Origin of the sequence: Sphingomonas sp. Root241, from assembly GCF_001428865.1 — a bacterium.
Lineage (GTDB): Bacteria > Pseudomonadota > Alphaproteobacteria > Sphingomonadales > Sphingomonadaceae > Sphingomonas.
Window position 1 is genome coordinate 645,744 of record NZ_LMIV01000001.1, and the last position, 115,343, is coordinate 761,086.

The 115,343-nt window shown below is 66.2% G+C and carries 78 protein-coding genes and 1 riboswitch (1 of these 79 only partly in view); of the genes, 45 read left to right on the forward strand and 33 right to left on the reverse strand.

The features are described 5' to 3' along the window. Position 1: 1 nt before the first annotated feature. The 5 genes from ASE13_RS03180 (at position 2) to ASE13_RS03200 (ending at position 3,930) form a co-directional block, all read left to right on the forward strand. The gene (locus tag ASE13_RS03180) at positions 2-229 is read left to right on the forward strand and encodes a F0F1 ATP synthase subunit C (RefSeq protein ID WP_029936520.1); all 228 of its coding nucleotides are present in this window, start codon (positions 2-4) and stop codon (positions 227-229) included. 122 nt (positions 230-351) lie between these two features. Next, entirely contained in the window at positions 352-843 is a 492-nt protein-coding gene (locus tag ASE13_RS03185; protein WP_056611330.1) for an ATPase, read from the forward strand. Continuing rightward, positions 836-1,483, forward strand: coding sequence for a hypothetical protein (locus ASE13_RS03190; protein WP_056611333.1), 648 nt, complete (start codon positions 836-838; stop codon positions 1,481-1,483). The genes ASE13_RS03185 and ASE13_RS03190 overlap by 8 nt, the downstream gene beginning before the upstream one ends. Positions 1,484-1,649: 166 nt before the next feature. Next, a complete protein-coding gene (locus ASE13_RS03195; protein WP_056611336.1) occupies positions 1,650-1,889 on the forward strand; it encodes a hypothetical protein in 240 nt (79 codons plus the stop codon). Positions 1,890-2,052: 163 nt separating this feature from the next. After that, complete coding sequence (locus ASE13_RS03200) at positions 2,053-3,930, forward strand: ATP-binding protein (RefSeq protein WP_082596337.1); 1,878 nt, start codon at positions 2,053-2,055, stop codon at positions 3,928-3,930. A gap of 12 nt (positions 3,931-3,942) precedes the next feature. Here the strand turns inward: ASE13_RS03200 and ASE13_RS03205 are convergent, their stop codons facing one another. Further along, complete coding sequence (locus tag ASE13_RS03205; protein ID WP_056611339.1) at positions 3,943-4,689, reverse strand: class I SAM-dependent methyltransferase; 747 nt, start codon at positions 4,687-4,689, stop codon at positions 3,943-3,945. 95 nt (positions 4,690-4,784) lie between these two features. On the opposite strand from ASE13_RS03205, the gene uvrC reads away from it, so the two are divergent. The 7 genes from uvrC to ASE13_RS03240 all read left to right on the forward strand — a co-directional run bounded on the left by uvrC (position 4,785) and on the right by ASE13_RS03240 (position 14,763). After that, a complete protein-coding gene (gene uvrC / locus ASE13_RS03210) occupies positions 4,785-6,707 on the forward strand; it encodes an excinuclease ABC subunit UvrC (RefSeq protein WP_056611342.1) in 1,923 nt (640 codons plus the stop codon). A gap of 101 nt (positions 6,708-6,808) precedes the next feature. Further along, complete coding sequence (locus tag ASE13_RS03215; protein WP_056611345.1) at positions 6,809-9,610, forward strand: DUF3857 domain-containing protein; 2,802 nt, start codon at positions 6,809-6,811, stop codon at positions 9,608-9,610. 43 nt (positions 9,611-9,653) lie between these two features. Beyond that, positions 9,654-10,610, forward strand: a complete 957-nt coding sequence (locus ASE13_RS03220) for a hypothetical protein (protein ID WP_056611348.1) — start codon at positions 9,654-9,656, stop codon at positions 10,608-10,610. 5 nt (positions 10,611-10,615) lie between these two features. Then, the gene (locus ASE13_RS03225; RefSeq protein ID WP_082596579.1) at positions 10,616-11,548 is read left to right on the forward strand and encodes a GNAT family N-acetyltransferase; all 933 of its coding nucleotides are present in this window, start codon (positions 10,616-10,618) and stop codon (positions 11,546-11,548) included. Positions 11,549-11,695: 147 nt separating this feature from the next. After that, positions 11,696-12,427 (forward strand): DNA repair protein RecO, encoded by a 732-nt coding sequence (recO, locus tag ASE13_RS03230; protein ID WP_156404716.1) that lies wholly within the window; start codon positions 11,696-11,698, stop codon positions 12,425-12,427. 183 nt (positions 12,428-12,610) lie between these two features. Then, positions 12,611-13,663, forward strand: a complete 1,053-nt coding sequence (gene leuB / locus ASE13_RS03235) for a 3-isopropylmalate dehydrogenase (RefSeq protein WP_056611357.1) — start codon at positions 12,611-12,613, stop codon at positions 13,661-13,663. Then, positions 13,663-14,763: a glycosyltransferase gene (locus ASE13_RS03240; RefSeq protein WP_056614627.1), complete on the forward strand. Its 1,101-nt coding sequence runs from the start codon at positions 13,663-13,665 to the stop codon at positions 14,761-14,763. Before leuB ends, ASE13_RS03240 begins: the two co-directional genes overlap by 1 nt. Here ASE13_RS03240 and ASE13_RS03245 read toward each other — a convergent pair. Further along, on the reverse strand, positions 14,760-16,025 hold the full coding sequence (locus ASE13_RS03245; RefSeq protein WP_056611361.1) for a phospholipid carrier-dependent glycosyltransferase: 1,266 nt from the start codon (positions 16,023-16,025) through the stop codon (positions 14,760-14,762). The genes ASE13_RS03240 and ASE13_RS03245 overlap by 4 nt on opposite strands. A gap of 83 nt (positions 16,026-16,108) precedes the next feature. On the opposite strand from ASE13_RS03245, the gene ASE13_RS03250 reads away from it, so the two are divergent. The 5 genes from ASE13_RS03250 (at position 16,109) to ASE13_RS03270 (ending at position 19,453) form a co-directional block, all read left to right on the forward strand. Next, positions 16,109-17,314 (forward strand): trans-sulfuration enzyme family protein, encoded by a 1,206-nt coding sequence (locus ASE13_RS03250; RefSeq protein WP_056611364.1) that lies wholly within the window; start codon positions 16,109-16,111, stop codon positions 17,312-17,314. A gap of 11 nt (positions 17,315-17,325) precedes the next feature. After that, the gene (gene apaG / locus ASE13_RS03255; RefSeq protein WP_056614630.1) at positions 17,326-17,724 is read left to right on the forward strand and encodes a Co2+/Mg2+ efflux protein ApaG; all 399 of its coding nucleotides are present in this window, start codon (positions 17,326-17,328) and stop codon (positions 17,722-17,724) included. A gap of 163 nt (positions 17,725-17,887) precedes the next feature. Next, positions 17,888-18,679 (forward strand): LysR family transcriptional regulator, encoded by a 792-nt coding sequence (locus ASE13_RS03260; protein ID WP_056611366.1) that lies wholly within the window; start codon positions 17,888-17,890, stop codon positions 18,677-18,679. Between the two features lie 41 nt (positions 18,680-18,720). Next, complete coding sequence (locus ASE13_RS03265) at positions 18,721-19,212, forward strand: GNAT family N-acetyltransferase (protein WP_056611369.1); 492 nt, start codon at positions 18,721-18,723, stop codon at positions 19,210-19,212. Then, a complete protein-coding gene (locus ASE13_RS03270; RefSeq protein ID WP_056611373.1) occupies positions 19,199-19,453 on the forward strand; it encodes a hypothetical protein in 255 nt (84 codons plus the stop codon). Before ASE13_RS03265 ends, ASE13_RS03270 begins: the two co-directional genes overlap by 14 nt. Positions 19,454-19,471: 18 nt before the next feature. On the opposite strand, the gene ASE13_RS03275 is transcribed toward ASE13_RS03270, so the two are convergent. The 7 genes from ASE13_RS03275 to ASE13_RS03300 all read right to left on the reverse strand — a co-directional run bounded on the left by ASE13_RS03275 (position 19,472) and on the right by ASE13_RS03300 (position 25,479). After that, on the reverse strand, positions 19,472-20,071 hold the full coding sequence (locus tag ASE13_RS03275; protein WP_200955555.1) for a hypothetical protein: 600 nt from the start codon (positions 20,069-20,071) through the stop codon (positions 19,472-19,474). Positions 20,072-20,106: 35 nt separating this feature from the next. Then, the gene (locus tag ASE13_RS03280) at positions 20,107-21,426 is read right to left on the reverse strand and encodes a serine hydrolase (RefSeq protein WP_056611379.1); all 1,320 of its coding nucleotides are present in this window, start codon (positions 21,424-21,426) and stop codon (positions 20,107-20,109) included. A gap of 30 nt (positions 21,427-21,456) precedes the next feature. Further along, on the reverse strand, positions 21,457-22,029 hold the full coding sequence (locus tag ASE13_RS03285; protein WP_056611381.1) for a hypothetical protein: 573 nt from the start codon (positions 22,027-22,029) through the stop codon (positions 21,457-21,459). Next, a complete protein-coding gene (locus tag ASE13_RS03290; RefSeq protein ID WP_056611383.1) occupies positions 22,026-22,544 on the reverse strand; it encodes an RNA polymerase sigma factor in 519 nt (172 codons plus the stop codon). Before ASE13_RS03290 ends, ASE13_RS03285 begins: the two co-directional genes overlap by 4 nt. 70 nt (positions 22,545-22,614) lie before the next feature. After that, positions 22,615-24,594 (reverse strand): DNA topoisomerase IV subunit B, encoded by a 1,980-nt coding sequence (gene parE, locus ASE13_RS03295; RefSeq protein WP_056611385.1) that lies wholly within the window; start codon positions 24,592-24,594, stop codon positions 22,615-22,617. Positions 24,595-24,609: 15 nt separating this feature from the next. Then, positions 24,610-24,771 carry a hypothetical protein gene (locus ASE13_RS19690; protein ID WP_156404717.1) on the reverse strand — a complete coding sequence of 54 codons (162 nt, stop codon included), beginning with the start codon at positions 24,769-24,771 and terminating at the stop codon, positions 24,610-24,612. Positions 24,772-24,933: 162 nt separating this feature from the next. Next, positions 24,934-25,479 carry a YybH family protein gene (locus ASE13_RS03300; protein ID WP_200955557.1) on the reverse strand — a complete coding sequence of 182 codons (546 nt, stop codon included), beginning with the start codon at positions 25,477-25,479 and terminating at the stop codon, positions 24,934-24,936. Positions 25,480-25,573: 94 nt separating this feature from the next. Between ASE13_RS03300 and ASE13_RS03305 the strand changes: the two genes are divergently transcribed. Further along, positions 25,574-26,518: a LysR family transcriptional regulator gene (locus ASE13_RS03305; RefSeq protein WP_268801270.1), complete on the forward strand. Its 945-nt coding sequence runs from the start codon at positions 25,574-25,576 to the stop codon at positions 26,516-26,518. A gap of 96 nt (positions 26,519-26,614) precedes the next feature. On the opposite strand, the gene ASE13_RS03310 is transcribed toward ASE13_RS03305, so the two are convergent. Beyond that, complete coding sequence (locus tag ASE13_RS03310) at positions 26,615-27,265, reverse strand: GcrA family cell cycle regulator (protein ID WP_056611391.1); 651 nt, start codon at positions 27,263-27,265, stop codon at positions 26,615-26,617. A gap of 52 nt (positions 27,266-27,317) precedes the next feature. Between ASE13_RS03310 and ASE13_RS03315 the strand changes: the two genes are divergently transcribed. The 7 genes from ASE13_RS03315 (at position 27,318) to queE (ending at position 33,913) form a co-directional block, all read left to right on the forward strand. Further along, entirely contained in the window at positions 27,318-28,172 is an 855-nt protein-coding gene (locus ASE13_RS03315) for an ABC transporter permease (RefSeq protein WP_056611392.1), read from the forward strand. A 453-nt stretch (positions 28,173-28,625) separates the two neighbouring features. Then, a complete protein-coding gene (locus ASE13_RS03320) occupies positions 28,626-29,822 on the forward strand; it encodes an aspartate aminotransferase family protein (protein ID WP_056611395.1) in 1,197 nt (398 codons plus the stop codon). A 138-nt stretch (positions 29,823-29,960) separates the two neighbouring features. Continuing rightward, a complete protein-coding gene (gene argF, locus ASE13_RS03325; protein WP_056611398.1) occupies positions 29,961-30,878 on the forward strand; it encodes an ornithine carbamoyltransferase in 918 nt (305 codons plus the stop codon). A gap of 135 nt (positions 30,879-31,013) precedes the next feature. Continuing rightward, entirely contained in the window at positions 31,014-31,955 is a 942-nt protein-coding gene (locus tag ASE13_RS03330) for an Hsp33 family molecular chaperone HslO (protein WP_056611401.1), read from the forward strand. A 94-nt stretch (positions 31,956-32,049) separates the two neighbouring features. Continuing rightward, entirely contained in the window at positions 32,050-32,451 is a 402-nt protein-coding gene (locus ASE13_RS03335) for a DUF3617 domain-containing protein (RefSeq protein WP_235536825.1), read from the forward strand. Positions 32,452-32,600: 149 nt separating this feature from the next. Continuing rightward, positions 32,601-33,284 (forward strand): 7-cyano-7-deazaguanine synthase QueC, encoded by a 684-nt coding sequence (queC, locus tag ASE13_RS03340; protein ID WP_056611407.1) that lies wholly within the window; start codon positions 32,601-32,603, stop codon positions 33,282-33,284. Further along, positions 33,281-33,913, forward strand: coding sequence for a 7-carboxy-7-deazaguanine synthase (queE, locus tag ASE13_RS03345; protein WP_056611410.1), 633 nt, complete (start codon positions 33,281-33,283; stop codon positions 33,911-33,913). Before queC ends, queE begins: the two co-directional genes overlap by 4 nt. Before the next feature lie 188 nt (positions 33,914-34,101). Here the strand turns inward: queE and ASE13_RS03350 are convergent, their stop codons facing one another. The 3 genes from ASE13_RS03350 to lipB all read right to left on the reverse strand — a co-directional run bounded on the left by ASE13_RS03350 (position 34,102) and on the right by lipB (position 35,938). Next, complete coding sequence (locus tag ASE13_RS03350; protein ID WP_235536826.1) at positions 34,102-34,653, reverse strand: hypothetical protein; 552 nt, start codon at positions 34,651-34,653, stop codon at positions 34,102-34,104. A 287-nt stretch (positions 34,654-34,940) separates the two neighbouring features. Continuing rightward, positions 34,941-35,186 (reverse strand): hypothetical protein, encoded by a 246-nt coding sequence (locus ASE13_RS03355; protein WP_056611416.1) that lies wholly within the window; start codon positions 35,184-35,186, stop codon positions 34,941-34,943. A gap of 89 nt (positions 35,187-35,275) precedes the next feature. Then, positions 35,276-35,938: a lipoyl(octanoyl) transferase LipB gene (gene lipB / locus ASE13_RS03360; RefSeq protein ID WP_056611419.1), complete on the reverse strand. Its 663-nt coding sequence runs from the start codon at positions 35,936-35,938 to the stop codon at positions 35,276-35,278. Positions 35,939-36,037: 99 nt separating this feature from the next. Between lipB and ASE13_RS03365 the strand changes: the two genes are divergently transcribed. Both ASE13_RS03365 and ASE13_RS03370 read left to right on the forward strand, forming a co-directional pair. After that, positions 36,038-36,856 carry a hypothetical protein gene (locus tag ASE13_RS03365; RefSeq protein WP_156404718.1) on the forward strand — a complete coding sequence of 273 codons (819 nt, stop codon included), beginning with the start codon at positions 36,038-36,040 and terminating at the stop codon, positions 36,854-36,856. Next, complete coding sequence (locus ASE13_RS03370) at positions 36,853-37,590, forward strand: hypothetical protein (protein WP_056611424.1); 738 nt, start codon at positions 36,853-36,855, stop codon at positions 37,588-37,590. Before ASE13_RS03365 ends, ASE13_RS03370 begins: the two co-directional genes overlap by 4 nt. On the opposite strand, the gene ASE13_RS03375 is transcribed toward ASE13_RS03370, so the two are convergent. The 3 genes from ASE13_RS03375 to ASE13_RS03385 all read right to left on the reverse strand — a co-directional run bounded on the left by ASE13_RS03375 (position 37,557) and on the right by ASE13_RS03385 (position 39,747). Beyond that, positions 37,557-38,153 (reverse strand): GNAT family N-acetyltransferase, encoded by a 597-nt coding sequence (locus ASE13_RS03375; protein WP_056611427.1) that lies wholly within the window; start codon positions 38,151-38,153, stop codon positions 37,557-37,559. The two genes, ASE13_RS03370 and ASE13_RS03375, sit on opposite strands and share 34 nt — an antisense overlap. 133 nt (positions 38,154-38,286) lie before the next feature. After that, positions 38,287-39,129 (reverse strand): oxygen-dependent coproporphyrinogen oxidase, encoded by an 843-nt coding sequence (gene hemF, locus ASE13_RS03380; RefSeq protein ID WP_056611430.1) that lies wholly within the window; start codon positions 39,127-39,129, stop codon positions 38,287-38,289. Between the two features lie 168 nt (positions 39,130-39,297). After that, positions 39,298-39,747: a tRNA (cytidine(34)-2'-O)-methyltransferase gene (locus ASE13_RS03385; protein WP_056611433.1), complete on the reverse strand. Its 450-nt coding sequence runs from the start codon at positions 39,745-39,747 to the stop codon at positions 39,298-39,300. A 239-nt stretch (positions 39,748-39,986) separates the two neighbouring features. Between ASE13_RS03385 and ASE13_RS19695 the strand changes: the two genes are divergently transcribed. The 6 genes from ASE13_RS19695 (at position 39,987) to ASE13_RS03410 (ending at position 44,146) form a co-directional block, all read left to right on the forward strand. Next, positions 39,987-40,310: a hypothetical protein gene (locus ASE13_RS19695; RefSeq protein WP_156404719.1), complete on the forward strand. Its 324-nt coding sequence runs from the start codon at positions 39,987-39,989 to the stop codon at positions 40,308-40,310. Beyond that, complete coding sequence (gene petA / locus ASE13_RS03390; RefSeq protein ID WP_056611436.1) at positions 40,297-40,881, forward strand: ubiquinol-cytochrome c reductase iron-sulfur subunit; 585 nt, start codon at positions 40,297-40,299, stop codon at positions 40,879-40,881. Before ASE13_RS19695 ends, petA begins: the two co-directional genes overlap by 14 nt. A 12-nt stretch (positions 40,882-40,893) precedes the next feature. Then, entirely contained in the window at positions 40,894-42,183 is a 1,290-nt protein-coding gene (locus ASE13_RS03395; RefSeq protein ID WP_056611438.1) for a cytochrome b, read from the forward strand. A 15-nt stretch (positions 42,184-42,198) separates the two neighbouring features. Then, positions 42,199-43,032 carry a cytochrome c1 gene (locus ASE13_RS03400; RefSeq protein WP_056611441.1) on the forward strand — a complete coding sequence of 278 codons (834 nt, stop codon included), beginning with the start codon at positions 42,199-42,201 and terminating at the stop codon, positions 43,030-43,032. An 86-nt stretch (positions 43,033-43,118) separates the two neighbouring features. Beyond that, positions 43,119-43,658 (forward strand): adenine phosphoribosyltransferase, encoded by a 540-nt coding sequence (locus ASE13_RS03405; protein ID WP_056611444.1) that lies wholly within the window; start codon positions 43,119-43,121, stop codon positions 43,656-43,658. A gap of 92 nt (positions 43,659-43,750) precedes the next feature. Beyond that, positions 43,751-44,146, forward strand: a complete 396-nt coding sequence (locus ASE13_RS03410; protein ID WP_156404720.1) for a hypothetical protein — start codon at positions 43,751-43,753, stop codon at positions 44,144-44,146. Here ASE13_RS03410 and ASE13_RS03415 read toward each other — a convergent pair. The 10 genes from ASE13_RS03415 to map all read right to left on the reverse strand — a co-directional run bounded on the left by ASE13_RS03415 (position 44,143) and on the right by map (position 57,468). Next, positions 44,143-44,595, reverse strand: coding sequence for a MaoC family dehydratase (locus tag ASE13_RS03415; protein ID WP_056611450.1), 453 nt, complete (start codon positions 44,593-44,595; stop codon positions 44,143-44,145). The two genes, ASE13_RS03410 and ASE13_RS03415, sit on opposite strands and share 4 nt — an antisense overlap. Before the next feature lie 38 nt (positions 44,596-44,633). Continuing rightward, positions 44,634-45,950, reverse strand: coding sequence for an ectonucleotide pyrophosphatase/phosphodiesterase (locus ASE13_RS03420; RefSeq protein ID WP_056611452.1), 1,317 nt, complete (start codon positions 45,948-45,950; stop codon positions 44,634-44,636). Positions 45,951-46,046: 96 nt separating this feature from the next. After that, positions 46,047-47,471: an aldehyde dehydrogenase family protein gene (locus tag ASE13_RS03425; RefSeq protein ID WP_056611455.1), complete on the reverse strand. Its 1,425-nt coding sequence runs from the start codon at positions 47,469-47,471 to the stop codon at positions 46,047-46,049. Between the two features lie 82 nt (positions 47,472-47,553). Further along, positions 47,554-49,050: a PQQ-dependent sugar dehydrogenase gene (locus tag ASE13_RS03430; protein ID WP_082596339.1), complete on the reverse strand. Its 1,497-nt coding sequence runs from the start codon at positions 49,048-49,050 to the stop codon at positions 47,554-47,556. Between the two features lie 57 nt (positions 49,051-49,107). Beyond that, positions 49,108-50,406: a M20/M25/M40 family metallo-hydrolase gene (locus ASE13_RS03435; RefSeq protein WP_056611461.1), complete on the reverse strand. Its 1,299-nt coding sequence runs from the start codon at positions 50,404-50,406 to the stop codon at positions 49,108-49,110. A 42-nt stretch (positions 50,407-50,448) separates the two neighbouring features. Beyond that, complete coding sequence (locus tag ASE13_RS03440; RefSeq protein WP_056611464.1) at positions 50,449-51,501, reverse strand: phytase; 1,053 nt, start codon at positions 51,499-51,501, stop codon at positions 50,449-50,451. Next, positions 51,501-54,284, reverse strand: coding sequence for a TonB-dependent receptor (locus tag ASE13_RS03445; protein ID WP_056611467.1), 2,784 nt, complete (start codon positions 54,282-54,284; stop codon positions 51,501-51,503). Before ASE13_RS03445 ends, ASE13_RS03440 begins: the two co-directional genes overlap by 1 nt. 196 nt (positions 54,285-54,480) lie before the next feature. Continuing rightward, the gene (gene glnA, locus ASE13_RS03450; protein ID WP_056611470.1) at positions 54,481-55,893 is read right to left on the reverse strand and encodes a type I glutamate--ammonia ligase; all 1,413 of its coding nucleotides are present in this window, start codon (positions 55,891-55,893) and stop codon (positions 54,481-54,483) included. 93 nt (positions 55,894-55,986) lie between these two features. Beyond that, entirely contained in the window at positions 55,987-56,325 is a 339-nt protein-coding gene (locus tag ASE13_RS03455) for a P-II family nitrogen regulator (RefSeq protein WP_056611472.1), read from the reverse strand. A 318-nt stretch (positions 56,326-56,643) separates the two neighbouring features. Next, positions 56,644-57,468: a type I methionyl aminopeptidase gene (gene map / locus ASE13_RS03460; protein ID WP_056611475.1), complete on the reverse strand. Its 825-nt coding sequence runs from the start codon at positions 57,466-57,468 to the stop codon at positions 56,644-56,646. 53 nt (positions 57,469-57,521) lie between these two features. Here map and ASE13_RS03465 point away from each other — a divergent pair, with 53 nt between their 5' ends. Further along, positions 57,522-58,277, forward strand: a complete 756-nt coding sequence (locus ASE13_RS03465) for a competence/damage-inducible protein A (protein ID WP_056611477.1) — start codon at positions 57,522-57,524, stop codon at positions 58,275-58,277. A gap of 291 nt (positions 58,278-58,568) precedes the next feature. On the opposite strand, the gene ASE13_RS03470 is transcribed toward ASE13_RS03465, so the two are convergent. Further along, entirely contained in the window at positions 58,569-59,960 is a 1,392-nt protein-coding gene (locus tag ASE13_RS03470) for a M20/M25/M40 family metallo-hydrolase (protein WP_056611481.1), read from the reverse strand. Positions 59,961-60,426: 466 nt separating this feature from the next. Next, positions 60,427-60,501: riboswitch (cyclic di-GMP riboswitch) on the forward strand. 169 nt (positions 60,502-60,670) lie between these two features. On the opposite strand from ASE13_RS03470, the gene ASE13_RS19700 reads away from it, so the two are divergent. The 5 genes from ASE13_RS19700 to ASE13_RS03495 all read left to right on the forward strand — a co-directional run bounded on the left by ASE13_RS19700 (position 60,671) and on the right by ASE13_RS03495 (position 89,863). Then, positions 60,671-75,631, forward strand: coding sequence for an autotransporter-associated beta strand repeat-containing protein (locus ASE13_RS19700; protein ID WP_156404721.1), 14,961 nt, complete (start codon positions 60,671-60,673; stop codon positions 75,629-75,631). 50 nt (positions 75,632-75,681) lie between these two features. After that, positions 75,682-76,446, forward strand: coding sequence for a SapC family protein (locus ASE13_RS03480; protein WP_056611488.1), 765 nt, complete (start codon positions 75,682-75,684; stop codon positions 76,444-76,446). A 146-nt stretch (positions 76,447-76,592) separates the two neighbouring features. Continuing rightward, positions 76,593-77,027: a helix-turn-helix domain-containing protein gene (locus ASE13_RS03485; protein ID WP_082596340.1), complete on the forward strand. Its 435-nt coding sequence runs from the start codon at positions 76,593-76,595 to the stop codon at positions 77,025-77,027. 750 nt (positions 77,028-77,777) lie between these two features. Next, complete coding sequence (locus tag ASE13_RS03490; protein ID WP_156404722.1) at positions 77,778-86,237, forward strand: SdrD B-like domain-containing protein; 8,460 nt, start codon at positions 77,778-77,780, stop codon at positions 86,235-86,237. Then, complete coding sequence (locus tag ASE13_RS03495) at positions 86,234-89,863, forward strand: hypothetical protein (RefSeq protein WP_056611497.1); 3,630 nt, start codon at positions 86,234-86,236, stop codon at positions 89,861-89,863. The genes ASE13_RS03490 and ASE13_RS03495 overlap by 4 nt, the downstream gene beginning before the upstream one ends. A gap of 524 nt (positions 89,864-90,387) precedes the next feature. Here ASE13_RS03495 and ASE13_RS03500 read toward each other — a convergent pair. From ASE13_RS03500 to ASE13_RS20460, 3 genes are read right to left on the reverse strand one after another with little or no spacing between them, the layout of a single operon-like run. Next, complete coding sequence (locus tag ASE13_RS03500) at positions 90,388-90,888, reverse strand: DUF2938 domain-containing protein (RefSeq protein WP_056614635.1); 501 nt, start codon at positions 90,886-90,888, stop codon at positions 90,388-90,390. Next, positions 90,881-91,039 carry a hypothetical protein gene (locus ASE13_RS20125; protein ID WP_200955559.1) on the reverse strand — a complete coding sequence of 53 codons (159 nt, stop codon included), beginning with the start codon at positions 91,037-91,039 and terminating at the stop codon, positions 90,881-90,883. The genes ASE13_RS03500 and ASE13_RS20125 overlap by 8 nt, the downstream gene beginning before the upstream one ends. Further along, positions 91,029-91,328 (reverse strand): methyltransferase domain-containing protein, encoded by a 300-nt coding sequence (locus ASE13_RS20460; RefSeq protein ID WP_200955561.1) that lies wholly within the window; start codon positions 91,326-91,328, stop codon positions 91,029-91,031. Before ASE13_RS20460 ends, ASE13_RS20125 begins: the two co-directional genes overlap by 11 nt. 74 nt (positions 91,329-91,402) lie before the next feature. Between ASE13_RS20460 and ASE13_RS20220 the strand changes: the two genes are divergently transcribed. Continuing rightward, positions 91,403-91,597, forward strand: coding sequence for a MerR family DNA-binding transcriptional regulator (locus tag ASE13_RS20220; protein ID WP_235536827.1), 195 nt, complete (start codon positions 91,403-91,405; stop codon positions 91,595-91,597). 38 nt (positions 91,598-91,635) lie between these two features. Next, positions 91,636-91,749, forward strand: coding sequence for a hypothetical protein (locus ASE13_RS20225; protein WP_235536927.1), 114 nt, complete (start codon positions 91,636-91,638; stop codon positions 91,747-91,749). Positions 91,750-91,836: 87 nt separating this feature from the next. On the opposite strand, the gene ASE13_RS03505 is transcribed toward ASE13_RS20225, so the two are convergent. Both ASE13_RS03505 and ASE13_RS03510 read right to left on the reverse strand, forming a co-directional pair. Further along, complete coding sequence (locus ASE13_RS03505) at positions 91,837-93,777, reverse strand: TonB-dependent siderophore receptor (RefSeq protein ID WP_056611500.1); 1,941 nt, start codon at positions 93,775-93,777, stop codon at positions 91,837-91,839. Between the two features lies 1 nt (position 93,778). Continuing rightward, positions 93,779-95,890 carry a TonB-dependent siderophore receptor gene (locus tag ASE13_RS03510; protein ID WP_056611503.1) on the reverse strand — a complete coding sequence of 704 codons (2,112 nt, stop codon included), beginning with the start codon at positions 95,888-95,890 and terminating at the stop codon, positions 93,779-93,781. A 144-nt stretch (positions 95,891-96,034) separates the two neighbouring features. Here ASE13_RS03510 and ASE13_RS03515 point away from each other — a divergent pair, with 144 nt between their 5' ends. The 3 genes from ASE13_RS03515 to ASE13_RS03525 are packed head-to-tail and all read left to right on the forward strand — an operon-like array spanning position 96,035 to position 99,599. Then, positions 96,035-96,739 (forward strand): ABC transporter ATP-binding protein, encoded by a 705-nt coding sequence (locus ASE13_RS03515; RefSeq protein WP_056611507.1) that lies wholly within the window; start codon positions 96,035-96,037, stop codon positions 96,737-96,739. Further along, entirely contained in the window at positions 96,736-98,136 is a 1,401-nt protein-coding gene (locus ASE13_RS03520) for an ABC transporter permease subunit (protein WP_056611509.1), read from the forward strand. Before ASE13_RS03515 ends, ASE13_RS03520 begins: the two co-directional genes overlap by 4 nt. Before the next feature lie 38 nt (positions 98,137-98,174). Beyond that, the gene (locus tag ASE13_RS03525; protein ID WP_162254662.1) at positions 98,175-99,599 is read left to right on the forward strand and encodes an ABC transporter permease subunit; all 1,425 of its coding nucleotides are present in this window, start codon (positions 98,175-98,177) and stop codon (positions 99,597-99,599) included. A 134-nt stretch (positions 99,600-99,733) separates the two neighbouring features. On the opposite strand, the gene ASE13_RS03530 is transcribed toward ASE13_RS03525, so the two are convergent. Next, entirely contained in the window at positions 99,734-100,216 is a 483-nt protein-coding gene (locus tag ASE13_RS03530; protein WP_056611516.1) for a GNAT family N-acetyltransferase, read from the reverse strand. A gap of 563 nt (positions 100,217-100,779) precedes the next feature. On the opposite strand from ASE13_RS03530, the gene ASE13_RS19705 reads away from it, so the two are divergent. Further along, positions 100,780-115,343, forward strand: the 5' portion of a protein-coding gene (locus ASE13_RS19705; RefSeq protein WP_056611519.1) for an autotransporter-associated beta strand repeat-containing protein. The gene runs 1,024 nt beyond the window's last position; 14,564 of the gene's 15,588 nt are visible here — the first part of the coding sequence; the start codon lies at positions 100,780-100,782; its stop codon lies beyond the right edge, outside the window.

Consider the following 115,343-nt stretch of genomic DNA (forward strand, 5'->3'; position numbering starts at 1 on the left):
AATGGATCCAGCAGCAGCCAAGCTCATCGGTGCAGGTCTCGCGGCGATCGGCGCCGGCATGGCCGCCATCGGTGTGGGCAACGTGTTCGGCAGCTTCCTCGAGGGCGCGCTGCGCAACCCGGGCGCGGCCGACGGTCAGCAGGGCCGCCTGTTCATCGGCTTCGCGGCCGCCGAACTGCTCGGTCTGCTCGCGTTCGTCGTCGCGATGATCCTGATCTTCGTCGCGTAAATAGATCCACCCCGTTCGGGCTGAGCTTGTCGAAGCCCGGGCGCCCCACAGGCGAGAAGCTTGTGGACAGGCGCCCTTCGACAGGCTCAGGGCGAACGGGGAAGGACTGATACGGAAACCCAATGCCTCAGATCTCCCAGCTCGCCGAGACCTTCGCGTCCCAGATCTTCTGGCTGCTCGTGACGTTCGGCTTCGTCTTCTTCGTCGTGGGCAAGATCATGCTGCCCAAGGTGCTGTCGACGGTCGACGCGCGCGACCAGTCGGTCGCCGGCGACCTCGCCGCCGCCGAGGCTGCGCGTGCCGCTGCCGACGATGCGGAAGAGAAGTGGCGGGCTGAAGAGAATGCGGCGCGCGAATCCGCGCAGAAGCGCATCGCCGAGGCACGCGCGCAGGGCACTGCGGCCGCCGAGAAAAGGCTCGCCGCGGCGCATGCCGAAACCGATGCCCGCATCGCGGCGGCCGAGGCACAGATCGCCGAAGCCAGCGCCGCAGCGGGCGCCGAGATCGAAGCAGTGGCAGCCGATGCGGCACGCGACATCGTCGCGCGCTTCTCTGGCGCCAAGGTAACGGCCGCGGAGGCCAAGAAGGCAGTGAAGGCGGCGCTCAATGGCTGAGGCAGCACATCCGGCGGTGTCGGACACCGTTTCCGAGAACCTGACCGAAGCGAAGCACGGCGAAGGCATGCCGGTGCGCGACACCGGCGAGCATGCGATCACCGCGGCCGAGGGCGGCGTCGGGCCGACCGGCGCGCATCACCCCGATCCGTCAATCTTCGGGCTCGACGCGACCGTCTGGGTGTCGATCGCGATGGCGGCGTTCCTCCTGATCCTGATCTGGAAGAAGGTCCCGGGCCTGGTCACCCGCGGGCTCGACAACCAGATCGCGGCGATCCGCAACCGGCTCGACGAGGCGAAGCAGCTTCGCGCCGAGGCCGAGGCGCTGCGCGACGAATATGCGAAGAAGATCGCCGGCGCCGAAGCGCAGGCCCAGGCGATGCTCGCCCATGCCGACGAGGAAGCCAAGGGCGTCCTCGCCAAGGCCGAGGCCGACGCCGCCGAGCTGACCGCCCGCCGCGCCAAGATGGCCGAGGACAAGATCGCCGCCGCCGAGCGCGCCGCGATCCAGACCGTCCGCACCAAGGCCGCCGAAGCGGCGACCCGCGCCGCCGCGGCGATCATCGCCGACAAGCACGATGCCGGCGCCGACAAGGCACTGGTCGACAAGACCATATCGGGGCTCGGCCGGCTCAACTGAGCGTTCCGGCGCGCCGCGCCCGGAGCCACTCCTCCAGATCCCCCGCCATGTCGGCCGCGCAGTCGAGCGCGCGCTGACTGCGCGGGCGTCCTGCTGTTCAACCCAGAAACATCCGGGGGGGCATCGCGGGACTGGCAGGCGGCGGCTGCCGTGCTAGGCTTGCGGCATGACATCGAAGCGACGGGGCAGGCTCCATGCCCCAAGGGATCCGAACCGCGGCGCGCTGCGCTGGCTGGGCATCGGCGGCGGCATCGCGCTGGCATTGGCGGCGATTGCCACGATGCTCGCTTGGCAGCGTGCGTCGCACGATCGCTACGCCGCCGAGGACGTCAAGGCGCGCGTCGCCGCCGAGATGAATCGGATTGAAGCCGAGGCCAACCGGATAGAGCGCGAGGCCGGTCAGTGAGCCGTCCGGCGGCATAGAACTAGTCGCTCATGTAACAATATCTCTGGTGCGACGCTTACGTAATTTGCGAATTGCTATTGGTAGTTAATCTTACGGAGGCGAATAGTCTAATAGGGCTGCGAATTCGTTTGCTCTTCTATGTTTGTTGCGCAAAGCAGAGAAAATGGCCGGTAAGCGCTTCGATGTGGGTCGCATTGTCCTTCTTTCGGGGCTGATGCTGATCTGTGCGGCCGCGATCGGTACCTTCTATCTGTTCCGCGCCGAGCGACGCGCCGGCGCCGAGATAATACATGGACTCCAGATACAGGAAGAACTCAGCGGGGTGCTCACGCGCGCGCAGGAGGCCTTGCTGGCGGAGCGCGGCTATATTCTCTCCGCAGATTCGCGCTTCAGGATCCGATTCGATGCGGCACGGGCCAAGCTCCATGCGGAATTGGCCGCGCTCAAAACGCAGATGGCGGACGATGCAAGGCAGCGTCAGGCCGCCGAGCGGCTGGATCGCTGCTGGCGCGGGCGACTGGCGGATGCCGACGCGCGGCTGGCGCTGGTGCAATCCGGACGGACCGACGAGGCAAGAGAGTCGGCGCGCGCGGTGCTGGATCGGCCGGTCGCCGCGCGGTGCCGGACGATCATCGCGCAGATGAAGGCCGAGAAGGCTCGTTTGCTGAACGACCGGATCGCCGCGGCGGATCGGCAGGCCAAGATATTCTCCGGCTGGCTGTTGCTGTGCGCGGTCGGCGCGATCGTGCTCGGCGTGTCGTTCACGCGATTCTCGCTGGCGAAGGCGCGACACGCTTCGGCCGGCCGCGACGAACTCGCCGCGGCGAATTCGCGGCTGCACGCCGAGGCCGCGAGCCGCGAAGTGGCCGAGACCCAGCTCCGCCAGCTCCAGAAGATGGAATCGATCGGCCAACTCGCCGGAGGTATCGCGCACGACTTCAACAACATGCTGGCGATCGTGATCGGTTCGCTCGACCTGGCCCGGCGGCGGATCGAGCAGGACGCCAAGCGCGCGACCCAGCATCTAGATACGGCGATGGCGGGTGCCCAGCGCGCCGCGCAGCTGACTTCGCAATTGCTCGCTTTCGGCCGCCGCCAGCCGCTCGCGCCGACCGCGCTCGACGCCAGCCAGCTGATCCGCCGGCTATCGGAATTGCTGCGCCGAACGATCGGCGGCAAGGTCGACTTCCAGGTCGATCCGGCGATCGGGCTGTGGGCGATCTTCGCCGATGTCGGCCAGCTCGAGAGCGCGCTGGTCAATCTGTGCGTCAATGCGCGCGACGCCATGCCCGAGGGCGGCAAGCTCGGCATCAGCACGGCCAATGTTCGCCTCGACCGCGATTATGCCGCGACGCATCCCGATGTGGCGCCCGGCGACTATGTGCGCATCACGGTGCAGGACAGCGGGAAGGGCATGCCGCCCGAGGTCCGCGAGCGCGCCTTCGAGCCGTTCTTCACCACCAAGGCGTTGGGCAAGGGCACCGGACTCGGGCTGAGCCAGGTCTATGGATTCGTCAAGCAATCGGGCGGGCACGTCACGATCGAATCCCACGCCGGACTGGGGACGACGGTGCATCTGTTCCTGCCGCGCTATGCCGGAAAAGCGAGCGAGAACGACCGCTGGCAGGCCGGCCCCGAGACGCGGCTGCCCTGCGCCCGGGACAATGAGATCGTGCTGGTGGTCGACGACGACGAAAAGGTGCGGGAGCTCGCCGTCGATGCGCTGCGCGAGCTCGGCTATATCGTGCTGCAAGCCCCGAGCGGCGATGCGGCGCTGGCATTGCTCGAGGGCCAGCCGCGCGTCGACTTGCTGCTCACCGACGTGCTGATGCCGGGGATGGGCGGATCGCGGCTTGCCGAACGCGTCGCGGAGGTGCGCCCCGAGATCAGGCTGCTGTACATGAGCGGCTATCCCAGCGACGGCATCGTCAGGGACGGGATGCTCGGCGAGGGACTGGCGCTGCTCACCAAGCCCTTCACCGTGGCACAACTCGCCATGCGTGTCCGGCAAGCGCTGGACGGCACGGCGGTCGCCGCTTAGCCCTGCGCCGTCTCAGCCAGGCTTGCGGAAGCGGTAGACGAACTGATCGGTCTTGCCGCGGATCGAGGGGTCGAACACGCTGGCCGTGTGCGGATCGGCCGGGCTCGCGAGCAGCGGCAGGCTGCCGTCGAACTTGAACCCTGCGCTCTCGATCTCGGCGCGCGCTGCGGCGGGATCGATGCGGTGGAGCTTGTCGGGCACCGCGAAGCCGGGATCGGCGGCGGCGACATGGTCGACGACCAGCAATACGCCACCGGGCTTGAGAGTGTCGTAGAGGCGCTTCGCCATCGAGGCGGCGAAGCCCGGGGGCGACATCTTGAGGTGCAGATCGTGCCAGTTCTGCACGGTGACGATCGCATCGAGCGGCTCGGCGAACTTCACGGTGCCAAGCGAATCGCTGAGCGGCGTGACATTGGCATAGCCCGCGACCGCGGCCTTCTGCTCGTCGGCATAGGATGCCTTGAACTTGATGAACTCGGCGGGCTGATAGGCATAGACATGCCCCTTGTCGCCGACCGTCTTGGCGAGGATGCGCGTGAAATAACCGCCGCCCATGATGAAGTCGGCGACCTTGTCGCCGGGCTTCACGCCGGCAAAGGCGAGGAGTTCGCCCGGGTGACGCGCGGCGTCGCGTTCCTTGTCCGTGGCAGGGCGACCGGGATCGGCGAGCGCGGTCTGGATCGGTGCGGGGACGGTCTGGGCGCCGGCGGCGAGCGGTGCGGCGAGCGCGAGCAGGGCAGTGGTCACGAGCAGTTTCACGGCGACTCTCCCATGGTGTTTGAGCGCAGTATGACACGTTGGTGTGACGGTTCAAGTTGCCGCGAGTTGCGCGCGCGCCTAAATCCCGATCGCGCATGTCCGACCCCAATTCTCCCAATCGCTTCAATGAGGAAAAGGCCACCTATGCCGTTCGCGGCGAGGGGGCTCCGGATCTCGATGCCGGCGTGGCGGCGATCCGCAATGTACTGAAGACGCTGCCGGTGAGGCCCGGCGTGTACCGCATGCACGATGCCCGCGGCGATGTGCTGTACGTCGGCAAGGCGCGCGCGCTCAAGAACCGGGTGAACAACTATACGCAGGTCCAGCGGCTTTCGAAGCGGCTGCAGCGGATGGTGGCACAGACGCGGTCGATGACGATCGTCACCACCAACAACGAAGCCGAGGCGCTGCTGCTCGAGGCGCAGCTGATCAAGCGCTATCGCCCGCCGTACAACGTGCTGCTGCGTGACGATAAGTCGTTTCCCTTCATTCTGCTGCGGCAGGATCATGCCTTCGCCCGCGTCCAGCTCCATCGCGGCGCGCGGCGCTACAAGGGCGATTATTTCGGGCCGTTCGCGGGAGCGGGGCAGGTGCGGAAAACGCTCAACGCATTGCAGAAACTGTTCCTGCTGCGGAGCTGCACCGATGGCTTCTTCGCCACCCGGGACCGCCCGTGCCTGCTCTATCAGATCCGGCGCTGCTCGGCGCCGTGCGTGGGGCGGATCGACGAGGCGGGCTATGCCGAGCTGGTGAGCGACGCGCGCGACTTCCTGCAGGGCAAGTCGACCAAGGTGCAGGCCAAGCTCGGCGAGCAGATGCAGGCCGCGGCGGAGAATCTCGATTTCGAGCTGGCGGCGATCCTGCGCGACCGGCTGAAGGCGCTCACCTTCATCCAGGGCAGCCAGGCGATCAACGCCGAGGGTGTGGGCGACGCCGACATCTTTGCGCTGGCGTGCAAGCAGGGGGTGATGGGGATCCAGGCCTTCTTCATCCGCGGCGGGCAGAATTGGGGGCATCGCAGCTTCTTCCCCGCCCACACCAACGACGTGCCCGAGGACGAAGTGCTCAGCCAGTTCCTGATGCAATTCTACGAGGAAGTGCCGCCGCCCAAGACGATCTTCGTCGACCGCAATCTGGAGGAGGCGAAGCTGCTGAGCGAAGCGCTGGCGGAGCGCGCGGGGCACAAGGTGGCGCTGGGCGTGCCGCAGCGCGGGCCGCGCCGCCGGCTGCTCGAACAGGCGCAGCGCAACGCCGTCGAGGCGCTCGACCGACGGATGGCGGAGAGCACCACACAGGCGCGATTGCTCGCCGAGATCGCCGATATCTTCGAACTGCCCGAGCCGCCCGATCGGATCGAGATCTACGACAACAGCCATATCCAGGGCACCAGCGCGCTGGGCGCGATGGTCGTCGCGGGACCGGAAGGGTTCCGCAAGGGGCAGTATCGCAAGTTCAACATGAAGCGCGCCGAGACGATCGCCGGCGATGATTACGGAATGATGCGCGAGATGTTCTCGCGCCGCTTCGCCCGCGCGCAGGAAGAGGATCCCGACCGGCAGAGCGAGACCTGGCCGGATCTGGTGCTGATCGACGGCGGGCGCGGGCAATTGAACGCCGTGAAGGGCGTGCTCGAGGATCTGGGGATCGAGGATGTGTGCCTCGTCGGGGTCGCCAAGGGGCCGCATCATGGCCGCGAGGGGCGCGAGGTGTTCCATTTGATGGACGGGCGCGAGCTGACCTTGCCGGTCAATTCGCCGGTCTTGTTCTACCTGCAGCGGCTGCGTGACGAGGCGCACCGCTTCGCGATCGGCGCGCACCGGGCCAAGCGCGCCAAGGCGATCGGCGCGAGCCCGCTCGATGAAGTCCCCGGCATCGGCCCGGCGCGCAAGAAGGCGCTGCTGATGCATTTCGGCACCGCACGCGCGGTGCGCGGCGCGAGTCTCGAGGATTTGCGCAAGGCCCCCGGTGTGTCGGCAGCGGTCGCGCAGCAGCTCTACGATTATTTCCATTCGCGCTGAACGTGACGGTGCACCGAAACTGCACGGAAATCGCGCCTGATCGCCTATTGAGCCAATGGGGGAAACCGCTAGGTTCGAGGCAGTTGAACGGGGGCTTTTGAATGTTGGGGCGGATGACGGTTGCGGTGGTGCTGGTATGCGCCCCCGCTGTGGCGTGGGCGGGCGACAAGCCGCTATATCAGGCAGCGCCTGGCTGGGTGATCGCCGCGCCGGCGCCCGACGCGGCGAAGCTGACCGACGCCGATCCGGCGCTGGTGATCATGGACCAGCAGCAGCGCGTCGGCGACGGGCAGGTCTGGGAATATACCGACCAGGCAACGCGCGTCGTCTCGACCCAGACCATGCGCGATCTCGGCACCGTGACCCTGCCCTGGCAGCCCGACGCCGGCGACCTGATCGTCCACCGCGCGGAGATCATCCGCGGCGGCGAGCATATCGACCTGATCGCCGCGGGCCAGCGCTTCCAGGTGCTCCGCCGCGAGGAACAGCTCGAGCAATGGCAGCTCAACGGTACGCTGACCGCGACGATGACGGTCGAGGGGCTGCGCGTCGGCGACGTGCTGCGGCTGAGCTATTCGGTGACGAGCAAGGACAAGGCGCTGCAGGGCAACGTGCAGACCGCGATCCCGCTGATCGCCGCGCCGGGCCGCGCCAAGTTCGCCCGCGCGCGGCTCTCCTGGCCGGTAGGGACCGAACTCAAATGGCGCGGCTATGCCGACGGGCTGGCGCCCAAGGTCGTCGAGCGCGGCGGCTTCAACGAGATCGAGATTGCCCTTCCGCTGGCCAAGCCAGCCGAGCTGCCCGACGATGCGCCTGCGCGCTATCGCAAGCTTTCGATCCTCGAGGCGACGAGCTTCGCCGACTGGAGCGCGGTGTCGAAGGTGATGGCGCCGCTCTACAAGACCGACGGGCTGATTGCCGCGGGAAGTCCGCTCGCCGCCGAAGTCGCGAAGATCGCGGCCCAGTCGCGCGATCCGCGCACGCGCGCCGCGCTGGCGCTACGGCTGGTGCAGGACGAGATCCGCTATCTCTTCAAGGGCATGGACGGCGGCAATTACACGCCGCAAAAGCCGGCCGACACCTGGTCGCTGCGTTATGGCGACTGCAAGGCCAAGACGCTGCTGCTGCTCGCGATCCTGCACGGGCTGGGGATCCAGGCCGAGCCGGTGGTGGCGAGCATGAGCCTGGGCGATCATGTCGCGCAGCGGCTGCCCAGCGCCGCCGCGTTCGACCATGTCATCGTCCGCGCGGCGATCGGCGGCAGGAGCCTGTGGCTGGACGGCACCGGGGGCGGCAGTCGGCTGGCCGATCTCGACGATACCCCGCCGTTCCGCAATGTCCTGCCGCTCCGCAGCGAAGGGGCCGGGCTGATGCCGATCGCGATGCAGCCACCGGCGCGGCCGATGGGCGAAGTCGATATCGAACTCGATCAGAGCGCGGGCCTCAGCCTGCCGACGCCCTTCTCGTTCCGGCTCACCGTGCACGGCGCGATGGCGGAGATGTACCATGCCGGCGCTGCACAGGCCGACAAGGAGCAGCTTTCGTCGATGGCGCAGATGATGGTCGGCGGCCTGCTGGGCGATGCGCTGATCGGCGAGCGCGCAGTGACCTATGATGCCGAGACGGCGAGCGCGACGATCAGCGCGAAGGGCATCCTGTCGACGCCGTGGCAGAAGATCGACGGGCGGATGCGCACGACGCTCGACAAGATGTTGCCCAAGATGAGCTTCACGCCCGATCGCGCGCGCACCGCATGGAAGGACATTCCGGTCGCGACGTCGCCCATGCCGATGGCGTCGGTTTACCGGATTCGCGTCCACTTGCCCAGGAAGGGGGTGGGGTTCGAACTCGAAGGAGATCGCACGCTGCCGATGAAGCTTGCTGGCGCGACTGTCGACCGCAAGGCGACGCTGGCGGACGGCTGGGCGACGCTGGAGGACCGCATGTCGATCGATGGCGCGGAGATCGCGCCGGCCGATCTCGGCGCGGCGCGCGCGCAGGTGGCGCTCGCGCAGAGCCGGTTGCTGACGGTGGCCGCGCCGGCCGATTATCCGGCACGCTGGAAAGTGGTTACGGAGGCAAAGCGTACCGGCGCCTTCGCCCCGATCATGGCGGCCTATGCCAAAGCGATCGCCGATGCGCCCGAAAAGGCGCACGGCTATATCAACCGTGCGTCCTTTCTGGACGGCGTGTGGGACTGGAAGGGCACGATCGCCGATCTCGACAAGGCGATCGCGATCGAACCCTCGACCGGGCTCTATTTCTGGCGGGCGCGCATGCGGATGATGCTGCGCGACGACAAGGGCGCACTGGCCGACACCGAAGCGGGGCTGGCGCTCGATCCCGGCTCGACGGAGGGGCTGGGCCAGCGCGCGACGCTGAAGTTCCGCGCAGGCCAGCGCGACGAAGCGCTCGCCGCACTCGCGGCGCGGATCGAAGCCGGCGGATCGGAGAAACTCGGTTTCGTCGCGCAGCAGGGATCGCTGCTCGCCGAAGCCGGCCGCGCCGACGAGGCGATCGCGGTGCTCGACACCGCGATCAAGGTCAATCCGGGTAACGCCAATCTGCTCAACGAGCGCTGCTGGTTGAAGGGCACGTTGAACATCGCGCTCGATACTGCGCTCAAGGATTGCACCAAGGGCATCGAGCTCACCGAGAATCCGGCTTCGATCTACGACAGCCGTGCCATGGTCTACTTCCGGATGGGCCGGATGGAAGACGCGCTCGCCGATCTCGACGCTGCCCTCGATTTGTCGCCGGGGCAGGGGGCTAGCCTCTATCTGCGCGGCGTGGTCCGCAAACATCTGGGCGATGCCAAAGGTGGCGCTGACGATCTCGACGCGGCGCGGATGATGTCGGCCCGAATCGACGAGGATTATGCGCGCTACGGGATCAAGCCGTAAGCGGGTTGGGAGTTTCTTCACTCGCGCGCGCTACGGAGGCACCATGCCGACCCGTGTGTTCCTGACTGTCGATACCGAGCTGATGTGGCGCCACCACGTCGCCGGGCTGGATGCTGCGACGATCGTCCAGCGCTCGCTCGAACCGGCGGAGGTGGGAGTGGGCTGGCAGCTCGGGCAGCTGGCCGAACACGACCTCAAGGCCTGCTTCTTCGTCGATCCGATGCCGGCGCTCGTTTATGGGCTCGAGCCGATCAAGCGGGTGGTGGGCTCGATCCTGGAGGCGGGGCAGGAGGTGCAGCTGCACCTTCATCCCAACTGGACCGGCGCGCATGCCGGTGATCGCGGCGCCACTTACGGGCCGTTCGAGCTGATCGACTATAGCCTCGCCGAGCAAGTCGAGCTTATTTCGGGCGCGGCGGACATGCTCGCGGCGGCGGGCGCGCCCGATCCGATCGCCTTCCGATCCGGCTCCTATTCGGCGAGCGACGATACGCTGGCGGCGTTGGCGCGGCTCGATTTCAGCTATGATTCGAGCCACAACGGCTCCGAGCATCCGTGGCCGAGCGCGATCGGGCTCGAACCGCGCCAGATCGCCCCGGTCCTGCATCGCGGCGTGATCGAAGTGCCGGTGACCTTGATCGAGGACCAGAAGGGGCATCTCCGCCATTTCCAGATCTGCGCGCTGTCGGCCGCCGAGATGAAGGCCGCGCTCGACCATGCGGTGCGCGAGGATCATGCCGCAGTGACCGTGGTGAGCCATGGCTTTGAACTCGCCAACCGCGCCGGCACGCGGGCGAATGCCGTGCACGTGCGGCGCTTCGAGGCGCTCTGCCGGATGCTCGCGGAACGGCGCGGCGCGCTGGAGACCACGCATTTCGCCGATCGGCCGAAGATGGCGCTGGGGCGGGCCGACAGGCCGCTCGCGCCGAGCGTGCTGCGGACGCGGCTGCGCCAGGCCGAGCAGCTTTGGTCGAATTGGGTCGAGGAGCGCGCGGCGTGAACGCGATGCAGGACGTGCGCGCCGAGGCGCAGCCGGTGCGGCTCAAGTTCGAGATCGGCGCGCGGACATTGCTGAGCGTGCGGCGATCGCTGGTTCGGGTGCCGCTCACGCTGGCGGAGGCGCGGAGCGGGCCGGCCCCGGTGCTCCCGTCGCTCGATCGCGCTGCCGATGGGTATATTGTGACTTCGCTGCCCGAAGACCAGATGGCGGCGCTCGCCGCCGGGGCCGGCGGCATGCTGCCGTTCGTCCGCCAGCGTTACACGCGCTATTATCTCGATTTCGCCGGGACCTATGACGGCTGGTTCGCCGGCCTGTCGTCCAACGCACGACAGGGATTGCGGCGCAAGGCGAAGAAGATCGCTGCGGCGTCGGGCGGCACGCTCGATGTGCGGCGCTTCCGCACGGCGGAGGAACTGGCGGCCTTCCATCCCGTGGCGCGGGCGATCTCGGCGACGACCTATCAGGAGCGGCTGCTGGGATCGGGGCTTCCCGAAGGGGCGGATTTTCTGCGCTCGATGGCGGCGCTTGCCGCGGCCGATCAGGTGCGCGCGTGGCTGCTCAACATTGCGGGCGAGCCGGCGGCGTATCTCTATTGTCCGATCCACGGCGATACGGTGATCTATGCCTATGTCGGGCACGATCCGAAGTTCAACGACTGGTCGCCGGGCGCCGTGCTCCAGCTCGAGGCGATGCAGGATCTGTTCGGCGAGGCGCGCTTCGCGGCGTTCGATTTCACCGAAGGCGAGGGACAGCACAAGCGCCAGTTCGCGACCGGCGGCGTGGAATGCGTCGACCTGCTGCTGCTGCGGCCGACTCTGGCGAACCGGGCGGTGATGTCGGCGCTGGGGGGATTCAATTCCAGCGTGGCTGGGGCCAAGCGGCTGGTGCAGGGCGCTGGGCTTGGAGGATTCGCGAAGAGGTTGCGGCGGGGCGGTTAGATCCTCCCCGGCACGGGGAGGGGGACCGCCGCCGAAGGCGGTGGTGGAGGGGGTTCTCCCCAGCGGAATCCCTCGCGGCGCTCCCCCTCCACCATGCTTCGCATGGTCCCCCTCCCCGTTCCGGGGAGGATCTAGTAGGGCATTCCCATGCACCTGCGCGCCGAAGCCATTCTCCTCAGCGTCCGCACGCATGGCGAGCATGGCGCGGTGGTGCGTGCGTTGACCGAAAGCGACGGGCTGCAGCCGGGCTATGTCCGCGGGGGCCGCTCGCGCGCGCTGCGCCCGGTGCTCCAGCCCTCCAACCTCGTGCTCGGCGAATGGCGGTCGCGGACCGATGAGCAGCTGGCCGGCCTCACCGTCGAGCTGATCCACAGCCGCGCGCCCTTGTTCGGCGAGCCGCTGCCCGCCGCGGCGCTGCAATGGGCGACCGCGCTGACCGCCTCCGTGCTTCCCGACGCGCAGCCTTATCCGCGGCTCTATTCGGCGCTCGACGGCGTGCTCGCGGCGATCGAGGCGGCGCCGGCGGCGCGCGGCTGGGCCGTGGCGCTGGTGCGCTACGAGCTGCTGCTGCTCGCCGAGCTCGGCTTCGGACTCGATCTCGACCATTGTGCGGCGACCGGGCGCAACGACGATCTCGCTTTCGTCAGTCCGAAGAGCGGCGTGGCGGTCAGCCGGGTGGGCGCCGAAGGCTATGAGGCGAAACTGCTGCGGCTGCCGCCTTTCCTCACTGCCGGCGGCGCGGCGGAGTGGGACGACATCGTCGATGGGCTGCGGCTCACCGGCCATTTCCTCCAGCGCGATCTGCTGATCGGCAAGGGCGCCGAAATCGGCACGGCGCGCGCGCGATTGGTCGACCGGCTGATGCGGGCGGTTGCCTAACGCGGCAGGGGTCGGCAAAGCGGCATCGAACTCCCCTCCCTGCAAGGGAGGGGCCGGGGGTGGGTGCGAGCGTCAGCGAGCCCTGCACAGGACAGGCGAGCGACAGCCGGGGCATCGAGCCCCGCCTGCCGCTACCCACCCCCAGCCCCTCCCTAGGAGGGAGGGGTGCAGGAAGGAAATTAGATGCCGCTGATTGCTGTTCTGCCCGGTGACGGGATCGGGCCCGAAGTCACTAGCCAGGCGCGCCGCGTGCTCGAAGCGCTCGATCTGGGGCTGCAGTTCGAGGAGGCCCCGGTCGGCGGCGCGGCATATCTCGTGGCGGGGCGGCCGCTTCCGCCCGATACGCTGGCGCTGGCCAAGCGCGCCAACGCGATCCTCTTCGGGGCGATCGGCGATCCGCGCTTCGAGGGGCTGGAACGCCGCCTTCGCCCCGAGGCGGCGCTGCTCGGAATCCGGCGCGAGCTGGGGCTGTTCGCCAATCTTCGCCCCGCGACGCTATTCCCGGGTCTGGAGGACGCGTCGCCGCTCAAGCCCGAAATAGTCGCCAATCTCGACATCGTCATTGTCCGCGAGTTGACCGGCGACGTCTATTTCGGCGAGAAGGGCCGGCGCACTAATGTCGAGGGGCTGCGTCAGGGCTTCGACGTGATGAGCTATAACGAGGCCGAAGTGGAGCGCATCGCCCGGGTCGGCTTCGAGATGGCGAAGCGGCGCAAGCGCAAGCTGTGCTCGGTCGACAAGGCCAATGTGCTCGAGACCTCGCAGCTGTGGCGCGACGTGGTCAACGAGATGAGCACGGACTATCCCGAAATCGAACTGACCCACATGTATGTCGATAATGCCGCGATGCAGCTGGTCCGGCGCCCCACCGATTTCGACGTGATCGTCACCGGAAACCTGTTCGGCGACATCCTCTCCGATCAGGCGAGCATGTGCGCGGGCTCGATCGGGATGCTGCCCTCGGCGTCGTTGCGGGCGTGGAGCGGCGACAACGGCATGTACGAGCCGATCCACGGCAGCGCGCCCGACATCGCCGGGCAGGGCAAGGCCAATCCGTGCGCGGCGATCCTCTCGGCGGCGATGCTGCTGCGGCACAGCCTGAGCGACGAGGCTTCGGCACAGCGCATCGAGAAGGCAGTGGGTGCGGCGCTGGCAAAGGGCGCGCGGACCGCGGATCTGGGCGGCAGCCTGAGCACGAGCGAGATGGGCGACGCCGTGCTGCGCGAACTCGCGTGATCCCCGACCTGCTCGAGCTTGCAATCGTCATCCCGACGTTCAACGAGCGGGCGAACGTGCCCGTTTTGATCGCGAAGCTCGACCAGGCCCTCGCAGGCCGCAACTGGGAGGCAATCTTCGTCGACGACGACAGCCCCGACGGCACCGCCGCGGCGGCGCGAGAGCTGGCCCGGCTCGACAAGCGCGTGCGGGTGATCCAGCGGATCGGCCGGCGCGGGCTCTCCTCGGCGTGCATCGAGGGGATGTGCGCGACTGCCGCCCCGTTCGTCGCGGTGATCGACGGCGACTTGCAGCATGACGAGACGATCCTGCCGGCGATGCTCGATGCGCTGGAGGGGGACGACAGCCTCGAAGTGGTGGTCGGATCGCGCTTCGTCGCGGGCGGCGGCACCGGCGAATGGGATCGCGACCGCGTTGCCAAATCGGCGTTCGCGACGCGGCTTTCACGGCAAGTGCTCAAGGCCGATCTCAGCGATCCGATGAGCGGCTTCTTCATGATCCGCACGCAGATCGTCCGCGATCTGGTGCCGACCCTGTCGGGGATCGGCTTCAAGATCCTGCTCGACATCATGACCGCGGCGCCGCGCCCGCTCAAGTTCCGCGAACTGCCCTACACCTTCCGCATCCGCACCGAAGGCGAGAGCAAGCTCGATCACGTCGTCGCGATGGAATATCTGATCGCGCTCTACGACCGGATGTTCGGCAAGGTCGTGCCGGTGCGCTTCGCGATGTTCTCGGCGATCGGGGCGCTGGGGGCGGCGGTGCATTTCGTCGTGCTCGGATTGCTGTTCCGCGGGCTCGACTGGCCGTTCGTCACGGGTACGATCGTCGCCACGATCGTCGCGATGACCTTCAATTTCTTCCTCAACAACACGCTCACCTACCGCGAGCAACGGCTGAAGGGCGCCAGGGAGCTGATCGGCGGCTGGGTGAGCTTCTGCCTCGTCTGCGCGGTGGGTGCGGCGGCGAATGTCGGGGTCTCGGCGTTCCTGCACAACGTCCAGCACGGCGACTGGCGGGTGTCGGCGCTGGCCGGGATCGCAGTGGCGGCGGTGTGGAATTTCGCGCTGTCGTCGCGTTTCACCTGGGGCCGCTATTAGGGCCAGGTCGGCAACCACATCCATTTGCGGAACCCCTGGGGGTCCGGCAGCGCCGAGGCGGCGAGGATCGGGTAGAAATAGACGAAGGCGACCAAAGCCGCGAAGACGAACCATTCCTCGCGGCCCTTGCCCCGGCCGCGGTCGAAATGGTGGAATGCCACTGCCAGCACCAGGCACAGGAAGATGCCCGAGAGGTGGTAGTAATAATAAAAGCCGATCGATTTCGGGATCACGAGATAGATGCCGAGGCTGGCGATCCAGAGCAAGGCCACGCCGAGCGGCCTGACCGCCTTTTCGCGGAACCCCGCCCAGAGGCAGGCCAGCACGGCGAGCAATCCGCCCCACATGATCACCGGATTGCCGATCAACAGCACGCCGCGCTGGGCGCCCTGATCCCATTCGTAGAAATACCAGATCGGGCGGATCATCAGCGGCCAGCTCCACCAGTCGGACTGGTAGGTGTGCTTCGCCAGCACCTGCGTCTGGAGCGCGTACATCTCCTGCTGGAGCGGGATCAGGCCGGCGAGCGTGAGCGGATCGCGTTCGTAGAAGAAGGCGGGGAGGAACGTCAGGAAATAAGTGACGACGCTCACCACGCCGAGGATCAGCAGCCCGAAGACGAGCCCGAGGCCGGGCCAATGGGGCGGTCTCCCGGTGCGCGCATCGCGGAGGCGGATGACGAGGAAGGCGAGGCCGGCGAGCGCGACATAGGGGATCGCAGCCCATTTGGTGCCGACCGCGAGCCCGAACAGCACCCCCGCGCCGATCCAGCGGCGGCGGACCTGCGCGGAGCTGCCCTTCATCGCCCAGAGCATCACCACCATCGCCCAGAGCAGGAACACGCCGAGGAAGATATCGAGCATCGCGGTACGGGCCTGGACGTACACGCTCTGGTTCAATGCGGTGAGGACCGCGCCGACCAGGGCGGCGCGCATCGAGCCGAGGAGCAGCCAGAGGAATGCGAAGGCGCCGAGTACCGTCGCGGTGCCCGCGAGCGTCGTGAAGGCGCGCCAGCCGACCGGATTATCACCGAACAGCACGATTCCCGCGCCGATCAGTTCCTTTCCGACCAACGGATGCTCGATGTTGCGCGGGCCTTCGAGAGCGAGCAGCGCCTGCGCGGCGGGGACGTAATGCACCTCGTCGAACATGATCCGGCTCGGCCGGTCGAGATGGACCGCGAAGAGCGTTTGCGCGGCGAGCCCCAGCAGCAGGGCGACGAGGTACGGACGGGTCTGGAGAGCCTTGAGGCGAGCGCGCATGCGCGGGGGATAAACGATCAATTCGTCCCCGTCATGCCGGACTTGGTTGACGCGGGGCGCTTCCGCCCGGCAAAGCGATTCCCATGAAACGCCGTACTGGACAGGACCGCAGCGTCACTCGCAACTGGAAGCCCGCAACGCAGGCGATCCGCGGCGGTACGATGCGATCGGAGTTCGGCGAGACCAGCGAGGCGCTCTTCCTCACCTCGGGCTATGCCTATGACTGCGCGGGCGATGCCGCGGCGCGATTCGCGGGCGAGCAGGAGGGCATGACCTATTCGCGCCTCCAGAACCCGACCGTGCAGATGCTGGAAGAGCGGATCGCCTTGCTCGAAGGCGCCGAGGCCTGCCGGACGATGGCGAGCGGCATGGCGGCGATGACCGCGGCCTTGCTCTGCCAGCTCGAGCAGGGCGACCATCTGGTCGGCGGACGCGCGGCGTTCGGCTCGTGCCGCTGGCTGACCGATACCTTGCTGCCCAAGTTCGGCATCGAGACGACGATCGTCGATGCGCGCGATCCGCAGCAGTTTCAGGATGCGATCCGGCCGAACACCAAGGTGTTCTTCTTCGAAACCCCGGCCAATCCGACGATGGACGTGGTAGATCTGGAAGCCGTATGCGGCATCGCCAGGGCCCGCGGGATCACCAGCGTGGTCGACAATGCCTTCGCCACGCCCGCGCTCCAGCGGCCACTGGAATTCGGTGCCGATGTCATCGCCTACTCGGCGACCAAGATGATGGACGGGCAGGGGCGCGTGCTGGCCGGCGCAGTGACCGGCAGCGAGAAGTTCATCAACGAGACGCTGCTCGCCTTCACGCGCAACACCGGGCCGACGCTGAGCCCGTTCAATGCCTGGGTGGTGCTGAAGGGGCTGGAGACGCTCGACCTGCGCATCCGCCGGCAGAGCGAGAATGCGCTCAAGGTGGGGCGCTTCCTCGAAAAGCGCGTGCCGAAGATCAATTTCCCGGCGCTGCCCAGCCATCCGCAGCACAATCTGTTCACCCGGCAAATGGACGATGCCGGGCCGATCTTCTCGTTCGAGGTCGAGGGGCGCAGCCAGGCGCACGGACTGCTCGACGCACTCGAACTGATCGACATCTCGAACAATATCGGCGACTCGCGCTCGCTGATGACGCATCCTTCGTCGACCACCCACGCGGGAGTCGCCGAGGAGAAGAGGATCGAGATGGGCGTGACCGAAGGCATGCTGCGCTTGAATGTCGGGCTCGAAGATCCCGAGGACCTGATCGTCGATCTCGATCAGGCGTTGGGGCGTGTCGGACTGTGAGCGATGCGGTGATGAAAGCGCTGTTCACCGACGAGGCCGAGACGCGCGGCATCGTCGTGCGCGTGTCGGTTTCCTATCTTCCCGAACAGTCCGAGCCGCAGCGCGGCCGCTGGTTCTGGGCCTATCATATCCGCATCGAGAATAACGGGCCTTTCACGGTGCAGTTGCTGACGCGCCATTGGGTGATCACCGATGGCCGCGGTGCGCATCATTCGGTGGAAGGCGAAGGCGTGGTCGGCGAGCAGCCGATGATCGAGCCGGGCGCGAGCTTCGATTACGTCTCGGGCTGTCCGCTCTCGACCCCGACCGGGCATATGCAGGGCAGCTATCACATGATTGGCGAGGACGGCGCGGCGTTCGACGTGGCGATCCCGAAATTCGCGTTGATGGCGCCGGCGGTGACGGGGTGAGGACGATCACACCGCCATTCTCCCCTCCCTTTCAGGGAGGGGATCAAGGGGTGGGTCTCGGCAGACGGGGCTCGATGCCCCGTTCGGCGAGCTTCTCGCCCGGCATGGGCTCGCCTTCGGCTCGCACCCACCCCCAGCCCCTCCCTTGCAGGGAGGGGAGCAAGTGAAAAGAACCCATCTGCCCCTGAACGGACTGCGCGTGCTCGATGCGGCGGCGCGGCATCTCTCGTTCACACGCGCGGCCGACGAGTTGGCAGTCACGCCGGCTGCGGTAGGGCAGCAGATCCGCGCGCTCGAGGACACGCTGGGCGTGGTGCTGTTTCGCCGGACGACCAAGGGGCTCGAACTCACGCCCGAGGCCGAGGCGGGACTGGTCGCGCTGCGGGCGGGTTTCCTCCAGTTCGAGGAATCGGTGCGCGCGATGCAGGCGGGGCAATCGTCCAAGTCGCTGACCATCGCCGCGCCGCGCGATCTGACCGCCAAATGGCTGATGCCCAAGCTCGCCGATATCGCCCGGGGCGACGGCGAACTGCGCTTCATGCTGGTGCCCGCCGACGAGGCGATCGACTTCACCGAAGCCAATCTCGATCTCGCGATCCGCTGGGGCGAGGGCCCCGGCGAACATGAGGGCGAGGCGCTGGAGAGCGACGGGATGATCACCGTCGAGCGGCCGGGCGGGGGCATGGACACGCCGATCGCCTGGGCGGGATGCCTGGCCGAGGATGCCGGATCGCTGGTCCGCGTCGCCGATGCCGGGCTCGCGCTCGATGCCGCGGCCGAGGGGCTGGGGCGTGCGACGGTGCCCGAACTGATCGCCCGCGCCGACCTAGCCGCTGGGCGCGTGGTCGCGGTGGGCGAGCCCAAATCGTCGCGGCTCGGCTATTGGCTGGTCGCGCCCTTGCCGCAATGGCGGCAGAAGAAGGTGAAGTCGCTGGTCGACGCGCTGGCGGCGTGACCGCGCGGGAAACAGCGGTGCTGGAGACCGCGCGCTTGCGGATGCGACCGCGTATTCTCGCTGACGCCGAGGCGCTGCATCCGGCCTATGCCGATGCGGAACTGATGCGCTGGTGGTCGACCGGTCCGCACGACCGGATCGAGCAGACGCGCGCGCATCTGGCGAAGGAAGCGCCGGAGTGGCGATGCTGGGCGATCACGCTGAGGGGCGACGATCGGGCGATCGGTTTCGTCGCGGCGGGCGAGAAGCGGCAGGGCAATGTCAGCGAGATCGGTTATATGCTGCTGCGCGAACATTGGGGCACCGGAATCGCCGCCGAGGCGGTCAGCGCCGTCATCGACCAGATCTTCGCCGAAGGACAGCGCCGCGTGTTTGCCGATACCGATCCGGAGAATGCGGCGTCGCGCGGGCTGCTCGAGAAGCTCGGCTTCAAGCTCGAAGGCATGCTGCGCGGCGAATGGGAGACGCATATTGGGGTGCGTGATACCGCGCTCTACGGACTGCTTCGGGACGAATGGCGTGGCGCCGCCTGACCTGAAGAATCCGGCCCAACGCGCGGCCTATCATCGCGAATTGCGCGGCGTGGCGCTCAGGCTGCGGCGCACGGGCATCGGCGTGTCGCTGGCCGGCGCGCTGCTGGTGCTGCTCCACCGCAGAGGTTTGGAGGTGGTGCCCCTCTGGCTGGGCGTGGGCGTGCTTGGGATCGGCGTACTGGTGACGATCGCGGCGATCTCGACGCGCGCGGCCTATCACCGGCTGCGGATGCGGGGGTGAGGCGCGAGACCGCCCCGGTCATCGCCGGGTGTCGACTGCGATCCAATTCGTTTCCCAGGTCGTCCCGCCATCCGCCGAATACGCCTGTTCGAAACGCGCGGATTTCGGTGTGACGTCCGAGATCACAAAGCGCACCAGGACCGTGCGGTCGTTGACGGTGTCGACGCCGTAGAAGGTTCCTCTGCCCTTCTCGTCGAAGGCGCCCGTGACCGGGGGTGTCAGAAGGCCGTTCCGGACACTCGCGAAATTGAGCGTCCACTGGCGCGCCTTGGGGTTGTAGAGCCGGAGCGATACGCCCTCGATCCGCCCCGAGGCACCTTCCACCGACAGCTCGACGACATTGGCCCGGCCGTCCAGCAGGGCGCGCACATCGCTGGTGCCGCGATATTCGACCCACCGGTTCGATCCGGTCAGGGGCTCCGGCAGATAGCGCAACTGCGTCGTCCAGCTGCCGACCTCCCAGTCGAAATCATGGGAACCGTCGCGTGCCTGTGCGGCAATAGGTGGTGCCGCCTGGCCAAAGGCGGAGAGGGAGTCGAGCGGGAGGGCAGCCAGCGCGAGCCAGATCGCCGTGCGTACCGTCCGCATCCTAGTCACGCGTTCATACCCGTTAGTCATCCGTCTCTCCCTGATCGTTTCGGTCGATGCTTTCGCTACGGCGCCGGGGCGGCCAGCTCGGCGGCGCGGCCGATCAGCCCGGCGAAGCGCGCGTCCGCTACGGCCTGCGCCGGATCGTTCCAGCTTCCGGTGAGCACGTACCAGTCGCCGCCTTTCGACTGGAGCAGCAACGTCATGTTGATCACCCCCGGCTCCGAGCCGCCCTTGTAGCCGACCCATTGCCACTTGCCGGCAGACACGGGCGCGATGCCGGGATTCTTCGACAGCACTGCCCGGGCGTCGGCGCCTTTGGGGCCTTCGGTGTTACGGCGGAGCCAGTCCATCACTCGCACCAGATCGGCGGGCGAGAGGAACCATTCGAGCTGCTCGATCAGCACCGGCTTGCCGTCACGGAAGAGCGTGGGCTTGATCAGCAGCAGTGGCAGCTGGGCGATCTCGCCGTCGAGCATGCGGCGGCGGCCGGCCTCGTTCTCCGCGAGATAGTGGGTGGCGAGATTGTTCGCCTCGATCCCCTTCAATTTGAACAATTCGAGCGCGCCGAGAAACGGGCGGTTGCGCGCCGGATCCCTGACGCCGACCACCGGGAGCATCGCCTCGACCTTTTCGCGGCCCAGCGTGTGCAGCAGGAGGTCGGTCGCGCTGTTGTCGCTGATCGAGATCATCTGCGTGGCGAGCTCGCGCAAGGAGACCTGCGTGCCCTTGGGCTTCATGAAATAGCCGCCGCCCGGGAGCGGCGTGCCGTCCAGTGTGACCATGTCGTCCCATTTGCGTTCGCCGGCATTGGTGGCGCGGACGAGTTCGGCGAGGATGACGAGCTTGAACGCGGAGCCGATCGCGAAGGGGCGGTCCGGTTGGTGCTGGATCAACAGCTCGGGTGCGCCGTTGCCGAGCCTGGCGAGAGCGAAGCCGGTAGTGCCGTGGAGCGCACGGATTGCGGCGGCGACTTCGTCCATGCTCTTCTCGCGACCGCTGATGTTGGTGATGCGCAGGCCGGAGACCTGATGCGGTTCGGTAGCGTCGACCACCATCTCCACCGTCGCGACTGCATCGCGGTAATCGACTTCGAGCGTGCCGGTCCAAGGTGAGGTCATCGCCCGGATGCGCACGCCCGCAACCGGGCCATTGGCTTCCTGCAGGCTGGTACGGGTAGGCTCGAACTTCTCGCGGGGCACCGCGGCGCGGAAGCCCGGCGAGAAGAAGCTCTCATAGTCCGCGGCGTCCGTGAGCAGCGTAGCGAGCTCCTTCGTGCGTGCCGCGAAGGCGGGCGCGGGTGCCGCTGCCTGCGCGGCGGGCGGAGTCTGCGCGTGCGCCGCGGAAGGGGCGAGAGCAAGCAGGCAGGGCAGCAGCAGGCGCATTCGGAGATCTCCCCTGAATTAGTGTAGCCGTCAGAGGTCGCCGCGGTCGAGTGCATCGATCATCGCCTGAAGACGGCGGGCACCGGCACGGTTGAGGCGGTGGATGCCCCAGAAGATACCGACGACGGGTAGAGCCACGCCGACGATCGCGAGCAGTGCTGCCCAGAAGGGCATGTGCTGGGCCGAGGCGCGCAGCACCGCGAGCAGGAACAGCACCATGCCGGGGACGACCGGCGCGAGATACCAGCGCCAGACGGTGGCGAGCGCGTCGCGCTGTGCGGCGAGTGTCGCCCGATGGAAGGCGAGGCTGGAGGCGCCGAGTGCGCCATCGTGCGCGGGCGGACGACGGCGCCACAAATTGCACAGCACGATCAGCGCGCCGAGGATGATCGCCGCGCTGGCGATGCGGATGCCCCAGTCCGGCGTTTGTATGGCGGTGTTGACGAACACGCCCGACGCGAGCAGCCCGGCGATATATTCGATCGTGTCGCGCCGGCGGATGCGGCGGCGGAAGTGCCTGTCGGCGCGGGCGAGCGCTTCGGCGTCGAACGGCACGGCGTCGTCGTGCTGCTGCGCCCAGAGGGTGGTGATGGAGTCGATCATGCCGCTTCTCCGGAGTGGAAACGTGCCGCGAGCAGCGCCTTGATGCGATGGATCTTCACTGCGACATGGTTCGCGGCGAGTCCGGTGATTTCGGCGATCGTGCGCGCGTCGAGCCCCTCCAGATAGAGCAGCATCACTTCGCGATCGGGCGGCTGGAGCCGGCGGATCAGCGCATTGAGACGCTCGATCGTGCGGGCATGGCCGATCTCGGTCTCGGGATCGTCCCCGGCGAGCAAGCCCTCGTGGTCGAGCGCGACGAGCTTGGCCGCGCGTGCTCCGCGGGAGGCGTGGCTGGCGGCGACATTGTGCGCAACGCGATAGACCCAGGTCGCGATCGCGCAGCGGCCGTCGAACCCGGCGAGGCTGCGCCACAAAGCGAGATGGATTTCCTGCTCGAGATCGCGCGCCTGATCGGGATTGGCCTCTACCGAGCGGGCGAGACGGGCAATCGCCGGCGCATGCGCGGCACCGGCCTCGGCGTAGAGCGCGTCCTGCCTTGCCCGACCGTCGTGCATGCTGCGCTTCCCTCCCGTTCACAGCTTTAGTCGGGGAGGGGCGGGATTTCTTACAGGGCGCCCAAAAAAGTCAGGCGTCGATGACTTCCTCGTCGAGCCGCGCGGCATTTTCCTGGATGAAGGCGAAGCGGTGCGCGGGATTGTTGCCCATCAGGCGATCGACCAGATCCTTGACCCCCGCACGCTCCTCATATTCCTGGGGGAGCGTGACGCGGAGCAATCCCCGCGTCGCCGGGTCCATCGTGGTTTCCTTGAGCTGGTTGGGGTTCATCTCGCCCAGACCCTTGAAGCGGCTGACCTCGACCTTCTTGCCCTTGAACGCCGTGCTCTCGATCTCGATGCGGTGCGCGTCGTCGCGGGCGTAGAGGCTCTTCGAGCCGACGGTCAGGCGATAGAGCGGCGGCTGGGCGAGATAGAGATGCCCCTGGCGGACGAGCTCGGGCATCTCCTGGAAGAAGAAGGTCATCAGCAATGTCGCGATGTGCGCGCCGTCGACATCGGCGTCGGTCATGATGATGATGCGTTCGTAGCGCAGATTCTCGGGGATGCAGTCCTTCCGGGTGCCGCAGCCCATTGCGAGGATGAGGTCGGCGATTTCCTGGTTGGCGAGGATCTTGGCCGAGGTCGCCGATGCGACGTTGAGGATCTTGCCGCGGATCGGCAGGATCGCCTGCGTCTTGCGATCACGCGCCTGCTTGGCCGAGCCGCCGGCCGAATCGCCTTCGACGATGAACAGCTCGGTCCCCTCCGGGCTATCGGCGGCGCAATCGGTGAGCTTGCCGGGGAGGCGCAGCTTGCGCGCCGAAGTCGCGGTCTTGCGCTTGACCTCGCGCTCCTGCTTGCGGCGCAGGCGCTCATCCATGCGATCGAGAACATAGCCGAGCAAGGCCTTGCCGCGATCCATATGGTCCGAGAGGAAATGGTCGAAATGGTCGCGAACGGCGCGCTCGACCAAGGCGGTGGCCTCGGGCGAGGTGAGGCGGTCCTTGGTCTGCGACTGGAATTGCGGCTCGCGGATGAACACCGAGAGCATCAGCTCGGAGCCGACCATCACGTCGTCGGCGGTGATGTCCTTGGCCTTTTTCTGGCCGACCAGTTCGCCGAACGCGCGGATGCCGCGGGTGAGCGCCTGGCGCAGGCCCTGTTCGTGGCTGCCGCCGTCGGGGGTCGGGATGGTGTTGCAATACCAGCTGTAGCTGCCGTCGCTCCACAGCGGCCAGGCGACCGCCCATTCGACCCGGCCCTGATCCTCGCCGGGAAAGTCCTGTTGCCCGACGAAGAACTCGGCGGTGGCGCATTCGCGGCCGGCGATCTGCTCCTTGAGGTGATCGGCGAGGCCGCCGGGGAACTGGAACACCGCCTCTGGTGGCGTTTCGTCGGAGATCAGCGAAGGATCGCATTTCCAGCGGATCTCGACGCCGGCGAACAGATAGGCCTTCGAGCGTGCCAGCTTGTAGAGCCGGGCAGGCTTGAACAGCATCTCGCCGAAAATCTCGGTATCGGGAGTGAATGCCACCGACGTGCCGCGCCGGTTGGGCGTGCCGCCGAGATGCTCGAGCGGCCCGAGCGTCTGACCCTGGCTGAAGCGCTGGCGATAGAGCTGCTTGTCGCGCGCCACTTCGATGACCGTGTCGACCGACAGCGCGTTGACGACGCTGATGCCGACGCCGTGGAGGCCGCCAGAAGTGGCGTACGCCTTGCCCGAGAATTTGCCGCCCGAATGGAGCATCGAGAGGATCACTTCGAGCGCCGACTTGTCGGGGAATTTGGGGTGCGGATCGATCGGCATGCCGCGGCCATTGTCGACGATGGTCAGTCGGTTGCCGGCCTCGAGCACGATCTCGATGCGGTTGGCATGGCCGGCCACCGCTTCGTCCATCGCATTGTCGAGCACTTCGGCGGCGAGGTGGTGGAGCGCGCGCTCGTCGGTGCCGCCGATATACATGCCGGGGCGCCGCCGGACAGGCTCGAGCCCTTCCAGCACTTCGATCGAGGAGGCGTCATAAGTGCCGGAGGGAACGCCCGGCGCGGCAAACAGGTCTTCAGACATGCAAGGGGTATAGGGTCACGCCGAATTGCGGCGCAAGGCAAGGTTGCGCAAACGACCGTCCTTTACGGCGCGGAGCGCGGCCACTTCGGGCATCGCGCTCAGGATGCTGCCGATGCTGCGCGGCCCGGTGGTTCGGGCGTTGCCAATGTTCGACCATTCGGATGGCTGCAAATACATGACGTCGACCTCCTTCGCTCGCGGATTGCGTATCAGAATGCATCGCGGTGGAAAAGAACAAAAAGTGAACTTTACGCTGATCCCGTGCGTACGGGGGGTATCGCGATCCGGGCTGCGTGCGCTGTCCTCCTGACGAGTGAGTGGGGAGCCGGGGCCGCTCGTTCATGTCCCGGCCCCGTCGTCAGCTCCCAGGGTGACCCGTGCGGCCTCTTTCAGCTTCAGGCCCTTGACCAGCGGATCGGCGTGACGGTGCACAAGCCGCCATTCGCCTCGGTCGCGCCGGAACACCAGCGTGACCCGCAGCGACCAGTCTTGCGCAGGCAGCGCGCCTATTGCGACATTCGCATGCTCGTTGGCGACGAGCACGACGAGGCCATCCGACTGGTAGGCATGGATCAGTTCGAAAACCGCATCATGGCCGTCCCGGAAGAAGCTCCCGATCCGGTTCCAGTGCGCATCGGTCTTGGGAGCGCCGCTCGGCCGACCTCCGAATGGATCCATGAGTATGAAATCGGGGGCGAGCTGAATGGTGGCGCGATAACCCTTGATGTCTCCGCGCATCAGAAGCCCGTGCGCGTTCGCGGCTCGGGCGACGAGATCGGCTACAATGGGATGCGGGTTCCAACTCACAATCCGCTCCATCGTGGCAACTATTCCGAATGTGGCGGCGCCGGCCGCACACAAGGTCAACATCATTCGTGGAATCATCTCTACCTCCTCCGTGATGGGGATCGTTCCCCGCGAGGCAGAGCATGTGCCCCTTCCTGTATCATGCATGAAGTGATATGATTTCACGAATATGATGAATGAAATCGACCTTTCGCGCGCGGATCTGAATCTGCTCGTTCTGTTCGAGGCTGTGTTCGTGGAATGTCATGTCGGGCGGGCGGCCGAACGATTGAGCCTCTCGCCTTCCGCGGTCAGTCATGGAATCGGGCGTCTTCGGCGCCTCCTCAACGACCCCCTCTTCCTCAAGACACCCAAGGGCGTGATCCCGACCGATCGGGCAAAGGCGCTTGCCCCGTCGATCAGCGAAGCTCTCGACCAGGTGCGGTCCATCATTTCGATTGCCGAACCGTTCGATCCGAAGACGTCGAACCGACGGATGGTCATCGGCGCGCCGGACGGTGTCTCCGCCGTTTTCCTCCAGCCTCTGCTGACGGACCTCGCCGCCCATGCGCCCAGCATCGATCTCGGTATTCGTCAGTTGCTGCCAATGCCGGATGAGATCGCCCCCGATCGCGCATGGCGGAACGCCTTTTCCGATCTCGAGACGTCTTCGCTGGATGTCGCGGTCATTCCCGCCGACGAGGGACCGCTGCGGTTCGAGAAGCGGACTCTCTACGAGGAGGATTTCATCCTGGCGATGCGAAGTGGCCATCCGTTTCGGCGGGGCCGGACGATCGAAGCCTATTGCGCCAGCCAGCACCTCGTGGTGTCGCTGACCGGCGACGCGCATGGTTTTGTCGACGAAGTCCTCGCACGACATGGCCACAAGCGCCGGGTCGCGCTGACCGTCCCCAATTTCATGTTCGCATGCGCGATCCTCGCGGGGACCGATCTGCTTTGTGCCGTTCCGCGGCGCTTCGCCGGGCTCTATGCCTCGCGCCTCGACCTGGCGACCGAAGACCCGCCGCTGGCTTTGGGGCGTTTCAGGCTCAATGCTTTCGTATCGAGGCCCGCCCTCATGGACGCCGGCATCCTCTGGTTGCTCGATCGGCTGGGCGCGGCTGCGGCCGGCGCTTAGGGCCAAGGGCTCTGACGATCGCCCCGCGCACTTCGCTCCCCCAAAAGCAATCGCCCCGGAACCAGGCTCCGGGGCGATGCGAACTTCAGGACCGGATCAGCGCACCCGCGGGCCGCCGAAGGGCAAAGGCGGCGGGGGGCGGCGATCGCGGCGGGGGAGCTGCGCCTGATAGGCGTGGCCGCAATGCGCGACGCAGTATGGGAAGCCCGGATTCACCTTGTCGCCGCAGAAATGGAAATCGGGCTCGCCCGGATGGCCGAGCGGCCATTTGCAGATGCGATCGTTGAGATCGAGCAGGCTGGTCTTGCCCGCGATCGCGTCGCTGGGCTTCGCCGGGACCAGACGGCGCGGCGGCGCCGGCGTGATCGGCGCGGACTGCTCGCCGGGATTCTGGCGGAGGAAGCCGCCGGGGCCGACCGAGCGCAGCACGGGCGCGTTCGATTCGGGCTTGGGCTCTGCCGCGGGTGCTGCGGCGCTCTCGGCACGTTCGACCGGTGCCCGGGGAGCTGCGGCGACGGGCGCCGGCGCCGGCGCAGCGGGTGCAGGCCTGGGCGCAGCGGGCGCGGCCTCGGCCTTGGGCTCGTTGGCCTTGACCGGCGACGGGCGCGACTGGAGGCCCAACCGGTGTGCCTTGCCGATCACGGCATTGCGCGACACGCCGCCGAGCTCCTCGGCGATCTGGGTCGCGGTCAGGCCGCTGTCCCACATCTTCTTCAGCGTATCGATACGCTCTTCGGTCCAGCTCACTTCATATCCTTCAACTTGCGGGCGGCGCGGGCAGCGTTTACGCGAACATGCGATGAGCAGCCACCCGGAATCCGGCCCCAAAATCAGCCATAGTCTCCCCGAACCCGGCGTTCCGGTGATTCGCAACGTGAATTGGGGAGGACTGCGTACCCTCTATATCAAGGAGGTGCGTCGTTTCTTCAAGGTGCAGCTCCAGACGATCTGGGCGCCGGCGGTCACGACCTTGCTGTTTCTGGTGATTTTCACCGTCGCATTGGGCGGCGGCGGGCGCACGATCGCGCTGCAGGGACACAGCATCCACTTCGCCGATTTCATCGCGCCGGGGCTGATCGTGATGGGCATGCTGCAAAACGCCTTCGCCAATTCGAGCTTCTCATTGCTCGTCGGCAAGATCCAGGGGACGATCGTCGACTATCTGATGCCGCCGCTTTCCACCGGCGAGCTGCTCGCGGGCCTGTGCGGCGGCGCAGTGACCCGCGCCTTCTGCGTCGGCGCGACGGTGTGGCTGGCAATGGCGTTGTGGCCGGGCGTCGACGTGACTCCGCGGCATTTCTGGGCGATCCTGTGGTTCGGCTTCCTCGGCGCATTGTTCCTGTCGCTGCTCGGCGTGCTGACATCGATCTGGGCGGAGAAGTTCGATCACGCCGCAGCGGTGAGCAACTTCGTCGTGGCGCCGCTGTCGCTGCTGTCGGGGACCTTCTACTCGGTCGATAGGCTCTCGCCAGTGTTCCAGACGATCAGCCACCTCAACCCGTTCTTCTACATCATCTCGGGCTTCCGCTACGGCTTCCTCGGCGTCGCGGATTCGCCGATCCTGACCGGCAGCGGAATCATTCTCGCGCTCGACGCCGTGCTGGGGCTGTTCTGCTATTTGCTGCTGCGCAAGGGCTGGAAGCTCAAGAACTAGGTGCCGGCAAGGGCAGGCGCTCCTTCAAAACCCGGTTTCAATGGCCTTAACTTGACTCAGTTTGCGGAAACGCAATGCATTGCGCAACATTCTTACGCGCAAATTCCTGGGCGCCTGTCCTCATTTCCGCAGCAGATTCAAAGAGCGGCCGGCAACAATCCGGCACCACGAGCCAAGCAGGCGAAATCCTACATTGCAAGCGCTAGTCAGTGGCCCGTGGGGACCGGCTTCCCATTTCTCCAGTATCGCGGGCATGGCGCTCTCCGTTTCCCGGAGAATCCGCCACGGCGATGAAACGATCCGCGGTTATGCGGTCGCGGCATGGCTCGCGCTCAAAGGAATATTGACGCAGGTGTGGCGCTGCTCGTAAACACCCGCTCCGGGCGGTCCGGTTGGCCGCCCTTTTGCGTTTCTGGAGCTCAACCCAGCTTTTTCTGAGGAGGTACCGTTCCCATGCCTATCACTCCGCTCATGCCCGTTTACCCGCGGTGCGGTGTGCGGCCGGTGCGAGGCGAGGGCGTGTACCTCTATGGCGAGCGCGGCGAGAAATATCTCGATTTCGCCGCGGGGATCGCAGTCAATGCGCTGGGCCACGGCCATCCGCATCTGACCAAGGCGATCCAGGAGCAGGCGGCGACGCTGATGCACGTCTCCAACTTGTACGGCTCGCCGCAGGGCGAGGCGCTGGCGCAGCGGATCGTCGACAACAGCTTCGCCGACACGGTGTTCTTCACCAATTCAGGCGTCGAGGCGATCGAGTGCGCGATCAAGACCGCGCGCCGCTATCATTACGTCAACGGCAACCCGCAGCGGCACAAGCTCATCACCTTCAAGAACGCGTTCCACGGTCGTTCGATCGGGGCGATCTCGGCGACCGACCAGCCCAAGATGCGCGACGGCTTCGAGCCGCTGCTGCCAGGCTTCGACTATGTGAAGTTCAACGATCTCGAAGGCGCGCTCGCCGCGATCGACGACGAGACCGCGGGCTTCCTCGTCGAGACGGTGCAGGGCGAGGGCGGGATGACCGCGGGCACGCCCGAGTTCATCCAGGGGCTCCGGAAAGCGTGCGACGAGCACGGCCTGCTGCTCATCCTCGACGAGATCCAGTGCGGCTATGGCCGCACCGGCAAGATGTGGGCGTACGAGCATTACGGCATCACCCCCGATATCCTCACCGCGGCGAAGGGCATCGGCGGCGGCTTCCCGCTCGGCGCGTGCCTCGCCACCGAGGAAGCGGCGAAGGGGATGGTGATCGGCACGCACGGCTCGACCTATGGCGGCAACCCGCTCGGCATGGCGGCGGGGCAGGCGATCCTCGACGTGATGCTGGAAGACGGCTTTTTCGAGCATGTCGCCAAGATGGGCGACCGGCTGCGCCAGGCGTTCGAACAGATGATCCCCAATCACGATCACCTGTTCGAGGAGATTCGCGGCAAAGGGCTGATGCTCGGCATCAAGCTCAAGGAGCCGGCGGTCGCCCGCGATTTCGTGGCGCATCTGCGCGACAATCACGGGCTGCTGACCGTGGCGGCGGGCGAGAACGTGTTCCGCGTGCTGCCGCCGCTGGTGATCGACGAGAGCCATATCGCCGAGTGCGTCGAGCGGATGAGCGCGGGCGCACGCGCCTATGCGCCGCCGAGCGATGACTAGAATGATCCTCCCCGGCACGGGGAGGGGGACCATGCGCAGCATGGTGGAGGGGGTTCTCCGCTGGCGAATGGCTTGGGGCGCGCCCCCTCCACCATTCGCTTCGCGAACGGTCCCCCTCCCCGTGCCGGGGAGGATCTGATGCGCCACTTTCTCGATCTATCCGACGCCGGTGGCGACGGCATCGCCGCGATGCTGGGCGACGCGCTCCAGCGCAAGGCGGCCCGCAAGGGCTGGCCCCGGGGCAAGGCGGACGCCGACGCGCCGCTGGCCGGGCATGTCCTCGCGATGATCTTCGAGAAGAACTCGACGCGCACCCGCGTGTCGTTCGACATGGCGATCCGCCAGCTCGGCGGGACCAGCATCGTGATGGATTCCGGCGGCATGCAACTCGGCCGCGGCGAGAGCATCGCCGACACTGCGCGCGTTCTCTCGGGCTATGTCGATGCGATCATGATCCGCACCGACGATCACGCGAAGGTGGTCGAGATGGCGAAGTATGCCAGCGTGCCGGTGATCAACGGGCTCACCGACGCCTCGCACCCGTGCCAGATCATGGCCGATCTGCTGACGATCATCGAGAGCGGGCGGGCATTGCCGGGGCTCAAGGTGGCGTGGCTGGGCGACGGCAACAACGTCCTCGCCTCGATCATGGAAGCGGGCGGGCTGATGGGCTTCGACGTCGTCGCCGCATGTCCGCAGGGATTCCAGCCGAGCGACGAGGATGTCGCCCGCGGGCGCGGCCGTGCCCGGGTCGTCGGAAGCGCGCGCGAGGCGGTCGAGGGCGCCGACGTGATCGTCACCGATACGTGGATCTCGATGGGCCAGGCGCATGCCGAGACCAAGCTCGCGGCGATGATGCCCTTCCAGGTCACCGAGCAGCTGATGGCGGCGGCCAAGCCCGATGCGGCGTTCCTCCACTGCCTGCCCGCGCATCGCGGCGAGGAAGTGGTCGACGCGGTTATCGACGGGCCGCAATCGCTGATCTGGCCCGAGGCGGAGAACCGGCTGCATGCGCAGAAATCCATCCTGCGCTGGTGCTTCGGCCAGATCGGCTGAGTTGAAGCTGGGCGAACCGAGCCCCACATGAGCGCCATCCCCCGCGAAAGCGGGGACCCATCTCCAACCCTATCGACCAAGACAACGGGAGCGATTTGCTGCGACCTTGGGAGATGGGTTCCCGCTTTCGCGGGAATGACGAAGGCTAGCATCGTGACCAATACCGCCCCTACCACCGACCTGGACCGCGTTGTCGGCTTCACCATTCCCGAACGCCATGCCCGCGGGCGCGTCGCGCGGCTGGGGCCGGTGCTGAACGAGATCCTGTCGGCGCACGCCTATCCGCCGGTGATCGAGCGGCTGCTCGCCGAGGCGCTGACCCTGACCGCCTTGCTGGGCGCGATGCTCAAAAATGCCGAGGGGCAGATGACGCTGCAGGCGCAGACCAAGGGCGGCATCGTCAGCCTGCTGGTGTGCGACTACAAGAACGGCGAGCTGCGCGGCTATGTTCAGTTCAACGCCGAGCGGCTCGCGCGGCTCGGCAAGAATCCGTCGCTCTATGCGCTGTTCAATCAGGGTTATCTGGCGATCACCTTCGATCAGTCGACCACGAAGGAGCGGTACCAGGGCATCGTGCCGCTGGACGGCGAATCGCTGAGCGCGGCGGCGGAGAGCTATTTCCTGCAATCCGAGCAGATCCCGAGCCTGGTGCGGCTCGGTGTCAGCCGTGGAGCGGATGGCGAGCTGATCGCGGGCGGCATCTTCCTCCAGCATCTGCCCGAGGGCGAGCTGGGTCGCGAGCGGCTGCATACGCGGCTAGACCATCCCGAATGGCAGCATGTCGAGGCGCTCGGCTCGACGATGGGCGCCGACGAGCTCGCCGATGCCGCGATCCCGCTCGAGACCCTCGTCTGGCGGCTGTTCAACGAGGAGAGCGAAGTGCGGCTGCTGGGCGGTGCCCAGCTCTCGCGCGGCTGCCGCTGCGACTCCGCGTACATCACCCAGGTACTCGGCAAGTTCCCGGTCGAAGAGCGGGCAGCGATGGCCGACGAGAATGGCGTGATCAGCGTGGACTGCGCTTTCTGCTCGACGAAGTTCCCGGTGCAGCTCGCGGATTTTGTTTCACCCCCGTTGTAATCGCCACGCCGATTTCCATATCTTCTTGGAACCGGGGACGCAGGATTCGATTGGGGCGCCGGAAAATGCGGCCCGGGGGCGGGGAGTTGGTATGGTGCTTAAGCGTTCGATGCGCCCGGTGATTGCGGGCGCGCTGCTCCTGTTCGGTGCCGCGGGCGCAACTGCGCAGCGCGATCCCGCGCCGAATGCGCTCAACGGGATCGAGCGCGGCCAGTGGCAGCTCAAGGCGGCGGATGGCGGCTTGCGGCAGCTATGCGTGCGCAGTCCTGCCGACTTGCTCCAGATCATGCACGGCAATACCCAGTGCGAGCATTTCGTGATGGAGAACGGCGCGCGCGGCGCCACCATCCGCTACACGTGCCCGAGCCACGGTCATGGCCGCACCACCATCTCGATCGACACGCCACGCGTGATCAATCTCGAGACCCAGGGGGTAGCGGACGGGTCGCCCTTTTCCGAGCGCTTCGAGGGGCGGCGGACAGGCGCCTGCAACTGATCCCGGCCGGGGATACGTTTCGTTAACCCTTGTCGGTTAGATTTGGTGGTGCTCCTTCAAGAGCATTTTCCTCTCTGGCAATATCCCTAACTGGGCCGCTTCGGCGGCCCATTTTGATTCAGAACCCGAAAGCGGCTAGCGGCTGGGCCATGACCGACAGCGTAGCGATTGCCCTGATCTCCGGCGGGCTGGATTCGATGGTTTCGGCCGCGCGCGCGCGCGAGGACGGGCACCGGCTGCTCGCGCTCTCGATCGACTATAACCAGCGCCACCATGTCGAACTCGCCGCCGCGCGCCGCATCGCGCAGGTGCTGGGTGCCGAGCGCCACGTGGTGCTGCCGCTGGACCTGCGCGCGTTCGGCGGATCGGCGCTGACTGCCGAAATCGACGTTCCCAAGCACGGCGTGGGCGACGATATCCCGGTCACGTATGTGCCCGCGCGCAACACGATCTTCCTCAGTCTCGCGCTCGGCTGGGCCGAGGCGGCGGGCGCGCGCGACATCTATATCGGCGTCAATGCGCTCGATTATTCGGGCTATCCCGATTGCCGTCCAGAATTCATCGCCGAGTTCGAGAAGCTCGCCGAGATCGCGACCAAGGCGGGCGTCGAGGGTGCGCCGTTCCGGATCCGCGCACCGCTGCAGGAGATGACCAAGGCCGACATCGTCCGCGAGGCGGCACGGCTCGGGCTCGATGCGGGGATGAGCTGGTCGTGCTACGATCCCGCGCCCGGCAGCCTGCATTGCGGACTGTGCGACAGCTGCCGGCTGCGCTCGAAGGGTTTCGAGGAAGCCGGCATCCTCGATCCGACGCGGTACGCGACCGTCTTATGAGCTACGCGGTCAAGGAGATGTTCCTCACGCTCCAGGGTGAAGGCGTGAATGCCGGAGCGCGCGCGGTGTTCGTGCGATTCGCCGGGTGCAACCTCTGGTCGGGTCGCGAGCAGGACCGTGCGGCGGCGATCTGCCGGTTCTGCGACACCGACTTCGTAGGAACCGATGGTCTGGGCGGGGGCAAGTTCGCCGATGCGGAGGCGCTAGCGGATGCGGTGGTCGGGCATTGGGGGCCGGAGCCGCTCGCCCGCTTCCTCGTGCTGACCGGGGGCGAGCCGATGCTGCAGGTCGACGATGCGCTGATCGATGCGCTTCACGCGCGTGGCTTCCGCATCGCGATCGAGAGCAACGGCACGCTGCCGGTGCATCCCGGGATCGATTGGGTGTGCATCAGCCCCAAGGCGGGAAGCGAAGTGGTCCAGCGCGTGGGCGACGAGCTCAAGCTGGTCTGGCCGCAGGCGGGGACGGATCTCGAGACGCTTGAGAGCTGGGACTTCCGCCATTTCCTCGTCCAGCCGATGGACAGCGCCGACGGCGAGGCGAACACCCGCGCCGCAGTCGCGCTGGCGATCGAGCGGCCGCGCTGGCGGCTGTCGCTCCAAACGCACAAGCTGCTGGGGTTGCGCTAGAACCGGTGACTCATATTCAGAGCCGTCATCCCCGCGAAAGCGGGGACCCATCTTCTGAGCGAGCGGCAAAATGCACCGGTGCGCTTGTGGAAACTGCTGGAGATGGGTCCCCGCTTTCGCGGGGATGACGAAAGGGGAAACACTCGTTAGTCAAATCAACAAGTTGAACAGGTTTCCAACCTCGGCGCCTAGCGCGTTGCGATCAGCGCGCCGCACTTCTTCACTTGATACGTGCCCTTGCGCCAGCATTTGTCGTTGCCGAAAAAGGGCGGCAGCGGCGCGAAGCCGAGGCCCCGATAGCTGAGGCTGCGGCGGAGCTGTTCGCCCCAAGGCGTGAGGCTGGCGCGGAGTTCGCGTATCCGTTCCTGCGCGACGTCGCCGAAAGTGCCGCGTCGGGCGAACAGCGCTTCATGGCCGATTGCGGCGGCGGTCTGGCAGAAAGATAGCTGGCCGGAGACAGTCGAAAAGCCCGAATAGACACGGGTTCCGAACTTGTCGAGTTCGGTCTGTCCGGCCTTCTTGGTCTTGTTCTGGCGTGTAAAATATTTCTCGAGCGTTCCGTAGGATTCACGCAGTTCGACTTCATGGTCTTTCAGGATGGCATTGTAATTGCCGAGCGTGAGCAGCGTCGGTTCGAACTGGCATTGGAGCGCGGCGACGTTGAGCGCGGCGCGCAGATTCCACACCAGAGCGGCGCGGAGTTCGGCAGGGGTGGCGTCGGGCAGCGCAGGGCCGGTCATGCCTGGTTCGGCGCCGGTCACCCGCCCGCTCGGCATCGCCGCGGACTTGAGGAAAAACTGCGCCGATGCGGGGGCAGCGGAGAGAAAGCCGGCCGCTATGGCAAACACGGAAACGAAACGCGGAACTGGCATTACGCCCTCTTTTTGCTGGTCCCACGCGTGGTTAAGGCTTTTCGAGTCCGTGCCCAAGCCCTTTTTTCGTCGCTCCGGGATGGCGTGGCGAGGCCCAACGAAAAGGGCCGCCCGGTTGCCCGGGCGGCCCTCTCAAACACGCTGACGCGCGATGATTACATCGCGTTGGCGGTGGTGTTCTCGGTCGTCGTGGTGTTCACCTCGGCGCCCATGTTGTCCATCGGAGCAGCCGCGTCGATGTTCGTGACCATCGTGTCGGTCGTGGTGACGTTCTCGGTCGGCACGACTTCGGTGGTGTTGGTGACGTTGGTCGAAGATTCGTTGCTGGTGCACGCCGAGGCCAGAAGGGCCGCACCGGCGATCATCGAACCTGCAACGATCTTGGAAAGGACTGCACGCATGTAATAGCTCCCTAGATAATGGATTTGGACAGCGGATACGCCGTTAATACCCAAACCGACGTGGACATTAGTCGGTTTGGGGCAAGCCCTCAAGACTCGATTTGCCCTCCAGTAGAGAGAGCCGCCAAAAATGGCAGGAATGTGGCGGAGAGCGCGGAATCGAAACGCCCCGTGCTAACATCCTTGCCCAGAGCCGCGGCGCTCGTCACCGGGAATTCGGCGATGCCACAGGGCACGATGCCGGTGAAGTGGCTGAGATCGGGGGAAAGGTTCACCGCGAAGCCGTGGAGCGTCACCCATTGCCGGATGCGCACGCCGATCGCGCCGATTTTCGCCTCGCGGCCGGCCGCGTCGCGCGTCCAGATGCCGATCCGACCCTGGGCACGGAAAGCGTCGATCCCGCATTCGGCCAATGCGGCGATCACCCAGCCTTCGAGCGCATGGACATAGCGGCGCACGTCGCGGCGGCGCTCGCGCAGATCGAGCACGACATAGCCGATCCGCTGGCCGGGTCCGTGATAGGTGTATCGCCCGCCACGGCCGGTCTTGTGCACGGGGAAGCGCGGGTCGAGCAATTCGGCCGCGTCGGTCGCGCTGGTGCCCGCAGTATAGACCGGCGGGTGCTCGAGCAGCCAGACCAATTCGCGCGCGTCCCCGCGCGTCACCGCGGCGGCCCGCGCCTCCATTTCCGCCAGCGCTGCGCCATAGTCGATCTGCCCGGGCTCGACGCGCCATTCGATTTCGGATGTCATGTCCCGCCGATAAAGGGATTTTCGCAACCATTGGCAAGCCTCCGGCCGGCGGCTAACAGGGGCTCGGGAGGCGAAGGGGATGCGCGCGTCATGGTGAAGATGAGTATTGTCTGGGATCGGACGGCCGAGTTCCTGAGCGACAACATCGCCGCCGTCCTTCCGATCGCTTTGCTCACCTTCTTCGTGCCCGCATCGATCCAGGGTAATTTCGCAGCGGCGATGACCGGAGCGGGCGAGGGGCTCAAGATAGTTCTGTACGTCCTTCAGCTCGTGTTCGCGCTGGTTTCGCTCTGGGGATCGCTGGCGATCACTGCGATGGCGCTCGACATCGCCACCGAGCGCAGCGCGGCGAACATCGCCACCCGGCGCCTGGTCCCTGCGCTGATCGTCTCGATCGTGATGGTCGTAGTGGCGTCGGCGCTGGTGCTGCCGGTGCCCGGCATATTGGCGTTCAACGGCTATGACATGGCGGCGATGGCGCGGAACGAGGACGTGAACATGAGCACGGGAGTGGCGGGCTTCATCGTCCTCTATCTGCTCGCATTGGTGTTCGTCATCGTCTGGCTGATCGCGCGGCTGATCGTCGCGACGCCCGTGGTGGTCCGCGAGAGCCGGGTGCTGAGCGCGCTCGGCGAATCATGGCGGCTGACGCGCGGCTCCGCGCTGCGCATCGTCGGGGTGATCATCCTCTTCGCGATCGTGAGCTGGGTGGCGGCGCTCGCCGCCAAGACCGTGTTCGGCAGCATCTTCGCGTTGGTCGCCGGCAATGGCGACGGCGTGACGCTGTCGAGCGTGATGACTTCGATCGTCGTCGCGGCGGTGCAATCGGCATTCATGGTCATCCCGCCGGTCTTCACGGCCAAATTATACCTCGCGCTGACCGCCGCGCGCTTCCGCCAGACCGAAGCCGACGCATGACGCTCAGCCTTGCCGGCGTGCTCGCCGACGCCCGGACGCTCTGGCGCGGCGAGCGCGAATTGCTGCTGCCGATCGCGGGCGTGTTCTTCGTCCTGCCGATGCTCGGGATCATCCTCCTGCTCGCCAGCAGCGGCTTTCCGGGAGACGTGCCACCCGAGAAGCTGCGCGAGGCGGTGATGGCGTTCTATGCGGCCAATCTGCTGCCGATCCTGCTCGCCAATCTCGCGATCGATTTCGGTACCTTCGCCTTGCTCAACCTCTATCTGCAAGGCGGCGGCCGCACGCTAGGCGAAGTGCTGGCGCTCACGCTCAGACGGCTGCTGCCCTGGCTGGCGATCGACATCGTCGCGGCCCTGCTGTTCAGCTTCGGCTCCTCGCTCCTGCTGCTGCCTGGCCTGTTCGCCTTCGGGCGGACCTGGCTCGCCGGCCCGGCCTTCGCGGCGGCGCCCGAGCGCGGCGTGATCGAGGCATTCCGGCAGGGCTGGCGGAGCAGCGCCGGGTTCGGCTGGATCGTATTGCTGGCGGCGGCGGGGTTCGTGCTGCTCGGCGCGATGATGCTGGTGGTGGTGTCGACCGGCTTGCTCGCGGGGCTCGGCGCGGCGGTCGGGGACGAGCGGATCGTGGTCGCGATCGGCTATGTCGTCACGGCATTGATCGGCGGATTTGCCTGGTCGGTGCTCGCAGTGCTCCGCGTCGCCGCTTATCTGCGGACGGCACCCAAACAAGGAATGTGAGGCGCGGCGTCGGGCGCTAGGATTCCGGCAATCCGCGGATCGGCGAAAGTCTCGACGGTGCGCTTGTAGGGAACGAAGCCGTGGCGGCGGTAGAAGCCCAATGCCGCCGAATGATCGAGCGTGCAGGTGTGCACCCAGACGCGCTCCACGCCTTTGCGCCATGCGAGGCCCAGCGCCTGCGCCATCAGCCAGCCGCCATTGCCCTTCCCGGTGAGTTCGGGAACCAACCCGAAATAGGATAATTCGCAGGTCCCCTCGACGCGGAAGTCGAGCTCGAGCATGCCGAGCTCGATCCCGGCGCGGTCGGTGGCGGCATAGACCTCGATCCGCGCGTCATCGAGGATGCGGCGCAGTGCTTCCTCCGGGATCACCAGCCGCGAGAACCAGAGCCAGGGTTCGCCGACGCGGCGGAACAGCGCGCGGTATTTGTCGCTGGCCGGTGCGGGCCAGTGGCTGAGCTTGAGCGGCGAGGGCGGGACCGGACGCAACGGCGGCTTCTTCCGCATCTCCAGCGACGTGACGATCGTCGCGATCTCGCCGTTGGGGACCGGCGTCAGGCCCATCGACGTATCCCAACTTCGTCACCCCCGCGAAAGCGGGGACCCATCTCCCGCAGTCGATCCGGATTACGACCGCGGTAGCTCGTGTTAACCTCAGGAGATGGGTCCCCGCTTTCGCGGGGATGACGGTTGGAGGTCACCCCCATGCGGCTATCGGTGGCAGGCTCATCAGGATCGCGTCGACATTGCCGCCGGTCTTGAGCCCGAACAGGGTGCCGCGGTCATAGATCAGGTTGAACTCGGCATAGCGCCCGCGCCATTCGAGCTGCCGGGCCTTGTCGGCATCGGTGAAGGGGGCATGCATCCGCCGGCGGACGATGCGCGGAAAGGCGTCGAGGAACGCGCGGCCGACATCCTGAGTGAGAGCGAAATTGGCATCCCAATCACCTTCGAGATGATCGTAGAAGATCCCGCCGACGCCGCGATGCACCTTGCGGTGCGGGATGTAGAAATAGTCGTCGGCCCACTTCCTGAAGCGCGAATAATGCGCCGGATCGTGCGCGTCGCACGCCGCCTTCAGCACCGCATGGAACTCGGCGGTGTCCTCTTCCACGGGAATAGGCGGGTTGAGATCGGCGCCGCCGCCGAACCAGCGTTTCGTGGTGCACAGGAAGCGCGTGTTCATATGGACCGCGGGCACGTGCGGATTGGCCATGTGCGCGACGAGGCTGATTCCGGTGGCGAAGAAGCTGGGGTCCTCGCCCGCGCCGTGGATCGTCTTCGCGAAATCGCCTTCGAAGCTGCCGCCGACGGTCGAGACGTTGACGCCGACCTTCTCGAACACCTTGCCCTTCATCACGCCGCGCACGCCGCCACCGCCCGGTTCGCCGCTCGGATCGGTGCGGTCCCAGGCGAGATACTCGAAGCGCGCGTCGGATCCCGCCTCGGCCTCGATCGCCTCGAACGCCGCGCAGATCGAAGTGCGCAGGCTTTCGAACCAGGTTCGGGCGGCTTGCTGCTGGGGATCGAGCTCTTGCATGGCCGGCCTAGTAAGCGGGGGCGGGGAAGCGTGTCGAGTGGACAGATTGTCCTTCGCACGATCAGGTTGAGGTCTCATATCCAAAACGCGTCATCCCCGCTTTCGCGGGGATGACGAAGAGAGGGGCCAGCCTGTCAGTCAAAATCGACAGCTTGAAGAGGTTCTCAGCTAGGCAGGCCAGCCGCCGGTCTGGCGCAGCGCCTCGCCCAGGGCCACGCCTGCCGCAATCGCGACGTTGAGCGAGCGGAATCCCGGCGCGAGCGGGATGCGCAGCGCGAGATCGGCGCGATCATGGACGAAATCGGGCGCGCCGGCGCTTTCCGAGCCCAGCAGGAGCGTGTCGCCGGGCATGAAGCGCGCCTCGTCGAGCCGCGTGCCGCCCCGGGTGGTGAGCAGGACGATTCGGCCCGGGACCTGCGTCGTAAAGGCATCCCAGTCGGCGTGGCGCCGGACCTCGGCCTGCGCGGCATAGTCCATCCCTGCCCGCGCGAGCGCGCGATCGCTCCACGGGAAGCCCATCGGCTCGATCAGGTCCACGGCCACGTTCAGGCACGCGCCGAGGCGGAGAATCGTGCCGACATTGCCGGCGATATCGGGCTGGAACAAAGCGATGCGCATGGTCGGCCGGGGTTAGCGGCCCCGGTTGCGCGCGTCACCCTGATTGCTGCGGCATTGCCCATATCGTCGTCACCCCGGGCTTGACCCGCGTTTCGAGCTTCGGATGCCCGCAATTGGGCCGACAATCGACGCTGCGCCTGCGACGAGCACTGGTATTGTAGGATTTGGTCTGCTCTCGTTCGCATATGGACATCGGGCCAGATTTCGAACCGCATCTCCGTACGCCGGTTGACACGCACATGCGCGAACGCGTCAAGCGCGTGTCAACCGGCGCGGTGCCGGGAATGCCCGAAACCGCGCAAATCCGCTCTTTTCGAAACCAACCAAACGGTTGGCATCGCGATTCCTGCCAACCTTTCGGTTGGCTGTCGGCTCACCGGCACCTTGCAGTCACCCGCGGTTCAAAATCCCTGTTGGCAAAGCAGCTTCCCCGCGTCTATCAGGCCGCGCAAGCCACCGGGGGCACCGGGCGGCTCTGGGCGCGTATGCGCCTGCGTCCTCTTAAGCCGCGCGTTCCTCGCGGATTGTTCGAAGTGCAAGGGCTGAAGCATGGCAACGCTTGAAGACGGTGTTTCCCCGACCCAGACCGTGGTCCCACCAGGCGAAGTGATCGAGAACCCGCGCCGCCGCGATTATCTCCAGATCGCCGCCGTGGCATTTGCCGGCGTGGGCGCGGGCGTCACCGTGCTGCCGCTGATCAATTCGATGAACCCCTCCGCCGACGTGCTCGCGCAGTCGACCACCGAGATCGACCTCTCCAAGATCGATCCCGGAATGGCGATCAAGGCGAGCTTCCGCAAGCAGCCCTTGTTCGTGCGCAACCTCACGCCGGCGGAGATCGCCGCGGCCGACGCGGTTCCCGTGTCGAGCCTGCGCGATCCGCAGACGCTCGAGCAGCGCACCAAGGAAGGCCATACCAACTGGCTGATCACCTTGGGCGTGTGCACCCATCTCGGCTGCGTGCCGCTGGGCGCGGGCGAGGGTGAGAATCGCGGCCCCTTCGGCGGCTATTTCTGCCCGTGCCACGGCTCGGCCTACGATACCGCGGGCCGCATCCGCCAGGGGCCCGCGCCGAAGAACCTCGAGGTTCCCGAATATGCATTCACGTCCGACACTGTCGTCGTGGTCGGTTGAGGATAGACGCAGATGAGCTTCCCCTGGGCACGCCATTACGAACCCAAGAACCCACTGATGCAGTGGATCGACAGCCGTCTTCCGCTGCCGCGCTTCGTCTATAACGCGGTCGGCGCCGGCTATCCGGTGCCGCGCAACCTCAATTATTTCTGGAACTTCGGCGTGCTCGCCGGCGTGGCGCTGGTCGTCCAGATCGTCACCGGCATCGTGCTCGCGATGCATTTCCACTCCTCGGCTGCCGGCGCGTTCGAGAGCGTCAATGTCGGCATCATGCGCGACGTGAATGCGGGCTGGTTCCTGCGCTTCGCGCATGCCAACGGCGCCAGCATGTTCCTGACCGTGGTCTATATCCACATCTTCCGCGGCCTTTATTACGGATCGTACAAGGCCCCGCGTGAGATGGTGTGGCTGATCGGCGTGGTTATCTTCCTGCTGCTGATGGCCACCGCCTTCATGGGCTATGTGCTTCCCTGGGGGCAGATGAGCTTCTGGGGCGCGCAGGTCATCACTGGCTTCTTCTCGGCGATCCCGGTGGTCGGCGACTGGATCCGCGTGTGGCTGCTCGGCGGCTATGCGCCGGACGATGCTGCGCTCAACCGCTTCTTCTCGCTCCACTATCTGCTGCCGTTCGTGATCGCGGGCGCCGTGATCCTGCACATCTGGGCGCTGCACATTCCGGGGTCGGGCAACCCGACCGGCGTGGAAGTGAAGGGCGAGCAGGACACCGTCCCGTTCCATCCATACTACACCGCCAAGGATGGTTTCGGGGTCGGCGTGTTCATGATCGTGTTCGCGACGCTGATCTTCTTCTTCCCCGATTATCTGGGCCACCCGGACAATTACATCCCGGCCAACCCGCTCTCGACCCCGGCGCATATCGTCCCCGAATGGTATTTCTGGCCGTTCTACGCGATCCTGCGCGCCTTCACCGCGGACTTCATCATCCCGGCGAAGCTGTGGGGCGTGGTCGCGATGTTCGGCTCGATCCTGCTGCTGTTCTTCCTGCCCTGGCTCGACAAGTCGCCGGTGCGCTCGGCGAACTTCCGCCCGGCCTATCGCGTCGCCTTCTGGGTGCTCGTGGTGGACGTGCTGGTGCTGGGCTATTGCGGCGGTTCGGCCGCGACGCCGGGGATCGTGCTGCTCAGCCAGATCACTGCGATGTATTATTTCGCGCACTTCCTGATCATCGTGCCGATCATCTCGCGCCTCGAGCGCCCGAAGCCGCTGCCCAACTCGATCACCGAGGCAGTGCTGGGCGACAAGAGCGGCTCGCGGATGAGCGAAACGGCGCTGAGCGCGTAAAGGGGAATCGAAAACATGCTTCCGCTGTTCCTGCGCTCGGTCAAATTCCTTGTCGGTGGCGCCTTCATCTTCGTCCTGGCGCTCGCGCTGTTCGGTACCGTCTCGGGCTGGATCACCGATCCCCCGCAGCCGACTGCCGAGGAGGAGTTCCATCACCATCCCAAGGAGCTCGCGCTCAAGTCGGATGGTCCCTTCGGCAAGTTCGACAACCAGCAGCTGCAGCGCGGCTTCCTGGTCTTCGAGAAGGTCTGCGCGACCTGCCACTCGCTGAACCTCGTCTCGTTCCGCGATCTTCAGCAGATCGGCTATAACGAGGCCGAGGTGAAGAAGATCGCCAAGGACTGGCCGACAAAGCAGCCGGTGCAGGATCCCAAGGCGGGCACCTGGGGCGAGCGCGACAATCTGCCGTCGGATCGCTTCCCCAAGGTCTATTATCCGGGCACCGGCACGCCGCCGGATCTCAGCCTGATCACCAAGGCGCGGCATGGCGGCGCGGCATATGTCCACTCGCTGCTGACGGGGTATGAAGAGAAGCAGCCGGCCGAGCTGCTGGCGAAGTTCCCGGGCGCCAAGACGCCGGACGGCTCGCACTACAATCCCTATTTCGCGAACCTCAACATCGCGATGCCGCCGCCGCTGACCGCCGACGATCAGGTCACCTATTCGGACGGCACCCGCGCGACGGTGGATCAGATGGCACAGGACGTCTCGGCGTTCCTCGTCTGGACCGCCGAGCCGACGATGGAGCGTCGCCACGCGGCGGGCCTCGCAGTGGTGATCTTCCTGCTGATCGCAACGGGCCTCGCTTATGGCGCGTATCTGACCGTGTGGCGGGGCGTGAAGCACTGAGGCTGCCCGCCCCATCGCCGAACTGACGAAGTCCCGCCGCGGCCCAGCCCGGCGGGATTTCTTTTTGGGAACCGAGAGCCGACGACATGGCGAACGACAATGAAGACATCCGGCGGCGCATTCGCACCATCCCCGATTTCCCCAAGCCGGGGATCATGTTCCGCGACATCACGACCTTGCTGCTCGATGCCGAGGGGCTGAGGCTGACGATCGACCGCATGGCCGAAGCGGTCGGCGGAAAGGTCGATCTCGTCGCCGGGGTGGAGGCACGCGGCTTCCTGTTCGGCGCGGCGCTGGCAGTGAAGCTGGGCACCGGCGTGCTGCTGATCCGCAAGGACGGCAAGCTGCCCGGCGCGACGATCGCCGAGGATTATGCCCTCGAATACGGCACCGATCGCATCGCCATCCATGCCGATGCCTGCGCGCCCGGCGCCCGCGTGCTGCTCGTCGACGACCTGATCGCCACCGGCGGTACCGCCCGCGCCGCGGTGCGGCTGCTGCGCAAGGCCGGGGCGGAGGTGGTCCAGGCGGCGTTCGTGGTCGATCTGCCCGAACTGGGCGGTGCGGACGCGCTGCGCGGCGACGGGATCGCCGTGAACGCGCTGGTGGCGTTCGACGGGCACTGAGCCGGAACATCGATCGGCCCGCGACGTTCTCAACTGGTTAGCCGTCCTTCGGGCGCCTCCAGAGCGCCATGACGGTGCCGGAGAGACGCACCATGCTGATTCACCGCATTTCCGCCGCCGGCCTGGCCATTGCGCTGGGCTTGACCGCCGCCGCCTGCACCGAAGACGGCTATGGCTATTCGGGCGTCTCGGTCGGCTATTCGAGCGGCGGATATTATGACGGTTACGACCCCTATTACAGCTACGGGCCGAGCTCCTATTTCGGCTGGTACGGGGACTATTATTATCCGGGCACGGGCTATTACGTCTACGATCGCTACCGCCGTCCGCATCGCTGGAACAACGGACAGCAGCGCTATTGGTACGATCGCGGCCGCTCGTGGCGCGGCGATCGGCGGGAGAATTGGGGTGGCTTCGGCAACCGGCGCGGCGAGGGGCGCAACTGGGATCGTGGCGACCGGCGTCCCGACCGCCGCTATCGGCGTTAGCCCGCGGTCGGCCGCCGCCGCATCAGCGCGAGAGCGGTGAAGCGCAGCACCGGCTCGTCATGCTGGTTGAACGTGGTCATCTGGCTGCGCAGGCTGCCCATGTCGGGTCGGCTCTGCGATGGCCGCACTTCGAGGATCTCGCTCTCGCAACGCAGCACGTCGCCCGGATAGACCGGCTTGAGCCAGCGTAGCTCGTCGACGCCCGCGGCGCCGAGGCTCGCCTGCGGATGGACCTTCATCTCGGCGACGAACATCGACATGGTCATCGCGCAAGTATGCCAGCCGCTCGCCGCCAGCTGCCCGAAATGCGTCTGCGCGGCCGCTTCGTCGGAGAGATGGAAGGGCTGGGGATCGTATTTCCCGGCGAACTCCAGCACTTCCTCGCGGGTGACTTCATAGCGGCCGAAGCTGCGCTTCATGCCCACTTCGATATCGTCCAGATACAGCATGATTTGAGTTTCGGATGAAAACCAAAACTTGGCAAGCCCTAGCGGAGCACGCCCCTGAACGGTGCGTCGGTGCCGTCGATGCCGGGCTTGGCGGGCAGCTTCAACAGATCGCGCAGCAGCGGGTAGACGTCGACATTGTCGAACGGCGCGAGCTTTGCTGGCCGGAAGGCGGGGCCATGGCCGATGAACAATGCCGCCATATCGGGCGCGAAATTGTCATAGCCGTGATTGCCCTCGGCGAAGCGCTCTGCGGGCGGTTTCGCGTTGATCAGCCAACCGGTCTCGGCGAGGCAGAATATCGGCGGAATCCGCGGGTTGGTGCCGTAATGGAAGCGCGCAGGGATCTCGCTCTTGCGCCAGCATTCGTAATGCGCGTGCTTGCCGAGCAATGCCTTTTCGACCGCCGCCGCCTTGCCGGGCATCGGCGTCAGGCTGGCATAAGTGCCCGATTCGAACAGATCCAAATCGTCGAGCGGCACGATCTGGTTCAATACGATGACGTGGCTGCTTTGGGTCGGCGCCATGCCGTGATCCGAGACGATCACCAGGTTAGCGGGCTGGTGCAGCTCGGCGAGCCCGTCGACGAGCTGGTCCATCCATTTGTCGACCTGTGCCACGGCCTCGAGCGTCCGCGTATCGCCCGGACCGAACTTGTGCCCGACAGTATCGACCACATCGAAATAGAGCGTCAGGAATAGCGGGCGTATCGCCGCCGGGCGCCGCAGCCAGTCGAGGATGCCGTTGACGCGCTGCTCGCCGGTGATCGCCTGATTGAACTGCTGCCAGTCCGAGGGCCGCACGCCGCCGATCGTCTCCCAGTCCTTCGGCTTTTCCTTATGGCCGCCGATCGCGACATTCGAGCCGGGCCAGAATTGCGTCCCGGTCCGAATTCCGGCACGCTCGGCATCAAGCCAGATCGGCTCGGCGGCGTTCCACCAGAAGGGGTCGTCGGTCGCCATATTGAAGGTTTCGCCGGGACGCTTCGGATCTTCCATCTTGTTCGCGACGATGCCGTGGCGATCGGGGCGCTGGCCGGTCACCAAAGTCCAGTGATTGGGATAGGTCTTGCTCGGGAAGCTCGGCCGCATCGCCGCGCTGGTGCCCTCGGCGGCGAGGCGCGAAAGCGTCGGAGTGACGCCGCGATCGAGATAGTCCGGGCGAAAACCGTCGATCGAGATCAGGATCGTTACCGGCGCCTTGATCTCCTCGAGGCAATCGCAAACCGACGCTGTCCGCCGTGACATGTCCTCGACTGGCAAGGGAGCCGCAGCGGTCTGGGCGACGGCCGCGGGCAGGGAGACGCAGGTCTGTAAGGCGGCGAGGACGGCGAGGCCGAGCTTGGAGGTCGAACGCATCGCCGATCCTTGCCATTCCAATGTTGCGGCGGGAAGTCTTGCGGGTCCGCCGCCGGCGGTGGACCGGCCGAGCGCTGCCGCCGCCTTTCCGGACCCTCAGGCGAAGACGCCGACCACTGCCTTGACCTCGAGGAACTCGGCGAGCCCGAACTTGCCGTGTTCGCGTCCGTTGCCCGATTGCTTGAAGCCCCCGAAGGGCAGGTTCGGATCGGGCTGGCCGCCATTCACATAGACCATGCCGGCGCGCAGCCGCGGCACGACGCGCCTGACGGCCTCCGCATCGCCGAACACCACCGCCGACAGCCCGTAATCGGTATCGTTGGCGATGCGGATCGCGTCCTCCTCGTCCTCATACGGGATGATCGTGACGACCGGGCCGAAGATCTCCTCGCGCGCGATGGTCATGTCGTTGCGGACGCCCGAGAACAGGGTCGGCTTGACGAAGTAGCCGGTTTCAATGCCATCGGGCCGACCGGGACCGCCGGTCTCGAGCTTGGCGCCTTCCTCGAGGCCCTTGGCGATCAGGCCCTGGATCTTGTCCCATTGCGTCTTGTTGACCACGGGGCCGATGTGCCGGCCTTCCTCCGATGGACTGCCGCTTCGGGTGCCCTTCATCATTTCGGCCGCGATCGCCGCGACCTGCTCCTGCAGGTGCCGGGGGACGAGCAAGCGGGTGGGGGCGATGCAGCTCTGGCCCGAGTTCATCAACACGCTGAACAGGGTGATGGGCACTGCCTTGCCGAGATCGGCGCCTTCGAGGACGAGCGCCGGCGATTTGCCGCCGAGTTCCTGATGGACGCGCTTGACCGTGTCGGCGGCGTTCTTCGCGACGAGGATGCCGGCGCGGGTCGAGCCGGTGAAGCTCACCATGTCGACGCCCTTGTGCCGCGAAAGCGCAGTGCCGACGCCGGGGCCGTCGCCGTTGACGAGATTGAACACGCCCGCCGGCACCCCCGCGGCATGCATCACCTCGGCGAAGATCGCGGCGCAGCTTGGCGCTTCTTCCGAGGGCTTGAGCACCATCGTGCAACCCGCCGCCAGCGCGGGCGCGACCTTGGAGACGATCTGGTTGAGCGGCCAGTTCCACGGAGTGATCAGCGCGACCACGCCGATCGGCTCGTGGACGACGAGGCTGTTTCCGATCTGCTCCTCGAACTGGAATTCCTCGAGCGCACGGGCGGCGGAGAGCAGGTGGCCGATGCCCGACCCGACCTGCGCGGATTTGGCGAGGCTCAGCGGCGCGCCCATTTCGAGGCTGATCGCTTCCGCCATGTCGGCGGCACGTGCCTTATAGGCTTCGAGAATCCGTTCGATCAGGGCGATGCGTTCGTCGATACTGGTGCGCGAGAAGCTTTCGAAGGCGAGTCTGGCAGCGGCTACGGCCTTGTCGACATCGGCGGCCGAGCCGAGCGTGATCTCGGTGACAGGGGCTTCGGTCGCCGGATTGATGACCTCGTGGCGCGTGCCGCCATCGCTCTCGACCCAGCCACCGCCGATATAGTGCTTCAGATAGTTGCGCATCCCCGACTCCGATTCGAATTTCCGGTATGGCGCACTAGATGGACAGTTGCCTTTCGCAACGCAAGTGGCGCAGGCCGAGCTTCTAGCCGGGCTGGACCATGAAGATGCTGCCGGTGATATCGATGAGGAAGAGGTTGCCTGCCGCGTCCTCGCCGAACGAGACGAGGCTGGTGATCGAGCCGGCGTCGGGCGTGAAATCGAGGTTGCGGCGCTCGTAGCTGGCGGCGGGAAAGAGCTGGCCCTGGACGAGCGACGCTGCCGGCAGTGTCCAGATATTCCCGCTCACATAGTCGCCGAAGACATATTGTCCCTGGAGTGAAGTGACGGGTCCGCGATAGACATAGCCCCCAATGATCGAGCCGCCCTGTTTGGCGCCGCCGCCATGATCATATTGCGAGACCGGCGGCGTGAGACCGGCAGGTGCCGTGCCGGTATAAGGCTGAGTGCCTTCGAGGAAATGCCAGCCGAAGTTGAGGCCTGGCTGGTTCGGCCGCACCACGTCGATCTCCTCGATGGCACTCTGGCCGACGTCGCCGATATAGAGGCGCCCATCCGGCCCGAAGCTGGCGCGGAATGGATTCCGCAATCCGAGTGCGAAGACATAGGGATTGCCGCCGCCCGCGGCGAAGGGGTTGCCTGGCGCAGGCGAGAAAAAGCGGGGACTAGCGCCGGCATAAGGATCGGAGATGACGTCGATCCGCAGGATCTTGCCGAGCTGCGAGTTGGGATTCTGGGCATTGTTGCCGGGATCGCCGACGCCGCCGCCGTCGCCGATCCCGACATAGAGATAGCCGTCCGGCCCGAAGCTCATCCAGCCGCCGTTGTGATTGTTCGATCCCGGATGAGGGATCGATATCTTGGCCAACACCGTCGGCGGGAATCCGGCGGCGTGGAAAAGATATTGGCGGAGCTCGATGTCGCCGTTCGCCGCAGTGCAGAAGATCATGAAACGATCGGCGTTCAGCGGATTGGGCAGCAATGCCATGCCGAGCAGCCCGCGCTCGCCATCCGTGCTGAGGCCCCCCACCGTAAAGACGAGCGACCGCGCCCCGGTGGAAGGCGTAAGGCGATACATGTTGCCGGTTTTCTCGAGCACATACACGTCGCTGCTGCCGGGGATCCCGGTCACGAAAGTCGGCTGGTTCAGTCCCGTCGCGACGCGCTTGACCGCGATCCCTTCGCGGCTGTTGGTGACCGTCACCGCCAGATCGAGTGTGGACGACGCGCTGCCATCGCTCGCGCTCAGTTGGACACGATAGACATTGTCGCCGTCGGCATCCGCAGGCGCCTCGAAATTGGGTGCGGCGCTGAAATTGAGCGCCCCGGCAGCGGTGATCGTGAAGCGTGTCGCGTCGGCCCCGCCTGCGATGGAGAAGGTGATCGGGCTGCCTTGGGCGTCGCTTGCCGTCGCCTGATAAGCGAGGGCGGCATTCTCGACGACGCTTGCCGTCGCCGCGGAGGTGAAGGTGGGCGGAGTATTGGGAGTGGGAGTCGGGGTTCCCCCTCCGCCGCCATTGCTTCCTCCGCCGCTACACGCCGTGATCAGGAGCACGGGACCGAACAGCATAGCGCTACGCATCAAAGGCCTCCTGGCGACGCCCGCGTCGAACGCTACGGGCAGAATATTCGTTCCGGGTCAGCGCTTCTCGCGCGCCAGCCGGCTCATCAGTATCGCACTGCGCTTGGCCTGCAGCGCGATGCTGGGGATATCCAGCCACTCGCCCTCGGCGTGCAGCGTGCCGCCGCTCGGGCCCATGCCCGCGAGCGTGTCGGTCCAGGCCGCGACGAAGCTCGAATCCGCTGCGCCGCGCTTGGCGGGCGGGAATTCGGCCATTTCGGACAGGCCGAGATCGCGATTGGCCTTGTTGAGCCGGGCGAGCAATGCACGATTACCCTCGGTAGGGGCCATCGGTGGCGTGTTGTCCTGGAATTCGAGCGTCGCTGTGGTGCCGGGCAGGTGCTTCGCAACGACTGCCTGCATCTTCGCACGCGCCGCCGCGTCCTGCTCGGGGGTGAGGCTGCGCAGGTCGCCGCGCGCGATTGCGATGGCGGGCACCACGTTGGTCTTGCCCGATGCTTCGATGCGCACGCCGTCCTTGTCGATCGTCGCCGGCGTGCCGCCGCCGATCACCCCGACGTTGAACGTGAGGTTCTCCTCGATCAGCTCGCTCCGCCATGCGTCGAGGATGCGGGCGATCTCGTAGATCGCGCCATAGCCGGTTTCGGCGTTGAAGATGCCGCCGCCGTGCCCGGTCTTGCCGGTGGTGGTGAGCGTCCAGCCATTGGCGCTGCGCCGTGCGACGGTGCCGAAATCCTGGCCGTTCTCGCGCGCGAGATTCTCGAACTCCAGCGCGACATCGGCCCATTTGCCCGCTTCGATCAGGTCGCGCCGCGCGAGTGGGATCGGATCGCCGGTCTTCTCCTCGTCGCCGGTGAGCATCACCTGGATGTCGGCCTGTTTGAGCGTGCCGGCCTTGTCCATCGCGCGGAGTGCCGCCAGGATGACCGCAATTCCGCCCTTGTCGTCGACGACGCCGGGGCCGATCGCCTTGTCGCCCTCGCGACCGAATTTCTGGAAGGGCGAGCTCGCTTCGAACACCGTGTCGATATGCGCGATCAGCAGCATTCGCTTGCCGCGGCCATTGCCCTTGTGGGTGGCGACGAAATGCCCGGCCCGCCGGGTCTCGGGCAAGTCGATCCATTCGACCTTGAAGCCGAGCGCCTCGAATTCGGGACCCAGCATTGCGCCCATCGCGCGTACGCCCGCGAGATTCAGCGTGCCGCTATTCTGATTCACCATTCGCTCGAGCAAGGTGAGCGTGCCTTCCGCATCGGCATCGACTGCCGCCGCGATCTTCCTCTCGGCGCTGCTGAGCTGGGCGGAGGCGGGCATGGCGGCTGTGAGTACGAGCGCGCAGAGCAGGGAACGAAGCATGGCGCCGAGGCTAGGTTCCGAACCGCCCCGGCGCAATGCCCGTTACTTGAGCCCGAGCGCGGTCTTGATGTCGGCCCAGGCGAGGAGTTTGAAGTTCTGCGCCGAGGGGGTGTTGTGTCCATCCTGCGCGACAAACAGTCCGCCGGGATAGTCGGCGCCGAAATCGCCGACCATCACGTCGATGCCGTCGGTCTCCTCGGTCGCGCCGAACCTGCCTGCCCCGATCCGGAACCGGCCGACATAGGACTCGTCGCCCAGCCGATAGACAGCATAGGCATTGTCGCCCTGGCTCGACACCAGCAGATAGCCGCCGTCCCCGCCGCCTTCGGTTGCCAGTGCGACGCCTTCGGTGTCGGCGACGATCTGGATCCCATCGGCGGCGGCGATCTTCGCCGGCGTGGTGCTGCCGGTGGCTCGCGCATCGAAGCGCCACATGCCGACATCTTCCTCGGCGACGTAGAGCCGGTGGGTGCGCTCATCCATTGCGCAGCCTTCGGACTGTGTTGCCAGCTTCATACTGCGGACGATCCTGCCCGCGGGCGCCGCGCTCGAAAGATCGAGCGCCAGCTGGCTGATGGTACCGTCCTTCAGGATGTTGAAAGCCTGGAGTGAAGCACCGTCGCGATAGAGGCACACGCCATAGGCCTCGCCAGCCCCCGCGGCGACCTTGCCGAGCGGGGTCAGTTTCCGGGTCACCGGATCGAGCCGGAAAAGCGCGAGCTGGGCGCGCAGCGGATCGTTGCGGTCGCTCGCCGCGACGATGATCCCGGCCGCACCCATGTCACGCAGGTCGACATTGTTCACGCGGCCCGCGTCGATGAACGACAGCTGCTTGCCCGCCAGGTCATAGACGTAGAGCCCGGCCTTCTTGTCGGTTCCGACGATCAGGCTCGCGGCCGGATCGGCGGAGTTGCGCCAGATCGCGGGATCGTCCGCCGCATCGGCATTGGCGGTACCCACCGCCGCCGTCTCCCCGCGCGCCTGCACCGAAGCGGTGGGCGCCGGGGAGAAAGCAGGGCGTTTCTCGCTGGCGGTGCAGCCCGCCGCTACCAAGGGCAGTAGGCCGAGCAGGGTCATCTGAATCGTGCTGCGCATCAGAAGGTCACCCGGATGCCCCCCGAGTAGCGGCGGCCGAATTGCTCCCACTCGATGGTCTGGATGTCGCTGCGCGGACTCGCCACGCCGGTGGCGTTCAGCAAATTGCCCGGCTCCGAATAGCGGCGGCCGGGCTTGTTGAGCACGTTCGACGCGTCGAGGAAAACCTCGAAATTCCGATTGACCGCATAGCGCGCGGAGATGTCCATCTCGTCGTCGGCGGCCCAATAAGTGTCGCCGGCGTCTGCCAAGTCATCGGCGATGCCGTCGAGCCAGGTGCTGCGGCGCTGATACTGGACGCGCAGCGACAGGCCGTATTTCTCGTAATAGCCGCCGATATTATAGACGAGGTCCGATGTGCCGGGCAGCCGCACCTTGCGTGCGAGCACCGCGCCCAGAGCAGGCTTGGTCACTTCGCTGTCGTTCAACGTGACGTTCGCGGTGATGCCGAAGCCACCCATCCAGCCGGGCAGGCCGAGATCGCCGGTCCAGGGTTCGAGCTGGAACTGCGCCGCGGCTTCCGCGCCGAATACGCGCCCGTCACCGCCATTGGTGATGCCCGAGAAGATATAGGAGGAGCGGTCGATGCCGTTGCTGTCCAACGCGGCTGATCCGAAGCTGCGCGTCTGACGATAGAGCACGTCCTTGACCTTTTTGTAGAACAGGCCGGCCATCAGATAGCCCTGCGGGCGGACATACCATTCGAAATAGCCGTCGACGCCGTATGCGCGTTCGGGCTTCACCGCGGGGTTGCCGCCCGAGATCGACTGGTTGGTGTCGTTGACGACCACATTGGGACGAAGCTGATCATAATCGGCGCGCGCCGCGCCCGAATTGAACGACAGGCGCAGCTTCTTGGTATCGTCCAGATCATAATTGACGTGCAGGCTGGGGAAAGCGAGCGTCTGGCTGGACGTTGCACTCACCGGACCCTTGATCCCGCCGACCGTGGCAATGGCTTCGCCGCTATTCTTCAGATGCTCGACGCGCACGCCGCCAAGGATCGAGCCCCAGCCATATTTCAGCGTAGCCATCGCGAAGCCGGCATAGACCTGTTCGCGCACCTCGTAATTGTTGTCAGCGTTGGGCGTGAAGGCGAAATTGGCGCGCGCCGCGTCGGACACCGCGCGCATCTTGTCGGTATCGAAATAATGGAAGGTGTAGCCCATCGGGATCTTGCCGAGGAACGACTGGTCGATCGAGAATTGGTTGAAATCGGTGGGCAGGCCGACGGTGGCGAACTGTGCGCCGGTGTTGAGCAGGATCTGCTTCTCGTCGGCAATCTTGGTGCGCTGGTCGAACTGGAAGCCGGCCTTGAACACCGCTTCGCTGCCCAGGAAGCCGGTTTCGCGCGAAAGCACCAGCTTGCCGGTATAGGCCTTGGTCGTATCGACTGCGTCGAGCACGGTGAGCGACGAAGGCGGCTTGGTGAAGCTGTCGATATTGGTCACCGCGGTGCCCGCCTGGAAGCGAGTCGGGCCGCTCAGCTGCGTGGTGGTGAAGAGCGCGAGGCGCGAGAAGTTGCGGTCGCTGAAATCATAGCTGACCGTGGGGCGCAAAGTCCGCGTGGAGGGACTGTCCCAGGCGACTTCGCCGACGACCGAGCGATCGTCCTTCGACTCGGTGTAATTGCCCAGCCAGCTCAGGTGCCAGCCTTCGGCGAAGTCGTGGTCGCCGGCCAGCGTGTTGGTGAAGATCGACTGGCGGAACGCGCGCAGCGTCGAGCGCTGGCGGATGTCGATGCCGTAGACGGTGCCCTTTTGCGGCGTGTTGCCGATGCAGACATCGGCATAGCCGCTGGTGGCGGGCGTGGGGTTCACCGTCGTCGGACAGGCCGCAGTGTTCGCCACCAGATCGTTCTGGCGGTCGTCGAGATCGAAGCGGTAATTGTCGCGGGCCTCGTCGTCGGTGAAGATCGTGTAGATGGATCGCAGCGAGATCGTGTTGTCCGAGTCCGGCTTGTAATCGAGCCGGCCCGAGACGGACCAGTTGCGGCGGGTGAGGCGGTAGAGCTTGTTTTCGGCCTCGTGCGCCCAAAAGCGGGTTGCGGAGCCCGGGCGCTGATCCTGGGCGACCCGCTCGTAGTCGGTCTCGAAATTATCGGTGATCATCGCGCGCTGATAATAGCTGCCCGAGAGGAGCACGCCGATCTCGCCGCCCCCGACGGCGAAGCGGTCCGAGACCACGGCCGAACCTTCATATTGCTTGCGGTCGCCCAGTTCGGCGATGCCGATCCCGGCCTTGCCCGCGAAGTGGAGGCCGCTGTAGTCGAAAGCCGAGCGCGTGATCACATTGACGTTGCCCGCCACGGTCTCGCCGGGCATTTCCGGCGTGACCGCTTTCGAAACGACGATCTGCGAAGCGATCGCCGAGGGGATCGAATCGAAGCGCGCGTCGCGGCCCTCGGGGCTGACCACGTTGATCCCGTCGAACGAGAGCGTGGTCCAATAGTTCGGCGCGCCGCGCAGCGAGATGTAGCGGGCCTGGCCCTGATCGCGCTCGACTGCGACGCCGGGCAGGCGACCGGTCGCCTGGGCGATGTTCTGGTCGGGCAAGCGGCCGACGCCGTCCGCCGCGGCGACGGTGACCAGCGAGTCCGAATTCTTCTGCACGTTGAGCGCGGATGCTTCGGATTCGGCGATCGGGCGCAATCCGGTGACGACGATCTCAGCGTCGTCCGGGGATGCAGCCGGGGCATCCTGCGCCATTGCCGGTGCGGCAAGTGCGAAGCTGAGCGCAAAAACGCTAGCGCCCGCGAAATGGCGGACGAATCGGCTGGTCATTGAAGGATCCCCCTGATGGTGAGGGCGCCGTAACCTCGCCGAATGTCAGTTCGGCTCGGTTTCAGTGACAATTCGACGTCGTGGAAATGACATTACGAAGGCGTGACGAGTTCGCCACGCCGCACGACGCGAATGCCGAACGAAAAGGGCGCCCGGATCACTCCGGACGCCCCTTTTGTCGGTCCTACGCTCGCGATTACGAGCTGTAGTACATGTCGTATTCGACCGGGCTCGGCGTCATCTCCCAGCGGGCGACTTCGGCGCGCTTGATCTCGACATAGGCCGCGATCTGGTCACGCGTGAACACGTCGCCCTTGAGCAGGAAATCCTGATCGGCCTCGAGGCTGTCGAGCGCTTCGCGGAGCGAACCGCAGACGGTCGGTACCTTCTCCAGCTCGGCCGGCGGCAGGTCGTACAGGTTCTTGTCCATCGGGTCGCCCGGATGGATCTTGTTCTGGATGCCGTCGAGACCGGCCATCAGCAACGCCGCATAGCAAAGATACGGATTGGCCAGCGCGTCCGGGAAGCGGAACTCGACGCGCTTCGCCTTGCTGCCCGCACCATAAGGGATGCGGCACGAGGCCGAACGGTTGCGCGACGAATAGGCCAGCAGCACCGGCGCTTCATAGCCCGGGACCAGCCGCTTGTAGCTGTTGGTCGACGGGTTGGTGAAGGCATTCAATGCCTTGGCGTGCTTGATCACGCCGCCGATGAAGTAGAGGCACATGTCCGAGAGCCCGGCATAGCCGTTGCCGGCGAAGAGCGGGTTCTTGCCTTCCCAGATCGAGATGTGGGTGTGCATGCCCGAGCCGTTATCTTCCTTGATCGGCTTGGGCATGAAGGTCGCGGTCTTGCCATAGGCATGCGCCACCTGATGCACGACGTACTTGTAGATCTGCATGCGGTCGGCGGTCTGGACGAGCGTGCCGAAGGTCAGGCCGAGCTCATGCTGCGCGGCGGCGACTTCGTGGTGATGCTTGTCGCAGGGCAGACCCATTTCGAGCATCGTCGCGACCATCTCGCCGCGGATGTCGACGGCTGAATCGACCGGCGCGACGGGGAAGTAGCCGCCCTTGGCGCGCGGACGGTGGCCGAGATTGCCGGCTTCATATTCCTTGCCCGAATTGCCCGGCAGCTCGATGTCGTCGATCGCGTAGTACGACGTCGCATAGCTGTTCTCGAAGCGAACGTCGTCGAACATGAAGAACTCGGCCTCGGGGCCGACATAGACGGTGTCGCCGATACCGAGCGTCTTGAGATAGGCTTCCGAGCGCTTCGCGGTCGAGCGCGGATCGCGGCTGTAGAGCTCGCCGGTCGAGGGCTCGACGATGTCGCAGACGAGGATCAGCATCGGGGTGGCCGAGAACGGATCGATCCACACCGCGTCCAGATCCGGCTTCAGGATCATGTCCGATTCGTTGATCGCCTTCCAGCCTTCGATCGACGAGCCGTCGAACATCAGGCCGTCGGTAAGCTCGTCCTCGCCGATCACCTTGGCGACCATGGTGAGGTGCTGCCACTTGCCCTTGGGATCGGTGAAGCGGAGGTCGATCCACTCGATCTCGTGCTCCTTCACCATCTTCAGAACATCATTGGCCGAATTCGCCATCGTTAAAGCCCTTTCGCTCTCTTTCGTCTGCCCGCCGAATCGGGCAATAAAATTACTTTTGCGGGCGCAGCACTAGAAGGTTGCTGCGCTGCGTCAAATCGCGTTTTCGTTGCGCTCGCCGGTGCGGATGCGCAACGCGGTCTCGACCGGGATCACGAAGATCTTGCCGTCGCCGATGCGGCCGGTCTGCGCCGCGGTGGCGATCGCCTCGACCACCCGCTCCGCGAGCGAATCCTCGACCACCACCTCGAGCTTCACCTTGGGGAGGAAATCGACCACATATTCGGCGCCGCGATAGAGCTCGGTATGGCCCTTCTGGCGGCCGAAACCCTTGGCTTCGGTGACGGTGATGCCGCTGACGCCGACCTCGTGCAGCGCCTCCTTCACTTCATCGAGCTTGAATGGCTTGATGATGGCTTCGATCTTTTTCACGTGTTCCCCCAACAGGAATGAGGCAGTCCCCGTATCGCGCGTCTGGCAACATCCGTGCCAGAGGCGGAGTCGGGGATGCCCCTCGGGTCGCACGCCGCGCAAGGCTTAACAAGTGCCTGCCAAATGAGCAGCGGCGGTGCGGGTGCCTTATTCGGGGGCACGCTGATATATTTTCGTCATCCCGGCCTTGAGCCGGGATCCACTACCTTTGGCCGGGCAGAAGAAGCGGGACCCCGGCTCAAGGCCGGGGTGACGAAGGAAGAATATGAGTCCTCAAGCTCCGCTACCTCTCCCACAGGGAGAGGAAAAGAAGAGCTATCAATAAGGCGGGTTGTGCAGCCCCTTCGGGCTCGTCGTGAAGATCTCGCAGCCGGTCTCGGTGATGCCGACCGAATGCTCGAACTGCGCGGAGAGCGAGCGGTCGCGCGTCACGGCGGTCCAGCCGTCGTCGAGCAGTTTCACGTCCGGGCGGCCGATGTTGATCATCGGCTCGACGGTGAAGAACATGCCCGGGCGCAGCTCGGGGCCGGTGCCGGGGCGGCCGACATGGACCACTTCGGGCGCGTCGTGGAAAACCTGGCCGAGGCCGTGCCCGCAGAAATCGCGGACGACGCCGTAGCGGTGCTTCTCGGCATGGCGCTGGATGGCGTTGCTGATGTCGCCGAGATGGTTGCCCGGCTTCGCCTGCTCGAGCCCGAGCATCAGGCATTCGTAGGTGACGTCGACCAGCCGGCGCGCCTTGATCGGCACGTCGCCCACCAGGTACATGCGGCTGGTGTCGCCGTGCCAGCCGCCGAGCATCGGCGTCACGTCGATATTGACGATGTCGCCGTCCTTGAGCGTGCGTTCGGACGGGATGCCGTGGCAGACGACATGGTTGATCGAGATGCAGCAGCTGTGCGTGTAGCCGCGATAGCCGAGCGTCGCGGGGACGCCGCCGCCGGCGATCGTCATGTTGCGGACGATGTCGTCGAGCTCTTCGGTCGAGACGCCGGGGACGACGTGCGGCACCAGCGCGTCGAGGATCTCGGCGGCGAGGCGGCCGGCCTTGCGCATGCCTTCGAAGCCTGCGGGTCCGTGGAGCTTGATCGCGCCGTCGCGCGCCTGCGGCATGTCTTCAGTGACGGTGACATATTCGGTCATGACGCGCGATATAGGCGTTTGCGCGCCGCTTTGCGAGGCTCTAGTCCGGGCAAATGAGCGAGCGCATCTGGACCGCGGCACTGGTGGTGATCGGCGACGAGATTCTCTCCGGGCGCACCCAGGACAAGAATGTCGCGCAGCTCGCCAGCTGGCTGAACGTGCAGGGCATAAGGCTGGGCGAAGTGCGGATCGTGCCCGATGTCGAGGACGCGATCGTCGAGGCGGTCAACGCGCTCAGGGCGCGCAACGACTATCTGTTCACCACCGGCGGGATCGGCCCGACGCATGACGACATCACCGTCGATGCGATCGCCGCGGCTTTGGGCGTGCCGGTGATCGTGCATCCGGAAGCGCGGGCGGTACTCGAGCGTTATTACGAGACGCGCGGCGGGCTGACCGATGCGCGGCTGCGCATGGCGCGCGTGCCCGAAGGCGCCGATCTGATCCCCAATCGCATGTCCGGCGCGCCCGGCATCCGCTGGGGCAACGTCTTCATCCTCGCCGGGGTGCCGCATATCACCGCCGGCATGCTCGATGCGCTCACCGGCACGCTCGAAGGCGGGCTGCCGGTGCTCTCGCGCACCGTCGGCGCATGGGTCGCGGAGAGCGAGATCGCCGACCTGCTCGGCGAGACCGAGCGCGCGCATGCAGGCGTGGCGATCGGCAGCTATCCGTTCTTCCGCGACGGGCGGACCGGCGCGAACTTCGTCGTGCGGGCTACCGGGCAGGAACTGGTGGATCGTTGCGTGGCCGCGCTGATCGACGCGTTGCGCGCCGTAGGCCATGACGTGATCGACGGCGGGATCTAGGCATTCGTTGCCAACCGGATGGTTGGCAAGAACGGCGTCGCGGGCGGCTTCCAACCATTTGGTTGGCTCGGAAAATCTTTGTTTTCCAGATTGATAAAGAAAAATGCGCGCCGCGCGGGCCGTCTGGCGCTTGACTCGTTTTCGCATTCGCATGTCAAGCGTCAACTGTCTCTGACAGGTTGCGACGGCGCCAAGATCCTGCTTGCCCATGTTCGGACGGAAGCACGGCAAATCCTACATTGCCAGTACCTGGCAGACAAAAAGGCGCGGATCAGACGCCGATGGTCAGGGCTATTTCGCCAGCTCGGTGATCACCGCTTTGTAGAAGGTGATCGCCGGCGCGATTTCCCCCACGGGGATCCGTTCGTTGAGGCCGTGCGCGAAGCTGTCGCTCGACTTCATGAACAGCGGGCTGACGCCGTAGCTTGGCACACCGCGCCCACGGAACCACATGCTGTCGGTCGCGCCCGACGACATCACCGGGACCACCGGCGCTTCGGGGAAGCGCGCGTGCACCGCCTTGGTGATCACCTTCATCAGGTCGGGGCGCAGCGGCGAGGCGTCGCTCGGCACCGATCCGCTCTCGACCTTGGTGACCTTGACTGTGGGATCGGCGACCAGTTCGGCGAGCTTCGCCTGCACCTGGGGGATCGGCGTGCCGGGGAAGATCCGGCAATTGACGTTGGCGGTCGCCCGCTGCGGCAGCGCGTTGGCGGCGTGGCCGGCAGTGATCATCGTCGCGACGCAGGTCGTGCCGGTCTGGCCGACATAGCCGGGGTCGGCGCGCAGGATCGCGCGGGCCCCGGCATCCTCGGGGTTGGCGGCGAAGCGGCGCATCGCGTCCGCGAGCTTCGGGTCCGGGGTGCGCGCGGCAGTCGCGGCCCAGCTCGCCTTGGTGATCTCGTTGACCTGGCCGGGGAACTCGTAGGCCTCGATCTTCTGCAGCGCGGCGGCGAGCTGGTAGATCGCATTGGGCTTGCGCGGGGCGCTCGAATGGCCGCCGGGATTGGTGACGCTCAGCTCGAAATCGGCATAGGACTTCTCGGCGCCCTGCACGCCGAACATCATCGGCTTGCCGCTCTCGTCGAGATCGCCGCCGCCGCCGTCGATGTTGAGCAGCAATTCGGCGTCGTGGAACTCCGCGGCGAGCGCCGCGGTGGTCTTCATCCCCGTCTCCTCGTCGCCCGAGAACAGCATCACGATATCGCGGCCGGGCTTGAAGCCCTCGCGCTTGAGCTGGATCATCGAGGCGACGAAGGTCGAGACGTCGAACTTGTTGTCGCTGGCCCCGCGGCCGAACAGATAGCCGTTTTCGACCACCGGCGTGAACGGATCGCGCTCCCAATCGGTCGGCTTCGCCTCCACCACGTCCATATGCCCGGAGATCAGGATCGGCTTCGCGCCGCTCTTCGCCTTACCGGTGCCGCGATAGCGCGCGACCAGAAAGGCGGTGTCGCCGAGCTTCTCGACGCGGACATCGGCGTCGGCGAACCCGCCCGCCACAAGCTGCGATTTGAGGAAGGTCGCATAATCGAAAGTCTGGTTGCCCGGCCCCGCGACGCTGCGGAAGGCGACGCCGCGCTTGAGCAATTCGAGCGCCTGCGCCTCGGCCTGCGGATTGTTCTGCGCCTGCGCCGAACCGGCGGCGAACGCCACTGCGAGGAAAACCGCGACGTGGCGCATAAGGCGGGGGCTCCGATCAAGAGGCTGGAGCGGGTGAAGGGAATTGGACTCCATCATCGCTGGATAAAGGCATTTGTCTGATCCGAGGAGTCCACATGTTCCAGATCGCACCCTATCGCGGATTTATGCTCGGACCTTTGGCCGGCCGGAGTTGATCCGATCGCCTCCACCAGGAGTGGCCGGGCACCCAATCCAGAATGCTGCGATCGCAATGGAATGTGACAGCTTGCGCAGGAAATCGGCCAAGCGGGTGATGCCAGATATCCACCAAGTATGTCGCCGGGCTGCCGGAGAATTTGGAAAACCATGCCTCGGTCCCGGGATGCTGACATGGTCGTAGTTTACACTATTTTACAATGCCATTCGAGGTAAAGCTATGAAAAATTAACGATTTGTTAACCTTTGGGCACCACCTTCGGGCCATCGCATGCGGGGGATCAAAGGGAGCAACAACCTCCTGAAATCCTGCTGAAAAGAGCAAACTGCCGGCGACGGCAGGACGCAAAGCTTCCGGGCTCATCGAGCTAGCGGGGCTGCCAGTAAGGGGGGCGTATGGATGGATGCGTTGCGATTTGCGCAGCTGCGCGGCGAGCCGCCGGTGCCGTCGTAGCGCCCTCCCGATCACCGATCCGGATTTTCAAGACCAGCAACGATCAACTTTCCCTCCCGGCACTCGCCGGTCGAGGTCCTTTCGCATTTGGGGATGATGCATGAGCGGCAGGAACGCACGCACGGGACGTGTACGGCGCGGCAGGCTTTCGCCGGTGCGATTGATGTGCGGGGCCTCGCTCGCGGCGGTGGCCCTCGCGCTGCCCTCGATCGCGCACGCGCAGGACGCGAACCGGAACTGGGACGCCAATGGCACGGCCGTCGGCAACGGCGGTACCGGGACCTGGAGTACGAATCCCGTTCCGGCAAACCAGACCTGGAGCCCCAACAGCGACGGTGTCAGTGGCCCTTACACGGTGTGGGACAACACGCTGCTCGACAACGCCATCTTCGGCGGCACCGCCGGCACGGTGACGCTCGCAACGCCGATCACCGTCCACAACATCACCTTCCAGACCAACAATGGCTATGTCCTCACCGGCAACACCCTGACGCTCGCCGGCACGACGCCGACCATCACCATGTTGGCGAACGCGACGATAAGCTCGACCCTCGCCGGAACGGCGGGCCTGATCAAGGCCGGCGCGGGCACCCTGACCCTCAGCGGCACCAACACATTCAGCGGCGGCGTAACGATCAATGCGGGGACTCTGACAGCAAGCACCGACGCCGCTTTGGGGGCCGCCAGCAATCAGATCACGACTGCGGCAGGTGTCAGCATAGGTCTCACGATCAACGGCGCGAATACCAATCGCACGGTCACGATCGGCAATGGCAGCACGCTTACGGTCGCCGGTACCGGCGTCGGATCCGCATTGATCACGGGCAACGGCAACGTTAACGTGAGCACCGCGGGGCCGGTTACGCTCAGCAACAATGCCAATACCTACACCGGCACGACAAGATTCAACGGCAATGGTGGTGTCGCCAGTTCCTATTTCACCTCGATTGCGGATCTGGGCATCGCGAGTTCGCTCGGAGCGCCGACGACCGTCGCCAACGGCACGATCACATTCACCCAGGCCAACAATTATTCGGACAACCTGATCTATATCGGTGACGGCGACAGTTCGAACCGCAACTGGGTAACCGGCGGCGGCGGCGCGAATATCTTCAACGACGGTACGGGCACGCTTGTCCTGACCGGCGACGTCAGCGTGGGCGGCTCGACCGGCTGGAGCGCCCGCAACGCGGACATCCAGCTGCTCGGTACATTGAGTGGCAACAGCTACGGCTATTCCGGCACCGCCGGCCGGACGATCACGCTGGGTAGCGCCAATACCTATACGGGCGCGACGAACGTGTCCGGCATAACCCTGATCGCTCCCGTCCTCGCGAACAACGGCACCTCCAGTTCGCTGGGCGCGGGCACGACTGTCGGCTTGGGCACCGGCAGCATCCTCAGCTACACCGGAGCGGGTGCAACCACCAATCGCACCTGGACAAGCGATGGCGCCACTCGCATCAACAATGACGGCACCGGCGCGCTGACGCTCAGCGGCGGGCTGTCATTCATTGCCGGTGGGTCCGACACCTTTACGCTCGGCGGCACCTTTGGCGGAACGAACACTTTCTCCGGCATAATTTCCGGCACCGGCAATGTCTCCGGCAACGGTTCGGGCACCTGGGTGCTGGGTGGAGCCAACAGCTTTACCGGCACCACCACCGTCACCGGTGGCACGTTGCGCGCCGGCAGCGCGACTGCCTTTGGTTCGGCGCCGGCCTTCGTCGTCGATGGCGGAACGCTCGATCTCAATGGCTTCAGCTTCGTCGTGCCGACGCTCAACGGTGCCGGCGGCACGGTGGCTCTCGGCAGCGGCAATCTTACGGTGAACGCCAATAGCGGGACCAGCAGCTATGCCGGAAGCATCACGGGCACCGGAGGCCTGACCAAGCTGGGCGGCAGCACGCTCACCTTGAGGGGGAGCAACACCTACAGCGGTGCGACGACGATCGGCGGCGGCACGCTCAGGCTCGATTTCTCCAGCGCTGGCGGACCGGCCACCGACATCGTCTCCGCTTCCTCGACCCTGAACATGTCGGGCGGCAGGCTCGACGTGATCGGCGCGGCGGGCGAGTCGAACACGCAGACCTTCAACGGCCTCAACGTCACCGCCGGCAGCAATATTGTCAGCGCGACCTCGGGCGCGGGCGGCAGCCTGACCGTCAACCTCGGCACGATCAGCCGAACCGGCGGGCTGGTCAATTTCGTCGTGCCCGGCAGCGGCAACATTACCGCCGCCAACCCCGACGGTCTCCTCGGTGGCTGGGCGACGGTCGGCGGCGCCGACTATGCGAAGGTGGTCGGCGGCAACGTGGTCGCCTTCGACGCATCCGACTATACCGATCAGGACGATGCATCGCTGTGGACCGGCGGCCAGTTCATCTCCGACAGCGACGCCGACGCCGACAGCTTCTTCGGCACCGTGGGCAGCAGCATCCAGCTTGGCGGCCTCCAGTTCACCACACCGGATGCGACGACCACCGTCACGATCGCGGGCGGGCAGACGCTCGGCGTCGACGGCTCGATCATCGTCGCTCCTTCGGTCTTGACCAACAACCAGACGATCACCGGCGGCTCCTTGACGGGCGGCGCCGGCGGAAGCGTGCTGGGTGTCCTGCAGAACGGCGGCGGCAACTTCACGATCGCCTCGACGATCGTCGACAATGGCGGCGCAACCGGCTTCGTCAAAGGCGGCGGCGGCACGGTCACCCTGAGCGGCGCCAACAGCTATACGGGCGGCACGACACTCAGCCAGGGCATGCTGTCGATCAACAGCGTCGCCAATGGCGGCGTGGCCAGCAGCATCGGCGCCTCCTCGGCAGCGTCGTCCAATCTGGTGCTCGAGGGAGGCATCCTCAATTATACCGGGGGGACGAGCGCGACCGACCGCGGGTTCACCCTGGTCAATGGCGGCGCCGGCGCTCCGGATATCCGAGTGAATGGCGCCGCCAACCTGACTTTCAACGGGCTTGTCACCAGCCCCGACGATGCGGGCCTGACCAAGTCGGGCACCGGCACGCTGACCCTCGGCAATGCAGGCAACGACTATATCGGTGCAACGACCGTTGGCGCCGGAACCCTGTCCGTGAATACCCTGGCGAACGGCGGTGCCGTGAGCGGCATTGGCGCGTCGAGCAATGCTTCGTCGAACCTGGTCCTGCAGGGCGGCGGAAGGCTGCAATATACCGGCGCCACCGTGACCAGCAATCGCGGGTTTACCCTGGGCGTGGGCAATGGCCGTATCGACGTCCAGAACGCCGCGACCGTCCTGACCCTGACCGGCACGGCTATCGGTCCGGACGGGCTGTTCAAGGACGGCAGCGGGACCTTGGTCCTGTCCGGGATCAATACTTATGTCGGCGGAAATGACGTCACGGCCGGCACGCTGCGCGCCGGATCGACCCAGGCCTTCGGCGCGGTGACCGGCGGCATGAACGTAACCGCCGGCGCGACACTCGATCTCGCCGGGTTCAACAACACGGTGGCGGTGCTGACCGGCGCAGGGAACGTCACCCTCGGCTCCGGCACGTTGACCACATCCGGGGGCTCCGGAATCTTCTCCGGCACGATCAGCGGTACCGGCGGATTCACCCGTTCGGGCGGCTTTACCCAGACGATGTCAGGCTGCAACAACAGCTACACCGGCGTCACGACCATCAACGGCAACGGCACCCTCGCAGTTGATTGTCTCGCCAATGGCGGCCTCGCAAGCGGCATCGGCGCTTCGGGCAGCGGCTCGGCCAGCCTGGTCTTCAACAACGGCGCGCTGGCCTATAGCGGCGGCAGCGTCACCACCAACCGCGGCTTTACGCTGTCGGCCAATGTCGGCGCGATCAGCGTCGACGACCCCGCCGCCACCCTCCAATTCACGGGCGTGGCTACCGGCGCAGGCTCATTGCGCAAGGATGGAACCGGCACGCTGATCCTTTCCGGCGCCAACACCTTGACCGGCAGCACAAGCATCACCGCGGGCACCCTGCGCGCCGGCTCGGCGACCGCCCTCGGGACGGGCGCGATGACCTTGAGTAACGTCGGCGGCGCAACGCTCGACATGAACAATTTCAGCGCGACCTTCCTCTATCTGGCAGGCGGCGGCGCTGCCGGCGGCAACATCCTGCTCGGCAGCGGCAGCCTTGCGCTCAACTACGGCGCAGCCACGACTCAGACCTTCGCAGGCCTGATCAGCGGCAGCGGCGGCCTCTCCAAGGGCGGTGCCGCAACGTTCGTCCAGAGTCTCACCAACTGCAACAACGACTATACCGGGCCGACCACGATTACCGCCGGCGTGCTCGCCGTGAGCTGTCTCGCCAATGGTGGCGCCAACAGCGCCATCGGCGCGTCAAGCTCGGTCGCAAGCAACCTGGTCATCAATGGCGGGACGCTGCGCTATACGGGTGCGGCGGGCAGCACCGACCGGCGGTTCACGCTGGGATCGTCTGCGACCAGCAAGCTCGAAGCCAGCGGTACCGGTGCCATCGCCTTCACCAACACCGGCGCGATCGCCTATTCGACGCCCAACACCGCTCAGACCATCACGCTCGGGGGTACCAACACCGGCAACAATTCGCTGGCGGCGCTGATCACCAATAATGGCTCCGGCATCACCTCGCTGACCAAGGCCGATGCCGGCACGTGGATATTGACCAATGCGGCCAGCACCTACACCGGCGTCACCAATATCAACGGCGGCGTGCTCGGCATCGACAAGCTTTCGAACGGCGGGATAGCCAGCAGCATCGGCGCATCGTCCAGCCTGGCCGACAACCTCGTCATCGGCAACAACTCGACGCTGCGCTATACCGGTACGGGCGACACCACGGACCGCCAGTTCAAGCTCGATTCCGGCGTCGCCTTCATCGAATCCTCCGGCAGCGGCGCGATCGTCTTCAGCAACACCGGCGCAGTCAGCTATGCCAATCCCGGCGCGGCCCGCACCGTCGCGCTTGGCGGCACCAACGCCGGCGACAACGTCATGGGCGCCAGCATCGGTAACAGCGGCGGGGGCGCGACGACTCTCGCCAAGAACGACGCCGGCCGGTGGATCCTGACCGGCAATAACACGTACACAGGCCCCACCAACGTCAACGCGGGCACGCTGATCATCGGCAATGGCGGCGCGACGGGCTCGATCACCAGCAGCCTGGTGAATAATGCCGGCGTTCTCGGCTTCAACCGCTCCGACTCCATGACTCTTGCAGGGACCATCGTCGGCACCGGGTCGGTGCAGCAGATCGGCGCCGGCACGACGATACTGACCGGCGCCAGCACCTACACCGGCGGTACGACGATCGCAGCGGGCACGCTGCAGCTCGGCAGCGGCGCTGGAGGGGGCGCGACCGGCTCGATCGTCGGCAATGTCGCCAACAACGGCACCTTCGCGTTCAACCGGAGCAATGCCCTTACCTTCGCGGGCACGATTTCGGGGACCGGCCAAGTTAGCCAGATCGGCAGCGGCACGACGACGCTGACCGGCACCAACAGCTATTCAGGCGGCACCAATATCAATGCCGGCACGCTGCGGGTGTCGGCCGACGCAAATCTCGGCGCGGCGAGCGGCGGGCTCCGCTTCAACGGCGGCACGCTCAACACCACGGCGAGCTTCACCTCCGCCCGTGCCACCAGCCTGGCCGGCGCCGGCACTTTCCTCGTCGATCCCCTGACCACCGTGACGCTGAACGGGGCGGTTTCGGGGGGCGGCACGCTGACCAAGACCGGCACCGGCACACTGACGCTGGCGGCGGATAACAGTTATACCGGCCTTACCACGATCAACGCGGGCACGCTCCAGGTCGGCAATGGCGGCACGACCGGCTCAATCGTCGGCAATGTCGTCAATAATGCCACGCTCGAGTTCCAGCGAAGCGATGCCTATGCCTATGGCGGCAACATCAGCGGCACCGGCGCGCTCATCCAGTCCGGCGCCGGCGTGCTCAGCCTGACGGGCAACAGCAGCTATGGCGGCGCGACCACTATCGGGGCGGGCGAGCTTCGCATCGCGGCCGGCAACACGGTCAGTTCCGGCGGGGGAACGATTGTTACCTCGGCGGTGCTCAGCATCGATGGAAGCAGTTCGGTCTTCAGTACCACAGGACTTACGGCACAATCCCAATCCGGTTCCGGTGTGAGCGCGACCGTGAATGTCCAGAATGGCGGCGTCCTCAGAGCGACCGTCGGCAATCTGACACTTCGCAACGCGCCAGTCGGCCCCGTCCTCACGAGCCTCAACATATCGGGTGCGGGTTCGCTCGCGGACGTCGCGGGCGGATTGTTGGTGGGGACGTCAACCAGCACCAACATCGCGGGCACGACGATCAGCGCGGGCGGGGCGCTGCGCACCGCAGGGGCAAGCCAGATCGGCGCTGCGGCCGGTAACAATACGGCCCCATTCGTCACGATCACGGGTCCAGGCTCCAACTGGACGAGCACCAGCTCGCTGGCGATGACCAACGGTATCTTCTCGCTGCTGAGCGGGGGCACCGCGAGCTTCACCAGCGCCACGATCGGCTCGGTCTCGGCGGCGCGTCCGGCAACCGTGCTGGTTTCGGGCACCAATTCGAGCTTCACGACGGCAGGCGATCTCACCGTCGGCAGCGGCGTGGGCACGGGCGAACTCACGCTCGCCAACGGCGGCCGTACCATTGTGGGCGGCGCGCTCATCCTTGCCGACGGCGCCACGGCTACGGGCATTCTCAACATCGGCGGCGCGGAAGGCCAGGCGGCCGAGGCGGCCGGCTTCCTCGACACCGCCACGCTGAACCTCGGCAGCGCCACCTCGCGCGTCAATTTCAATCACACGGACTCGAACTACGCCTTCGCGACGGCGATCTCCGGCGCGGGCGCGGTCACCCAGGTGGCCGGTGTTACCAATCTCACCGGCAACAGCACCGGCTTCACGGGCACGACCACCGTTTCGGGCGGCACGCTGCGCGTCAACGGGACGCTCGGGGACGCGACGAGCACAGTCAGCGTCGCGACCGGCGGTACGCTTGGCGGCACCGGGACGATCGGCGGTAATGTCGCGATCGCTGACGGCATTCTGGCTGCGGGCTCGGGCGGCGTCGGGGCACTGACGATCAACGGCAACCTTTCGCTCGGCAGCGCCTCGCAGCTCGCCTTCGAGCTCGGCCAGGCGAGCGTGCCGGGCGGGCCGCTCAACGATCTCGTCAATGTCGGCGGCAATCTGACGCTCGACGGCACGGTCAATGTCACGCAGACGGCGGGCGGCAGCTTCGGTCCGGGCGTGTACCGGATGTTCAACTATGCGGGGACACTCACCGACAACGGGCTGACGGTCGGCAGCCTGCCGAGCGGTACTGCGTTCGTGCAGACTGCGATCGCGAACCAGGTCAACCTCGTCAATACGGCGGGGCTCGCGCTCAACTTCTGGGACGGCGCGGCCGGACCCAAGAATGACGGCACGATCCAGGGCGGCAACGGCATCTGGCGCGTCGGCGGCGGCGAGAACAACTGGACGGACGTCAACGGCGCCGTGAATGCCGATTATGCGCAGAACGGCTTCGCGATCTTCCAGGGGACGGGCGATACGGTCACCGTCGACAATGGCGGCGGCGCAGTCCTTTCGACCGGCATGCAGTTCACGGTCGACGGCTATACGATTGCCGGAGCACCGCTGACGCTGACTGGCGCGCCGGACACCACGATCCGGGTCGGCGACGGCGGTGCGGGCGACGCGGGCCTCACCGCCACGATCAGCGCCGCGCTTGCCGGCTCGACACGGCTGGTCAAGACCGATGGCGGCACTTTGGTGCTGGGCGGCGTCAACACCTATACCGGCGGCACCGCGATCAACGGCGGCACGCTGCGGATATCGGCGGACGCCAATCTCGGCGATCTCGCCGGCGCGCTCAGCATCAACGGCGGCACCCTCAACACCACCGCGAGCTTCGGCACGTCGCGCGTAGTGACCCTCACGGGCAGCGGCACTTTCCTGGTCGATGCCGGCATCCAGCTCAATCTGGACGGCGTCGTCTCGGGCGCGGGCGCCTTCGTCAAGCAAGGCAACGGCACCGTCATCCTCACGGCCGACAATCTTTATACCGGCGGCACCACGGTCAGTGCCGGCACCCTGCAGATCGGCAATGCCGGCACCACCGGCAGCGTCGTCGGCGACATCGTCAACAACGGCGAGGTGCGGCTGGCGCGATCCGATACCTACACCGTCGCCGGCCTGATCTCGGGCACGGGCGCGGTACGCAAGGCGGGCGGCACGGCCATCCTCACTGCCGACAACAATTATACCGGCGGCACCACCAATAGCTCGGGCATCCTCCAGCTCGGCAATGGCGGCAGCACCGGCGGCATTGTCGGCGACATCATCAACGCGGGCAGCCTGGTGTTCGACCGCGCGAACGAATACAGCTTCGCCGGCAAGATCTCGGGCTCGGGCGACGTTCGCCAAGCGGGCAGCGGCACGACGATCCTCACCGGCGCCAACGACTATACCGGCGCGACCAGCGTCGATGCCGGCACCTTGCTGGTCAACGGCAACCAGTCGCTCGCGACCGGCCTTACCAGCGTAGCCCTTGGTGCGACGCTGGGCGGCACCGGCACGATCGGCGGCGACGTGACGCTGGCCGGAGACGCCATTCTCGCACCCGGCCAGGGCGGCCCCGGCACGCTCACCATCAACGGCAACCTGGCGCTGGCCGGCACCACGGTCCTCGCCTACGACTTCGGCCAGTCCAACGTCGTCGGCGGACCGCTCAACGACCTCACCCAGGTCGGCGGCAACCTGACGCTCGACGGCACGATCGACGTGGCCCTGGCACCCGGCGGCAGCTTCGGGCCGGGCCTCTATCGCGTGCTCAGCTATGGCGGGACGCTCACCGACAATGGCCTCGCACCCGGCGCCATGCCCGCCGGCAGCACCGTCGCGGTGCAGACCTCGATCGCGGGACAGGTCAACCTGGTCAATGCGGCCGGCGGGATCTTCAACTTCTGGGATGGCGCGGCACCCGCGAACGAAAGCAACAATCTCGTCGATGGCGGTAACGGCATCTGGCAGAACAGCGCCGGCAACAACGACTGGACGACCGCTACCGGCGCCGTGAGCGGCCCCTATACCGACGGTGTGTTCGCGATCTTCGCCGCCGCGGGCGGTACGGTCAGCGTCGATAACGGCCTGGGCGCGGTCACTGCGTCGGGCCTGCAGTTCGCGAGCGACGGCTATACCATCACCGGTCAGAACCTGACCCTGGTCGGACCGCAGTCCATCATCCGCGTCGGCGACGGCACTGCTCTCGGCCTCGGCTATACCGCGACGATCGATGCTGCGCTCGTCGGCAACACCCAGCTGGTCAAGGCCGATCTCGGCACGCTGGTGCTGTCGGGAGTCAACACCTACACCGGCGGCACTCAGATGGACGCGGGCACGCTGCGCGTCTCGAGCGATGCCAATCTCGGCGACGCGGCGGGAGCGCTGACCCTGAACGGCGGCACGCTCAACACCACCGCGGACATCGCCTCGAATCGTGCGGTCAGCCTGCTCGGTGCGGGCATCTTGTCGACCGACGCAGGCACGACACTGACTCTGGGTGGCGTTGCTTCGGGCACAGGCGGGTTCACCAAGGATGGTGCGGGCACGCTTGTCCTGACCGGCGCTAACAGCTTCAGCGGAAACGTCGACGTGGTCGCGGGCGGCCTGTTCGTGAACGGCGACCAGTCGGCGGCGACCGGCATCACCAGCATCGCCGCGGGTGCGACGCTCGGCGGCTCGGGCATCATCGGCGGCAATGTGATGCTTGCCGATGGCGCGACGCTGGCGGCGGGCATGAACAATGTCGGCACGCTCGCGATCAACGGCAACCTGGCGCTGAGCGCCGGATCGGTGCTGAACTACGAGTTCGGCCAGGCCAACGCCGCCGGAGGATCGCTCAATGACCTCGTCAATGTGGGCGGCAGCCTCATGCTCGACGGCACGATCAACGTGTCCGTGCCCGCAAGCGGCACCTTCGGCCCGGGCATTTACCGCGTGTTCAACTATGCCGGCGCGCTCACCGACAACGGCCTGACCCTCGGCACCGTGCCGGGCGGTAGCGCGGTATCGGTCCAGACGGCGGTCGTCGGCCAAGTCAACCTGGTCAACACCGCAGGCCTGAGCTTAAGCTTCTGGGACGGCGATGCCGGTCCCAAGAACAATGGCGTCGTCAATGGCGGCGATGGCATGTGGCGAGCGGCGGGCGGACTCAACAACTGGACCGACCAGAACGGGACCGTGAACGCCGACTATGCGCAGGACAGCTTCACGATCTTCTCGGCAGCGCCCGGCACGGTCACGATCGACAATGTCGACGGTGCGGTGCGCGCCTCGGGCATGCAGTTCGCGAGCGATGGCTATGTGATAGCAGGGGATCCGCTGACGCTCACGGGAACTAGCGCGGTCGTGCAGGTCGGCGACGGCAGCGTGGCGGGTGCAGGCTACACGGCGACGATCGACGCAGGGCTCACCGGGACGGCGGGCCTGGTCAAGACCGATGCCGGCACGCTCGTGCTGACCGGTACCAACAGCTATACCGGCGGCACGGCGATCAACGGCGGCACGTTGCAGGTTTCGAGCGCCGTCAATCTGGGCGATCTGGCCGGCGGGCTCAGCTTCAATGGCGGCACGCTGCACACGACCGACAACGTCAATACGACCAAGGCGGTGACGCTTGCCGGATCGGGCACGTTGCTCACCGATGGCGGCACCATCCTCGTGCTAGGCGGTACCCTCTCGGGCACGGGCGGGCTCGTCAAGAGCGGCGCGGGCACGCTCGTCCTCAGCGGCGTCAACAGCTATACCGGCGGCACCGCGATCAACGGCGGCACGCTCAGCATCTCGAGCGACGCCAATCTGGGCGACGCGGCCGGCGGGCTCGCCTTCAACGGCGGCACGCTGCGCACCACCGCGGCCAGCATGACCTCCGGCCGGGCCGTGAACCTCGCCGGCGGCGGCACGATCCAGACCGATGGTGCCCTCGTGCTCGACGGCGTGATCTCGGGCACCGGCGCGCTCACCAAGACAGGCGCCAGCGTGCTCTTCCTGACCGCCGACAACAGCTATACCGGCGGCACGATCATCAACGGCGGCACGCTGCAGCTCGGCGGCGGCGGCACGACCGGCAGCGTCGTCGGCGACATCCTCAACAATGGCAGGTTGGGGGTAAACCGTTCGGACACGCTCACCCTGGCCGGCACCATCTCCGGCACCGGCGAGTTCATCAAGACGGGTGCCGGCACGACGATCCTTACCGGCGCGAACAGCTATTCGGGCAACACCGAAGTCAATGTCGGCACGCTGCTGATCAACGGCGACCAGTCGGCCGCGACCGGGCGCACCCGCGTCTCGTTGGGGGCGACGCTCGGCGGCATCGGCACGATCGGCGGCGACGTGCTCGTGGGCAATGGCGACGGCATATTGGCGCCGGGCGCCGGTGGTGCGGGCACGCTCACGATCAACGGCGACCTGACACTGCTGGCACGGGGGCAGCTCGCTTATGATTTCGGCGCGGCCAACGCCGTCGGTAATCCGCTCAATGATCTCGTCAATGTCGGCGGCGATCTGACGCTCGACGGCACGATCGATGTCGCGGTGACGCCGGGCGGCGCGTTCGACATCGGTCTCTATCGCGTGATCAACTATGGCGGCACGCTCACCGACAACGGGCTCGCGATCGGCACGATGCCCGCGGGGGCAGAGCTGTTCGTCCAGACCTCGATCGCGGGCCAGGTCAATTTGATCAACACCGGCTCGGCGGTGCTGAACTTCTGGGACGGCAGCACCGGGCCCAAGTTCAACGGCGTGGTGAACGGCGGCAGCGGCGTCTGGCGGGCGGCCGGTACCGACAATTGGACCGACGTCACCGGCGCGGTGAACGCCTCCTACGACAATGGCGCCTTCGCGGTCTTCGCCGGCTATCCCGGCACGGTCACGATCGACAACAGCCAGGGCACGGTCATGGCCTCCGGCCTCCAGTTCGCCGCCAATGGCTATACCATCACCGGTGGCGACCTCACGTTGACCGGACCCCAATCCGTGATCCGTGTCGGCGACGGCACCAGCGCGGGAGGCGCGTACAGAGCGATCATCGCCTCCGCGATCGCGGGCGGCGCCCAGCTGGTCAAGACTGACAACGGCAGGCTCGAACTGACCGGCGCCAACAGCTATACCGGCGGAACCGCGATCAACGGCGGCGAGCTGCGGATCTCCAGCGACGCCAATCTCGGCGCTGCTTCCGGCGGGCTCAGCTTCGACGGCGGTACGCTCAACACCGCCGCCGACATCAGCACGGGCCGTGCGATCGCGTTCGCGGGCCAGGCGGTGTTCTCCACCGATACGGGCACGACGCTCACGCTTACCGGTGCCGTTACCGGCGCGGGAGCCCTCGGCAAGCTCGGCGCCGGCACCCTGGTGCTCGCGGGGACCGGCAGCTATGCCGGCATCACCGAGATCGGGCAGGGCACGCTGCTCGTCAACGGCGACTATGCCGCGGCGACCGGGTTGGTGCGGATGTACCAGGGCTCGACCCTCGGCGGCACCGGCACGATCGGTGGCAATGTGAGCCTCGCCGGGACGCTCGCGCCGGGTGCCGGCGGAGCGGGCACGCTGACGATCAACGGCAATCTGGCGATCAGCCAGAGCGCGACGCTCGCCTGGGAGTTCGGCCAGGCCAATGTCGCCGGCGGGGCGCTCAACGATCTCGTCAATGTCGGTGGCAACCTGACGCTCGACGGCACGATCAACGTGGCGGTGCCCGCGGGCGGTGCGTTCGATGCCGGTATCTACCGCGTGTTCAACTATGGCGGCACGCTCACCGACAACGGTCTGGCCCTCGGCACCATGCCCGGCGGCGGCAGCGTCACGGTGCAGACCTCGATCGCGGGGCAGGTCAATTTGGTCAACTCGGCCGGTCTGGCGCTCGCCTTCTGGGACGGCGCGGCAGGCCCGAAGAACAACGGCGTGATCAACGGCGGGACCGGAACCTGGCAGAACGGCGCCGGCAACGACAATTGGACCAACGCCAACGGCACGGTCAACGCGGCCTATAGCGACGGTGCCTTCGCAGTGTTCGGCGGTACCGGTGGTACCGTCACGGTCGACAACGGCCCCGGCCAGGTGACGGTTTCGGGCATGCAGTTTGCCGCCAACGGCTACACGATCAGCGGTGGCGCGATCGCGCTGACCGGCGCGCAGTCGACGGCCCGTGTCGGCGACGGCAGCACCGCAGGGGCGGGGTTCACCGCGACGATCAACGCAGCGCTCTCGGGCAACACCCAATTGGTCAAGACCGATGCCGGCACGCTCGTGCTCGGCGGCACCAACAGCTATACCGGCGGCACAGCGGTCAACGGCGGCACGCTCCAGATCGCAAGCGACGCCAATCTCGGTGCCGCTTCGGGCGGCGTAATACTCAACGGCGGCACGCTCGCGACCAGCGCCACCCTCACCAGCGCGCGCGATTTCGCGCTCACGGGTGCGGGCACGCTCGCGACCGCGAGCGGCACGACCTTCACCCTGAGCGGCAAGCTGACGGGTACGGGCGCGTTCACCAAGGCCGGTGCGGGCACGCTGGTCCTGACCGGCGACAGCTCCGGCTATGCGGGCAGCACGCAGGTCAGCGGCACGCTGGCAGTGAACGGCAGCCTGTGCGGCGACGTCAACGTGCTTGGCGGCGCGCGTCTCCAGGGAACCGGCACGGTGTGCACCACGATCAATGCGGGTACGGTCGCACCGGGCAACTCGATCGGCACGCTCACCGTCGCCGGCAACTATACCGGCAATAGCGGCACGCTCGAGATCGAGACCGAGCTTGGCGGCGATGCCTCGCCGACCGACAGGCTGGTGGTGACGGGCAGCACCGCGGGTACGACCGAGGTCAAGGTGATCAACGCCGGCGGGACTGGTGCGGCGACCGTCGAAGGCATCAGAATCGTCGACGTGGGCGGCGCATCGAACGGCGTGTTCACGCTCGACGGTGACTATGTGTTCGAAGGCGATCAGGCGGTGATCGCCGGCGCCTATGGCTACAGGCTCCAGAAGAACGGCGTCTCGACGCCGGCGGACGGCGACTGGTATTTGCGTTCGAGCCTGCTCGACGCGCCCAACCCGAACACGCCGAACGTGCCGCTCTATCAGCCGGGCGTTCCGATCTACGAAGCCTATGGCCAGACGCTGCTCACCCTCAGCGAGATCGGCACGCTGCAGCAGCGGATCGGCAATCGGCAATGGGCGCAGACCGAAAGCGGCAGGCCTTCGGGCATCTGGGGCCGGATGCAGTCGAGCCGCTCGCGGCCGAATGCCGTGCGCTCGACCAGCCTCAGCGACGTCAACATCGACAGCTGGAAGCTCGAGCTCGGCGCCGACCATGTGCTGAGCGAACGCAGCGACGGCGCGAGCCTCGTGCTGGGTGTCCTCGGCGGCTATGGCGAGGCGAATGCGAGCGTTGCCTCGATCTACGGTAACGGCAGCATCAAGGCCAAGGGATACAGCGCCGGTGCGACGCTGACCTGGTTCGGTCCGCAGGGCTTCTACGTCGACGGCCGCGCGCAGGTCACCTGGTTCGACAGCAAGCTCAAGTCGGCAGTGCTCGGCACGCTCGCCGACGGCAACAATGGCCGCGGAGAGGCGTACAGCGTCGAGGTCGGCAAGCGGTCGCCGATCGGCGATACCCTTTCGGTCACGCCGCAGATCCAGATGGTCTATTCGACCGTCGGGTTCGACCGGTTCACCGATCCGAACGGTGCGGACGTGTCCTCGCGTCTCGGTGACAGCCTCAAGACCCGCTGGGGCCTCTCGCTCGACCGGCAGGATGCGAAGAGCCATCTCTACGGCGTCGCGAACCTCAGCTACGAGTGGCTCGACGGCACTGTCACTCGTGTCTCGGGCACGCCGATCGCGCGCGAGAACCACCGCCTGTGGGGCGAGCTGGGCCTCGGCGGCAGCGTCCTGCTCGGCGATCGGCTGACCCTCTACAGCGAAGTGTCGGGCAACACCGCGGTCAACGATTTCGGCAAGAGCTACAGCCTGAAGGGTACGGCCGGCCTCCGGCTCGCCTTCTGACAGGTGGGCCGGCCCTTCTCCCTTCAACCAACGGACTTCGAGAGGAATATATGGCCAGTGCACCCGGTCCCCAGCTGCCGCTGTTCTACAAGGAACTGGTACCGCTCAACAGCCGCCAACACGGTGGCTGGCGCAGCCGTACCACCGACAAGGCGACGTGGCTGGCGAACCAGCACGCCGTCCCGCTGACGGTCGAGGAGTTCGGCCAGGCGCAGCGCCACTTTCCGATCGTCTTTTCGGTCGGCGACAAGCCGATTCCGCTCGCGCTGATGGGCCTGAACGAAGGCGTCAACGTGTTCGTGAGCGAGGACGGCGCGCTGCCGGCGCCGATCTATGTGCCCGCTTATGCCCGGCGCTATCCGTTCATGCTCGCGCGGCTCTCTGCCGAGAACACCGATCTGTCGCTCTGCTTCGATCCCACGACCGACCTGGTCGGCGACTTCGCGGATGGCGCACCCTTGTTCGAGAACGACAATCCGACCGACTCCTGCAAGGCGACGCTCGGCTTCTGCGAGCAATTCGAGGTCGCCGGGCAGAAGACCGAGGCGTTTATCGCCGAGCTCGAGAAGCACGCGCTGCTGATCGACGGCGAGATCACCATTCAGCCGGAGAGCGGCGCGCAGCCGTTCGTCTATCGCGGCTTCCGCATGGTCGATGAGGCGAAGCTGCGCGACTTGCCCGGCGAGGTGCTGCGCGAGTGGAACGGGAGCGGCATGCTCCCGCTCGTCTTCTTCCATCTCGCCTCGCTGCAGCTGGTGCGCGACATCTTCGCCCGCCAGCTCCAGCTGGGGGAGGGCTCGCCGGTGCAGGCATGAGGTCTTGAGCATTCCGGCGCGAGGCAGAGCGGATCAGGCACATCGGAGCCTGCAAACGCTGCTTCGTCGCGGTGATCGCTCGACAATTTGGTGCTGGAAAAGCTTTCTCGCCGAGGAGAATCTTGTTGAGACCGCATCCCGCCGCGATGCTGCGCAAGCAGCTCGACCGTCAGGTCGCGCCCTATCGGACATTGCGTCCATTCCGGCCATCGCCTGGCTGGATCACCGCAATCCGCCGGGCAGTCGGTCTCAGTGCCAACATGCTGGCAAATCGCATGGGAATGAATCGGGCGACCGTCGTCCGGCTCGAGCAACGTGAGGTGACTGAGGAGATATCGCTCAAGGCGCTCCGCATGATGGCGGAAGCACTGGACTGCAGCCTGCTCTATGCCCTGGTTCCCAGACAATCCCTCGAGGAACGCACCCGGCAAAGAGCCACCGAGCTGGCCGACGCGATGCTCGCATCCGGACAGCAGGGCAGCCGTTCTGCGGGGAAGGTCGCCTCGGACGAGGTTCGCACGCGCTTGATCGACGATCTCCTCTCTGGAGACCCCCGAAGGCTTTGGCAGCCGGGCGACTGACCGGCGTCGAGAACGCCACGATACCACCATCGAGGAAAAGACCGCGTGTTCAACTGGCTTGTCGGGCGCTTGCGATGCACCAAAGGGCGCCACGAACGCTCGGAACGGCACATCACCCGCACGCATGACGGCGGTTATGTGAGCGTCTGTCGCTATTGCCGCGCTCGACTGCAGCGGCGGGCCAAACGCGATTGGGAAGCGATCTCCCGGGCAAAGTTCCGCGAACTGATCCGGTGACGCGCGGGTGCGCCGGGGCACGCAACCGCATTGCCGTTGCCCGTCAGACCGAATGGACCTCTCTTCTGGGGTGCCTTGGGAAACCGCACGAGATAATCCCAAATAGGTTCAAACTGGTAGTCAGTGGAAATCGCCGGCCTTGGCTGATCGGGTGGCTGGGCCGCTTGTAAGCGTTCCAGGCCCAAGCCGGGAATTGCGCAAACGGCGGCCATATGTGCACGCTGGCTGCGCGCCCTCAGGCGCGCCCTCCGGCCCGACCGGCCGCACATCCCCGTTCGAAGTCACCTTCACATGCCATCTCGAATCGCGTGACACGCTCTAACGGCCTTCGTTTACGGGCCAACCTTCTACGACCCATACGGGGCCGAGCCGATGGCCGGGCGTCGAAACGCCCGGGCCTGGCTCTCATGAGATTTGTAAATTGATGTAACATCAGTGCTTTAGTAGTAGATCATTAACCTTGGAGGCTCCATTCGTCCCGCGTCGTCTCATCCGAGCCGAACGGGGGATTGCGTGAAGAATCGAATTTCCGCTGCGTTTCGCAGCTGGGCAGTTGTGCGCCAAATTCTGGTGGTGCTCGCGTTGCTGTCGTCGTTGCCGGCGATGGCCGCGGACCTCCAGGTATCCGGCTATAGCTGGCTGCCCGATCCCGTTCCCAACGGTGCCGAGACGCAATTCACCGTGCGCGCCACCAACAATGGTCCGGGCACCGTTTCGGATGCGGTCGTCACCATTGCGGTTTCAAATCGCTTCCGTGTCGATCCGGGCGATTTCCCTGCCTTCTGCGCGCTGAGCGGCGCTGTCGGTTCGCAGACGCTGACCTGCAACCTGTCTTCCTTCGCCGTCGGGGACCGTACCTTCACCTACAACGCCACGGCGATCGCCACCGGCTCGGCGAATACGAGCGCGACGATCTCGAGTGCCACCGCAGGCGACACCAATCCGGCGAACAATACGCTCACGGTCACTCCTGCAGTGCAGAGCGGCGCCGATCTATCCGTCACGAAGGACGATCAGCTCGCATCCAACACCCTCGCTGCCGGCGGCATCATCTCCTATCAGATCATCGTCACGAACGCAGGCCCTGACGCCACCTCGGCGATCCGGCTGACCGACAATCTGCCGCCGGCCACCGACTTCCAATATCAGAGCGCGGGCGGGACCAACTGGAGCTGCTCCAACAGCGGTACCACCGTCACCTGCAACTATAATGGTGCAGCCGCTACCGGCGCCCTGCCGGCAATTACCGTGACCGGGCGAGTCATCCGCCAGTCGAGCGGCACCATTACCAACAACGCCTTCGCCTCATTGACCAACCCGACCGTGCTCGATCCGAACGGCAGCAACAATGCCGCCGCACCCGTGGTGACGACGATTCTGGAGGGAAGCGACCTTCGCGCAGCCAAGTCGATGCCGGCGACGATCGTCGAAGGCACCAGCGCGACGATCGACCTCACTCTCTTCAATGACGGGCCGCAACCGGTCAACGGCGCCACGATCAGCGACACGATCGCCGCGAACTTCACCATAGGAACATTGCCGGGGGGCTGCACCCGAAGCGGCCAGACCGTCACCTGCAATGGCGGCGCGCTCGCGAGCGGCGCCAACCGTGCGTTCGCGATTCCCGTCACGGCCGACAGCGCCACTGCCGGAAACCAGACCAACAGCGCGACCATCGCGCTCCCCGCCGGCTTCGCCGATCCCGATCTGACCAACAACACGGCGACCGCACCCTTCCGCATCGTTACTCCGACCGCGGATCTCAGCGTTTCCAAGAGCAAGACGCCCAACCCCGTCGCTGCAGGCGGCGACATGACGAGCACCATCGCTGTCCGGAACAACGGCCCGTCCGCGCTCAGCTATGCGCCTGGCACGCCGATTCGGATCGCCGACACGGTCTCGGCCGACGAGACCTTCGTCTCGTCCAACGCGGCGTGGAGCTGTGCGCAGGCCGGCAACGTCATCACGTGCGAGACCACGGGCACCGGCACGCTCGCGCTGAACGGCACGCTCAACCTGTCGCTGGTCACTCGCGCGAGCCTCACGGCCAATACGAACCTCAACAACACTGCCTGCACGGGATCGACCGGGGGATCGCTCGCGACTCCCCTCGACACCAACACCACCAACGACTGCAGCGGTGCGGGCGTGCGGGCGACCACCGTCACTACCGATCTGACCGTCGTGAAGGAGGTCTCGCTCGATGCCGCCGGGCCGTGGTCCCAGTCTCCGGCAATCACGGTTCCGGCGTCCGCGACCAGCTTCTACATCCGCCTGCGCGCCAGCAATATCGGCAGTGCGCCCGCGGGCACGGTCACGGTCACCGACAATCTGCCCAACTCGCTCAATACGGGCGGTTATGTGACCGGCTTCGCGCAGATCAGCGCGTCGAGCGGCAATACTTCCTATTCGCCATCGAACGGCCGAATCAGCTGGACGCTGACGAACCTCGGTGCCGGCGCGACCGAGACGGCGATCGTGCGGATCGACAGGCCGGGGAATAGCGGCGCCTACACCAACACCGCGACGATCACCTCGTCGGACACCATCGACAGCGACAACAGCAACAACAGCTCGCAGGCGCTGTACACCGTCGGCCCGCTTGCCGACATGCAGGTGACGGCGAAGTCGATCTCGCCCAATCCGGCGCGCGTCGGCGTGGTCTCGACCTATACGATCAGCGTCCGCAACAACGGCGCCAATCCGGCGGACAATGTGGTCGTCAGCGACACGATCGATCCGAGCCGGTTCGAACTGGTCGGCAATCCCGCCTCCACCAAGGGCGGCAGCAGCTGCACCAAGGACGATGCGACGGGGCTGATCAGCTGCAACATGGGGCAGTTCACGCGCGGCCAGTCGTTCCAGGTCTCGCAACAGGTACGCGCGCGCTTCCCCTTCGGCGGCGCGACTTCGGGCTTCCCGATCAGCCACACCAACACGGCGACGGTCGCCACCAGCACGACCGAAAGCGACGCGACCAACAACAGTGGCGCAGTGACGCACGACGTGACCGCGCCCGGCTACGACCTCGCGGTCACCAAGCAGGAGCCCGGGCCCGAATTCGATCCGCTGCGCTTCGGCGACGAGCTGGTCTATGATGTGCGCGTCTCGAACTTCGGGCCGTCGCGCGCGACCAATGTCGTCATCACCGACGTCCCGCAGCCGCCCGCGGGCTATACGATGACGCTGGCCGGCTTCAGCGTGAACCCTGTCCCGGCGACAGGTGGCTTCACCCTGTATGCTCCGCCTTCGCCGTCCTGCGTCCAGGCCGGCGCAAACGTCGAATGCCGCCTGCACGCGAGCTCGACCGCTGCCAATTATCTCGATGCGCTCAATCAGGTGATCTTCCGGCTGCGCTTCACGCCCGGCGGCCCGGCGCCGACCGGCTCGCTCACCTTCACCGACGAGGCGCAGGTGACTGCGCTCGAGCAGGACAATGTCACGGTCAACCAGGCCGACAGCCAGCTCGCCAACAACAAGGCGGTGCAGACCACCACGGTCCTGCCCTCGGCGGACCTCGAGGTGGTCTCCAAGACCCGGGTGACCGGCTCGCCGGCCAGCATCAACGAGCCGGTCGAATATGCGATCGTCGTCCGCAACAACGGCATCTCGCCGATCGGCCAGGTGCGCGTCACCGACACGCTGCCCGCAGGCTTCGAGCTGACCGGCGCTGCGCCGACGGCGACCGCCGCCGGCACCGCGAGCGTGACCGGGATCGCCTGCGCCGGCACGTCTTCGATCCTCTGCACGGTGGACGGCAGCTTCCCGCCCGATGGCAGCCAGGTGACGATCCGCCTGCGCGCCCGTGCGGCGGCGCCTTATGCCGGCGCGCTGCTTACCGATCAGGTCAACACGGCCTCGATCGCCCCTGGCCTCGACAGCGGCGGCCAGGAACTGGCACGCGATGCGGTGCCGGCGAACAACAGCAAGACCGCCGCCGTCCAGATCGCCCAATCCTCGATCGCCGGTTCGGTGTTCGACGATGCCAATCTCGACAACGCCGTCCAGGCGGGCGAGGGCCTGAACGGAGTGACCGTGGTGCTGAGCGGCACCGACGCGTTCGGCAACGTCGTTGCGCCCCGGACGCTCCTCACCGACGCCAGCGGCAACTTCCTGTTCGACCGCTTGCCCGCGGGCACCTACCAGATCGTCGAGACCCAGCCTGCGGGGCTGCTCGACTCGCGCGAGACCGCGGGAAGCGTCGGCGGCACCGTCAACAACAGCGCGTTCAACAGCAGCGCCGCGAACAACAGCATCACCGCGATCACGCTGCCGGCGAACACCGCCGCCACCGGCTATCTTTTCCAGGAAACCCATTCCGCCTCGATCGAGGGCACGGTCTGGCGTGACGCCAACAACAATGGCGCGATCGACGGCGGCGAGACCGGCGTCGGTCCCGGCGATTTCGCCTCGACGCCACAGATCCGTCTGACCGGCACCGACTATGCCGGCAATGCCGTCAACCTGGACACCACCGTTGACGCCAGCGGCAACTACCGTTTCGCCGATCTCCCGCCGTCGGACGCGACGGGGTACACGGTGACCCAGCTCGTCCAGCCGAACGGACTGTCGGACGGGCTCGACGCCAATGGCGCGGGCAACGTCGTCCCGGGCTCGGCCGGCCGCGCGGCTCCTGAAGACATGCTGGTCGGCGTGCTGGCACCGGGTCAGGCGCTCACCGGGCGCAATTTCGGCGAGATTCCCACCTCCACTTTGTCCGGAATCGTGTTCCTCGATCCCAACGGCAACGCCACGCGCGATGGCGGCGAGAATAGCGGTCTGGCGGGCGCGATCATTCGCCTGACGGGCACCAATGACGTCGGTCAGCCGGTGGATTGCTCGATCACCACCGATGCGACCGGTGGCTACAGCTTCCCCGCCGCGAGTGCGGTGGATCCCGCCTGCCGGGTCCTGCGCCCAGGCACCTATACGGTCACCGAAACGCCGCCGCCGGGCCTCGAGCATAGCGGTGCGTTCATCGGCAGCGCAGGCGGTACCTCGGGCGGCGCGAGCGGCCCGAACACGCCGGCACCTGGCCAGGCGAACACCAGCGTGAGCGGCGTAGTGATCGCCGCGGGCACGACCGCCACGCGCTACGATTTCGGCGCCACCGGCCGGGGGCTGGGCGGCTATGTCTATCTCGACCGCAACGGCAACGGCACGCGGGACGCGGGCGAGGTCGGCATCGCCGGCGTCACCGTCACGCTGTCGGGCAACACGGCCGGCGGACAGGATGTCTGCGCGCTGATCGGCTGCACCGCGACGACCGATGCCGCGGGTAACTATCTGCTCGTGAACGTGCCTGGCTCATCAGCCGCTGGTTATACGCTCACCGAGCAGGCACAGGCGAGCGCGCCGCTTGCCGTCTATGCGGACGGAACAGACGCCGCGGGCCAGGTCAACGGCGCCGTCCGCGGTATCGCCGGCAATGACAGCATCACCGGCATCACCCTCGGCGCAGGTGAGCTCGGCATCAACTACGCCTTTGGTGAGCGTGCAGGCTCGCTCGCCGGCAGCGCCTATATCGATGCCAATGACGACGGCGTGCGTCAGCCGGGCGAAACTGCCCTTGCCGGCATCACCGTCACGCTCTCGGGCACGACCGCCGCCAGCCAGGACATCTGTGCCGCACGCGCGGCACTCGATCCGGCGCTCGCCTGCACGGCGACGACCGCAGCCGATGGCAGCTACCGCTTCGACGATCTCCCTGCCGGCAGCTACACGCTCGTCGAGAGCCAGCCGAGCGCCTATGCCGACGGCCGCGAGAGCGCGGGCACGCCGGGCGGCGCGGTGAACAACGGCAGCTTCGGTAGCGGCACGGCCGAGAACCGGATTGCCAATGTAACCCTCGGCAACGGCACCGCCGGAACCGGCTATGACTTCGGCGAACGCGCGATCGTCATCTCGGGCCGCGTCTTCAAGGATCCCGAACGCGACGGCTCCGATGCCGGCGGCGAGCCCGCCATCCCGGGCGTGACGATCACTCTGCGCCAGGGCGGTACGGTAGTGGCGACCACCACCACCGGCCCGGACGGCAGCTATCGCTTCGAGAATCTTCCGGCAGGCAGCTACACGGTCGAGGAGACGCAGCCCGCGGGCTATGGTTCGTCGACTCCCGACAGCCGCGCGATCAACGTCACGGCGGGCAACAACCAGACGATCGACTTCGGCGAGACGGTGTCGACGCTGGCCGGTTCGGTGTTCGTCGACTCGGACAATGACGCGGTGCGCCAGCCCGGCGAGCGCGGCATCGAAGGGGTCGTCGTGCGCCTCACCGGCACCACCGCCGGCGGCACGCCGGTCGACCGGACCGCGACCACCGATGCGAGCGGCGCCTACAAGTTCGACGATCTGCTCGCCGGCACCTACGCGCTTGCCGAAACCCAGCCGGTCGGCTTTGGCGACGGCAAGGACGCCGCCGGCAGCGCGGGCGGCACGGTTGCGAACGACAACATCTCGGCGATCGCCCTGCCGACCGGTACCGATGCAACCGGCTATGTCTTCGGCGAGCAGGGCCAGGCGCAGGGTGGCGTCGTCTATGTCGACACCAACCTGAACGGCGTGCAGGATACCGGCGAACCCGGCATCCCCGGCGTCGGCGTCGAGCTTCAGAAGCCGGACGGCACCGTCGTCAAGACCGTGACCACGGGGCCGGACGGCAGCTACAACTTCACCGACATCGAGGCGGGCGACTATGTCGTCGTCGAGCAGCAGCCGCTCGGCTATGGCGATGCCGAGGAGCATCGGAGCAATCGTGCGCCGCTGACTGTCGGTGTCGGATCCCCCGTCACCCCGATCAACTTCGGCGAGCGGGTCGGTTCGCTGGCGGGCGGGGTGTATAACGACACCAACGGCAATGGTCGCCGCGACGCGGACGAGCCGGCGATCCCCGGCGTCACCGTGACGCTCACCGGCAGCGACGCGCGCGGCAATTCGCTGACGCTCACCGCCGTTTCGGGGGATGACGGAAGCTATCTGTTCACCGGCGTTCCCGGCGGAACCTATAATGTCGTCGAGACGCAGCCCGCTGGCTATGACGACGGCGTCGATGTGCCCGGCACTGCCGGCGGCAGCGCCTCGGGCGACACGATCAGCGCAGTCGCGCTGGGCGCCGCGCAGGACGCCACCGGCTATCTGTTCAGCGAGCGTGGCGCAGGCGCCCGCATCGCCGGACGGGTCTGGCTCGACCGCGATCATGATCGCGCGCTCGACTCCGGCGAGCCGGTCTATGCCGACTGGATCGTCGAGCTCCGCCTCGGCGACTCGCTGATCGGCACCACCCGCACGGGTGCCGACGGAGCCTATGCCTTCACCGGCGTCGCGCCGGGGGCTGGTTATCAGGTGCTGTTCCGCAACCCGGCGAACAACGCGATGTACGGCAGCGCGCGGCCGAACGAGACCGGCGCGTCGATCACCGACGGCGTCGTCTCGCCTTCGAACCCGGCGGGCGCACGTACCGAGGATGGCACGCTCTCGGAACTCAAGCTCACTCCCGGTGCGGACGTGCAGCAGCAGTCGCTGCCGCTCGACCCCTCGGGCGTGGTCTACGACTCGGTGCGCCGCGTGGTGGTGCCCGGCGCCACCGTGCGGATCACCGGCCCGGCCGGGTTCGATCCGGCGCAGCACCTGCTCGGCGGTACGACCAACGTCGCCCAGGTGACGGGCGAAGACGGCATGTACCAGTATCTGCTGCTGCCGGGTGCGCCGGCCGGCACCTACACGCTTGCGGTCACCCCGCCGAACGGCAGCTACAATCCGGTGCAACCGTCGAGCATCATTCCGCCCTGCGCAGGTCCGCTCGTCGTCGGGCCGACGCCCGATCCCCTGCTGGTCTCGGCCTATGACGGCGCACCGCCGACTTCGGCCCTCGCGAGCTGCACCACGGGGGGGCAGACCACGGCCTATTATCTGAGCTTCACGCTCACTCCGGGGTCCTCGGCCAACGTCCTCAACAACAACCTGCCGATCGACCCGATCCTCGAAGGCGCCATCATCGTCACCAAGACGACGCCGATGGTGAATGTCAGCCGTGGCGGTCTCGTGCCGTATACGATCACCGCCCGGAACACGCTCGCAGGGGCGATCACCGGCATCACCATCACCGACCGGACGCCGGCGGGCTTCCGCTACCGCGAAGGCAGCGCGACGATCAACGGCAAGCCCGTCGAGCCGCTGCAGGCCGGGCGCCTGCTCAGCTGGCCCGGGCAGAGCTTCACGGCGGGCGAGGAGAAGGCGCTCAAGCTGGTGCTCACCGTGGGTGCCGGCGTGGGCGAGGGAGAGCACGTCAACCAGGCATTCGCAGTCAATGCGCTTGTCGGGGCGACCGTCTCGAACGTGGCGGATGCGGCGGTGCGGATCATTCCCGATCCGGACTTCGACTGCACCGACATCCTCGGCAAGGTCTTCGACGACCGGAACATGAACGGCACGCAGGACGAGGGCGAACCCGGTCTTCCCGGCGTGCGGCTCGCCACGGTCAATGGCCTGCTCATCACCACCGATGCCGAGGGCCGCTATCACGTCACCTGCCCGATGATCCCCAACGAGGACCGCGGCTCGAACTTCATCCTGAAGCTCGACACCCGCACGCTGCCGACCGGTTACCGGATGACCACGGTCAATCCCGAGACGGTTCGCCTGACGCGCGGCAAGTTCGCCAAGCTGAACTTCGGCGCGTCGCTGGGCCGGGTCGTGCGCGTCGATGTCAACGCGGAGGTCTTCGACGGCGACAAGGTCGCACCGTCCTTCCTGCCGAAGGTCGACGCCCTCATCGCCACGCTCGCGGAGAAGCCCTCGGTCCTGCGGCTCGCTTATGGCGCCTCCGGAGAAGACGCATCGCTGATCCGCCGGCGCGCCGCCGCGCTCCGCAGAACGATCGAGGAGAAGTGGCGAGAGAAGGACGGCCGCTACCGGCTGATCATCGAGGAGGAGACCAGTGTCCGCAGCGGCACCGCGAAGGGAGACGTGCAATGAACCGCCTGACCCTGCGCATCGCCGTTGCGCTCGGCGCCGGCATCTCCAGCCTGGCGCTCGGTACCGCGCTGGCCCAGACGGCGGAGCCGTCGGACCATTGCGGGTCGACCGAACGGCCTTGCGGGCCGCTGGTCGACGACAGCGGTGAGGACACGCGTGGCGTGGCCCCCAATCTCGAGCGCGGGTCGGCCGAAGGAGCGTTCCGCGTCACCGTCGACGGGCAAGGCGACAGCGCCACGCCGGCCGATGTCCAGCGCCAGACGGACGTCGCGCTCGCCGGTGACCGGATCGACGTCCAGGTCACCACGCTCGAGGCGAAGCCGCTGCTGAGCCTGGTCCCGTCGACACCCGTGGTTGCGCCCGGAGACGTGGTGCAGTTCCACCTGCTCGCCAACTACACGGCGTTCATCGCGCGCGCCGAGCTGCGCGTCTTCGGAGCGGGCGACAGCATCGAAGGCACGCCGCTGACGGTGGTGCCGGTCATCTTCGGATCGCCGGCAAGCTGGAAGGCGGACGCGCCGGCGGGCACCCAGTTGCGGGTGGTCCTGCGCGTTTACGACGCGAAGGGCCGGTTCGACGAAACGGCGCCGCAGGCGCTGTCCGTGTCCGCCGCCCGGCCCGACGGGCTGCGCGACGTCCGGCAAGGTCCCGTGTTCGACAATCAGCGTACCATCGCCAACATTCCGGTCTCCGGCAGCGAAGTGACCGTCAGCGGTTCGGTCGAGCAGCAGGGCACGCGCGTGCGCGTATTCGGGACGCCGGTCGCCGTCGACCGCCAGCTGCGCTTCGTCACCCAGCAGATCGTGCCGGCCGATACGAAATCGGTGCCGGTACGCATCGAGCCGGTGACCGGCGAGGCGCGCGAGCACAGCCGCGAACTCAATCTGCCAAAGGACGATCAGTTCTTCGTCGGCATCGTCGATCTCACCGCGGGCCATCGCAGCTTCGATGCCGCCAAGCTCGATCTCCAGGGCGTCGATACCGCCGATCCTCGCAAGGACTTCGTCGATGGCCGGATGGCCTTCTATTATAAGGGCCAGCTGTCGCAGACCTGGCGCCTGACTGCCTCGGCGGACACCGGCGAGCACCCGCTGTCCGATCTGTTCGACGGGTTCCTCAAGAAGGATTCGCGGTCTTTCCTGCGCCGGCTCGATCCGGACCTGCACTATCCGGTCTATGGCGACGATTCGACCACGGTCGAGGACGCGCCGACCTATGGGCGCTTCTATGCCCGGGTCGAGAGCCCGAACATCATCGCGATGTGGGGCAACTTCCAGACCACGCTTCCCGGAACCGAGCTGATCCGGTACCAGCGCGGCCTGTACGGTGCCAATTTCGGCTTCCGTCCGTCAGCCGTCACCAGCTTTGGCGAGCGCAAGACCGAAATCACCGGCTTCGCGGCGGATCCGGGCACGGTCGGCGCGCGCGAGGACTTCGCCTCGACCGGCGGCTCGGTCTATTATTTCCGCAATCGCGATCTCGCCCAGGGGTCGGAGCGGCTCTTCGTCGAAGTCCGCGACCGCGATTCCGGCCTCGTCCTCGAACGTCGCGAGCTGGTGCCCGGTCGCGATTATGAAGCGAACTATATCCAGGGCCGCGTGCTGCTGCGCGAGGCGCTGCCGATCACTGCTGACACCAGCATGTTCGTTCGTGACGCCTCGCTCGCCGGGAATCCCGTCTGGCTGGTCGCCACCTACGAATATGTGCCCGGGCTGACCCGCCCCGACGCATTGACTGTCGGCGGACGTGCCCAGCAATGGTTCGGAGACCTGCTCCGCGTCGGCGTCACCGGCTATCATCAGGGGCAGGATCAGGCCGAGCAGGACCTGTACGGCGCCGATGTGTTGCTGCGTTACAAGCCGGGCACCTATCTGCGCGGCGAGTTCGCCCAGTCCGACGGAGCGGGGAGCGGTGCGTCCTTCTCGTCGACCGGAGGCTACGACTTTACCCAGCTAACCACCGCGCCTCGCAAATCCGACGCGCTGATGGTCGAAGGAGCGGCGGACATCGCCGAGGTCCTGGGGAGCGGTGAGGGGCGTATCGCGGCCTATTGGCGCAGCCGCGAGGCCGGTTTTTCCGGCCCCGGCGAAGTCAATTTCGGCGAAAGCCTCGATCAGTTCGGCGGCAGCGCCGATGTGGCGATCGCCGGCGGCACGCGCTTCAAGGCCAAGGCCGACATCACCGATGGCCGGGTTACCGACCGGCAGGCGATCGAGGCGGGAGTGACCCATCAAACGACCAACGGCGTGTTCGGCAGTGTCGGCGTGCGCTCCGACAAGCAGGAAGGACAGGCTACTGCCTATTCGCCTTATCCCGCCGCACCGGGCTTCCAGGGCACGCGCACCGATATCGCTGCGAGCATCGGTTACCGCCGCACGCCGACCCCGGTTGTGGCGGAGCAGGGGCAGGCGGAGCGGACGAGCGGCATGCCCTGGGCGCTTTCGGTGTTCGGCCAGAAGACCGTCGACCGCGACGGCGGGCGCCTCGAGAACGATCGGGTCGGCGTCGCCGGCGAGTTGCAGCCGACCAGCCGCCTGACTCTCGCAGGCGAGGTGTCCGACGGCGATCTCGGGACCGGCGCCAATGTGAAGGCGAACTATGCGACCGGCGAGCGCGGGTCGCTCTATCTCGCCTATGCGCTGGCGGCGGAGAATCCCGACGCGTTCACCACCGGCAGGCTCGGCCGCCTGACCGCGGGCGCGCGGCGCCGGGTGGGCAGCAGCACCAATGTCTTTGCCGAGGGACGCTACGAGCATGGCAGTGGGCCGACCGGCTTCACCCAGGCGTATGGCGCGGACTTCACGCCGATCCCGGGCTGGACCTTCGGCCTTCGCTATGAGACCGGTTCGCTCGCCGATGCGCTCGGCGGACGGATCGATCGCGAGGTCGTCGGCGGCACCGCGGATTATGGTGGGCAGCGGCTGCGCTGGTCGACCGCGATCGAATATCGCACCGACGGCAGCGATAATTACGGCGACCGCACCAGCTGGGCGACGCGCAACCAGGTCACCTTCCGGGCGACCGATGCGCTGCGGCTCTTCGCAAAGGCCAACGTCTCGCTATCGGACGGGGGACTCGGCAGCGATCATTCGCTCGACGCCGACTATTATGAGCTGGTGGCGGCGGCCGCCTATCGGCCGACCGATGACGACCGGCTCAATCTGCTGGCGAAATACACCTATCTCGCCGACGAGCCTTCGCCGGCGCAGGTCGACCAGCTCGGCCTCAACCTCGATTACGCCCAACGCAGCCATATCGCGGCGATCGACGGGACGTATCAGCTGACGCCGCGCCTCGCGCTCGGTGGCAAGTTCGCTTACCGCGTCGGCGAGCTGCGTACGTCGCGCGACGCGAACGCACCCTGGTTCGACAGCCATGCGACCTTCTGGGCGGTGCGCGCGGACTATCGCGTCGTCGGCAAATGGGACCTCCTCGCCGAGGCGCGCCAGCTCTCCAGCCGGGAGGCGGGGGATTCCCGTCTCGGTGCGCTGGTCGGCGTCTACCGCCACGTCGGCGATCACGTGAAGCTGGGCGTCGGCTACAACTTCACCGATTATTCCGACGATCTGTCGGACCTGAGCTACGATGAGCGCGGCTTCTTCGTGAATCTGATCGGCAAGTTCTGACGCCTCCCCAAGCCCCCCAGGCAAAGCTCGGGTCGCACGGCCGCCGAGTTAAGAGTCGGCGGCGGTTTCGTTCATCCCGCGCAGCGGACAACGTTAAGGAGACATGCGTGGGGGGCGGTTGGAACTTCGTCGAGTTGTTGGCTCTGAGGAACGAGAAGCGGAGAAGCTGGTCGGTAGATGGGGTGCCGCCACGGCTCGCGTACTTCAACACGATTGCGGCCGGCGAGGAACGTTCCGTTGACGAAGCCAGCTCCGAGAACCGCCTTCACGCATCTCGACGCCACGCAGGTTTTACCGCTTGCCTCCGAAGGGTGGCCACAGACTTCGATTCGAAGTCAGCCACTTCCAGCCGTTGCAATGTTCTCCCTCGGTTGTCACGGCGCCTGGACCAAGCTTGCGGAACGATCGGCAGTTCGTCCCAACGCGGCATCAGCGCGCTCGGCAGCCCTCAAGATACTGGTCCATATGGCTCCGTCATAGCCTCATTGGCTGTCTCAGACGCGCCATAAATTCGAGTGTGACTCTCAAGGCGCCCAGGGCTCAAGAACCAGCCCAGAGAAATAGAGCCCCAGTCCGAAAACGGTGTGGGTGATCAAACTGCGGACCCGCGCGACGCCCGGCCGGGGCGACTTGCTCGATGCGACTCCCATCCCCATCGCAGGCTGCAGGAGGACGAAAGGGGCCGCTACGCTTCCGATGCCGACCATCAGCGCCGGGCCAAGCGTGGGATTGCGCACCCACTCTGATCCCCAGATCACCAGCAAGATGCCTGCGAAGACGATGCCCGTGAGATAATGAGCCGTCCACCCGATCAGCCGCTCGCCTCGGATCATCTCGGCGGCAGCGATCGAATCGTGCCGGAATTGCCCACGCGGCCAATAGCCAATCCAGCGCCCGACCAATCCGAAATCGAGCGGCTGGATACCAAGAAGCCGCTTCAGGAATACGCCCCAGAGGTCCATCACCGCAGTCGCTCCGATGCCGATGGCGGCGGCGTACAGCAGATACTTTCCAAACTCATGCACCACGTAACTGCTCCGGCAAAGCCTCAGCCCGAGCTGAAATCAGCCAGCAGGCGGCGGTGAAACGGATCTCGCCGCCGCTCTCGTAGCGGTTGAATGCCGAGCGGACCGCCTCCACCACTTTCGTCCGCATCCGCTCATCTTCAGCGGACAAGGCGCGGCCGACCGGGCCCCGGCCTTGTGATACGCGAACCCTCCCACGAAGCAGCCGCTTTTGCCGCGGCGAGCATCGGTCCCGACACATCGATCCCGACGCAATTCGCCCGTGGCCCAACGGCTCGCGTGATCGCCAGTGTCGTGCTGCCGGTGCCGCAGCCGATATCGAGAATGCTGTCGCCGCCGAACGCCGCCGCCTCCTCGACGCGCAGCTCTTCGAGTCCCCTGACATCCGATCGAGCAAGTCTTGCTGATCGACCCGGGTCTCTCCGGCAACCCCGTCCCACAAGGCCGATTGTTCGTCGTGGTTTGCTGTCTCAGGATCCATCGCCGATCTCCTTTTGCTTGCGAGTCGCTTCGCATGAGAGCATGCTGCCACTTCAAGTCGACTTTAGGTCAAGAGGTGAAAGGTCCGGACATTTCGGAGGTCGCGCAGCGATCGGGCGTGCCCGCCTCGGCCTTGCGATACTATGAGGAGAAAGGCCTCATCACCTCGACCGGCGGTGCGGTATCCTGGGGCTGTTCGACCCGAACCTGCTCGAGCGCCTGCCGCTGATCGCCCTAGGACGAGCAGCTGGCTTCTCCATCGACGAGATCGCCAAGATCTTCGGAGCCGACGGCCCCCTGCGCATCGATCGGAAGATGCTGCGTGAAAAGGCCGACGAGCTGGATGGCACGATCCGCAGGCAACGGAGCGATCAGACCTGAACGGCGAAGGATTGGGTCGGCCTGAACCGCACGAACCAGCAGCCTGAATCGGGAGCGCATGTACAATGCTCGAACCAAGGCTGGCGATCAGAAGTCGGCGGCGAGGAAAAGATTGATCCTTCGCTTGTCCATCAGGCCATAGGTATTGCTGCCCAGGATCTTGTAGGCGTAGCTGTCGGTGACGTTCTGCAGCTGGACGCGCAGGGTCGCGGGCGACTTGCCGATCTTGAACTGATAGCGCGCGCCGAGATCCAGCAGCACATAGGGGTCGACCGAGACGAGATTGTCGCGGGACGACACCCGCCGCCCCGTGTACGACAGCGCCGCATCGATCGAAAAACCGGCCAGGAAAGGCAGGCTGTAGTTTGCGTTGCCGCGCAGGATCGTCGACGGCTGGCCAAGCGGCCTGCGCCCGACGCGGCCGAGGTCCACCGCCGGTCCCGTGACACGCGGCTCCATCAGCACCGCGCCCGCCACCAGGTTCAGATTGGAGGTGGGATTGCCGGCAAGGCTGAGTTCGACCCCGCGATGCCTGACATCGCCCAGCGTCGTGAAGACGTTGCGCTCGTCGGTGTTGAAGTAAGGTTTGCGGACATCGAACACGCCCGCGACCAAGGTCATGCGGGGAAGGGCCGCCCAACGCAGCCCGGCGTCCGCCTGGCGGGTGCGGATGGCGGGAAGCGCCTGGTTGCGATTGGCGGCGCTGTTGGGCGCGAGCCCGCTTTCTTCCAGGCCGCGCGTATAGCTGCCATAGAGCGCCAGCGTGCTCGAAAGATAGACTGCGCCCGAGGCGCTCAGCAGCCAGGGCCGGTCCCGTGTCGTCGTGTCCAGCGGCGTTCCCGGAAGATCGACCGTCTTGCTGTAATCGGCGCGCTGGGCGCCGAGGCTCAGCTCGCCGACATTCTTCCATCGGCCTTCGTAAGCGATGCCGATGGTGGTCTGGCTGACGTGATCCGAGGTGAGTTCCCCGAACGCAAAGGAGCGGGGATAAGGGATGCGCCGGGCCTGGCCGAGCTGCGTGGCGCCCACCGCGATGGGATCGGCCTCTCCTCCATAGCGGCTGTCGACGCTGCGCGCCCGCACCGAAACGTGGACAGTGTGGAGCCGGGGCCCATCGGTAAAGCTGCGGCTGACTCGCAGCTCGCCGCTCGTCGATGCATAGCGCTGGCCCGGGTCGGCGGTTACTTCGCCGATCGTGCCTCCCTCGGGCGTCGTCTGGAGGAAATCCTGCGCGTAATTTTGGCCGGTGTCATAGGTGGATCGGAAGACGCCGCCCGTCACTGCCCAATTGTTGCCGATGCGCGACTTGACGATCACTCCGGTGTTGACGCTCTGCGTGTCCTTGGCAGCCCAGCTCTGGCCAAAATAATGGCGGCGCGCCACCTGGGGCGGCACATGGGAGCCGCCCATGATGAGGGTGGGCGTGACTTCCTCGTTCTTGCCGACGGTAGTCGACCAGAAAGGAATGATCTCCAAGGCGTCCGAGGGACGCCAGCGCGGTATGATCGCGGCTTCGAAATAGGTGGCGTCGGCACCGTCGAAATATTCGTCGTGTGAGATTGACACGCCGCCCGCCAGTCCCAGGTGAGCGCCGACCGGAAGCTGTCCATCCAGTTCCAGCGACCGCGATGCGTAGCCAAAGCTGCCCGCGACGACGCTCACCAAGGCGCGATCGCCGACCGGCCTCGGGGAATAGTCGACGATGCCGGTCGGCGCCGGAAACGGATAGCCCCGGGCCGCCAAGCCGACCCTGACGGTCGATCCGGAGATGAGGCGCTGCGAAAACGACCCCTGTCGATCGAGGTAGACGCCATCGAGCCGGACATTGCCGGCGCTGACGGGCGAAAACCCCCGTACCGAACTGGCGCTGTATAATCCGATGCTCTCATTGCCGATCGAAGTGCCGAAAGCATCCTCGGCGGCCGTCACCGCATTGTCGCTCGCGCGCTGCGCAAATGCCGAAGCCGGCACCCCGACAAACGTGCAGACGGCCGCCAGCCGGCGGATCGAAACGGCTCGCAACCGCATCTCAGAACCGCACGCTTGCGGACAATGTGATTTCCCTCGGCCGCCCGACCTCCAAGCCGCCGGCATAGAAGACGCTGCTGTAGTAATAGCGGTTGAGCAGGTTCTTGCCGATGAGGCGAAAGGCAACCGGGGTCCCGCCGAGCGCGGTTTCATATCGGAGGCCGCCATCCACCAGCGCATAGCCGTCGACGAAGCCGCTGTTCTGCGCATCGACCGGACGGTTCGAGAGGAACCGAACGGCGCCGTTCAGCGTGAGGCCCGCTGCGCCCGGGATGGCGTAGTCGGCGGACAAGCCGCCCTGCCACTTCGGTACGCCCTCCGTCCGCTTGCCGACTATCGTCGGATCGATCACGTTCCGAAGGCTCGTGTCCAGATAGGCGAGCTGCGCCGACAATGTCATGCCGCGTGTCGGGCGACCGTTCACCGTCACCTCCACGCCCCGATGGCGGAAATCGCCGTCGACGACGAAGTAGTTGGCGGAGTTGACGAACCCGGCCTGCTTTTCGATCTGGAAAATCGCCAGGCCCAAATTGAAGGCAGTGCCCAAATCGGCCTTGGCGCCTAGCTCATATTGCGTCGAGCGGATCGGTCCTGACCGGGTGCCGGCATTATTGGTGGTATTCGGCGCATACGCGCCGGTCTCGAGGCCGCGCGCATAATTTGCATAGAGCGTGAGATCACGCCGGGGCTTGAGTACAACGCCAACGGTGGGGACGAAGGCAGCTTCGTCGTACGCAGTCGTTGTCTGCGTTGCGCGATACCAGATGTAACGCCCGCCCAGCATGATCTGTACGGCCTCGGCAAGCGTGACGATATCGCTCGCGAACACCGAACTTTCCCGGGTGCGGCCCGAATAATCCCTTCTCGGCAACGGTGAGAGATCAAAGACCGGAGGCTGCGCCGGATTGAGGACATTGCCGACCGAGATGTCCTCGAGCGGCGCCATCGAGCTGTCGACAAAGACGGCCGGCCACCGGTTGGCTTGGACCTTGTGCGACGCCCCGACGAACATTTCGTGTCCGATGCCGCCCGCCTGAAACTTGCCTGACAGATAGGCTTGCGCCGACGTGACCCGAAAGCGGGCCGACGGGTCGAAGAACAGGTCGGCACGGCCGATCCTCCCGTCCGGCTGAATATCGAAATAGTCGGTGAAGGCGCCCAGGCGCGTATTCTGCGATCGGTTGGCCTGGATGATGCCGGTCCAGCCGTCCGCGACCTTCGCCTCGAAGCGGGCGTCCAGATTGTAGGCCTTGGTTGTGTAGCGATACCAGGAGGGCGCCAGCAGATCCCGCCGGTCGACGCGCGGTGGCGTGATATAACTGGCCGGGTCGAGCGGATTGGCTCTGCCGGACTGGTCGGCACGCAGCAGCGGATCGGCGACAAGCTCCTTCCACTGATAGTCCCCACTCAGCTGCAGCAGCATCGTGTCGCTGAGACGAATATCCACGGCCGCGCTCGCGAAGGCCCGCTCCTGATCGCGCGCGTGGCCGAAGTCGCCGTCCTTTTCATAGGCGGCGTTGACGCGAATTCCGACACTGCCGTCCTGCAGGGCGGTGCTGGCGTCGACGGCGCCATAGCGCCCCTGCAATGTGGTCAGCTCGGCGGTGGCGGTGAGAAACCGCTCGCGGCTGGGACGCTTGACGACGTAGTTGATCGTCCCGCCCGGCGAGTTGAAGCCATAAAGAAACCCCGAAGGCCCCTTCAGGACGTCGATCCGCTCGACATTTTCAAAGGGGACGTCCTGATAGGGGGCGAGCGACAGTCCATCGCGGCGCAGCGTGTTGACGAAATCGATCGCGAAGCCGCGCAGCCTCAGATTGTCGTAGTTTCCGCCCGTGGATGCAGCTTGCACGGACGGGTCTGCCTTGAGCACATCGAGCAAGGTGCGCGACGCATGATTGGCGATCTCCGCTGCATCATAGCTCTCGATCGACAATGGCACGTCCAGCGGACTTTTGGCGCCGAATGCGCCGACATTCACCTCGAGCGCGGCGTTGAGCGGCTTCCCGGTGACGATGATCTCATCGCCATCCGCTTCACGGTCCGGCGCGACCGACGCCTCCTGGCCCATGGCGGGCAGTGAGAGGAACGCCGCCGAGACACCGAGGCCCATTACGAACGGACGACAATTTAGAGGAATATACATGCTGCTCCCGCCCTGAATCGGGAGGCTTGATATGAGATATGCTATATCATATCAAGCCTCCCGTGGAGCGGATCGGAGCGGTGCCGATTCCCCACTTTGAGGGGTTACGGAATGCTCGAGGCTTTGGAAGTTTCGAAGGTTTTTGCCGGCAATCGCGCGCTCGACGCTGTCAGCCTGCGCGTCGATCCCGGCGAGATCTATTGCCTGCTCGGCGCGAACGGCGCCGGCAAGACGACGCTCGTCAACCTGTTCCTCGATTTCCTCGAGCCCACATCGGGAGAGGTCAGGATCAACGGCCGCTCGGTTGCGGAGCACCCGACCGAGTGCAAGCGCGATGTCGCCTATATCCCTGAGACCGTCATGCTCTACGGCGTGCTGTCCGGCTACGAGAACCTCAAATATTTTGCATCGCTGGCAACCGGCGAACGCCACGCGCGCGAAACGCTCATCGGGTTGCTCAAGGAAGCGGGCCTCGATCCTGCCGCCGCCGACCGCCGGGTCTCGACTTATTCCAAGGGCATGCGGCAGAAGGTCGGCATCGCCATAGCGCTCGCAAAGAATGCGAAAGCTTTGCTGCTCGACGAGCCGACGTCGGGGCTCGATCCGAGCGCCGCCAATGAATTCGGACGCCTGATGAAACAGGCGAGCGAGCGCGGCGTCGCCGTGCTGACGACCACGCACGACCTGTTCCATGCCAAGCAGACCGGCACCCGCATCGGTATCATGAAGCAGGGCCATCTGGTCGAAAGCCTGAGCAGCGAGGACATCTCGCACAGCGATCTCGAAGCGCTTTACCTGAGGCACATGAGCGCATGAGAGGGGTCGTCCTGATTGCCGCGCGAGACTTCCGCGAGGTCGTGCGCGATGGCCGCCTGCTGCGGACGGGCGGGCTGATCGTGGTGCTGCTGCTCACGGCGCTCGCGGTGGGCTGGCAACGCCAGGCGGTGCTGCAGGCCGAACGCGTGACTGCCCAGGCGCTCGACTATGACGACTGGGTCGCCCAGCCTGCGCGGCATCCGCACGATGCGGCCGAGCAGGGCATGCATGTCTTCAAGCCCGAGCCGCCGCTGTCGATCATCGATCCCGGGATCGAGCCCTATGTCGGATCGACATTGTGGCTCCAGGCGCATCGGCAGAGCGAGACGAAATTCTCGCCGGCGCAGGATGCGACTGGCCTGCAGCGCTTCGGCACGCTTTCAGGCGCCTGGGTGCTGCAGGTGCTGGGGCCTCTGCTCGTCATCATCCTCGGCTTCAACGCCTTCGCCGGCGAGCGCGAGCATGGAACGCTCCGGCAGGTGATGAGCCTGGGGGTCTCGGCGCGATCGTTGTTGGCTGGCAAGGCGCTGGCACTCGCCGGGTCGATCGCGATCCTGTTGCTGCCGGCCGGTGCGATCGGCGCCGCCGCCGCACTGATCCAATCGGAACCCTCGCGACTGGCCGACACGATCGCGCGCCTGGTGAGCCTCGCGCTCGGCTATGCGGTCTATGTCGGTATATGGATATTCGTCGTACTGGCGGTTTCGGCGCGAATCCGGACCTCGCGAATGGCGCTGATCGCCTTGCTGGGGATCTGGATCGCCAGCGCCGTGCTCCTGCCCCGCGCGATCTCCGATCTCTCGGACGTATCCTTCCCTTCGCCGTCGCGGACCGAGTTCAACCGGGCGCTGGACCAGGATCTCGACAAGGCTCAGCGCCGGGTCTGGCGCGAGGAGTTCGGCGTCAACAGCGCCTGGAGCCCGGATCTGCCGCTCAACAAATGGGGCGCCGCGCTCGCGAAGAACGATCAAGCCGGCTATGGCGTCTTCGATCGACATTTCGGCGCGCTATGGGATAATTTCGAGCGCCAACGGCATGCGCAGGAATTGTCGGGGTTCGTCGCGCCGACACTGGCGCTGCGGTCGTTTTCGATGGCGATGGCGGGCACCGATTTCGCCCAGCACCGGAATTTCGCCACTGCAGCCGAGCGTCATCGCCGCAAGATTCAGGACATGGTGAGCGCCGATCTCGTCGCGCACGACGATCCGCTCGGCAACCAGCATTTCGCCTACAAGGCCGACAAGAGCTTCTGGGCCAAGGTGCCGAAGTTCGAATATCGAATGGCTGGTATCGGCTTCGCCTGGCGCGCTGGTTGGCTCAGTGCCGCGGTGTTGTTCGTGACGCTCCTGCTGGCCGCCGCTGCCGCGCTCCTCCTGACCCCGCGCAGGCCACTTTGATCATGGCTCCTCCCCAGAAATCCACCTTAGTGCTCATCATGCGGCATGAGCTGCGCGTGATGATCGCGGACCGAACGCTTCCGGTCATCGCCGCGCTGTTCGCAGTCCTGCTGCTCTACGGCTTCTTTACCGGGCTCCACGAAACCCGACAGCGAGAAGGGGTGGTGCGATCGCTCGTCGCAGCCCAGGCCAAGACGAACGCGGACAACGTCGCGCTATGGCGCAGGGTGATGACGCGGCAGCAACCGCCGGAGCGCTTCGCCAACCCGGTGGATCCCTCCATGATCGGCGGCAGCATGGGCGCTCAATATGCGATCCTTCCAACACGGGCGCTGTCCCCCGTAGCGGCCGGGCAATCGGATATGCTCGCCGACTATTATCAGGTAACGTTCGGGAGCCGCGCGAAATTCCTGGAAGCGGGTGAGATCGAAAGTCCGTGGAAGCTCTTGAGCGGCCAGTTCGATCTTGCCTTCGTGCTGGTCTACATGTTCCCGCTGTTCATCTTTGCGATCAGCTTCAACATGCTCTCGGTCGAACGCGACCAGGGCACGCTCCGGATGCTGCTCTCGCAGCCGCTGACGTTGCCGCGTTTGGTGCTGGCGAAGACTCTGGTGCGCGCGGGCGTCATCATCGGCTTGGCAGTGCCCGTACCGGCGCTCGCGCTGCTCATCACGCGCCACGCAGTCCTGGACGGCGCGGCGCTCGGCGTTCTCGTCCTCTGGACGGCGCTGGTCATCGCCTACGGACTGTTCTGGTTCGCGCTGAGCGCGCTTATCAACTCGCTCGGGCGGGCATCGGCAACCAATGCGCTGCTGCTAATCGCTACCTGGGTTCTCCTCGTGCTGGTGGTGCCGGTGGTCCTGAACCTCGCCGTATCCAGCGTGCATCCGGCACCCTCGCGGACCGACCTCGCCACCCAGACCCGCCTCGTCACCGCCGACGGACTCAGCCGCTACCAAAATCTGTTCAGCCAGGAATATGTCGATCGGCCCGAAATGCTCTTGCCCGAGAACGGCCATCTGGAGGTGGCGCCGCGTATGCGCGCTTTCTACCTGATGGATGAATTCGTCGACCAGCGGCTGACCGAGTTGCTGTCGCGGTTCGATCGCCAGCTTGCTGCACAGCAGGCGCTGGTCGATCGGTTCAGCTTCATCTCGCCCGCGATCGTCGCCAACGAGGGGATGGCCTCGCTCGCCGGTAACGGGACACGGCGCTACGAGCAGTTCAAGCAGCAGGTCATCGGCTACCATGAACGCTGGAGAGACTATTTCGTGCCGCGGGTCCGGAACGGGATCGCCATCGTCGAGGTCGATTTTGCGCATTTCCCGCGCTGGTCGTGGCAGGAAGAGAACGCTGCCGCAGTGCGGACCGATGCATTGATCAAGATCGCACAGCTTCTGGCGGTTGCCGCAATTATGGGGCTGCTCGCGGCATGGCGGTTCAGACGAAGGCAGTCGGTTTGATGCGAACCTGAAATCGGGAGTCAGGCCCTCTCAAGTTCTTCCGGCAGGCGTGCGCCTTGACGAGCGTGGCGTCCCACATATCTGCTCAGCCCGGCGCTTGGAGCGAACCTCGTCCGAGTGCCACTTGGCTCGTCTCACAGCTCCCGGAACATCATCACCGAATCGACGTCGCCTAGCGTGGGATGGCGGAAGCCGCCCGGCACCCGGCCGATGATCTCGAAGCCCAGCGATTGCCACAGGTGCATGGCGGGCGCATTGGTCGAGACGACGAAGTTGAACTGCATCGCACGGAAGCCCTGCGCCTTCGCGGTCTCCATCGAATGCCGGCAGAGCGACCGGCCGACGCCACGCCCGCCCGCGTCCTGCGCGACCATATAACCCGTATTCGCGATATGGGCGCCACCGCCCGGATAGTTGGCTCGCAGGAAATAGGCCCCGAGCAGCCTGCCATCCTCTTCCGCCACGAAAGCCTGGCGATCGGATGCGGTCCAATATGCCCAGGCCGCTTCTTCGTTCATCCCGCGATCGAGCGCCCAGGTTTCGCCGGCGCGGATCACGGGCTCAAGGATGGTCCACAGCTGCGGGCGGTCTGCGGGAGTGACGGCACGAATTTGCATGGGACGGCCATTAACGTCCGCGCGACAGCCGGTCGATATCCTCTCGAGGGCAGTCCGGGTCGCGTCGGTTGAGCCGGAATTGCAGATTGCTGGTTCCTTCAGTCTGAAAAGGCATGTGCCGTTCACATAAGTATTTAATAAATATTAAAGAAGATAATATTCGATATTAACCTTCTCGATCATAGAATTAGCGCGGTTCGTTGACACAGAGCATTTAATATGCCACCGTAATGAACTACAAATGGCGAAATCAACGAGCGATGTTCGAAGATTTTACCAGAGAAAAGTATGAATTGAGCGCCGTGCCCTAGCAGCCCGTTAGCCTGTAAGGATTGACGTGCGTAATCCATTGAAACGGCAACCGTAAATGACATGGCTGCCCAAGGTAGATGGCAGTATCGCGTGGTTGCGCCTCCAAGATGCGCGACCGGTAGGTCCCTCGCCACGCGTCTGCCGGCGCGCCGCTCTTTCCAAATCCCGGTTCTTCATCCGGCGCGTGCGGTGCTCATCGCACCGGTACCGAAGAGCGCGGAACGCTGCACCTTAGACTCAGGGGATGCGAAATGAGTGACGGTATCGGACCGATCGGGCAGCGCCGCGCCAAGTGCAAGCCGGCTCGCCTGTTGTGCGGTGCATCGCTTTCCGCGCTCGCGTTGTTCGCATTGCCTTCGGTCGCGCATGCGCAGGGCCAGGACCGCTATTGGGACGCCAACGGGACGGCGACCGGCAGCGGCGGAAACGGCGACTGGAATACGAGCGTTCCGGTGTGGAGCGAGTCCAACAGCGACGTGCTGGGGCCTTACCGGACGTGGAACAACGCCGCGCTCGACAACGCCATCTTCGGCATCACCGCGGCTGGCACGACCACGACCGTCGGCACGGTGACGCTCACCGAGCCGATCACCGTCCACAACATGACCTTCCAGTCGGTGCACAATTGGGTACTCAACGGCAACACGCTGACGCTCGCCGGCACGACGCCCACGGTCAACGCGATCGGCAACACGACGATCAATTCGATCGTCGCGGGGACCAACGGTCTCACCAAGACGGGTAGCGGCCAGCTTTTTCTGACCGGCACCAACACGTTCAGCGGCGGGATCACGCTCAGCGCCGGCCAGTTGGCCGCCGACGATGATGCCGCGCTCGGCGCCGCGGGCAATGCCATCACGACCACGGCCGGCTCCAGCACCGGGCTCGTCATCAATAGCGGCACATCCAGCCGGACGGTCACGATCGGCGCCGGTGCGACGCTCGGGGTCAACGGGGTCGGCACGGGCGGCATGCTCTATACCGGCAGCGGCAATCTCAATGTCGGGCTGGGTGTCACGCTCAGCAACAACAACAGCAACTATACCGGCGTGACGCGCTTCTTCGGCTGCAACGGCGTCTGCGCCACCAGCTTCACCTCGATCGCCGACCTTGGCGTGGCGAGCTCTCTGGGTGCGCCCACGACCGTCGCCAACGGCACGATTCAGTGGGGCCAGCAGAGCCAATATGAGGACTATCTTCTCTATCTGGGGGATGGCGACAGCTCGAACCGGAACTGGAATGTCGTCGCCAACGGTGCCTTTGTGCGGAATGACGGCACCGGCACGCTGACCCTCACCGGCGATGTCGCCCTCGCCGGTTCCGGCGGCGGATTTATGCTGTTCTGGGCCAACACCGCCGACGTTGCGGTGACCGGCGTGCTGGGCAGCGCGGCTGGCGGGCGTTACCAATTCAATCCAGCGGCCGGACGTACAGTGACGCTGGGAGCAGCGAACACCTTCACCGGACAAGCGATTCTGGCTGGCGGCGGCAATGTCATCGTGCCGGTGATGGCGGACAACGGGGTGGCCAGCTCGCTTGGGGCAGGTTCGACGATCGCCTTGAGCAATGGTCATCTGATCTACACGGGCGCCGTAGCGAGCAGCAATCGCAACTGGACGAGCGACAATGCCAACTCGATCGAGAATAACGGGACCGGATCGCTGGGTCTCAGCGGCAATTTAGCCTTTACGGCCGGAGGGACCGACAACCTCACCCTCGGCGGGACTTTTGCCGGGACCAACACCATCTCGGGCGTCATTTCCGGCACCGGCAATCTGATCGGCGATGGCGGCGGCACCTGGTCGCTGACCGGCGCCAATACGCGCACCGGGACGGTGACCGTCAACAACGGCACGCTGCAGGTCGGCAGTGCCTCCGCGCTGGGCACGTTGACAGGGGTTACTGTCAACGGCGGCACGCTCGACCTGAACGGCTTTGGCCAGGTCTTCCCGACGCTGAACGGCACGGGCGGCCAGGTCGCGCTCGGCAGCGCCAATCTGACCATCAATGCCGCGGTCAACAGCAGCTATGCCGGCAGCATCACCGGCACGGGCGGCCTCACCAAGGCCGGCGCCGGCATCCAGACGCTGAGCGGCGCCAGCACCTATATCGGCGACACGACGATCCTGGGCGGCACGCTGGCGCTCAACTTCGCGCCGGCCGGCGGCCCGGCCAGCGACATCATCAGCAGCGCCTCGACGCTCAACATGAGCGGCGGCGCGCTGACGGTGACGGGCGCGACGGGCGAGGCCAACACCCAGAGCTTCGACGGCCTCAACATCACCGCTGGCAACAATATCATCGGCGCGATCTCGGGCGCCGGCGGCAGCATGACCGTCAATCTGGGCGACATCAACCGCACCTCAGGACTGATCAATTTCAACCTGCCGTCGAGCGGCAACATCACCACCACCGATACGGTGTTGGGCGGCTGGGCCACGGTCAACGGCACCGACTATGCCAAGGTTGTCGGCGGCAATATCGTCGCCTTCACGCCCGCCGATTATGTCGACAAGGACGACGCCTCCACCTGGCTCGCCGGCGAGTTCATCTCCGACAGCGACGGCGATCCCGACAGTTATTTCGGCACCGTCGGCAGCAGCATCCAGCTCGGCGGGCTGCAGTTCACCACGCCGGACGCGACCACCACCGTCACCGTCGCCGCCGGCCAGACGCTGGGTGTCGACGGAACCATCATCGTCGCGCCTTCGGTAGGGGCGAACAATCAGACCATCACCGGAGGCTCGCTTACCGGTCTGTCCGGCGGTGGCGGCGTGCTGGGCATCCAGCAGAACGGCACCGGCAATTTCACAATCGCGTCCCAGATTGTCGACAATGGCGCGGCCACCGGTTTCACCAAGGCCGGCACCGGCCTCGTCACCCTGACCAACGCCGCCAGCAGCTATACCGGCGCGACTACCGTGGCGCAGGGCATATTGTCGGTCAACAGCATCGCCAACGGCGGTTCGGCGAGCAGCATCGGCGCGTCGTCGGCGGCATCGTCCAACCTCAACATCCAGGGCAGCACGCTCCGATATACCGGCGGCACGATAGCGAGCGACCGCGGTTTCACCATCTCCAAGTCCGGGGCGATTCTGGGCGGCACGGTCGAGGTCACTAACGGAGCCGCCAATCTGACCTTCGGCGGCCTGGTCACGAGCCCCGACGGCGCCAGTCTCACCAAGATCGGCGCGGGCACGCTGACGCTAGCCAACGACACCAACAATTACACCGGAATCACGACCGTCGCCGGCGGCATATTGTCGGTCGACACGCTGGCCAATGGGGGCCTGGTGAGCGGGATCGGCGCGTCCAGCAGCGCGTCGGGCAATCTGGTCCTAACGAGTAGCGGCACGCTGCAATATACCGGCGCGACGGTTTCGAGCGACCGCGGTTTCACGCTTGGCCCTGCGGTCGGCAACAGCGGCGTAATCGATGTCGCCAATGGGGCTTCGACGCTGACGCTGAGCGGCGCGGCGGTGGGCGGCGGTCAGCTCGTCAAGTCGGGCGCGGGCACTTTGACGTTGTGCGGCACCAACACCTACACCGGGGGCACGGTGGTCAGCGCCGGAACGCTGCGCGCCTGTTCCGCCCAATCCTTCGGCACCTCGGGAGTGACAATGGCCAACGTCGCCGGCGCGACGCTCGACCTCAATAATATCAACACGACGTTTAACTTCCTCCAGGGCGGCGGCACGACCGGCGGCAATGTTACCTTGGGCACGGCCACGCTGACGCTCAACGGTGGCAACGGCACCTATTCGGGCGCGATCAGCGGCACCGGCGGCGTGACGCGTCTCGGCGGGGGCAACCAGACGCTCGTCGGCTGCAACAACAGCTACACCGGCCCGACCATCATCAACGGCGGAATCATCAGCACCAATTGCCTGGCCAATGGCGGCGTCAACAGCGGGATCGGCGCATCGACGAGCGCGCCCGCCAATCTGCAGATCGGGGGCAGCGGTTGGCTGTCTTATACCGGCGGCAGCGTCACGACCAATCGCGGCATCCAGCTCATCGGCGGTTGGGGGCTCGTCGATGTGGCCAACGCCGCCACCACCCTGGAGTTCAGCGGAACGGCCACCGGTGTGGGAGGATTGTACAAGAACGGCCCCGGCACGCTGGTGATGAGCGGCAACAACACATACACCGCTGGAACCCACGTTCAGGGAGGTATCCTTCGGGCCGGCTCGGCGACGGCGTTCGGCACGGCTTACCTGCAGCTCGCCGACGTCGCCGGTGCAGTGCTCGACCTCAACGGGTTCAACATTACCACGAGCCAATTGCTCGGTGGAGGCAATACCGGCGGCAATGTCCAGCTCGGCTCTGGCACCCTGACGGTCACCTCGGGAGATTCGACCTTTGCGGGGATCATCACCGGCACCGGCAATTTCGTCAAATCCGGCGTAAACACGCAGTATCTTACCGGCTGCAACAGCAATTACACGGGCACCACCACCGTGAGCGGCGGTCAGGTGATCGTGCAATGCCTGACCAATGGCGGCGCCAACAGCTCGATCGGCGCGTCGAGCAACGCCGCCAGCAACCTCGTCGTCAACAATGCCCTGCTCACCTATATCGGCACCGGCAACAGCACCGACCGGCTGATGACCGTCGGCGGCTCGGCGCAGATACGCTCGTCCGGTACCGGCGCCCTCAATTTCACCAATACGGGCGCGCTCATCTTCGCGAGTCCGAACACTGCCCAAACGGTTGTCCTGGGCGGCACCAATGCTGGCAACAACAGCTTCGCGCTGCAGATCAACAACAATGGCGCCGGTGTCACCTCCTTCACCAAGGTCGACGCCGGCACCTGGATCCTGACCAATCCGAACAGCGCCTATACCGGCGCCACCCAAATACTGGGCGGCGTGCTCGGCGTCGACAAACTGTCCAACGGCGGCACCGGCAGCAGCATCGGCGCTTCGTCGAACGCCGCCTCGAACCTGATCATCGGCAGCGGTTCGACGCTGCGCTACACCGGCGTCGGCGACAGCACCGATCGGCGCTTCACTCTGGCCGTCGGATCGACCTTCATCGAATCCTCGGGCACCGGCGCGGTCAATTTCACGAATAACGGCGCGGTATCCTATTCGGGCACAGGCGCGCGCGTGATGGCGCTCGGCGGCACCAACACCGGCGATAACATCATGGGCGCGACGATCGGCGACCAGAACGCAGCCAACATCACGTCGCTCGCCAAGAACGATTCCGGCAAGTGGATCCTGACCGGCACCAACAGCTTTACCGGGCTGACCAACGTCAATGCCGGCACGCTGATCATCGGTAATGGCGGCACGGCCGGCTCGATCGTCAGCAGCACGATCAACAATGCCGGCGTGCTCGGCTTCAACCGGTCGAACACACTGACCATCGGCGGTAATATCCAGGGAACCGGCGTGGTCCAGCAACTCGGCACCGGCACCACGGTGCTGACCGGCACCAGCACCTATACCGGCGGGACGACCGTGGCGCAGGGCACGCTCCAGCTCGGCAATGGCGGGACGACCGGCAGCATCGTCGGCAATGTCGTGAACAATGGTACGCTCGCGTTCAACCGGTCGAACATCTACAGCTTCGGCGGAACGATCTCGGGGAGCGGCACGGTCAGCCAGATTGGCGCGGGCACGACGATCCTTACCGGCACCAACAGCTATTCGGGCGGCACCAGCATCACCGCCGGCACGCTCCAGGTGTCGAGCGACGCCAATCTCGGCGCGGCGAGCGGCGGGCTGACCATCAATGGCGGGACGCTTAATACCACGGCGAGTTTCACGTCCGGCCGCGCTACCGCACTGGCGGGCGCGAGCACCTTCCTCACTGACCCCGGCACGACGCTGACCTTGGGCGGCGCGGTTTCGGGTCCGGGCACACTGACCAAGACCGGCACCGGCACGCTCACTCTGGCGGCGGACAACAGCTATACCGGCGGCACGACGATCACCGCAGGTACCCTGCAGGTCGGCAATGGCGGCGCGACCGGCAGCGTCCTCGGCAATGTCCTCAACAACGGCGCTTTGGTGTTCAACCGGTCCGGCACGCTCGCCATGGGTGGTACGATCATCGGCGGCGGATCCGTCACCCAGTCCGGTCCGGGCACGACGATCCTCGCCGCCGCGAACACCTATGCCGGCCCGACAAGCGTCAATGCCGGAACGCTCCTCGTCAACGGCAACCAAGCTGGCGCGACCGGGCTCACGACCGTGGCCTCTGGCGCGACGCTGGGCGGCACCGGCACGATCGGCGGCGGCGGCGTGAGCGTTGCGGACGGCGGCACGCTGGCGGCGGGCAGCAATGGCGTCGGCGTGCTGGCGATCAACGGCAACCTCGCGCTCGGCAACGCGTCGCTGCTCGCCTTTGAGTTCGGCCAGGGGAACACGCCGGGTGGGCCGCTCAACGATCTCGTCAATGTCGGCGGCAACCTCACGCTCGATGGGACAGTCAACGTCACGCAGACGGCGGGCGGTAGCTTCGGCCCCGGCGTCTATCGCATGTTCAACTATGCGGGCACGCTGACCAATAACGGGCTCGCCATCGGCACGATGCCGCCGGGCAGCAATGTGTTCGTCCAGACCGCGGTCGCCAATCAGGTCAACCTGGCGAACACGGCCGGCCTCACGCTCAATTTCTGGGACGGCGCGGGTCAGCCGAAGAACGACGGTGCGATCCAGGGCGGCAACGGGGTCTGGCGCCTCGGCGGCGGGGCCAATGACTGGACCGAGGTCAGCGGCATCGTGAACGCCGATTATGCGCAGAACAGCTTTGCGATCTTCCAGAGCACTGGCGGCACGGTCACCGTGGACAACGGCGCCGGCAACGTCCTTGCCGCCGGCATGCAGTTCACGACCGACGGCTATACGATCGCCGGAGGGCCGCTGACGCTGACCGGCGCGGACGCCCTGGTGCGTGTCGGCGACGGCAGTCCGGCAGATCCGGGCCTCACCGCCACGGTCTCTGCCGAGCTCGCCGGCTCGGCACGGCTCGTCAAGGACCTCGGCGGCACGCTGGTGCTGACCGGCATCAATACGTACACCGGCGGCACTGCGGTCAATGGCGGCACGCTTCGTATCGCCGGCGACGCCAATCTCGGTGCGGCAAGCGGTGGCCTGAGTTTCAACGGCGGCACGCTCAACACCACCGCCACATTCACCTCCAACCGTGCCGCCGATCTCGCCGGTTCCGGCAGATTCCTTACCGACACCGGGACCAGCCTGACGCTCGGCGGGGTGATCTCGGGCGCGGGCGCGCTCAATAAGGGCGGCACGGGCACTCTCGTCCTGACGGCGGCGAACAATTATGCCGGCGGCACCACGATCAGCGCGGGCACGCTCCAGCTCGGCAACAGCGGCGCGACCGGCAGCATCGTCGGAGATGTCATCGATAATGGCGCGCTGGCGTTCAACCGGTCGGATGTCGCGACCTTCGCCGGCGCGGTCTCGGGTTCAGGAACGGTCAGCCAATCGGGCGCCGGCACCACCATCCTAACGGGGAGCAGCAGCTATACCGGCGGCACGACGATCAGTGCGGGCACGCTCCAGATCGGCAACGGCGGCGCGACCGGCAGCATTGTCGGCGACGTCGTCGATAACGCCACCCTGGCCTTCAACCGATCGGACGCGGCGACCTTCGCCGGGCTGATCTCCGGGACCGGCGGCGTCAATCAGATCGGTGCAGGCACGACCACCTTGACCGGGAGCAACAGCTATTCCGGCACGACGACGGTCGGCGCGGGCACGCTGCTGATCAATGGCGACCAGGCCGCGGCGACCGGGCCGACCGGCGTCGCCTCGGGTGCGACGCTCGGCGGCACCGGCACGATCGGCGGCGATGTCACGATCGCCGCAGGCGGCATCCTGGCACCGGGCGGCACTGCCGGTCCGGGTACCCTCGCGATCAACGGAAACCTCGCGCTGGCGGGCGGCGCGACGCTCAACTATGATTTCGGCCAGGCGAACACGCCGGGCGGCGCGCTTAACGACCTGGTCAATGTCGGCGGCGACATCTCCCTCGACGGCACGCTCAACGTGACGACAAGCCCCGGCGGCACCTTCGGCCCGGGCATCTACCGGGTGATCAACTATGCCGGTACGCTGACCGACAATAGCCTGGCGATCGGCACCATCCCCGCAGGCACCGACTTCTATGTACAGACCTCGGTCGCCCATCAGGTCAACCTGATCAACACCGATGGTCTTGCGCTGCGCTTCTGGGACGGCGCCGCGGGCGGCCGCAACGACGGTATCATCACCGGCGGCGACGGCATTTGGCAGAACGTGTCGGGCAACGACAATTGGACGCTCGACGACGCATCGATCAACGCGCCCTTCCTCGACAGCGCCTTTGCGATCTTCGGCGGCGCGGCCGGAACGGTCACGGTCGATCAGGGGCTCGGCGCGATCAACGTGGCGGGCATGCAGTTCGCGACCGACGGCTACCGGATCGAAGGCGATGCCCTCAATATCGTCGGGCCGCAGGCGATCGTCCGCGTAGGCGACGGCTCCGCGGCGGGGGCAGGCTATACGACCACCATCGCGTCGGTGCTGGCCGGTGCGGCGGAGCTGGTGAAGACGGACCTCGGCACGCTCGTCCTCACCGGCACGAACAGCTACACCGGCGGCACGCGGATCAATGCGGGCACGCTGCGGATATCCAGCGACGCCAATCTTGGCGACGCTGCAGGCGGGCTCAGCCTCGATGGCGGTACCCTCAACACGACAGCGGATATCGCCGCGAACCGCGCGGCGAACCTGCTCGGCGCGGGAACCCTGCTCACCGACACGGGGACGACACTGACGCTGACCGGTCCGATCGCGGGCGCCGGCGGGTTCACCAAGGATGGTGCGGGCACGCTCGTGCTCACCGGCGCCAACAGCTATGCCGGCGCTACTGCGGTTGCTGCGGGCAGCCTGTTCGTGAACGGCGACCAGTCGGCGGCAACGGGCGCGATGAGCATCGCCTCGGGCGCGACGCTTGGCGGCTCGGGTATTATCGGCGGCAATGTGATGCTTGCCGACGGCGCAACGCTGGCGGCCGGCACCAACAATGTCGGAACGCTCACCATCAATGGCGATCTCGCACTCGGGTCCGGCTCGGTGCTCGACTTCGCGTTCGGCCAGGCGAATGTCGCGGGCGGGGCGCTCAACGACCTCGTCAATGTGGGCGGCAATCTGACGCTGGCCGGCACGATCAACGTGTCGGTGCCGGCCGGCGGCAGCTTCGGTCCCGGCATCTTCCGCGTGTTCAACTATGGCGGCGCGCTTACCGATAACGGCCTGACGCTCGGCACGATGCCGGGCGGCAGCGCGGTGTCGGTGCAAACGGCGGTCGCGGGACAGGTCAATCTCGTCAACACTGCGGGCCTGACGTTGAGCTTCTGGGATGGCAATGCGGGTCCCAAGAATGACGGCGCGGTCAATGGCGGCGACGGCGTGTGGCGCGTGGGCGGCGGCACCAACAACTGGACCGATCAGAACGGCACGGTGAACGCCGATTATGCCCAGAACAGCTTCGCGATCTTCTCGGGCCCAGCCGGCACGGTGAGCGTCAGCAATGTGGGCGGCGACGTCCTTGCTACGGGCATGCAGTTCGCAAGCGACGGCTATGTCGTCGACGGCGGCCCGCTGACGCTTACCGGCGCGCAGGCGATCGTGCAGGTCGGCGACGGCAGCGCAGGCGGTGCGGGCTATACCGCGACCATCGACGCGGAGCTCACCGGGGCGGCGGGCCTGACCAAGACCGATGCCGGCACGCTCGTGCTGACCGGTACCAACAGCTACACCGGCGGCACGACGATCAACGGCGGCACGCTGCGGATCTCGGCCGACGTCAATCTCGGCGCGGCCGCGGGCGGGATCACGCTGGGCGGCGGCACGCTCAACACGACCGCTGACCTCACCTCGAGCCGCGCCGTCAACCTCGCCGGCGCGGGCACATTCCTCACCGACGGCGGCACGACGCTGACGCTGGACGGCGCGATCTCCGGCGCCGGGGCGCTGACCAAGCAGGGCGCCGGTTCGCTGGTCCTGACCGCGGACAGTGCCTATGGCGGCGGCACCACCATTGCCGCAGGCATGCTGCAGCTCGGCAATGGCGGTACGACCGGCAGCATCACGGGCGACATCGTCGACAACGGCGCGCTCCTGCTCAACCGCTCCGACAGCCTGACCCTTGCGGGCACCATCACCGGCAGCGGATCGGTCAGCCAGATCGGCTCGGGAACGACGATCCTCACTGGTGCCAACAGCTATGGCGGCGGCACCACGATCAGCGCGGGCATTCTCCAGCTCGGCGCCGGCGGAACGACGGGCAGCATCACCGGCGATGTGGTCGACAATGCCGCACTCGTCTTCGATCGCTCCGATCAGGTGACGTTCGCGAACGTCATCTCGGGCACCGGACGCGTCGAGCAGGCCGGCCCGGGCACCACGATCCTTACTGGCGCCAACACATATACCGGCGGCACCACGATCAGTGCGGGCACCCTGCAGCTTGGCAATGGCGGCACGAGCGGCAGCATCGCGGGCGATGTGCTCGACAACGGGCTGTTGGTCTTGGACCGGTCGGACACAATGACCTTCGGCGGCACTATTTCCGGCGGTGGTGCGCTCATCCAGGTCGGTACCGGCACGACGATCCTGACCGGTGGCAACAGCTATACGGGCGCGACCAGTGTCACGGCAGGCACCCTCCTGATCGAGGGCGACCAGTCCGGCGCGACCGGGCTCACCAGTGTCGTCTCCGGTGCGACGCTCGGCGGCACGGGCATCGTCGGCGGCAATGTGAGCGTGGCCGATGGCGGCACGCTGGCGGCAGGCAGCAACGGCGTCGGTGCGTTGACGATCAACGGCAACCTCGTCCTCGGCAGCGGCTCGCAGCTTGCCTTCGAGTTCGGCCAGGCGAGTGTGTCGGGCGGTCCGCTCAACGATCTCGTCAATGTCGGCGGCAACCTGACCCTCGACGGCACGATCGACGTGACGCAAGCGCCGGGCGGCAGCTTCGGTCCGGGCGTCTACCGGGTCATCAATTATGCCGGCACGCTCACCGACAATGGCCTGACGGTCGGCAGCCTGCCGAGCGGGACCGCATTCGTCCAGACTGCGGTCGCGAACCAAGTCAACCTGGTCAACACCGCCGGCCTCACCCTCAACTTCTGGGATGGTGCGGCCGGACCCAAGAATGACGGCACCATTCAGGGCGGCAACGGCATTTGGGTGCTGGGCGGCGGCGCGAACAATTGGACCGAGGTCAATGGTGCGGTCAACGCCGACTATGCCCAAGGCAGCTTCGCGATCTTCCAGGGCACCGGCGGGACCGTCACCGTCGACAACAGCGGGGGCAATGTTCTTTCGGCCGGTATGCAGTTCACCGTCGGCGGCTACACCATCGTGGGCCAACCGCTGACGCTGACCGGTGCCCAGGCGTTCGTCCGGGTCGGCGACGGCGGCGCGGGCGATGCCGCGATCACCACCACGGTCAGCAGCGTCCTCACCGGCTCGGCGCAGCTGGTCAAGGACATGGGCGGCACGCTCGTCCTGACCGGCGTTAACAGCTACATGGGCGGCACCGCGATCAACGGCGGCACGCTCAGCGTCTCGAGCGACGCCAATCTCGGCGACGCGGCAAGCGGCCTCAGCTTCAACGGCGGCACGCTGCGCACCACCGGCACCTTCGGGTCCAACCGAGCCGTCACGCTTGGCGGTACGGGCACGTTCTTCACCCAAGGCGCGGGGCTCGTACTCGGCGGAATCGTCTCCGGCCCCGGCGCGCTCGTCAAGGACGGCGCCGGCACGCTCATCCTCCGAGCGGACCACAATTACACCGGAGGCACGACGATCACTGCCGGCCTGCTGCAGCTCGGCGAGGGCGGGACGACTGGAAGCATTCTGGGCAACGTCGTCAACAATGCCAGGTTTGCGGTCAATCGTTCGGACACGCTCACGCTGGCGGGCACTATCTCGGGCAGCGGTGAGCTACTCCAGACCGGCACAGGCACGACCATCCTCACCGCCGCCAACAGCTACACCGGCGCGACGCGGGTGTCGGCGGGCACGCTGCTGATCAACGGCGACCAGTCGGCCGCGACGGGCCTCACGGCGGTTGCCGCGAACGCGACGCTCGGCGGCACCGGCACGCTCGGCGGGAACGTCCTGCTCGGCGACGGCACGCTCGCGCCCGGCACCGGCGGCCCGGGCACGCTCACGATCAACGGCAACCTGTCGATGGGAGCGGGCGCGCACCTCGGCTTCGACTTCGGCGCGGCCAATGCACCGGGCAATCCGCTCAACGACGTGGTCAATGTCGGCGGCGACCTGACCCTCGACGGCACGATCGATGTCGCGGTCACGCCGGGCGGGGCATTCGACATCGGCCTCTACCGGATCGCCAACTATGCCGGCACGCTCACTGACAATGGCCTGGCAATCGGCACTCTGCCAGCCGGTTCCAACGTGTTCGTCCAGACTTCGGTCGCCAATCAGGTCAATTTGATCAACATGGCCTCCGCGCTGCTCAATTTCTGGGACGGCGCTGCCGGGCCCAAGTTCAACAATGCGGTCAACGGCGGCGGCGGCATCTGGCAGGCCGGTACGGGCAACGACAATTGGGCCGATGCCACCGGCGCGGTCAATGCCGGCTATGACGACGGCGCGTTCGCGATCTTCACCGGCACCCCCGGAACGGTCACGATCGACAACGCCCTGGGGGCGGTTACCGCATCTGGCCTCCAGTTCGCGACCGGTGGCTACACGGTCATCGGAGGCGACCTGACGCTCACCGGCCCGCAATCGGTGATCCGGGTCGGCGACGGCACCGCGGCGGGAGCCGGCTACACCGCGACCATCGGCAGCGCGATCATCGGCGCCACCCAGTTGGTCAAGACCGACGCCGGCACGCTCGTGCTGACCGGCACCAACAGCTACGCCGGCGGCACCGCGATCAACGGCGGCACTGTCCGCGTCTCGGCCGACGCCAATCTCGGCGCCGTCGCTGGCGGGCTGAGCCTCAATGGCGGCACGCTCAATACCGGCGCGAACATGAGCTCGGCGCGCGCGATCGATCTGGCCGGAGCCGGCACGTTTCTCACCGACGCCGGCACCACTCTGAGCCTCGGCGGTGCGGTGACCGGAACAGGCGGGCTGATCAAGAGCGGAGGCGGCACGCTCGTGCTCTCGGGTGCCGGCAGCTACACGGGGACCACCGCGGTGGTCGCCGGTACGCTGCTCGTGAACGGCAATCAGAGCGGAGCGACCGGTGCCACCAGCGTCGCCTCGGGAGCGAGCCTTGGCGGCACGGGCACGATCGGCGGCAACGTCGCCCTCGCCGACGGCGCAACGCTGACTCCGGGCGCGGGCGGCGCGGGGACGCTCACGATCAACGGTGGCTTGTCGCTCGCGGCCGGCGTCACGCTCGCCTGGGAGTTCGGGCAGGCCAATGTGGCGGGCGGCGCGCTCAACGATCTCGTCGACGTCGGCGGCAACCTGGTTCTCGACGGCACGATCAACGTGAGCGTACCTGCGGGCGGCGCGTTCGACGTCGGCGTGTACCGCGTGTTCAACTATGGCGGCACGCTGACCGACAACGGCCTGACCTTGGGGGCGCTGCCCGCTGGCAGCGATGTCGATGTCCAGACTTCCGTCGCGGGCCAGGTGAACCTCGTCAATTCAGCGGGCCTCATGCTCAATTTCTGGGACGGCGCGGCTGGCCCCAAGAACAACGGGGTCATCAACGGCGGCAACGGCACCTGGCAGAACAGCACCGGCAACGACAATTGGACCAACACCAACGGGGCGGTGAACGCGCCTTATAGCGACGGTGCCTTCGCGGTGTTCGGCGGCACCGGCGGCACGGTGACGGTCGATAACGGCCTCGGCCAGGTGACGGCGGCCGGCATGCAGTTCGCGGCGAACGGTTATACGCTCACCGGAAATCCCATCGCGCTGACGGGCCCGCAGTCGGTCGTCAGGGTCGGCGACGGCAGCGCGGCAGGTGCCGGGTTCACCGCCACGATCAATTCCGCGCTCTCGGGCAGCACGCAGCTGGTCAAGACCGATGCGGGCACGCTCGTGCTCGGCGGCACCAACAGCTACACCGGCGGCACGCTGGTGAACGGGGGCACGCTGCGAGTGTCGGCCGACGCCAATCTGGGCGCCGCTTCGGGCGGCGTGACACTTGACGGCGGCACGCTCGCGACCAGCGCGGACCTCACCAGCGGCCGCACGGTCACGCTGGCGGGAGCGGGAACGATCTCGACGGCCGACGCGACCACCTTCACCCTGGGTGGCTTGCTCTCTGGGCCCGGCGCGCTGACCAAGGCGGGGTCGGGCTCGCTGCTTCTGACCGGCGACAACAGCGGCTATACCGGCGCCACTACCGTTTCGGCCGGCACGTTGGCGGTCACCGGCAGGCTGGGCAGCGCGGTCGCAGTCAATGCGGGGAGCCGGCTCGAAGGCACCGGTTCGGTCGGCGGCATCGCCAATGCCGGCATCGTCGCGCCGGGCCGCGACGGGTTCGGCACGCTGACGGCCGGCAGCTATGCCGGCTCGGGCGGCACGCTCGAGATCGAGGCGGCGCTCGGCGGCGACGGGTCGCAGGCCGACCGGCTGGTGATCGCGGGCGGCACCTCGGGGACGACCGCGATCGACGTGCGCAACCGCGGCGGGCTCGGCGGACAGACGGTCGAGGGTATCAAGATCATCGACGTGACCGGTGGCACCTCGGCAGGCACCTTCACGCTCAACGGCGATTACAAGTTCGAGGGTAGCCCGGCGGTGATCGCAGGCGCGTTCGGCTACCGGCTGTTCCTGGGCGGGGTCTCGAC

What these genes read in the sequence shown, in the direction of transcription:
- ASE13_RS03180 (WP_029936520.1), top strand. Translation starts at nt 2, where the DNA reads ATGGATCCAGCAGCAGCCAAGCTCATCGGTGCAGGTCTCGCGGCGATC.
- ASE13_RS03185 (WP_056611330.1), top strand. Translation starts at nt 352, where the DNA reads ATGCCTCAGATCTCCCAGCTCGCCGAGACCTTCGCGTCCCAGATCTTC.
- ASE13_RS03190 (WP_056611333.1), top strand. Translation starts at nt 836, where the DNA reads ATGGCTGAGGCAGCACATCCGGCGGTGTCGGACACCGTTTCCGAGAAC.
- ASE13_RS03195 (WP_056611336.1), top strand. Translation starts at nt 1,650, where the DNA reads ATGACATCGAAGCGACGGGGCAGGCTCCATGCCCCAAGGGATCCGAAC.
- ASE13_RS03200 (WP_082596337.1), top strand. Translation starts at nt 2,053, where the DNA reads ATGGCCGGTAAGCGCTTCGATGTGGGTCGCATTGTCCTTCTTTCGGGG.
- uvrC (WP_056611342.1), top strand. Translation starts at nt 4,785, where the DNA reads ATGTCCGACCCCAATTCTCCCAATCGCTTCAATGAGGAAAAGGCCACC.
- ASE13_RS03215 (WP_056611345.1), top strand. Translation starts at nt 6,809, where the DNA reads ATGTTGGGGCGGATGACGGTTGCGGTGGTGCTGGTATGCGCCCCCGCT.
- ASE13_RS03220 (WP_056611348.1), top strand. Translation starts at nt 9,654, where the DNA reads ATGCCGACCCGTGTGTTCCTGACTGTCGATACCGAGCTGATGTGGCGC.
- ASE13_RS03225 (WP_082596579.1), top strand. Translation starts at nt 10,616, where the DNA reads ATGCAGGACGTGCGCGCCGAGGCGCAGCCGGTGCGGCTCAAGTTCGAG.
- recO (WP_156404716.1), top strand. Translation starts at nt 11,696, where the DNA reads ATGCACCTGCGCGCCGAAGCCATTCTCCTCAGCGTCCGCACGCATGGC.
- leuB (WP_056611357.1), top strand. Translation starts at nt 12,611, where the DNA reads ATGCCGCTGATTGCTGTTCTGCCCGGTGACGGGATCGGGCCCGAAGTC.
- ASE13_RS03245 (WP_056611361.1), bottom strand. Translation starts at nt 16,025, where the DNA reads ATGCGCGCTCGCCTCAAGGCTCTCCAGACCCGTCCGTACCTCGTCGCC.
- ASE13_RS03250 (WP_056611364.1), top strand. Translation starts at nt 16,109, where the DNA reads ATGAAACGCCGTACTGGACAGGACCGCAGCGTCACTCGCAACTGGAAG.
- apaG (WP_056614630.1), top strand. Translation starts at nt 17,326, where the DNA reads ATGAAAGCGCTGTTCACCGACGAGGCCGAGACGCGCGGCATCGTCGTG.
- ASE13_RS03265 (WP_056611369.1), top strand. Translation starts at nt 18,721, where the DNA reads ATGCGACCGCGTATTCTCGCTGACGCCGAGGCGCTGCATCCGGCCTAT.
- ASE13_RS03275 (WP_200955555.1), bottom strand. Translation starts at nt 20,071, where the DNA reads ATGACTAACGGGTATGAACGCGTGACTAGGATGCGGACGGTACGCACG.
- ASE13_RS03280 (WP_056611379.1), bottom strand. Translation starts at nt 21,426, where the DNA reads ATGCGCCTGCTGCTGCCCTGCCTGCTTGCTCTCGCCCCTTCCGCGGCG.
- ASE13_RS03285 (WP_056611381.1), bottom strand. Translation starts at nt 22,029, where the DNA reads ATGATCGACTCCATCACCACCCTCTGGGCGCAGCAGCACGACGACGCC.
- ASE13_RS03290 (WP_056611383.1), bottom strand. Translation starts at nt 22,544, where the DNA reads ATGCACGACGGTCGGGCAAGGCAGGACGCGCTCTACGCCGAGGCCGGT.
- parE (WP_056611385.1), bottom strand. Translation starts at nt 24,594, where the DNA reads ATGTCTGAAGACCTGTTTGCCGCGCCGGGCGTTCCCTCCGGCACTTAT.
- ASE13_RS19690 (WP_156404717.1), bottom strand. Translation starts at nt 24,771, where the DNA reads ATGTATTTGCAGCCATCCGAATGGTCGAACATTGGCAACGCCCGAACC.
- ASE13_RS03300 (WP_200955557.1), bottom strand. Translation starts at nt 25,479, where the DNA reads ATGATTCCACGAATGATGTTGACCTTGTGTGCGGCCGGCGCCGCCACA.
- ASE13_RS03305 (WP_268801270.1), top strand. Translation starts at nt 25,574, where the DNA reads ATGAATGAAATCGACCTTTCGCGCGCGGATCTGAATCTGCTCGTTCTG.
- ASE13_RS03315 (WP_056611392.1), top strand. Translation starts at nt 27,318, where the DNA reads ATGAGCAGCCACCCGGAATCCGGCCCCAAAATCAGCCATAGTCTCCCC.
- ASE13_RS03320 (WP_056611395.1), top strand. Translation starts at nt 28,626, where the DNA reads ATGCCTATCACTCCGCTCATGCCCGTTTACCCGCGGTGCGGTGTGCGG.
- argF (WP_056611398.1), top strand. Translation starts at nt 29,961, where the DNA reads ATGCGCCACTTTCTCGATCTATCCGACGCCGGTGGCGACGGCATCGCC.
- ASE13_RS03330 (WP_056611401.1), top strand. Translation starts at nt 31,014, where the DNA reads ATGACGAAGGCTAGCATCGTGACCAATACCGCCCCTACCACCGACCTG.
- queC (WP_056611407.1), top strand. Translation starts at nt 32,601, where the DNA reads ATGACCGACAGCGTAGCGATTGCCCTGATCTCCGGCGGGCTGGATTCG.
- queE (WP_056611410.1), top strand. Translation starts at nt 33,281, where the DNA reads ATGAGCTACGCGGTCAAGGAGATGTTCCTCACGCTCCAGGGTGAAGGC.
- ASE13_RS03350 (WP_235536826.1), bottom strand. Translation starts at nt 34,653, where the DNA reads ATGACCGGCCCTGCGCTGCCCGACGCCACCCCTGCCGAACTCCGCGCC.
- ASE13_RS03355 (WP_056611416.1), bottom strand. Translation starts at nt 35,186, where the DNA reads ATGCGTGCAGTCCTTTCCAAGATCGTTGCAGGTTCGATGATCGCCGGT.
- lipB (WP_056611419.1), bottom strand. Translation starts at nt 35,938, where the DNA reads ATGACATCCGAAATCGAATGGCGCGTCGAGCCCGGGCAGATCGACTAT.
- ASE13_RS03365 (WP_156404718.1), top strand. Translation starts at nt 36,038, where the DNA reads ATGAGTATTGTCTGGGATCGGACGGCCGAGTTCCTGAGCGACAACATC.
- ASE13_RS03370 (WP_056611424.1), top strand. Translation starts at nt 36,853, where the DNA reads ATGACGCTCAGCCTTGCCGGCGTGCTCGCCGACGCCCGGACGCTCTGG.
- ASE13_RS03375 (WP_056611427.1), bottom strand. Translation starts at nt 38,153, where the DNA reads ATGGGCCTGACGCCGGTCCCCAACGGCGAGATCGCGACGATCGTCACG.
- hemF (WP_056611430.1), bottom strand. Translation starts at nt 39,129, where the DNA reads ATGCAAGAGCTCGATCCCCAGCAGCAAGCCGCCCGAACCTGGTTCGAA.
- ASE13_RS03385 (WP_056611433.1), bottom strand. Translation starts at nt 39,747, where the DNA reads ATGCGCATCGCTTTGTTCCAGCCCGATATCGCCGGCAATGTCGGCACG.
- ASE13_RS19695 (WP_156404719.1), top strand. Translation starts at nt 39,987, where the DNA reads ATGCGCGAACGCGTCAAGCGCGTGTCAACCGGCGCGGTGCCGGGAATG.
- petA (WP_056611436.1), top strand. Translation starts at nt 40,297, where the DNA reads ATGGCAACGCTTGAAGACGGTGTTTCCCCGACCCAGACCGTGGTCCCA.
- ASE13_RS03395 (WP_056611438.1), top strand. Translation starts at nt 40,894, where the DNA reads ATGAGCTTCCCCTGGGCACGCCATTACGAACCCAAGAACCCACTGATG.
- ASE13_RS03400 (WP_056611441.1), top strand. Translation starts at nt 42,199, where the DNA reads ATGCTTCCGCTGTTCCTGCGCTCGGTCAAATTCCTTGTCGGTGGCGCC.
- ASE13_RS03405 (WP_056611444.1), top strand. Translation starts at nt 43,119, where the DNA reads ATGGCGAACGACAATGAAGACATCCGGCGGCGCATTCGCACCATCCCC.
- ASE13_RS03410 (WP_156404720.1), top strand. Translation starts at nt 43,751, where the DNA reads ATGCTGATTCACCGCATTTCCGCCGCCGGCCTGGCCATTGCGCTGGGC.
- ASE13_RS03415 (WP_056611450.1), bottom strand. Translation starts at nt 44,595, where the DNA reads ATGCTGTATCTGGACGATATCGAAGTGGGCATGAAGCGCAGCTTCGGC.
- ASE13_RS03420 (WP_056611452.1), bottom strand. Translation starts at nt 45,950, where the DNA reads ATGCGTTCGACCTCCAAGCTCGGCCTCGCCGTCCTCGCCGCCTTACAG.
- ASE13_RS03425 (WP_056611455.1), bottom strand. Translation starts at nt 47,471, where the DNA reads ATGCGCAACTATCTGAAGCACTATATCGGCGGTGGCTGGGTCGAGAGC.
- ASE13_RS03430 (WP_082596339.1), bottom strand. Translation starts at nt 49,050, where the DNA reads ATGCGTAGCGCTATGCTGTTCGGTCCCGTGCTCCTGATCACGGCGTGT.
- ASE13_RS03435 (WP_056611461.1), bottom strand. Translation starts at nt 50,406, where the DNA reads ATGCTTCGTTCCCTGCTCTGCGCGCTCGTACTCACAGCCGCCATGCCC.
- ASE13_RS03440 (WP_056611464.1), bottom strand. Translation starts at nt 51,501, where the DNA reads ATGCGCAGCACGATTCAGATGACCCTGCTCGGCCTACTGCCCTTGGTA.
- ASE13_RS03445 (WP_056611467.1), bottom strand. Translation starts at nt 54,284, where the DNA reads ATGACCAGCCGATTCGTCCGCCATTTCGCGGGCGCTAGCGTTTTTGCG.
- glnA (WP_056611470.1), bottom strand. Translation starts at nt 55,893, where the DNA reads ATGGCGAATTCGGCCAATGATGTTCTGAAGATGGTGAAGGAGCACGAG.
- map (WP_056611475.1), bottom strand. Translation starts at nt 57,468, where the DNA reads ATGACCGAATATGTCACCGTCACTGAAGACATGCCGCAGGCGCGCGAC.
- ASE13_RS03465 (WP_056611477.1), top strand. Translation starts at nt 57,522, where the DNA reads ATGAGCGAGCGCATCTGGACCGCGGCACTGGTGGTGATCGGCGACGAG.
- ASE13_RS03470 (WP_056611481.1), bottom strand. Translation starts at nt 59,960, where the DNA reads ATGCGCCACGTCGCGGTTTTCCTCGCAGTGGCGTTCGCCGCCGGTTCG.
- ASE13_RS19700 (WP_156404721.1), top strand. Translation starts at nt 60,671, where the DNA reads ATGAGCGGCAGGAACGCACGCACGGGACGTGTACGGCGCGGCAGGCTT.
- ASE13_RS03480 (WP_056611488.1), top strand. Translation starts at nt 75,682, where the DNA reads ATGGCCAGTGCACCCGGTCCCCAGCTGCCGCTGTTCTACAAGGAACTG.
- ASE13_RS03485 (WP_082596340.1), top strand. Translation starts at nt 76,593, where the DNA reads ATGCTGCGCAAGCAGCTCGACCGTCAGGTCGCGCCCTATCGGACATTG.
- ASE13_RS03495 (WP_056611497.1), top strand. Translation starts at nt 86,234, where the DNA reads ATGAACCGCCTGACCCTGCGCATCGCCGTTGCGCTCGGCGCCGGCATC.
- ASE13_RS20220 (WP_235536827.1), top strand. Translation starts at nt 91,403, where the DNA reads ATGAGAGCATGCTGCCACTTCAAGTCGACTTTAGGTCAAGAGGTGAAA.
- ASE13_RS03505 (WP_056611500.1), bottom strand. Translation starts at nt 93,777, where the DNA reads ATGCGGTTGCGAGCCGTTTCGATCCGCCGGCTGGCGGCCGTCTGCACG.
- ASE13_RS03510 (WP_056611503.1), bottom strand. Translation starts at nt 95,890, where the DNA reads ATGGGCCTCGGTGTCTCGGCGGCGTTCCTCTCACTGCCCGCCATGGGC.
- ASE13_RS03515 (WP_056611507.1), top strand. Translation starts at nt 96,035, where the DNA reads ATGCTCGAGGCTTTGGAAGTTTCGAAGGTTTTTGCCGGCAATCGCGCG.
- ASE13_RS03520 (WP_056611509.1), top strand. Translation starts at nt 96,736, where the DNA reads ATGAGAGGGGTCGTCCTGATTGCCGCGCGAGACTTCCGCGAGGTCGTG.
- ASE13_RS03525 (WP_162254662.1), top strand. Translation starts at nt 98,175, where the DNA reads ATGCGGCATGAGCTGCGCGTGATGATCGCGGACCGAACGCTTCCGGTC.
- ASE13_RS03530 (WP_056611516.1), bottom strand. Translation starts at nt 100,216, where the DNA reads ATGCAAATTCGTGCCGTCACTCCCGCAGACCGCCCGCAGCTGTGGACC.